The organism is Variovorax sp. efr-133-TYG-130, assembly GCF_030208835.1.
Lineage (GTDB): Bacteria > Pseudomonadota > Gammaproteobacteria > Burkholderiales > Burkholderiaceae_C > Variovorax.
The window spans coordinates 1-112,717 of record NZ_JARVTD010000003.1; the positions used below are offsets into that span (position 1 = coordinate 1).

Annotated in this window: 106 protein-coding genes and 2 tRNA genes (1 of these 108 cut by a window edge); 55 read left to right on the forward strand and 53 right to left on the reverse strand. The window is 67.6% G+C overall.

All coding sequences use genetic code 11. The annotated features are described in order from the left end of the window. On the forward strand, positions 1-242 hold a 242-nt coding region (locus QRN67_RS02090), incomplete at its 5' end, for a Fe-Mn family superoxide dismutase (protein WP_285410161.1). Between the two features lie 70 nt (positions 243-312). Here QRN67_RS02090 and QRN67_RS02095 read toward each other — a convergent pair. The 3 genes from QRN67_RS02095 to QRN67_RS02105 all read right to left on the reverse strand — a co-directional run bounded on the left by QRN67_RS02095 (position 313) and on the right by QRN67_RS02105 (position 1,542). Next, positions 313-771 carry a DUF192 domain-containing protein gene (locus tag QRN67_RS02095; protein ID WP_106934673.1) on the reverse strand — a complete coding sequence of 153 codons (459 nt, stop codon included), beginning with the start codon at positions 769-771 and terminating at the stop codon, positions 313-315. Positions 772-872: 101 nt separating this feature from the next. Then, positions 873-1,064 carry a hypothetical protein gene (locus tag QRN67_RS02100; protein WP_081270368.1) on the reverse strand — a complete coding sequence of 64 codons (192 nt, stop codon included), beginning with the start codon at positions 1,062-1,064 and terminating at the stop codon, positions 873-875. Between the two features lie 154 nt (positions 1,065-1,218). Further along, positions 1,219-1,542, reverse strand: a complete 324-nt coding sequence (locus QRN67_RS02105) for a cell envelope biogenesis protein TolA (RefSeq protein WP_081270367.1) — start codon at positions 1,540-1,542, stop codon at positions 1,219-1,221. 220 nt (positions 1,543-1,762) lie between these two features. Between QRN67_RS02105 and icd the strand changes: the two genes are divergently transcribed. The 7 genes from icd to QRN67_RS02140 all read left to right on the forward strand — a co-directional run bounded on the left by icd (position 1,763) and on the right by QRN67_RS02140 (position 10,454). Then, positions 1,763-3,022: an NADP-dependent isocitrate dehydrogenase gene (icd, locus tag QRN67_RS02110; protein ID WP_081270366.1), complete on the forward strand. Its 1,260-nt coding sequence runs from the start codon at positions 1,763-1,765 to the stop codon at positions 3,020-3,022. A 242-nt stretch (positions 3,023-3,264) separates the two neighbouring features. Then, on the forward strand, positions 3,265-3,624 hold the full coding sequence (gene clpS / locus QRN67_RS02115; RefSeq protein WP_042674481.1) for an ATP-dependent Clp protease adapter ClpS: 360 nt from the start codon (positions 3,265-3,267) through the stop codon (positions 3,622-3,624). Between the two features lie 67 nt (positions 3,625-3,691). Beyond that, entirely contained in the window at positions 3,692-6,013 is a 2,322-nt protein-coding gene (gene clpA / locus QRN67_RS02120) for an ATP-dependent Clp protease ATP-binding subunit ClpA (RefSeq protein WP_106934672.1), read from the forward strand. Between the two features lie 115 nt (positions 6,014-6,128). Next, the gene (cls, locus tag QRN67_RS02125; RefSeq protein ID WP_285410166.1) at positions 6,129-7,574 is read left to right on the forward strand and encodes a cardiolipin synthase; all 1,446 of its coding nucleotides are present in this window, start codon (positions 6,129-6,131) and stop codon (positions 7,572-7,574) included. Further along, positions 7,575-9,014 carry an exodeoxyribonuclease I gene (gene sbcB / locus QRN67_RS02130; protein WP_285410167.1) on the forward strand — a complete coding sequence of 480 codons (1,440 nt, stop codon included), beginning with the start codon at positions 7,575-7,577 and terminating at the stop codon, positions 9,012-9,014. It begins immediately after the preceding gene. A gap of 41 nt (positions 9,015-9,055) precedes the next feature. Continuing rightward, on the forward strand, positions 9,056-9,784 hold the full coding sequence (locus QRN67_RS33290; RefSeq protein ID WP_081270362.1) for a CatB-related O-acetyltransferase: 729 nt from the start codon (positions 9,056-9,058) through the stop codon (positions 9,782-9,784). 73 nt (positions 9,785-9,857) lie between these two features. Further along, positions 9,858-10,454: a GNAT family N-acetyltransferase gene (locus QRN67_RS02140; RefSeq protein ID WP_285410168.1), complete on the forward strand. Its 597-nt coding sequence runs from the start codon at positions 9,858-9,860 to the stop codon at positions 10,452-10,454. On the opposite strand, the gene QRN67_RS02145 is transcribed toward QRN67_RS02140, so the two are convergent. The 14 genes from QRN67_RS02145 to QRN67_RS02210 form a co-directional block, all read right to left on the reverse strand. Further along, entirely contained in the window at positions 10,407-11,252 is an 846-nt protein-coding gene (locus QRN67_RS02145) for an alpha/beta hydrolase (protein ID WP_285410169.1), read from the reverse strand. The two genes, QRN67_RS02140 and QRN67_RS02145, sit on opposite strands and share 48 nt — an antisense overlap. Before the next feature lie 14 nt (positions 11,253-11,266). Beyond that, the gene (locus QRN67_RS02150; RefSeq protein WP_285410171.1) at positions 11,267-12,547 is read right to left on the reverse strand and encodes an amidohydrolase family protein; all 1,281 of its coding nucleotides are present in this window, start codon (positions 12,545-12,547) and stop codon (positions 11,267-11,269) included. 28 nt (positions 12,548-12,575) lie between these two features. Beyond that, positions 12,576-13,049 carry a hypothetical protein gene (locus tag QRN67_RS02155; RefSeq protein WP_285410172.1) on the reverse strand — a complete coding sequence of 158 codons (474 nt, stop codon included), beginning with the start codon at positions 13,047-13,049 and terminating at the stop codon, positions 12,576-12,578. A 9-nt stretch (positions 13,050-13,058) separates the two neighbouring features. After that, complete coding sequence (locus QRN67_RS02160) at positions 13,059-13,517, reverse strand: hypothetical protein (RefSeq protein WP_285410173.1); 459 nt, start codon at positions 13,515-13,517, stop codon at positions 13,059-13,061. A gap of 2 nt (positions 13,518-13,519) precedes the next feature. Continuing rightward, on the reverse strand, positions 13,520-14,443 hold the full coding sequence (locus tag QRN67_RS02165) for an ABC transporter permease (RefSeq protein ID WP_198086576.1): 924 nt from the start codon (positions 14,441-14,443) through the stop codon (positions 13,520-13,522). Positions 14,444-14,576: 133 nt separating this feature from the next. Beyond that, on the reverse strand, positions 14,577-15,641 hold the full coding sequence (locus QRN67_RS02170; RefSeq protein WP_172839934.1) for an ABC transporter permease: 1,065 nt from the start codon (positions 15,639-15,641) through the stop codon (positions 14,577-14,579). Then, on the reverse strand, positions 15,641-17,248 hold the full coding sequence (locus QRN67_RS02175; RefSeq protein ID WP_285410176.1) for an ABC transporter ATP-binding protein: 1,608 nt from the start codon (positions 17,246-17,248) through the stop codon (positions 15,641-15,643). The genes QRN67_RS02170 and QRN67_RS02175 overlap by 1 nt, the downstream gene beginning before the upstream one ends. Continuing rightward, positions 17,245-17,943 carry an alpha/beta fold hydrolase gene (locus QRN67_RS02180; RefSeq protein ID WP_285410177.1) on the reverse strand — a complete coding sequence of 233 codons (699 nt, stop codon included), beginning with the start codon at positions 17,941-17,943 and terminating at the stop codon, positions 17,245-17,247. The genes QRN67_RS02175 and QRN67_RS02180 overlap by 4 nt, the downstream gene beginning before the upstream one ends. Positions 17,944-17,987: 44 nt before the next feature. Then, positions 17,988-18,956, reverse strand: coding sequence for a 5'-methylthioadenosine/S-adenosylhomocysteine nucleosidase (locus QRN67_RS02185; RefSeq protein ID WP_285410178.1), 969 nt, complete (start codon positions 18,954-18,956; stop codon positions 17,988-17,990). After that, positions 18,956-21,784 (reverse strand): polysaccharide deacetylase family protein, encoded by a 2,829-nt coding sequence (locus QRN67_RS02190; protein ID WP_285410179.1) that lies wholly within the window; start codon positions 21,782-21,784, stop codon positions 18,956-18,958. Before QRN67_RS02190 ends, QRN67_RS02185 begins: the two co-directional genes overlap by 1 nt. Positions 21,785-21,800: 16 nt before the next feature. Further along, positions 21,801-22,805 (reverse strand): BMP family protein, encoded by a 1,005-nt coding sequence (locus QRN67_RS02195; protein WP_081265877.1) that lies wholly within the window; start codon positions 22,803-22,805, stop codon positions 21,801-21,803. A 154-nt stretch (positions 22,806-22,959) separates the two neighbouring features. Further along, on the reverse strand, positions 22,960-23,589 hold the full coding sequence (gene upp / locus QRN67_RS02200; protein ID WP_081265876.1) for a uracil phosphoribosyltransferase: 630 nt from the start codon (positions 23,587-23,589) through the stop codon (positions 22,960-22,962). 38 nt (positions 23,590-23,627) lie between these two features. Beyond that, positions 23,628-25,034: a URC4/urg3 family protein gene (locus QRN67_RS02205; protein ID WP_285410183.1), complete on the reverse strand. Its 1,407-nt coding sequence runs from the start codon at positions 25,032-25,034 to the stop codon at positions 23,628-23,630. After that, on the reverse strand, positions 25,031-26,341 hold the full coding sequence (locus QRN67_RS02210) for a GTP cyclohydrolase II (protein WP_285410185.1): 1,311 nt from the start codon (positions 26,339-26,341) through the stop codon (positions 25,031-25,033). Before QRN67_RS02210 ends, QRN67_RS02205 begins: the two co-directional genes overlap by 4 nt. A gap of 111 nt (positions 26,342-26,452) precedes the next feature. Here QRN67_RS02210 and QRN67_RS02215 point away from each other — a divergent pair, with 111 nt between their 5' ends. After that, on the forward strand, positions 26,453-27,043 hold the full coding sequence (locus QRN67_RS02215) for a sigma-70 family RNA polymerase sigma factor (RefSeq protein WP_285410187.1): 591 nt from the start codon (positions 26,453-26,455) through the stop codon (positions 27,041-27,043). Continuing rightward, a complete protein-coding gene (locus tag QRN67_RS02220) occupies positions 27,040-27,681 on the forward strand; it encodes an NrsF family protein (RefSeq protein ID WP_285410189.1) in 642 nt (213 codons plus the stop codon). Before QRN67_RS02215 ends, QRN67_RS02220 begins: the two co-directional genes overlap by 4 nt. 22 nt (positions 27,682-27,703) lie before the next feature. On the opposite strand, the gene QRN67_RS02225 is transcribed toward QRN67_RS02220, so the two are convergent. Beyond that, positions 27,704-29,221 (reverse strand): helicase HerA-like domain-containing protein, encoded by a 1,518-nt coding sequence (locus tag QRN67_RS02225; RefSeq protein ID WP_285410191.1) that lies wholly within the window; start codon positions 29,219-29,221, stop codon positions 27,704-27,706. 92 nt (positions 29,222-29,313) lie between these two features. On the opposite strand from QRN67_RS02225, the gene QRN67_RS02230 reads away from it, so the two are divergent. The 10 genes from QRN67_RS02230 to fabG are packed head-to-tail and all read left to right on the forward strand — an operon-like array spanning position 29,314 to position 38,841. Further along, entirely contained in the window at positions 29,314-29,625 is a 312-nt protein-coding gene (locus tag QRN67_RS02230; RefSeq protein WP_081271696.1) for a phosphopantetheine-binding protein, read from the forward strand. Positions 29,626-29,629: 4 nt separating this feature from the next. Next, entirely contained in the window at positions 29,630-30,274 is a 645-nt protein-coding gene (locus tag QRN67_RS02235) for a COG4648 family protein (protein ID WP_285410193.1), read from the forward strand. A 16-nt stretch (positions 30,275-30,290) separates the two neighbouring features. Further along, positions 30,291-32,003, forward strand: a complete 1,713-nt coding sequence (locus tag QRN67_RS02240) for an ApeI family dehydratase (RefSeq protein ID WP_253820071.1) — start codon at positions 30,291-30,293, stop codon at positions 32,001-32,003. Further along, on the forward strand, positions 32,003-33,034 hold the full coding sequence (locus QRN67_RS02245) for a lysophospholipid acyltransferase family protein (protein WP_285410196.1): 1,032 nt from the start codon (positions 32,003-32,005) through the stop codon (positions 33,032-33,034). Before QRN67_RS02240 ends, QRN67_RS02245 begins: the two co-directional genes overlap by 1 nt. Next, positions 33,006-33,638, forward strand: coding sequence for a LolA-related protein (locus QRN67_RS02250; RefSeq protein ID WP_285410197.1), 633 nt, complete (start codon positions 33,006-33,008; stop codon positions 33,636-33,638). Before QRN67_RS02245 ends, QRN67_RS02250 begins: the two co-directional genes overlap by 29 nt. Next, positions 33,635-36,031, forward strand: coding sequence for an MMPL family transporter (locus QRN67_RS02255; protein WP_285410199.1), 2,397 nt, complete (start codon positions 33,635-33,637; stop codon positions 36,029-36,031). Before QRN67_RS02250 ends, QRN67_RS02255 begins: the two co-directional genes overlap by 4 nt. Before the next feature lie 17 nt (positions 36,032-36,048). Next, complete coding sequence (locus QRN67_RS02260) at positions 36,049-36,870, forward strand: polysaccharide deacetylase family protein (RefSeq protein WP_285410201.1); 822 nt, start codon at positions 36,049-36,051, stop codon at positions 36,868-36,870. Beyond that, positions 36,867-37,643 carry a class I SAM-dependent methyltransferase gene (locus tag QRN67_RS02265; RefSeq protein WP_285410203.1) on the forward strand — a complete coding sequence of 259 codons (777 nt, stop codon included), beginning with the start codon at positions 36,867-36,869 and terminating at the stop codon, positions 37,641-37,643. Before QRN67_RS02260 ends, QRN67_RS02265 begins: the two co-directional genes overlap by 4 nt. After that, on the forward strand, positions 37,640-38,113 hold the full coding sequence (locus QRN67_RS02270) for a hotdog family protein (protein ID WP_285410205.1): 474 nt from the start codon (positions 37,640-37,642) through the stop codon (positions 38,111-38,113). The genes QRN67_RS02265 and QRN67_RS02270 overlap by 4 nt, the downstream gene beginning before the upstream one ends. Beyond that, positions 38,110-38,841 (forward strand): 3-oxoacyl-ACP reductase FabG, encoded by a 732-nt coding sequence (gene fabG, locus QRN67_RS02275; protein WP_081270487.1) that lies wholly within the window; start codon positions 38,110-38,112, stop codon positions 38,839-38,841. Before QRN67_RS02270 ends, fabG begins: the two co-directional genes overlap by 4 nt. Before the next feature lie 366 nt (positions 38,842-39,207). On the opposite strand, the gene QRN67_RS02280 is transcribed toward fabG, so the two are convergent. Genes QRN67_RS02280 through QRN67_RS02295 form a run of 4 tightly spaced genes read right to left on the reverse strand, consistent with a single transcriptional unit; the run spans position 39,208 to position 42,611 of the window. Beyond that, complete coding sequence (locus QRN67_RS02280; RefSeq protein WP_285410208.1) at positions 39,208-39,984, reverse strand: glycosyltransferase family 2 protein; 777 nt, start codon at positions 39,982-39,984, stop codon at positions 39,208-39,210. Next, positions 39,951-40,748: a lysophospholipid acyltransferase family protein gene (locus tag QRN67_RS02285; RefSeq protein WP_081270489.1), complete on the reverse strand. Its 798-nt coding sequence runs from the start codon at positions 40,746-40,748 to the stop codon at positions 39,951-39,953. Before QRN67_RS02285 ends, QRN67_RS02280 begins: the two co-directional genes overlap by 34 nt. 31 nt (positions 40,749-40,779) lie before the next feature. Further along, positions 40,780-41,814: a chorismate transformation FkbO/Hyg5 family protein gene (locus QRN67_RS02290; RefSeq protein ID WP_503010872.1), complete on the reverse strand. Its 1,035-nt coding sequence runs from the start codon at positions 41,812-41,814 to the stop codon at positions 40,780-40,782. Between the two features lie 8 nt (positions 41,815-41,822). After that, positions 41,823-42,611, reverse strand: a complete 789-nt coding sequence (locus QRN67_RS02295; protein WP_285410212.1) for a class I SAM-dependent methyltransferase — start codon at positions 42,609-42,611, stop codon at positions 41,823-41,825. Positions 42,612-42,727: 116 nt separating this feature from the next. Here QRN67_RS02295 and QRN67_RS02300 point away from each other — a divergent pair, with 116 nt between their 5' ends. The 8 genes from QRN67_RS02300 to rng all read left to right on the forward strand — a co-directional run bounded on the left by QRN67_RS02300 (position 42,728) and on the right by rng (position 49,747). Then, a complete protein-coding gene (locus QRN67_RS02300; RefSeq protein ID WP_081270492.1) occupies positions 42,728-43,453 on the forward strand; it encodes a YebC/PmpR family DNA-binding transcriptional regulator in 726 nt (241 codons plus the stop codon). Positions 43,454-43,501: 48 nt separating this feature from the next. Then, entirely contained in the window at positions 43,502-44,800 is a 1,299-nt protein-coding gene (gene purD / locus QRN67_RS02305) for a phosphoribosylamine--glycine ligase (RefSeq protein ID WP_285410215.1), read from the forward strand. Continuing rightward, complete coding sequence (gene hemF / locus QRN67_RS02310; RefSeq protein ID WP_106937454.1) at positions 44,800-45,717, forward strand: oxygen-dependent coproporphyrinogen oxidase; 918 nt, start codon at positions 44,800-44,802, stop codon at positions 45,715-45,717. Before purD ends, hemF begins: the two co-directional genes overlap by 1 nt. Further along, complete coding sequence (gene nadD, locus QRN67_RS02315) at positions 45,717-46,346, forward strand: nicotinate-nucleotide adenylyltransferase (RefSeq protein WP_285411137.1); 630 nt, start codon at positions 45,717-45,719, stop codon at positions 46,344-46,346. Before hemF ends, nadD begins: the two co-directional genes overlap by 1 nt. After that, positions 46,346-47,041, forward strand: a complete 696-nt coding sequence (gene rsfS / locus QRN67_RS02320; protein WP_081270495.1) for a ribosome silencing factor — start codon at positions 46,346-46,348, stop codon at positions 47,039-47,041. The genes nadD and rsfS overlap by 1 nt, the downstream gene beginning before the upstream one ends. Continuing rightward, a complete protein-coding gene (gene rlmH, locus QRN67_RS02325; protein ID WP_285410220.1) occupies positions 47,038-47,505 on the forward strand; it encodes a 23S rRNA (pseudouridine(1915)-N(3))-methyltransferase RlmH in 468 nt (155 codons plus the stop codon). Before rsfS ends, rlmH begins: the two co-directional genes overlap by 4 nt. A 102-nt stretch (positions 47,506-47,607) precedes the next feature. Further along, positions 47,608-48,210 carry a Maf family protein gene (locus QRN67_RS02330; RefSeq protein ID WP_285410222.1) on the forward strand — a complete coding sequence of 201 codons (603 nt, stop codon included), beginning with the start codon at positions 47,608-47,610 and terminating at the stop codon, positions 48,208-48,210. Between the two features lie 10 nt (positions 48,211-48,220). Further along, complete coding sequence (gene rng, locus QRN67_RS02335; protein ID WP_081270498.1) at positions 48,221-49,747, forward strand: ribonuclease G; 1,527 nt, start codon at positions 48,221-48,223, stop codon at positions 49,745-49,747. A gap of 19 nt (positions 49,748-49,766) precedes the next feature. Here rng and msbA read toward each other — a convergent pair whose 3' ends face one another. Further along, positions 49,767-51,551: a lipid A export permease/ATP-binding protein MsbA gene (gene msbA, locus QRN67_RS02340; RefSeq protein WP_106934645.1), complete on the reverse strand. Its 1,785-nt coding sequence runs from the start codon at positions 51,549-51,551 to the stop codon at positions 49,767-49,769. A gap of 162 nt (positions 51,552-51,713) precedes the next feature. On the opposite strand from msbA, the gene tolB reads away from it, so the two are divergent. The 5 genes from tolB to QRN67_RS02365 all read left to right on the forward strand — a co-directional run bounded on the left by tolB (position 51,714) and on the right by QRN67_RS02365 (position 55,312). Continuing rightward, positions 51,714-53,030: a Tol-Pal system beta propeller repeat protein TolB gene (gene tolB, locus QRN67_RS02345; RefSeq protein WP_081270500.1), complete on the forward strand. Its 1,317-nt coding sequence runs from the start codon at positions 51,714-51,716 to the stop codon at positions 53,028-53,030. 24 nt (positions 53,031-53,054) lie between these two features. Then, on the forward strand, positions 53,055-53,573 hold the full coding sequence (gene pal / locus QRN67_RS02350; RefSeq protein WP_106934644.1) for a peptidoglycan-associated lipoprotein Pal: 519 nt from the start codon (positions 53,055-53,057) through the stop codon (positions 53,571-53,573). Beyond that, positions 53,573-54,322, forward strand: coding sequence for a tol-pal system protein YbgF (ybgF, locus tag QRN67_RS02355; RefSeq protein ID WP_081270502.1), 750 nt, complete (start codon positions 53,573-53,575; stop codon positions 54,320-54,322). The genes pal and ybgF overlap by 1 nt, the downstream gene beginning before the upstream one ends. 19 nt (positions 54,323-54,341) lie before the next feature. Continuing rightward, entirely contained in the window at positions 54,342-55,187 is an 846-nt protein-coding gene (locus tag QRN67_RS02360; RefSeq protein WP_503010851.1) for a tRNA threonylcarbamoyladenosine dehydratase, read from the forward strand. Between the two features lie 49 nt (positions 55,188-55,236). Beyond that, positions 55,237-55,312, forward strand: a tRNA-Lys gene (locus tag QRN67_RS02365). 94 nt (positions 55,313-55,406) lie between these two features. Here QRN67_RS02365 and QRN67_RS02370 read toward each other — a convergent pair. Next, positions 55,407-55,907, reverse strand: a complete 501-nt coding sequence (locus QRN67_RS02370) for a pyridoxamine 5'-phosphate oxidase family protein (protein WP_106934642.1) — start codon at positions 55,905-55,907, stop codon at positions 55,407-55,409. 177 nt (positions 55,908-56,084) lie between these two features. Here QRN67_RS02370 and QRN67_RS02375 point away from each other — a divergent pair, with 177 nt between their 5' ends. Then, complete coding sequence (locus QRN67_RS02375) at positions 56,085-57,470, forward strand: MFS transporter (RefSeq protein WP_285410227.1); 1,386 nt, start codon at positions 56,085-56,087, stop codon at positions 57,468-57,470. Here QRN67_RS02375 and QRN67_RS02380 read toward each other — a convergent pair. Continuing rightward, positions 57,467-57,739, reverse strand: a complete 273-nt coding sequence (locus QRN67_RS02380) for a helix-turn-helix domain-containing protein (RefSeq protein ID WP_106934640.1) — start codon at positions 57,737-57,739, stop codon at positions 57,467-57,469. The genes QRN67_RS02375 and QRN67_RS02380 overlap by 4 nt on opposite strands. Before the next feature lie 74 nt (positions 57,740-57,813). On the opposite strand from QRN67_RS02380, the gene QRN67_RS02385 reads away from it, so the two are divergent. Beyond that, positions 57,814-58,869 carry an RNA methyltransferase gene (locus tag QRN67_RS02385; RefSeq protein ID WP_285410229.1) on the forward strand — a complete coding sequence of 352 codons (1,056 nt, stop codon included), beginning with the start codon at positions 57,814-57,816 and terminating at the stop codon, positions 58,867-58,869. A 167-nt stretch (positions 58,870-59,036) separates the two neighbouring features. Here the strand turns inward: QRN67_RS02385 and QRN67_RS02390 are convergent, their stop codons facing one another. Then, a complete protein-coding gene (locus QRN67_RS02390) occupies positions 59,037-60,458 on the reverse strand; it encodes a short-chain fatty acyl-CoA regulator family protein (protein WP_285410231.1) in 1,422 nt (473 codons plus the stop codon). Between the two features lie 138 nt (positions 60,459-60,596). On the opposite strand from QRN67_RS02390, the gene QRN67_RS02395 reads away from it, so the two are divergent. The 6 genes from QRN67_RS02395 to QRN67_RS02420 all read left to right on the forward strand — a co-directional run bounded on the left by QRN67_RS02395 (position 60,597) and on the right by QRN67_RS02420 (position 67,269). Continuing rightward, complete coding sequence (locus tag QRN67_RS02395) at positions 60,597-61,007, forward strand: acyl-CoA thioesterase (protein ID WP_285410233.1); 411 nt, start codon at positions 60,597-60,599, stop codon at positions 61,005-61,007. Further along, complete coding sequence (gene prpC, locus QRN67_RS02400) at positions 61,004-62,167, forward strand: bifunctional 2-methylcitrate synthase/citrate synthase (protein WP_285410235.1); 1,164 nt, start codon at positions 61,004-61,006, stop codon at positions 62,165-62,167. The genes QRN67_RS02395 and prpC overlap by 4 nt, the downstream gene beginning before the upstream one ends. Before the next feature lie 64 nt (positions 62,168-62,231). Beyond that, positions 62,232-64,838, forward strand: coding sequence for a Fe/S-dependent 2-methylisocitrate dehydratase AcnD (gene acnD / locus QRN67_RS02405; protein WP_285410236.1), 2,607 nt, complete (start codon positions 62,232-62,234; stop codon positions 64,836-64,838). A gap of 28 nt (positions 64,839-64,866) precedes the next feature. Continuing rightward, positions 64,867-66,057: a 2-methylaconitate cis-trans isomerase PrpF gene (gene prpF, locus QRN67_RS02410; RefSeq protein WP_285410237.1), complete on the forward strand. Its 1,191-nt coding sequence runs from the start codon at positions 64,867-64,869 to the stop codon at positions 66,055-66,057. Positions 66,058-66,096: 39 nt separating this feature from the next. Beyond that, on the forward strand, positions 66,097-66,960 hold the full coding sequence (locus QRN67_RS02415) for an isocitrate lyase/PEP mutase family protein (protein WP_285410238.1): 864 nt from the start codon (positions 66,097-66,099) through the stop codon (positions 66,958-66,960). A 66-nt stretch (positions 66,961-67,026) separates the two neighbouring features. Beyond that, a complete protein-coding gene (locus tag QRN67_RS02420; protein ID WP_285410240.1) occupies positions 67,027-67,269 on the forward strand; it encodes a hypothetical protein in 243 nt (80 codons plus the stop codon). Positions 67,270-67,339: 70 nt separating this feature from the next. Here QRN67_RS02420 and QRN67_RS02425 read toward each other — a convergent pair whose 3' ends face one another. From QRN67_RS02425 to QRN67_RS02435, 3 genes are all read right to left on the reverse strand, one after another. Beyond that, entirely contained in the window at positions 67,340-70,432 is a 3,093-nt protein-coding gene (locus QRN67_RS02425; RefSeq protein ID WP_285410242.1) for an efflux RND transporter permease subunit, read from the reverse strand. Between the two features lie 10 nt (positions 70,433-70,442). Beyond that, positions 70,443-71,630 (reverse strand): efflux RND transporter periplasmic adaptor subunit, encoded by a 1,188-nt coding sequence (locus QRN67_RS02430; RefSeq protein ID WP_285410244.1) that lies wholly within the window; start codon positions 71,628-71,630, stop codon positions 70,443-70,445. An 81-nt stretch (positions 71,631-71,711) separates the two neighbouring features. Next, complete coding sequence (locus QRN67_RS02435) at positions 71,712-73,316, reverse strand: efflux transporter outer membrane subunit (protein ID WP_285410245.1); 1,605 nt, start codon at positions 73,314-73,316, stop codon at positions 71,712-71,714. A gap of 257 nt (positions 73,317-73,573) precedes the next feature. Here QRN67_RS02435 and QRN67_RS02440 point away from each other — a divergent pair, with 257 nt between their 5' ends. Then, positions 73,574-74,134 carry a fasciclin domain-containing protein gene (locus QRN67_RS02440; RefSeq protein WP_081270516.1) on the forward strand — a complete coding sequence of 187 codons (561 nt, stop codon included), beginning with the start codon at positions 73,574-73,576 and terminating at the stop codon, positions 74,132-74,134. Positions 74,135-74,368: 234 nt separating this feature from the next. On the opposite strand, the gene QRN67_RS02445 is transcribed toward QRN67_RS02440, so the two are convergent. Continuing rightward, complete coding sequence (locus QRN67_RS02445; RefSeq protein WP_285410246.1) at positions 74,369-75,085, reverse strand: helix-turn-helix domain-containing protein; 717 nt, start codon at positions 75,083-75,085, stop codon at positions 74,369-74,371. A 71-nt stretch (positions 75,086-75,156) separates the two neighbouring features. Between QRN67_RS02445 and QRN67_RS02450 the strand changes: the two genes are divergently transcribed. Next, entirely contained in the window at positions 75,157-75,390 is a 234-nt protein-coding gene (locus QRN67_RS02450) for a helix-turn-helix domain-containing protein (RefSeq protein ID WP_285410247.1), read from the forward strand. A 4-nt stretch (positions 75,391-75,394) separates the two neighbouring features. Beyond that, positions 75,395-75,631, forward strand: coding sequence for a hypothetical protein (locus tag QRN67_RS02455; RefSeq protein WP_155742639.1), 237 nt, complete (start codon positions 75,395-75,397; stop codon positions 75,629-75,631). On the opposite strand, the gene QRN67_RS02460 is transcribed toward QRN67_RS02455, so the two are convergent. From QRN67_RS02460 to argA, 10 genes are all read right to left on the reverse strand, one after another. Next, entirely contained in the window at positions 75,582-76,085 is a 504-nt protein-coding gene (locus QRN67_RS02460; protein WP_285410248.1) for a hypothetical protein, read from the reverse strand. The two genes, QRN67_RS02455 and QRN67_RS02460, sit on opposite strands and share 50 nt — an antisense overlap. 29 nt (positions 76,086-76,114) lie before the next feature. After that, positions 76,115-78,106: an ABC-F family ATP-binding cassette domain-containing protein gene (locus QRN67_RS02465; RefSeq protein WP_106934630.1), complete on the reverse strand. Its 1,992-nt coding sequence runs from the start codon at positions 78,104-78,106 to the stop codon at positions 76,115-76,117. 171 nt (positions 78,107-78,277) lie between these two features. Continuing rightward, entirely contained in the window at positions 78,278-79,156 is an 879-nt protein-coding gene (gene prmB / locus QRN67_RS02470) for a 50S ribosomal protein L3 N(5)-glutamine methyltransferase (protein ID WP_285410249.1), read from the reverse strand. Further along, complete coding sequence (gene dapE, locus QRN67_RS02475; protein ID WP_285410250.1) at positions 79,153-80,343, reverse strand: succinyl-diaminopimelate desuccinylase; 1,191 nt, start codon at positions 80,341-80,343, stop codon at positions 79,153-79,155. Before dapE ends, prmB begins: the two co-directional genes overlap by 4 nt. Before the next feature lie 29 nt (positions 80,344-80,372). After that, positions 80,373-81,521 carry a PilT/PilU family type 4a pilus ATPase gene (locus QRN67_RS02480; RefSeq protein WP_285410251.1) on the reverse strand — a complete coding sequence of 383 codons (1,149 nt, stop codon included), beginning with the start codon at positions 81,519-81,521 and terminating at the stop codon, positions 80,373-80,375. A gap of 63 nt (positions 81,522-81,584) precedes the next feature. Then, the gene (gene dapD, locus QRN67_RS02485; protein ID WP_081270524.1) at positions 81,585-82,418 is read right to left on the reverse strand and encodes a 2,3,4,5-tetrahydropyridine-2,6-dicarboxylate N-succinyltransferase; all 834 of its coding nucleotides are present in this window, start codon (positions 82,416-82,418) and stop codon (positions 81,585-81,587) included. Between the two features lie 40 nt (positions 82,419-82,458). Next, entirely contained in the window at positions 82,459-83,679 is a 1,221-nt protein-coding gene (dapC, locus tag QRN67_RS02490; protein WP_285410252.1) for a succinyldiaminopimelate transaminase, read from the reverse strand. 51 nt (positions 83,680-83,730) lie between these two features. Further along, positions 83,731-84,741 carry a DUF3829 domain-containing protein gene (locus tag QRN67_RS02495; RefSeq protein ID WP_285410253.1) on the reverse strand — a complete coding sequence of 337 codons (1,011 nt, stop codon included), beginning with the start codon at positions 84,739-84,741 and terminating at the stop codon, positions 83,731-83,733. A 91-nt stretch (positions 84,742-84,832) separates the two neighbouring features. After that, positions 84,833-85,471 carry a LysE family translocator gene (locus QRN67_RS02500; RefSeq protein ID WP_285410254.1) on the reverse strand — a complete coding sequence of 213 codons (639 nt, stop codon included), beginning with the start codon at positions 85,469-85,471 and terminating at the stop codon, positions 84,833-84,835. 17 nt (positions 85,472-85,488) lie between these two features. Next, on the reverse strand, positions 85,489-86,835 hold the full coding sequence (argA, locus tag QRN67_RS02505; protein WP_081270528.1) for an amino-acid N-acetyltransferase: 1,347 nt from the start codon (positions 86,833-86,835) through the stop codon (positions 85,489-85,491). On the opposite strand from argA, the gene hrpA reads away from it, so the two are divergent. Beyond that, positions 86,834-90,817, forward strand: a complete 3,984-nt coding sequence (hrpA, locus tag QRN67_RS02510; protein ID WP_503010873.1) for an ATP-dependent RNA helicase HrpA — start codon at positions 86,834-86,836, stop codon at positions 90,815-90,817. The genes argA and hrpA overlap by 2 nt on opposite strands. A 72-nt stretch (positions 90,818-90,889) precedes the next feature. On the opposite strand, the gene QRN67_RS02515 is transcribed toward hrpA, so the two are convergent. The 6 genes from QRN67_RS02515 to lptF all read right to left on the reverse strand — a co-directional run bounded on the left by QRN67_RS02515 (position 90,890) and on the right by lptF (position 95,964). Next, the gene (locus QRN67_RS02515) at positions 90,890-91,048 is read right to left on the reverse strand and encodes a DUF3309 family protein (protein ID WP_013541242.1); all 159 of its coding nucleotides are present in this window, start codon (positions 91,046-91,048) and stop codon (positions 90,890-90,892) included. A gap of 126 nt (positions 91,049-91,174) precedes the next feature. Beyond that, positions 91,175-92,347, reverse strand: a complete 1,173-nt coding sequence (locus QRN67_RS02520; protein ID WP_285410258.1) for a pyridoxal phosphate-dependent aminotransferase — start codon at positions 92,345-92,347, stop codon at positions 91,175-91,177. Then, entirely contained in the window at positions 92,344-93,285 is a 942-nt protein-coding gene (locus tag QRN67_RS02525) for a CysB family HTH-type transcriptional regulator (RefSeq protein ID WP_007832298.1), read from the reverse strand. Before QRN67_RS02525 ends, QRN67_RS02520 begins: the two co-directional genes overlap by 4 nt. A 62-nt stretch (positions 93,286-93,347) precedes the next feature. Next, entirely contained in the window at positions 93,348-93,734 is a 387-nt protein-coding gene (locus tag QRN67_RS02530; protein ID WP_285410262.1) for a sirohydrochlorin chelatase, read from the reverse strand. Next, positions 93,731-94,843 carry an LPS export ABC transporter permease LptG gene (lptG, locus tag QRN67_RS02535; protein ID WP_081270532.1) on the reverse strand — a complete coding sequence of 371 codons (1,113 nt, stop codon included), beginning with the start codon at positions 94,841-94,843 and terminating at the stop codon, positions 93,731-93,733. Before lptG ends, QRN67_RS02530 begins: the two co-directional genes overlap by 4 nt. Next, positions 94,840-95,964 (reverse strand): LPS export ABC transporter permease LptF, encoded by a 1,125-nt coding sequence (gene lptF, locus QRN67_RS02540; protein WP_106934620.1) that lies wholly within the window; start codon positions 95,962-95,964, stop codon positions 94,840-94,842. Before lptF ends, lptG begins: the two co-directional genes overlap by 4 nt. Before the next feature lie 21 nt (positions 95,965-95,985). On the opposite strand from lptF, the gene QRN67_RS02545 reads away from it, so the two are divergent. From QRN67_RS02545 to QRN67_RS02560, 4 genes are all read left to right on the forward strand, one after another. Then, positions 95,986-97,473 (forward strand): leucyl aminopeptidase, encoded by a 1,488-nt coding sequence (locus QRN67_RS02545; protein ID WP_285410264.1) that lies wholly within the window; start codon positions 95,986-95,988, stop codon positions 97,471-97,473. Beyond that, complete coding sequence (locus tag QRN67_RS02550; protein WP_081270535.1) at positions 97,470-97,910, forward strand: DNA polymerase III subunit chi; 441 nt, start codon at positions 97,470-97,472, stop codon at positions 97,908-97,910. The genes QRN67_RS02545 and QRN67_RS02550 overlap by 4 nt, the downstream gene beginning before the upstream one ends. A gap of 1 nt (position 97,911) precedes the next feature. After that, positions 97,912-98,310 carry a hypothetical protein gene (locus tag QRN67_RS02555; RefSeq protein WP_285410267.1) on the forward strand — a complete coding sequence of 133 codons (399 nt, stop codon included), beginning with the start codon at positions 97,912-97,914 and terminating at the stop codon, positions 98,308-98,310. Positions 98,311-98,446: 136 nt separating this feature from the next. Continuing rightward, a complete protein-coding gene (locus QRN67_RS02560; protein WP_081270537.1) occupies positions 98,447-99,664 on the forward strand; it encodes a branched-chain amino acid ABC transporter substrate-binding protein in 1,218 nt (405 codons plus the stop codon). Between the two features lie 68 nt (positions 99,665-99,732). Here the strand turns inward: QRN67_RS02560 and QRN67_RS02565 are convergent, their stop codons facing one another. The 5 genes from QRN67_RS02565 to QRN67_RS02585 form a co-directional block, all read right to left on the reverse strand. Further along, positions 99,733-100,122: a response regulator gene (locus tag QRN67_RS02565; RefSeq protein WP_081270538.1), complete on the reverse strand. Its 390-nt coding sequence runs from the start codon at positions 100,120-100,122 to the stop codon at positions 99,733-99,735. A gap of 100 nt (positions 100,123-100,222) precedes the next feature. Beyond that, the gene (locus tag QRN67_RS02570; protein WP_285410270.1) at positions 100,223-100,579 is read right to left on the reverse strand and encodes a hypothetical protein; all 357 of its coding nucleotides are present in this window, start codon (positions 100,577-100,579) and stop codon (positions 100,223-100,225) included. Between the two features lie 198 nt (positions 100,580-100,777). Further along, positions 100,778-100,865: transfer RNA gene (locus tag QRN67_RS02575), tRNA-Ser, on the reverse strand. A gap of 25 nt (positions 100,866-100,890) precedes the next feature. Continuing rightward, positions 100,891-101,820 carry an SPFH domain-containing protein gene (locus tag QRN67_RS02580; RefSeq protein WP_081270540.1) on the reverse strand — a complete coding sequence of 310 codons (930 nt, stop codon included), beginning with the start codon at positions 101,818-101,820 and terminating at the stop codon, positions 100,891-100,893. Positions 101,821-101,857: 37 nt separating this feature from the next. Then, positions 101,858-102,283, reverse strand: coding sequence for an NfeD family protein (locus tag QRN67_RS02585; protein ID WP_081270541.1), 426 nt, complete (start codon positions 102,281-102,283; stop codon positions 101,858-101,860). A gap of 206 nt (positions 102,284-102,489) precedes the next feature. Here QRN67_RS02585 and QRN67_RS02590 point away from each other — a divergent pair, with 206 nt between their 5' ends. Continuing rightward, complete coding sequence (locus QRN67_RS02590) at positions 102,490-104,793, forward strand: arginine/lysine/ornithine decarboxylase (RefSeq protein WP_285410274.1); 2,304 nt, start codon at positions 102,490-102,492, stop codon at positions 104,791-104,793. Positions 104,794-104,806: 13 nt separating this feature from the next. Here QRN67_RS02590 and QRN67_RS02595 read toward each other — a convergent pair whose 3' ends face one another. Then, entirely contained in the window at positions 104,807-105,649 is an 843-nt protein-coding gene (locus tag QRN67_RS02595) for a DNA ligase (RefSeq protein WP_285410275.1), read from the reverse strand. 65 nt (positions 105,650-105,714) lie between these two features. Further along, positions 105,715-106,497 carry an enoyl-ACP reductase FabI gene (fabI, locus tag QRN67_RS02600; RefSeq protein WP_081270544.1) on the reverse strand — a complete coding sequence of 261 codons (783 nt, stop codon included), beginning with the start codon at positions 106,495-106,497 and terminating at the stop codon, positions 105,715-105,717. A 37-nt stretch (positions 106,498-106,534) separates the two neighbouring features. On the opposite strand from fabI, the gene QRN67_RS02605 reads away from it, so the two are divergent. The 5 genes from QRN67_RS02605 to QRN67_RS02625 form a co-directional block, all read left to right on the forward strand. After that, a complete protein-coding gene (locus QRN67_RS02605; protein WP_285410278.1) occupies positions 106,535-108,358 on the forward strand; it encodes an extracellular solute-binding protein in 1,824 nt (607 codons plus the stop codon). 18 nt (positions 108,359-108,376) lie between these two features. After that, complete coding sequence (locus QRN67_RS02610) at positions 108,377-109,417, forward strand: microcin C ABC transporter permease YejB (RefSeq protein ID WP_081270546.1); 1,041 nt, start codon at positions 108,377-108,379, stop codon at positions 109,415-109,417. 105 nt (positions 109,418-109,522) lie between these two features. Continuing rightward, positions 109,523-110,575 carry an ABC transporter permease gene (locus tag QRN67_RS02615; protein WP_081270547.1) on the forward strand — a complete coding sequence of 351 codons (1,053 nt, stop codon included), beginning with the start codon at positions 109,523-109,525 and terminating at the stop codon, positions 110,573-110,575. Next, entirely contained in the window at positions 110,575-112,218 is a 1,644-nt protein-coding gene (locus QRN67_RS02620) for an ABC transporter ATP-binding protein (RefSeq protein WP_285410279.1), read from the forward strand. The genes QRN67_RS02615 and QRN67_RS02620 overlap by 1 nt, the downstream gene beginning before the upstream one ends. Before the next feature lie 16 nt (positions 112,219-112,234). Beyond that, positions 112,235-112,717 carry the 5' portion of a YbfB/YjiJ family MFS transporter gene (locus tag QRN67_RS02625; RefSeq protein WP_285410281.1) on the forward strand. It continues 711 nt past the right edge of the window, so the window shows 483 of its 1,194 coding nt (coding positions 1-483); it begins with the start codon at positions 112,235-112,237; its stop codon lies beyond the right edge, outside the window.

The window sequence follows — 112,717 nt, forward strand, 5'->3', positions numbered from 1 at the left end:
CGGCCGTGGGCAACTTCGGCTCGGGCTGGACCTGGCTGGTGAAGAAGGCCGACGGTTCGGTGGACATCGTGAACACCGGCGCCGCCGGCACGCCGCTGACCACCGCGGACACCGCGCTGCTGACGGTGGACGTCTGGGAACACGCCTACTACATCGACTACCGCAACCTGCGCCCGAAGTTCGTCGAAACCTTCCTGGCCAAGCTGGCCAACTGGGAATTCGCCGAGAAGAACTTCGGCTGAGCCCTGGCCTTGCAATGAAGAAAGCCGACCCGAGGGTCGGCTTTTTTTGTGGGCTCAAGCCAGCAAGAACTCAGCGCTTGTTGGCTGTGAACAGTTCTCCGCCGAGCTTCGCACCCTTCTTGATGTTCTTCTTGGCGAACCAGCCTTGATTCATCTCGAGCACGTAGCGCACCGGCTCCAGAGAGCAGTGCGAGTTCTCGGTCATGGGCTGCATGTCGACCAGGTTCACGATGCGGCCGTCGTCGGCCACGAAGGCGGCGGTCAGCGGCAGGATCGTGTTGCGCATCCAGAAGCACTGCGTGGCAGGCTGCTCGAACACGAAGATCATGCCTTCGGCTTGCGGCATCTCCTTGCGGAACATCAAGCCGATCTCGCGCTGCAGGGGGGTCTGCGCGATCTGCGCATCGATCTTGTACAGGCCGACCGACAACTGGGTGCGCGGCAGATCGGTCTGGGGTTGCTGCTGGGCATGCGCCGTCATCATGAAGGACGCGGATACGAGGAGCAGGGCGGCTAGACGCTGGAACATCGGACGACTCTTTCAGGGCGGGAACCGTGCAGGTCCGGCCTCAACCAGATATGCAAATGAAAATGCCCGCTGATGCGGGCATTGCCGGTGAGCTTGAAAGCTTACACCTTCTTGGAAGCGGCCGTGTGGGCCTTGGCGACGTGGCGGACCTTGTGCTTCTTGGCTGCGTGCTTCTTGGCGGAAGCATGCTTGGCAACCTTGGCTGCCGGAGCAGCCGTGGTGGGTTCGGCTTGTTGAGCGAAAGCGCCGACGGCGAAGAGACCGGCGACCAGGGCTGCGAGCAGCTTGTTCATGAGGATATCCTTTGAAATTCGTTGATCTGGATTGCCCTCCCTGCGGAAGGTAGACATTCAACGAAGGCCGTTCCGCGCGGTTGACAGCAAAGAGACCGATGCGGGCGAAAAAAAAGCGCTCCGAAGAGCGCTCCTTTTTCGTGGGCTTGCCGAATTACTTCGGGGTGCCGCCTTGGGTCGACTTGCGCTTGACGCTGCCGTCCTTGTTGCGACGACGCTGGTCGCGGGTTTCAGCACGCTTCTCGCCGGAAGCTGCAGCCTTGTCGCCACCGATGGCGCCGCCTTCGGGGGTCTTGGCTTCGTCGCCAGCAGCAGCCTTGACTTGGCCGGCGGGCTTTGCAGCCTTCTTGGCTTCGGCACGTTGCTGCGACTTGCTGTTCGTGGCGTTCCCTTGTTCGGGCGTGGTGCCAGCCGGGTTTTGGGCGTAAGCGCCAGCTGCAAACAGGCCGGCGATCATGACTGCGAGAATTTTGCTCATTGAGATTCCTCTATTCGAGAATTGATTGGAAACGCCTCCCGGCGAGCAGAAGGTCAGACACTAACGAGGCCATTGGCCTGATGGTTGACAAACCCTCGCTGATGGGTTGCGTCTAAAATGTACAGCGATTTGTTCACGTCCTGTAAGCGATTCCTCACGGCTGTCTGAATTCGCTGACACTCGTCAAAATTACGCCACTCCCCCGGAGCCCAACCCCCTCATGTCCAGCTATCAGCACATCAAAGTCCCGACCGAAGGCCAGAAGATCTCGGTCAATGCTGACAACTCCCTCAATGTGCCTGACCAACCGATCATCCCCTTCATCGAAGGCGACGGGACCGGACTGGACATCACGCCGGTGATGCTCAAGGTAGTGGATGCCGCGGTGGCCAAGGCCTACGGCGGCAAGAAGAAGATCCACTGGATGGAGGTCTACGCCGGCGAGAAGTCGACCAAGGTCTACGGCCCCGACGTCTGGCTGCCCGAAGAAACGCTGCAGGCCGTGCGCGAGTACGTCATCTCTATCAAGGGCCCGCTCACCACGCCGGTCGGCGGCGGCATCCGCTCGCTGAACGTCGCGCTGCGCCAGGAGCTCGACCTCTACGTCTGCCTGCGCCCCATCCGCTATTTCGAGGGCGTGCCCAGCCCGGTGCGCGAACCGCACAAGACCAACATGGTGATCTTCCGCGAGAACTCGGAAGACATCTATGCGGGCATCGAGTTCGAAGCCGAGAGCGACAAGGCCAGGAAGCTCATCAAGTTCCTGCAGGACGAAATGGGCGTCAAGAAGATCCGTTTCCCGAACACCTCGGGCATCGGCGTCAAGCCCGTGTCGATCGAAGGCACCGAACGCCTGGTGCGCAAGGCGCTGCAGTACGCCATCGACAACGACAAGCCCAGCGTGACCATCGTCCACAAGGGCAACATCATGAAGTTCACCGAGGGTGGCTTCCGTGACTGGGCCTACAACCTCGCCGCCAAGGAGTTCGGCGCTGAACTGATCGACGGCGGTCCGTGGATGAAGTTCAAGAATCCGAAGACGGGCAAGGACATCACCGTCAAGGACAGCATTGCCGACGCGTTCCTGCAGCAGATCCTTCTGCGCCCCGCGGAGTACAGCGTGATTGCCACGCTCAACCTCAACGGCGACTACGTGTCCGACGCCCTGGCTGCGCAGGTCGGCGGCATCGGCATCGCCCCGGGTGCGAACCTGAGCGACACCGTCGCGATGTTCGAGGCCACGCACGGCACTGCGCCCAAGTACGCGGGCAAGGACTACGTGAACCCGGGTTCCGAGATCCTCTCGGCCGAAATGATGCTGCGCCACATGGGCTGGACCGAAGCCGCCGACCTGATCATCAGCTCGATGGAGAAGTCCATCGCCAGCAAGAAGGTCACCTACGACTTCGCGCGCCTGATGGACGGCGCCACGCAGGTGAGCTGCTCCGGTTTTGGCCAGGTCATGATCGACAACATGTAATTGCGCAAGAAGCGCTGGCCGTGGCCTCGCGCACACGGCAGTCGGGCCCTTGGATCTTCGAAAGGAATCCAGGGGCTTTTTCTTTGCGATATACAGGAAACATCAGGAAAGACGAGCAGCGCGCCGTTTTTTTATGCCTGCCGGGCTGTCGCACACGGCGCAAGCCCCTTGATTTGTCGAATATGCGCCACCAAGTCTTCATGCGCCGGCACGGTGCTTGCACGCTCTATAGAATCTTTTTCATGGCAACGAGAATTCCCAAAACTCCCAGCACCCCGCCGGCCCAGAAACCGGCCGGGGATGACGGAGATTCGGTCGTCCTGGAGCGCCGGCCGCAGAAAACAGCGCCGCCCCAGATGTACCAGGTGGTGATGCTGAACGACGACTACACGCCCATGGAGTTCGTGATCGTCGTGCTGCAGGAATACTTCAGCAAGGACCGCGAAACCGCGACCCAGATCATGCTCAAGATCCACCTCGATGGCCGCGGCGTCTGTGGGGTCTATTCCCGCGACATGGCGGCCACCAAGGTCAATCAGGTGATGGAAGCCGCTCAGCAAGCAGGGCATCCGCTGCAATGTGTCAGCGAACCTGTTGCGTGAACCTGTTGAATTGCGCAAGCTCCAACCCATCTGAGAACTTATTTACAGCAAGGCAAAAGGAAATCACATGATTGCCCAGGAACTGGAAGTCAGCTTGCACATGGCCTTCGTCGAGGCCCGGCAGCAGCGCCACGAGTTCATCACCGTGGAGCATTTGCTGCTCGCTTTGCTGGACAACCCGAGCGCCGCGGAAGTTCTGCGCGCCTGCTCGGCCAACGTCGACGACCTTCGGGCGTCGCTCACCAACTTCATCAAGGACAACACGCCACAGGTGGCGGGTACCGACGATGTCGACACCCAGCCGACCCTGGGTTTCCAGCGCGTCATCCAGCGCGCCATCATGCATGTGCAGTCCACCGGCAACGGCAAGAAGGAAGTCACCGGCGCCAACGTGCTGGTCGCGATCTTCGGTGAGAAGGACTCGCACGCCGTCTACTACCTCCACCAGCAGGGCGTGACCCGCCTGGACGTGGTCAACTTCATTGCCCACGGCATCAAGAAGAGCGACCCGCCGGAAGCCGTCAAGGGCGCGGGCGAAGCGCCTTCGAGCGAGGGCGAAGAGGGCGGCGGCGAACGCAACGAGAAGGCATCGCCGCTCGAGCAGTTCACCCAGAACCTCAACCAGCTCGCCAAGGACGGCAAGATCGACCCGCTGATCGGCCGCGAGTACGAGGTCGAGCGCGTCATCCAGATCCTGTGCCGCCGGCGCAAGAACAACCCGCTGCTCGTCGGCGAGGCCGGCGTGGGCAAGACCGCCATCGCCGAGGGGCTTGCATGGCGCATCACGCAGGGCGACGTGCCGGAAATCCTGGCCGAGTCGAACGTGTTCTCGCTCGACATGGGCGCGCTGCTGGCCGGCACCAAGTACCGCGGTGACTTCGAACAGCGCCTGAAGGGCGTGCTCAAGTCGCTCAAGGACAAGCCGAACGCCATCCTGTTCATCGACGAGATCCACACGCTGATCGGTGCGGGCGCGGCTTCGGGCGGCACGCTCGATGCGTCGAACCTGCTCAAGCCGGCGCTCTCCAGCGGACAGCTCAAGTGCATCGGCGCAACCACCTTCACCGAATACCGCGGCATCTTCGAAAAAGACGCGGCGCTGTCGCGTCGCTTCCAGAAGGTCGACGTGGTCGAACCGTCGGTGCAGGAAACCGTCGACATCCTGAAGGGCCTGAAGTCGCGCTTCGAGGAACACCACGGCGTGAAGTACGCGGTGGCGGCCCTGCAGGCCGCGGCCGAGCTCAGCGCCAAGTACATCAATGACCGTCACCTGCCCGACAAGGCGATCGACGTCATCGACGAAGCCGGTGCCGCCCAGCGCATCCTGCCGCCGAGCAAGCGCAAGAAGACCATCAGCAAGACGGAAGTCGAGGAAATCGTGGCGAAGATCGCGCGCATTCCCCCGGCCAACGTCAGCAACGACGACCGCAGCAAGCTGCAGACCATCGAGCGCGACCTCAAGAGCGTGGTGTTCGGCCAGGACAAGGCGCTCGAAGTGCTCGCCTCGGCGGTCAAGATGGCGCGTTCGGGCCTGGGCAAGGGCGACAAGCCGATCGGCTCGTTCCTGTTCTCCGGCCCCACGGGCGTCGGCAAGACCGAAGCCGCGAAGCAGCTCGCCTACATCATGGGCATCGAGCTGATCCGCTTCGACATGTCGGAGTACATGGAGCGCCATGCGGTGAGCCGCCTGATCGGCGCGCCTCCGGGCTACGTCGGTTTCGACCAGGGCGGCCTGCTGACCGAGGCCGTCACGAAGAAGCCGCACGCTGTGCTGCTGCTCGACGAAATCGAGAAGGCGCACCCGGACATCTTCAACGTGCTGCTGCAGGTCATGGACCACGGCACGCTGACGGACAACAACGGACGCAAGGCCGACTTCCGCAACGTCATCATCATCATGACGACGAACGCGGGTGCCGAGACCATGAACAAGGCGACCATCGGCTTCACCAACCCGCGCCAGGCGGGCGACGAAATGGGCGACATCAAGCGCCTGTTCTCGCCCGAGTTCCGCAACCGGCTGGACGCCATCGTCAACTTCAAGGCACTGGACGAGAACATCATCCTGCGCGTGGTCGACAAGTTCCTGCTGCAGCTGGAAACCCAGCTCAGCGAGAAGAAGGTGGAAGTCACGTTCAGCGACAAGCTGCGCAAGCACCTGGCGAAGAAGGGCTTCGATCCGCTGATGGGCGCCCGCCCGATGCAGCGCCTGATCCAGGACACGATCCGTCGTGCGCTGGCAGACGAGCTGCTCTTCGGTCGCCTGACCGACGGTGGCCGCCTCGAAGTCGACCTCGACGACAAGGACGAAGTGCTGCTCGACATCCAGCCGCTCCCCAAGAAGGAAGGCAAGTCGAAGCCCGAGGCCGAGGAAACCGCCGCAGGCTGACACCCCAGCAGGCAATCCGTGGCCGACGAGGCCACGGAACAGCCTCCAAAGGCCGGTAGCATCGCGCTGCCGGCCTTTTTCTTTGGGCGCGTGCATCCATCCACCGTTTGAAGCCTTGATCCTCCCCGTCCTCAGTCCCGAATGGAAAACCGGCCTCTCCCTCGCATGGAGCGGCTACATCGCCGTGCTGTCGGTCTGGATCGTGATGCAGAAGCGCGCGCCGGTGTCCACCATGAGCTGGATCCTGTCGCTGGCGCTGCTGCCGTTCGCGGGCTTCGTCGTCTATTACTTCCTCGGGCCGCAGCGCCTGCGCAAGCAGCGGCTCAAGCGCCTGCGCAGCCGCGCCGGCGCCTCCGCCCAGGCTGATGTGGCCCGGCTGCGCGACGCGGCACACAATGCGCCGCCCGCGCTGCAGCAGATGGCCAGGCTGGGCATGGCCACCTGCGGCCTGCCGGTGTCGAGCGCGGCCGGCGTCGAGCTGCTCTCGGGCGGCGCGCGGACCTTCGACGCGATCTTCGAGGCGGTGCGTGCAGCTCGGAACCACATCCACCTCGAGTACTACATCTTCGAGCCCGACAGGATCGGCACCGCGCTGCGCGACCTGCTGGTCGAGCGCGCAAGGCAGGGCGTGACGGTGCGCCTGCTGATCGATGCGCTCGGCTCCAAGCGCATCGGCCGCAAGTTCATGGCGCCGCTGCACGAGGCCGGCGTGAAGGTGGCGCTGTTCCACGACACCAAGATCGGCCGCCGCCTGCGCCCGGTGACCAACTACCGCACCCACCGCAAGATCGTGGTGTGCGACGGCCGGGTCGGCTTCACGGGCGGCGTGAACATCACCGACGAGGAAGACAAGCGCACCAACCCCGACGCCTACCACGACGTGCACCTGCGCATCGAGGGCAGCGCGGTGCGCTGGCTGCAGACCACCTTCCTCGAGGACTGGACCTACGCCACCGGCGAAGACCCGCGCGGCATGGACGACGCCTTGGACGCGATGCTCCCGCAGCTCGAGGCCGGCAACATTCCCGTCCAGATCGTCACCAGCGGCCCCGACAACGCGCTCGAAGCCATCCACCGCATGCACGTCGAAGCCATCCATTCGGCCACGCACCGGGCCTGGCTGACCACGCCGTATTTCGTTCCCGGCGAGCCCGCGCTCATGGCGCTCACCAGCGCCGCGCTGCGCGGCGTCGACGTGCGCCTGCTGGTGCCGCGCCGCAGCGACTCGGCCATCGTGAGCGCCGCCGCGCGCTCCTATTTCGACGAGCTCATCGCCGCCGGCGTGAAGGTGTGGGAGTACAAGGCCCGCATGCTGCATTCCAAGACCTTGGTGGTCGACGACCATTGCGCGATGATCGGCACCGCGAATTTCGACAACCGCAGCTTCCGGCTCAACTTCGAGGTCTGCGCCGTGGTCTATGGTCCGGAACTGGCCGGCCCGCTGGCGGCGCAATTCGAGACCGACCTGCACAGTTCCGGCGCGGTGCGCGCCAACCGGCGCCTGGGCTTCTGGCGCCGCCTCGGCGATGCGATTGCGCGCCTGTTTTCACCCTTGCTCTGAATGAACCACACCTTTCTCTGGCACGACTACGAAACCTTCGGCGCGGTGCCGCGCCGCGACCGCCCCTCGCAGTTCGCGGCCATCCGCACCGATGCCGAGCTCAACGAAGTCGGCGAGCCGCTGATGCTCTATTGCAAGCCCGCGCCGGACTACCTGCCCAGCCCCGAGGCCTGCCTGATCACCGGCATCACGCCGCAGGTGTGCCTGGAGCGCGGCATTCCCGAGCATGAATTCGCCGGCCACATCGAGCGCGCCTTCTCGCAGCCGGGCACCATCGGCGTCGGCTACAACACCATCCGTTTCGACGACGAGGTCACGCGATTCCTGTTCTGGCGCAACCTGATCGACCCCTATGCGCGCGAATGGCAGAACGATTGCGGCCGCTGGGACCTGCTCGACGTGGTGCGCCTCACCTACGCGCTGCGCCCCGACGGCATCGAATGGCCGAAGAAGGAAGACGGCAAGCCCAGCTTCAAGCTCGAAGACCTGGCGCGCGCCAACGGCCTGCTGCACGAGTCGGCGCACGATGCGCTCTCCGACGTGCGCGCCACCATCGCATTGGCGCGGCTGATCCGCGACAGGCAGCCCAAGCTGTTCGACTTCGCCTTCGGCCTGCACAAGAAAGACCGCGTGGCCGTCGAGTTGGGGCTGCCCGCCATGCGCGAGACCGCCAAGCCCTTCCTGCACGTCTCGGGCATGTTCCCGGTCGAGCGCGGCTGCATGGCCGTGATGTGGCCGCTGGCGAGCCACCCGACCAACAAGAACGAACTGCTGGCCTGGGACCTGGCCCACGACCCGAGCGAGCTGCGCGACATCGACGCCGACACGCTGCGCCTGCGCCTGTTCACCCGCACGGCCGACCTGCCCGAGGGCGTGGTGCGCCTGCCCGTGAAGGGCATCCACCTGAACAAGTCGCCGATGGTGGTCGGCAACCTGCGCACGCTGGCGCCGGCCATGGCCGAGCGCTGGGGAGTCGACCTCGATGCAGCCATGCGCCACGCCGCCATCGCGCGCGACCTGCCCGACATGAGCGCCATCTGGTCGAAGGTCTATGCCCGCCCGAAGGAAGACACGCCCGATGTCGACGAAGACCTCTACGGCGGTTTCGTCGGCAATGCAGACCGCCGCCGCCTGAACCAGCTGCGCAGCCTGTCGCCCGAGGAGCTGGCCAAGGACCGCACCGGCTTCGACGACGGCCGGCTCGACGAGATCCTGTTCCGCTACCGCGCGCGAAACTGGCCCGAGCTGCTGAGCGAAGAAGAGAACGAGCGCTGGGAAGCCCTGCGCGTGGCAAAGCTCTTCAAGGGCGAGGGCGGGGCGCGCACCATCGAGATGCTGTTCAGCGAGGTCGATGCGCTCTCCGAGAACGCAGACGAGCGCGGCGAGGAGATCCTCGGCGCCCTCTACGAATACGCAGAGGCGATCGCGCCGGAAGCCTGACCGAGGCCCGCAGGCCGATCGAACGGAAGAACGAACGAACCATGCTGCAAATCAATCCCGAGCTGTCTACCGCCCTGGAGGAATACGGCCTGTTCCTCGCCACCGGCGCGATGGTGGCGCTGCCGTTTCGCTTCGAGCCGCCGGTGCGGCTGTTCGTGAACGTGCATACCCACGGCGTGTCGATGGGGGCTTACTCCTACGTCGCGCCGCTGGTGCAGCTGCACCAGTTCCGCATGGGGCGCTACTGCTCGGTCGGCGACAACCTGAACGTGCTGACCCAGCACCCGTCGGACTGGCTGACGACGCACCCGGTGTCGCACCAGCCGTTCTTTCCGCCGCCGTTCAGCCACGTGTCCACGCACGAGTACCCGCAGCTCGAACGGACGGTGATCGGCAACGACGTGTGGATCGGCTCGCGCGTGAGCATGAAGAGCGGCCTGACCATCGGCGACGGCGCGATCATCGGAGCGGGCTCGGTCGTGACCAAGGACGTGCCGCCGTTCGCCGTGATGGGCGGTGTGCCCGCGCGCATGATCCGCCGCCGCTTTTCCGACGCGCTCATCGAGCGCATCCAGGCCTGCCCGTGGTGGGACTGGGACCTGCGCCACCTCACGCTCGACTGGCGCAAGCCCGAAGAGGCGCAGACCTTGCTCGAAGCCGCAGTTGCCGAAGGGCGGGTGGTGCGGTGGAGCCCGGGCTGGCGCGTGCTGGAGCACGGCACCCCGGCCGAGGAAGGCCAGGCGCGGCCGCTCGTGGTGCGGGTGGAGTGATGCGCGGCGCAGCGGGCGAAGTGGGAGCGCGAGCCGTCGAAGCGCGTGGTGCTGCATGAAAGGCAATCCGTCTGTGTCCGCTTCCGGCAAAGATAGAAACCTCGTTCGCCGGCTCACGGTCTCCGATGCGGTGGCCTACCGTGCCGTGATGCTGGATGCCTATGCCAGTCACCCCAGCGCCTTCACTTCCACCGTTGAAGAGCGCGAAGGCCTGCCGCTGAGCTGGTGGGAAGAGCGGCTCGGCGCCATTGCTGATGCGACGGAGGCCAGCGTGGTCTACGGTGCATTCGACGACACCGGCATGCTGGCAGGCGCGGCGGGGCTCGCCTTCGGCGTGCGAAACCGGGAGCGCCACAAGGCCACCTTGTTCGGCATGACCGTGGCCGCGTCGGCGCGCCGTTCGGGCTTCGGCCGACGGCTGGTGCTCGCCTTGCTCGACCACGCGCGGGCCCGCGACGGCCTGCGGCTGGTGCAGCTCACCGTCACCGAAGGCAACGACGCGGCGCAGAAACTCTACGAAGACTGCGGCTTCCGCACCTTCGGCGTGGAGCCGCTGGCCATCGACGTCGATGGCGAACTGCTCGGCAAGGTCCACATGTGGTGCGACCTGGCGCCGCCCGCCTCAGCGGGGCCGCCGGTCGACCGAGGCAATGAAGGCGTCCACCGCTGAGGTGTAGGCGCCGGGCAGGCCGAGTTCGGCGTTGATCTGCGCGTGCGACAGGTCTTCAGGTAGCACCTGCGCGCGTCCGCCCGTGGCCGTGACGCGTGCGGCGAACTGAGCGGCTTGCGTGCAGGAGCCGTCGCGGCGTTGCGTCGAGCACACCAGCAGCATCGGCGGCGCGCCGGGCGCCAGCGCATCGGTCGGCGACACGCTGCGCCAGAAGGCCGGGTCGCTGCCGAACACGCGGTCGTAGAAGGGCAGGTGGCGCCGCTGCATCAGGGCCGCGGTGTCGAGCGCGGCGCTGTCGAGCGCGATAGCGCCCAGCCAGGGCTGCGCGCCCTGTTGCCGCGCGATGCCGGGCGATGCGCTCAGCAGTGCGACCAGGTGCGCGCCCGCCGAATGCCCCATGAGCACGAGCCGGCCCGCGTCGCCGCCCCAAGAAGCCGCGCCGGCTTGCACCGCGGCCACCGCACGCGCCACGTCCTGCGCCTGCTGCATCACATCGACCTGCGGCACGAAGCGGTAGGCCACCGACACCAGGATGTAGCCCTGCGCACGCACCCAGTGATCGACCTTGAGATCCACCACCGAGGCGGCGTCTTTCTTGCCGAACATCCAGGCGCCGCCGTGGACCATCACGAGCACCGGCGCACCGTGCGCGTTCGGCGGCAGGTACACGTCCATGCGCTGCGCCGCGTCGGGGCCGTCGGGCAGGTCGGCCAGGCGGCGAACGTCGGGCTGCGCCAATGCGGGGGCAAGCGCCAGTGCCAGCAACCAGGCGATGCAGTACGGCAGAAAGCGCTTCATGGGAAAGCGCCCGATCAGGCTTTCGGGATCATCCAGCCGGTCTCGCCGCCGCGCCCCGGCAGATGCAGCGTGGCGGTGGCGGCCGGCGTCTGCGCCACCAGCCGGCCCTTGCGGAATACCTTGAGCCGCGTGGCGCGCAGGCGGATGGCCTCGACCGGGTCGCGCGCCTGCAGCAGCACGAAGCTCGCGTCGCAGCCGGCCTCGATGCCGTAGCCCTGCAGGTGCATCACGCGCGCCGCATTCGTCGTCACCGCCTCGAAGCACTGGCGGATGCCAGCCTGGCTGGTCATCTGCGCCACGTGCAGGCCCATGTGCGCCACCTCGAGCATGTCGCCCGAACCCATGCCGTACCACGGGTCCATCACGCAGTCGTGGCCGAAGGCGACGTTCACGCCGGCGGCCATCAGCTCGGGCACGCGCGTCATGCCGCGGCGCTTGGGGTAGCTGTCGTGGCGGCCCTGCAGCGTGATGTTGATCAGCGGATTGGAGATGACTGCCACGCCGCTCTGCGCGATCAGCGGCAGCAGCTTGCTCACGTAGTAGTTGTCCATCGAGTGCATCGAGGTGCAGTGCGAGCCCGTCACGCGGCCTTGCATGCCCAAGCGCTGCGCCTCGAAGGCCAGCGTCTCGATGTGGCGCGACAGCGGGTCGTCGGACTCGTCGCAATGCATGTCGACCAGCTTGCCGCGCTCGGCCGCCATTTCGCACAGCAGCTTCACGCTGGCGGCGCCGTCGGCCATGGTGCGCTCGAAATGGGGAATGCCGCCGACCACGTCCACGCCCTTGTCGAGCGCGCGCTCCAGGTTCTCGACGCCGCCGGGCGAGCGCAGCACGCCGTCCTGCGGGAAGGCCACCAGTTGCAGATCGAGGTAGGGCGCCACTTGGCGCTTGACCTCCAGCAATGCATCGACCGCGAGCAGGCTCGGGTCGCTGGTGTCCACATGCGAGCGCACCGCCAGCAGCCCCTTGGCCACGGCCCAGTCGCAGTAGGCCAGCGCGCGCTCGATCAGCGCCTCCGCCGTGAGCAGCGGCTTCAGTTCGCCCCAGAGCGCAATGCCTTCGAGCAGCGTGCCGCTCTGGTTGACGCGCGGCAGGCCGTAGCTCAGCGTGGCGTCCATATGGAAATGCGGATCGACGAAATGCGGCGCGAGCAGCATGCCCTGCGCATCGAGCTTCTCGTGCGCGGGAGCGTCCAGGCCCTCGGTGACTTCGGCGATGCAGCCGTCCAGCACGGCGATCGACATGCCGGTGCGGCCGTCGGGGAGGGTGGCGTTGGTGATGAGGAGGTCGAGCATCGTGGGGGCCTTTTTGAATCGATCGGGGCTATTTTCCGTCGCCGCTTTCTCCAGGCACGCGCCGCGGCGTCCAGTGAAGATAGATGTGCACGTTTTCGCTGCGGTCGCGCGCCACGCCGGTTTCGCCCCAGTAAAACGTGGCCGGCTGGCGCGGTACGCCGGCCGATGCCAGCCAGCGCTCGTGAAAACGGTAGCGCTCGTCGGCGCTGGCATGGAAGGCTTCCGAATCCAGGCTGCGGTGGCGATGCGGCGTGAGCGTGATGAAGGCGCTGGCCAGTTGTTCCTGCTCGAAGCGAAGGGTCAGTTCGATGGCCTTCCGGTCGGTAGTCGTGTCGCCGGCAGTGGCGAACACGCATTCCACCTGCCGGCCTTCCACGGTCACCATCTGCCAGGTCTTCAGGAAAAGGGGTGGAAGATCGTCTGCACGGCTGTCCGCGTCGATGACGGCTCCGAAGGCTTCGATGCGGCCGGTCGCGGCGTCGAGTGCCAGGGGCGGCGTCATGGGCCGGGCCTAGCGGGTGCGCTGCGCCCGGAACAGATACTGCCCCGGCCTGGGCCCGACCTCGATGGTCACGCGGCGCAGCTTGTCGTCGTGCCCCGAACTGGCCTTTGCCGTCACCACGATGCCGCGCGGCGTGGCCCGGCAGGTGAGCTCCGACAGGCCGATCTCCGCATGGTCGTTGTCGAGTTCCGCAATGGACACGGTGTGCGCGGCCTGCAGGCTGCCTTCGGCGTCGCGTTTCATCCATTGCACGTACAGGAACGACTGCGCGAACTGCTCGGCGTGGATCACCCGGTACACGCCCCGGTGGTCGTTGTCCCAGGTGCCGCACAGCTGCACCCAGTTGACCGCGTCGGGCGTCTTGAAATTCTCGTAGGTGATGTCTGCTCCCAGCGCTTGCGCGCCGCCGCCGCACGCGGCCAGCAGGGCGGCGAGCAACCGGGCTCGAATGGCGGAAGGCGCGTTCATCGTCAACGTTCCCCTTTGCGGTAGGGCTTCATCAGTGCCTGCGGATAGCTGGCCTTGCGTGCCACCAGCACCAGCGCCAGGATCGACAGCAGGTACGGCAGCATCAGGTACAGCTGGTAGGGCAGCACGGCATCGCCCGATTGTTGCAGCCGCAACTGCAGCGCGTCGAAGAACGCGAACAGCAGCGCGCCCAGCAGTGCCTTGCCCGGCCGCCACGAGGCGAACACCACCAGTGCCACGCAGATCCAGCCGCGCCCGTTGACCATGTTGAAGAAGAAGGCATTGAAGGCCGACAGCGTAAGGAAGGAGCCCGCCATGCCCATCAGCGCCGAGCCGGCGACGATGGCGCCGGTGCGCGTGGCCGCGACCGACACGCCCTGGCTCTCGGCCGCCTGCGGGTTCTCGCCGGCCATGCGCAGCGCCAGCCCGAGCGGCGTGCGGTAAAGCACCCAGCCCACCACCGGCACCAGCAGCAGCGCGAACAGCGTGAGCGCGGTCTGCGCGTTGAGGATGGGCACCGGCAGCCAGTCCATCGGCGCGAAGGGCGTGATGGTCGGCGGCGTGTTCACCTTGGGAAAGCTCACGCGGTAGCCGAAGTAGCTGAGCGCGGTCGCCAGCAGCGTGATGCCCAGCCCCGACACGTGCTGCGAAAGCGCGAGTCCCACGGTCAGAAAGGCATGCAGCAGGCCGAACACCATGCCGGTGAGCGCGGCCACGCCGACGCCCACCCACAGCGGCGCGCCGGCATACACCGCGAGCCAGCCGGTGAAGGCGCCGGCGACCATGATCCCTTCGATGCCGAGGTTGAGCACGCCCGCGCGCTCGCACAGCAGCACGCCGAGCGTGCCGAGGATCAGCGGGGTGGCGATGCGCAGCACCGCGACCCAGAAGGCGGGGTTGGCGAGGATGTCGAGCAGGTCGGTCATTGCGTGTTTCTCCCTCCCCTTCCGGGGGAGGGCTGGGGTGGGGGCAGGCGGCGCTCGCAGGGGCGGCCGATGCCCCCATCCCGGCCTTCCCCCAGCGGGGGAAGGAGCAAGAAAGAAGAAGCCAGGGCCAAGTTCATTTCTTCATCCTCACCCGGTACTGCGTCAGCAAGGTCGCCACCAGCACCGCGATCAGCGAGGCCGCGACGATCACGTCGGCGATATAGGTCGGCACGCCCACGGCGCGGCTCATGGTGTCGGCCCCCACCAGCACGCCCGCCACGAACACGCCGGCCGCGATCACGCCCAGCGGGTGGAGGCCGGCCAGCATGGCGATCACGATGCCGGTGTAGCCGTAGCCCGGCGACATGTCGAGCGTGACGTAGCTGGTGCGGCCCGCCACCTCGATGGCGCCCGCCAGCCCGGCCAGCGCGCCGGAAAGCAGTGCCACCATGACCACGGTGCGCGTCACCGGCACGCCCGCGAAGGCGGCGGCGCGCGCATTGGCGCCCACCGCGCGGATGTCGAACCCAAGCACCGTGTACTTGAAGACGGCCCACACCATCACCGCGAGCGACACCGCCCACAAGAGCCCGGTGTGCACCCGCGTCTGCGCGACCAGCTTGCCCAGCTCCAGGTCGGACTGCAGCGACACGCTCTGCGGCCAGCCCATGGCGGTCGGGTCTTTCATCGGCCCGTCGAGCAGCGCAGACACGCCCAGCAGCACGATGAAATTGATCAGCAGCGTGGTCACGACCTCGTCCACGCCCAGCTTGTTCTTCATGAGCGCCGGGCCCAGCAGCATCAGCGCGCCGGCCACGGCGGCGGCCAGCATCATCAGCGGGAACAGCAGCCAGGGCGACAGCTCGAAGCCCGTGCCGCCATGCATGCCGCCCACGGCGACGGCGGCCAGCGCACCCGCGTAGAGCTGCCCCTCGGCGCCGATGTTGAAGAGCCGCGCCTTGAAGGCGACCGTGGCCGCCAGCCCGGTGAGGATCAGCGGAATGGCGCGCGTCAGCGTTTCGCTCCATGCGAACACCGAGCCGAAACCGCCCTGCAGCAGCAGCGCATAGGTGCGGCCGACCGGCGCGCCGGCCCACAGCACCAGCAGTGCGCTGACGAGCATGGTGAACACGACCGCGCCCACGGGTGCGAGCACCAGCGCGGCGCGGGAGGCCTGGTGGCGTTTCTCGAGCCGCATCATGAGGACGCTCCGTTGCGCCGCGGCGCCGTGGTTGCGCCGGCCATGGCCAGGCCGATGGCCTCGCGCGTCCATGCGGCGGCGGGGCGCGCTTCGCCCAGATGGCCGCCGTGCATCACGGCCACCCGGTCGCCGAGCGCCAGCACTTCGTCGAGGTCGTCCGAAATCACCAGCACGGCAGCGCCGGCGTCGCGCGCGGCGATGAGCTGCTGCTGCACATAGGCGACCGCGCCGATGTCCAGGCCCCAGGTCGGCTGGTGCGCGACGATGAGGCGCGGCGCGCGGTTCGGATACTTCCTGTTGTCGTCGCCCTTGGCCGTTTCGGGCTGCTCGGGCGAGAGCAGGGCGCGGCCCAGGATCAGCTTCTGCATGTTCCCGCCGGAGAGCGAGCGGGCCGGCGCCATCAGCCCGGCGCCGCGCACGTCGAACGCCTTTTCTATGCGCCGCGCATGCAGCCGCGCGGCGGCGCGCTTCACGATGAAAGACCAGCGCGAGAACACCGGGCTGCGCAGCCGCTCCGACACTGCGTTTTCCCACACCGGCAGGTCGCCGACGACGCCTACCGCGTGCCGGTCCTCGGGAATGCGCGCGACGCCGCGCTGCACCAGCCGGGCAGGCGAGGGCGGCAAGGCGCGGCCCATCAGCTGCGCGGAGCCGGACGAAATCCGGCGCGTGCCGCACAGCAGCTCGGCCAGCGCGACCTGCCCGTTGCCGGACACGCCCGCGATGGCAGTGATTTCGCCGGCGCGCAGCGTCAGCGACACCTCGCGAAGGCCGGCCGAATGGTCCTGCCCGCCGTCCTTGCCGGCGGCGGTGCTCACATGGTCGAGCACGCAGACCGCGTCGCCCACCGACTTGGCAGGCCGGCGCTGCGGCGCTTCGACCGCATGGCCCACCATCCACAGCGCGAGCTGCGCCTGCGTGGTGTCGACCGTGCGCGCCTGCGCCACCAGCTTGCCGCCGCGCAGCACCGCCACGCGGTGCGACACGCGCAGCACCTCGCCGAGCTTGTGGCTGATGAAGATGACCGACAGGCCCTGCGCCACCATCTGCGCCAGCGTGGCGAACAGCGCCTCGCTTTCCTGGGGCGTGAGCACGGCGGTCGGCTCGTCGAGGATCAGGATGCGCGCGCCGCGGTACAGCGCCTTGAGAATCTCCACCCGCTGGCGCTCGCCGACCGACAGGCTGCCGATCTTCGCGTCCGGCTGCACCGGCAGGCCGAAGCGCTGCGCCACCTCGAGCAGCCTGGCGCGCGCGGCCGCCCGGCGCGACACCGGTCGCCACAGCGGCTCGGTGCCCATCATCACGTTGTCGAGCACGCTGAGGTTGTCGGCCAGCGTGAAGTGCTGGTGCACCATGCCCACGCCGGCGGCCAGCGCGGCCTTGGGGTTGCCCGGCGGCAGCGGCGCGCCGAACACTTCGATGCCGCCTTCGTCGGCGACGTAGTGGCCGAACAGGATCGACATCAGCGTCGACTTGCCCGCGCCGTTCTCGCCGAGCAGCGCGAGCACTTCGCCGGCCTGCAGGTCGAGGGAAATGGCGTCGTTGGCCACCAGGGCGCCGAAGCGCTTGGTGATGCCAGTGAGCCGGAGCACAAGAGGGTTCATGGGATGGCGGGCTCGGGGCTGCCGAGCTCGCGGCAAAAGTTTTCGATGGCCTGGGCGGCAGCGACGGGCGCGGCCTGCAGCAGGCCGTGCGGGCCTTCCAGCCGGACGATGCGAAGGCCCGACAGCGCGCGCTGGATGGTACGGGCGGCCTGGCCGGGAACGATGCGGTCCTCGATGGCCTGCAGGTACATCACCGGCACGCGCACCTGCGCGAGCCTGTCGACCACGTTCACGCGCTGCACTTCCCTCATGCGGCGCGTCATGACGGCGGTCGACACCTGCCGCAGCGAACCCTGCAGCAAGGCGCAAAGGCGCGGCGTGGCAAAGCGGCCCAGCAGCATACGGCGCATGGGGCCGCGCATCAGGCCGGAGTGCATGAACATCATCGACAGTTCGAGCAGGCCGCCACGCAGCAGCGCCAGCCCCGGCTTGGGGCTGCGGGCAAAGCTGCAGCAAAGGATCAGCCCGCGCAGTCCCGGCGGCGGCGTCGCCGCAATGGAGATGGCGAGCGGGCCGGAGAAGGATTCGCCCAGCAGCACGAAGGGCTGGCCGGCGGGGAGCCGCGCGCGCACAAGCCGTTCGAGTTCGTCATAGCCCAGCGGCTCGGTGCCGGGGTAGCGCACCACGTCGATGGCGTCTTGTTGCCGTCCCATGGCCTGGGCCAGGGGCTCGAACAGCTCGCCGGTGCCGTCCATGCCCGGAAGCAGAACAAGGCGGATGGAACCAGCGGGCGCCGCCGTCACTTCCACGCGGCCAGGAACGCCAGCATCACCTTGGCGGAGTTGTCCGCCGCGATGCTCATGAAGGTGCCCATTTCGTTCTCGCCGTCGCCGCCGCCCGCGAGGTCGCTGAGCGAGCGGAAGGCGATGAAGGGCACGCCGTTGCTGTAGGCGACCATGCCCACGGCGGCGGTTTCCATGTCGAGCACGTTGGCCTGGAAGGTCCTGTAGGTGTATTCGCGGTAGGCCTTGTTGTCCATGAAGGCCTGGCCCGACACGCCGTTGCCGCCCACCACCAGTTGCGGCTTGCGCGGCAGGCACTTGCCGGCGCCGCAGTTCGCCAGGTCGACGTTGCGGATGCTGCGCGCCACCTCGAGCATCTTCGGGTCGGCCTCGAACCAGAACTTGCGCACGATCTGCGGGTTGGCTGCCGAGCGCACCTCGACCGGGCGCGGGAACATCATCCCGAAGTTGGGCAGCGTGGCGTCGGTGATGAACGGCGGCGCGCTGTACTTGCCCGGCGCGGTCTCGCGCGCCATCAGCACTTCGAGGTACTGGCCCCACTGTGCGGGCACGGTCACGTCGCCCACGTGCAGCTGCGGGTTCACGCCGCCCGCGATGCCGCTGAACACGATGTTGGTGATGCGAAAGCGGTTGAGCACCAGCTGCGTGTTCATGGTCGCGTTCGTCATGCTGATGCCCGACAGGAACAGCACCACGGGCTTGCCTTCGAGCGTGCCGGTGGTGAACTCCACGCCGTTCACGCTGTGCTTCACCGGGCCCTGCAGCCGGGTCAGCAGCAGCTTCAGCTCGGGCTCGAAGGCCGACAGCACCGCGATGCGCGGCGTGTCGTCCAGCCGCGTGCCGCTGTTGATGCTGACCGCGCCGGATTTGTAGACGCCGGCGCAGCCCGCCAGCAGCATCCCGAGCGTGGCGGCCAGCACGGGCGCGCGCAGGCGCCGCAGCAGGGAGGATGTGTGGTTCTTCATCATGAGTTCGTCGGTAGTTGCGGGCGGTGCGCGGCGTCGGGCGTGGCGATCCAGGCTTGCAGCGACGCGACGCGCGCGTGCTTCGGCGCCAGGCCGACGAAGGTGGTGTACGCAGCCAGCGCCTTGGCGTCGTTGCCCGATTGCAGGTAGGCATCGCCCAGGTTCAGGTAGGCGAGGGCGCGGCTGCCGTCCATCTCGATGGCCTGCTCGAACCAGCGCGCGGCCTCCACAGGCTTGCCGCGCTTGAAGTACACGAAGCCCAGGTTGTTGGCCGCCAGCGCAAAGCGCGGCTGCAGCTTCAGCGCCTCGGTGAAGGCGGCTTCGGCTTCGTCGTAGCGGCGCTCGCGGTACAGCTGCAGGCCGCGGTCGTTGGCGCGCTGGGCGGCCACGCGCGGCGACACCGGTGCCGCGGCCGGCATGGTCAGCCTGGCGTCGGCGCCTTCGAGGTTCTTCACCACCACCTCGATGGCAGCGGGGCCGGTCTTGGGTGTGGCCGCCGCGGTGTGCACGGCCTGCTCGTTGGCCTCGTCGATGCGTTTGTTGACCTGGCTGGCGGCCGGGTCGAGCTGCACGATGTCGCCGCTCAGGCCCTCGCGCTCGGTGGGCAGCTCGAACACGAACTCGCCGCCCTCCGAGCCCGGCAGGCTGCCGAACGCCGGCGTCTGCCGCGCGATGGCCGACACCGCCGGCGCCACGTAGGCAGCAAGCTCGGTGCCGGTGATGACGCCGTCGCCGTTCAGGTCGGCCTTGCCCGACAGCGCCTGCAGCACGGTCCACGTGAAGACCGAATGCCCGCCGGGGCCGTCGTCGGCCACCTGCTGGTCGGCGCCGCCGGCGGTGATCATCTGGCGGCCGACGCGGCGCGCGTTGTCGCTCAGGAAGTTCTTGCTGCCGCGCGGCGCACCGCCGCGCGTGAGGCCCAGGCCCGAATAGCAGGCGTCCACCATGAACAGCACGTGCTTGGCCGACAGCGCCTCGGCCACCTCCTGCAGCTGCGGCATCGAGATGGCGTCGGAGGCCAGGTCGTCCAGCGCCGCATCGACCGGGATGATGTAGCCCACGTCGCGCCCGCTCGCGAGCTTGCGGGTGCTGCCGTGGCCGGCGAAGAACACCAGCACGCGGTCGTCGCGCTTCACGCGCTTGGTGTCGGCCAGCTTGTCGTTCAGCACGCGCAGGATGTTGGCGCGCGTGGCCTCGCCGTCGTACAGCGAGGTGACGTTCTCGGGCTTGAAGCCGAAGCGGGTGACGAGCAGTTGCTCCATCGACCTGGCGTCGGGCACGGCGTGGTGCAGGCCGGGCCACTTGGCGTACTTGTCGATGCCGATCACCAGTGCGTGGCTGTCGCGGTAGAGGGTGTCGCCGCTGCCGGCGGCCGCCACGCCGTCGTCCGGCGCGGGCCGCTTGGCCGCGTTGACGACGAACTTGCCGTCGCGCCAGGTGGCGAAGCGGTAGCCGTCGGCCACCAGCTGGTCGAGCACCGTGGGCAGGGCCTGCACGGTGCGGCCCTGGATGTCGTGGAACAGGATCACGCCGCGCTTGGCCTTGTCGACCTCGGCCAGCACGCGGTCGGCGATCGACTTGGGCACCGGGTCGGCCCAGTCCATGGAGTCGACGGTCCAGAGCATCGAGCGCAGCTTGAGCGCCTCGACCGTGCTCAGCTTGTCTTCGTTGCGCGCGCCGTAGGGAAAGCGGAACAGGGTGGACTGCGGGCGGCCGGTGGCGTCGAGCAGGGCCTCGGTCTCGGAGGCCTCGGTGCGCACCGTGTCGTCGCTCATCTTGGCCATCACGCCGTGGCTGAAGCTGTGGTTGGCGAGCACGTGGCCGGCGGCCAGCACGCGCTTGGCCACCGCGCCGTTGGCGCCCAGTTGCGCCTTGCCCTGCGCGTCGAGCTTGCCGAGGTTGCGGCCCAGCTCGAAGAAGATGGCGGGCGCGTCGTAGCGCTTGAGGATCTCCAGGATCTCGTCGGTGTGCCTGGCATGCGGGCCGTCGTCGAAGGTCAGCACCACGGTCCTGGGCGGCAGCGAGGTGCCGAAGATCTCCCGGGTGTCGGCGCCTTCCTTCTCCTTGGCGCCGGTGCCGGCGGGCTGGGTTGCCTGCGTGTAGGGGACGATGGCGCCGAAGTCCTTCAGGATCTTCTCGCGCGAATACAGGCCCTGCAGCTTGGCCACGTAGTCGGACCACTTCTCGCGCCTGGGCTCGATGCCGCGCTGCGCGAAGCGGCCGAACACGTCTTTCAGCTCGCGGTCGTAGGCCTGTTCGATCTCTGCGAGCACGGCCAGGTCTTCGCTGGCGCGGCGGCCGAGCTTGAGGCCGGGCAGCGACTGCGCCTGGGCGTAGCGCGTGCTCAGCTCGGTGAGGAATTCCTTGAACGCGAGGCGGTCGGCGTCGAACCAGCTGGGTTCGCTTTCGATGCGGTCCAGCAGCGCGTTCAGCGCCGGCACGGTGGCCGGGTCGGCCATCTCGCCCGCCTGCGCGATGAGCGCCTGCTGGCGCTCCTGCATGTCGTGGAACAGCAGTTGCCCGACCGCGCCCACCGCGCGCTTCTCGGCCGCGTCGAGCGTGCGCTCGCCGGTCATCAGCACGATCATCTGCCGGTGGGCGGCGAGCAGGGCGTCGGCGCGCTCCTGCAGCGCCGCCGGAATGCCTGCGGGGACGGCGGAGGCCGGCGGGGGCGCCGCGGCGGCAGCGGGAGCGGCGGGTGCGGCCACCGCGGGCGACGCGGGCGCCGCCGTGCCGGCGGATTCAGGCTGGCAGGCGGCCAGTCCGGCGACGGCCAGCGCCGCAACCGCCACGCCCCGGATTGCGGTGCGCCATCGCGCAGGATTCATGAGCACTTGGAGGCGTTTACTTGGCTGTGGACTTGGGTTGGCCGTCGTCCACCTTCACGGTGAACTTGCCCGCGAGGATATCGGCCTGCTTGGCCTTCACCTTGGCGATGATGTCGGCCGGCACTTTCTTCTCGAAGGTGCCGAGCGGCGCGAGCTCGGAGCCCTTGTGCTTCATCTGCGCGTACACGCCGTAGTCCTCGGCCGCGAACTTGCCTTCCTTGACCAGCTTGATCGCGCGATCGGCCGCGGGCTCGAAGTTCCACAGTGCCGAGGCGACCACCGTGTCGGGGTACTGGCTCTGCGTGTCGATCACGTTGCCGATGGCGAGCTTGCCCTTTTCCTTGGCTGCGTCGGAGACACCGAAGCGCTCGGCGTACATCACGTCCGCGCCCTTGTCGATCATGGCGAAGGCGGCTTCCTTGGCCTTCGGCGGGTCGAACCAGCTGTTGATGAAGCTCACGCTGAACTCGACCTTCGGGTTGGTTTCCTTGGCGCCCGCCATGAAAGCGTTCATCAGCCGGTTCACTTCGGGAATCGGGAAGCCGCCGACCATTCCGATGCGGTTGGTCTTGGTCATGCCGCCGGCCACCATGCCGCTCAGGTAGGCGGGCTCCTGGATGTAGTTGTCGAACACGCTGAAATTGGGCGCCTGCGGCTTGAGCGACGAGCCCATCAGGAAGGCGACCTTGGGAAAGTCCTTGGCGACCTTGCGCGCCGCCGCTTCCACGCCGAACACCTCGCCCAGGATCAGCTGGTTGCCGCCGGTGGCGTACTCGCGCATCACGCGCTCGTAGTCGGCGTTGCTGACGTTCTCGGTGGCCTTGTACTCGATCTCGCCGCGCGCCTCGGCCGCCTTCAGCGCCTTGTGGATGCGGCCCACCCATTGCTGCTCGAAAGGCACGGTGTACACCGCGGCCACTTTCAGCTTGGCCTGCTGCGCGAGCGCAAGGCCCGGAGCGCCTGCCGCGAGCGCGGCGGCAATGGCGACGGAACGGATGATCAATTGACGGCGTGCTGCCACGATGCTTCTCCTCGAGTTATGGAAATCTTAGGCTCGCAAAAACCGCGCCTTCCTAGCCAGAACACCGAGGAACCGGCTCCGCCGGACCTCAGGTGTTGCCCCCGGTAGGGGGAAGGCGAAGCGACACGAAGTGCGCGAAGCCTGGGGGCGAGCCCTACTTCGTGCCGAAGATGCGGTCGCCCGCGTCGCCCAGGCCCGGCAGGATGTAGCCGTGGCTGTCGAGTTCGCGGTCGATGGCGGCGGTGTAGATCGGCACGTCGGGGTGCGCGGTCTGCATCGTCTTCACGCCTTCGGGGCAGGTCAGCAGGCAGACGAACTTGATCGACTTCGGGTTCAGCTCCTTCAGCCGCTCGACCGCGGCCACGGCCGAGTTGCCCGTGGCCAGCATCGGGTCGACCACGATCACGTCGCGGTTCTCCATTTCGCCGGGCATCTTGAAGTAGTACTCGACGGCCGTCAGCGTCTTGGGGTCGCGGTACAGGCCGATATGGCCGACGCGGGCGCCGGGCACCACGGTCAGCATGCCGTCCAGGATGCCGGTGCCGGCGCGAAGAATGGACACCAGCACCAGCTTCTTGCCGTCGATGACCTTGGCCTGCATGGTCTCCAGCGGGGTTTCGACCTCGATGTCCTGCATCGGCATGTCGCGCGTGACCTCGTAGGCCATGAGCATGCTGATTTCATTGAGGAGCCGGCGGAAGCTGTTGGTCGAGGCGTCCTTGCGGCGCATCAGCGTCAGCTTGTGCTGGACGAGGGGGTGGTTGACGAGGTGGACGTTGCTCATTGGAATTGTGTTTGACGTTGCTGGGTGAACACCGGAGTCTAAAAGACAGTGCCGTCGCTCTCGATCGACAGCGGCGGCGCACCGTCGCGCAACCGCTGTGCCAGCGCCCGGCCCGCGGCCCAGGTGCCGCCTTCGAGCACGCAGGCCAGCGGCAATTCGTCTTCGGTGCGGTCGAGCACCTTGCGCACCCGGGGGGCAAGCTCGTCGAGCAGCGCCACGGTCAGCGCGCGCCATTCGACGATGAACTCGTCGCCCGCCTTCCATCGGCGGGTGAGGAAGGCCGGGTCCTTCGGCACGATCACGCCGCTGTCGATCAGCAGGCCGCCGTTGCGGTACTCGGGCAGGGCGGTGAGCGCGTCGAGGTGGCGCACCTTCACGCCGGCCCATTCGAAGGGTTCGAGCAGCGAGTAGGTGAGCCACTGCGACAGCTTGTGGAAGGGCATCCAGCCGTTGGTGAGCCCGGGGCCGCTCACGGCGCTGTGGCGCCAGCAGTCGCCCAGCGCCAGCGCGGGGTCGCCGGACCCGATGCCGCCAGGGCTGTCGCTGCCGTCGGCCGCGATGCTGTCCACCGAGTTGGCCGAGGGCCAGATGCGCGACAGCGTATCGAGCAGCAGCGACAGGATCTGGTGCGCGGTGATTTCGGCCGTGGGCGGCGCGGCCGGGCCGTAAGGGCCGACCAGCGCGTCGAACAGCCGGCCCGGGCGGCCTTCGTCGCCGAAGGTCTCGGGCTGTTCGTTCATGGCCTCGCCCAGGCGGCGCAGCAGCGTGGCGCGGCCCGCCAGCCCGACCAGCGGGTTGGCCTCGCTGACCTGGAAGGCGTCGCCCAGGCGGTCGGTCACCAGCCCGCGCAGGCCGGCCGCGTCCACCTGGTAAGGGTGGTCGGGGTCGGACGAGAACAGCCCGGCCATGAAGGCGTGGTAGCTGGCCACGGCCAGCCCTTCGGAGCGGGTGAAGCGTTCGCCGGTGGCAGCTTCGGTGTAGTGCCAGTCGGGGCCGGCGCCGGCGTCCAGCAGCACGCTCACCAGCACCAGGTCGATGTGCGCGCGGGCACGCTGCCGCGCGTCGGCTTCGCCGAGCAGGGTGTCGAGTTCCTCGATGCGCTTGATGCCGCCGGCCTCGAAGTGGCGCCAGCGGCTGTGGTACGGAATGGTGTCCCAGGGGTAGCGCTCGCGCGTGACCTCGGCCACGTTGCGCGCCGCGTCTTCCAGCTTGTCGTCCTCCCCGATGCGGAACCACTGCGATTCGCCGCGCCGCGCGCGCGCCAGCAGGGCGCCGGCGCGCTGGCGGATGGCCGCGGTGGTGCGCAGCAGGCTGGCGGCGCCGGCCGGATGGGCGGTGTCGGCGGTGAATTCGATCGACGGATCGACCTTGCCCGCGCCGCCGGGCGGCAGGCTGCCGGAGCCGTCGACGGGCATGTTGGGATCGCTGTTGCGGCTTGTCGTCATTCGCTGAGTCCTCGGCCCTTGGCCTTTTTCAGTTCTTCGGCGTCCGGCACCGGGCCGGGTGTGAAATAGCCGGCCGCCATCTTGGCGTCCATCTCGACGCGGGCGTCGGCCGGGATCAGCGCATCGGGAATGTTCACGCGCTCGCCGATCTCGATACCCGAGCCGGTGATCGCGTCGAACTTCATGTTGCTCATCGACACCAGCCGGTGGATCTTCCTGATGCCCAGCCAGTGGAAGACGTCGGGCATGAGCTCCTGGAAGCGCATGTCCTGCACGCCGGCCACGCATTCGGTGCGCGCGAAATACTGGTCGGCCGTGTCGCCGCCCACCTGCCGCTTGCGGGCGTTGTAGACCAAAAACTTGGTCACTTCGCCGAGCGCCCGGCCTTCCTTGCGCGAGTAGGCGATCAGGCCCACGCCGCCGCGCTGCGCGCCCATGATGCATTCCTCGATCGCGTGCGTGAGGTAGGGCCGGCAGGTGCAGATGTCGGAGCCGAACACGTCGGAGCCGTTGCACTCGTCGTGGATGCGCGCGGTGAGCTCGACCTCGGGGTTGGCCAGGTCGCGCGGGTTGCCGAAGATGTAGAGCGTCTGCCCGCCGATGGGCGGCAGGAACACCTCGAGGTCGGAGCGCGTGACCAGTTCGGGGTACATGCCGCCGGTTTCCTCGAACAGGGTGCGGCGCAGGTCGGTCTCGGAGCAGCCGAAGCGGCGCGCCACCTCGGGCAGGTACCAGACGGGCTCGATCGCGGCCTTGGTGACCATGGCCGCGCCGCCGGACGTGAGGAAATGCCCGTCGGCCTTGAGCCGGCGGCTCTGCAGCGCCTCGATCACCTCGGGCAGGATCACGTGGGCCTTGGTGATCGCGATGGTCGGGCGGATGTCGTAGCCGGCCGCCAGTTCGGAGGCGAACACGTCGGCCACCTGCGCCCCCCAGGGGTCGAGCGACACGATGCGGCCCGGCTCGCTCCACTGCGGGTAGGGGCCTATCACGTCGGTGGGGGAAGTGTTGGTCAGGTCGGCCTTGTGCTCGCGCTTGAGCGCGCCCGAGGCCACGGCCAGCGCGCGATACACGCTGTAGGAGCCGCTGTGCGTGCCGATGACGTTGCGATGCGCCCGCTTGGTGGTGGTGCCGACCACCGGCCCGCGCTCGGCCGGTGTGGCCGCGCCCCAATGGATGGGCAGCGCGCCGAAGCCGCCGGCATGCGAGGTCAGGCGTATGTGGCCGGTCGACGACGAAGGGTGGAGCGGGGGGATGGGCGTGGTGCTGCCCGGGGAGGAAGGGATCGTTGTGCTGTCTGCAGACATTGGGGGCCCTCAAAAAACACAATGTATCGATGGTGCGTGGTGCTTGCAAGCAGACGGCTTCGGCACAATCTGCCGGAACTTTTTTGGGCGAGGCTGTAACCAGCCGACCGGATGGCACGAAACACAACAGGCAGCAGGACGTACCCGGGCGACGCGGAAGCGGCGCTGCGCAGCCTGTTCCTTCGCGGCCTGGACGGCGACGCGAAGGCCTACCGCGACTTCCTGCAGCGACTCAGCGCGCACTTGCGCGCCTTTCTGGGCAAGCGCCTCTTTGGCTGGCCCGATGAAGTGGAAGACCTTGTTCAGGAATGCCTGCTCGCCATGCACAACCAGCGCCACACCTACCAGAGCGACCAGCCGCTGACGGCCTGGGTGCACGCCATTGCCCGCTACAAGATGATCGACCTGCTGCGTGCCAAGTCGGTGCGCGAAGACCTGCACGACCCGCTGGACGACGACCTCGCCGTGTTCGCCGACTCGGCCGAAGAGGCCAGCGACGCCCGGCGCGACCTGGGCGGGCTGCTGCAGACCCTGCCGGAGCGGCAGCGCCTGCCGATCGTGCACGTGAAGATCGAGGGCCTTTCGGTGGCCGAGACCGCGAGCCTCACGGGCATGTCGGAATCGGCGGTGAAGGTCGGCATCCACCGCGGCCTGAAGGCGCTGGCCGCACGCTTCGGCAACCGCTGGGGAGACGCCGCATGAAGACCGACGACCTCGTGGCGATGCTGTCCGCCGGCGACGTGGCCGTGCCGCGCCGCAGCGCGAGCAGGCGCATCGGCCTTGCGGTGCTGGCCGGGTTGCCGCTGGCGCTCTTCATCCTGTTCGCCGAATACGGCATGCGGCGCGACATCGTGCAGGCCATGTTCTGGCCGATGTTCTGGGTCAAGGTGACGTTCCCGCTGTGCATTGCGGCGGCCGGCTTCGTGGCCGTGCAGCGCCTCTCGCGGCCCGGCGTGCCCGCGCGGCATGCGTGGATGGGCGCCGCACTGCCGGTGGCCGGCATCTGGGTGCTGGCGGCGATCGCCTGGTTCAGCGTGCCGGCGCAGGAGCGCATGCCGTCGCTCATGGGGCAGTCGTGGCGGATCTGCGCGGTCAGCATCGGGCTGATGGCGCTGCCGGTGTTCGCGGCCACGATGGTGGCGCTCAGGGGGCTGGCGCCCACGCGGCCGGCGCTGGCCGGCGCGGCGGCCGGAGCTCTGGCCGGCGGCGTCGGCGCCGCGGTCTATGCGCTGCACTGCATGGAGCTGACCGCGCCGTTCCTTGCCGTCTGGTATGTGAGCGGGATTGCGGTGCCGGTGCTGGTGGGCGCCGTGCTGGGCCCGCGCCTGCTGCGCTGGTAGGCGCGGTGCGCGGGGCGCAGGCTCAGCGCTTCTTGCTGCCGAAGATCCCGCCGAGCACGCCGCGCAGGATCTCCTTGCCCACCGACGTGCCCATGGTGCGCACCGCCGACTTGGCCATGGTCTGCACCAGGCCGTCGTGCTTGGCGCCGCGCGGGCCGGTGGTGCCGAAGAGCATGTCGTTGAGCATGCCGCCCATGCCCGAACCGGAGGCTTCGGCCGCCGGCTTGCCGCCCGCCGGCGTGGCCGGCGGCGCACCGGGCGCGCTCTCGGCCCGGCCCTTGAGCTTTTCGTAGGCCGACTCGCGGTCCACCGCCTTCTCGTAGACGCCGGCCACCAGCGAATTGGCGATCAGCGCCTTGCGCTGGTCGGCGGTGATCGGGCCGAGCTGGCTGCCCGGCGGCAGCACGAACACGCGCTCGGTCACGCTGGGGCGGCCCTTTTCGTCGAGGAAGCTGACCAGCGCCTCGCCCACAGCGAGCTCGGTGATGGCGGTCTCGATGTCCAGCCCCGGCTTCTGCCGCATGGTGCTGGCGGCCGCTTTCACCGCCTTCTGGTCGCGCGGAGTGAAGGCGCGCAGCGCATGCTGCACCCGGTTGCCGAGCTGGGCAAGCACAGTGTCGGGAATGTCCAGCGGGTTCTGGGTGACGAAATACACGCCCACGCCCTTGGAGCGCACCAGCCGCACCACCAGCTCGATGCGCTCGACCAGCGCCTTGGGCGCCTCGTTGAACAGCAGGTGGGCCTCGTCGAAGAAGAAGGCCAGCTTGGGCTGCTCGGGGTCGCCGATTTCGGGCAGTTGCTCGAACAGCTCCGACAGCATCCAGAGCAGGAAGGTGGCGTAGAGCCGCGGCGAATTCATGAGCTTGTCGGCCGCCAGGATGTTGATCACACCCTTGCCGCCCACCGTTTGCATGAAGTCGGCGATGTTGAGCATCGGCTCGCCGAAGAACTTGTCGCCGCCCTGGGTCTCGATCTGCACCAGCCCGCGCTGGATGGCGCCCACGCTGGCGGCGCTGATGTTGCCGTACTGCGTGGTGAACTGGCTCGCGTTCTCGCCCACGTACTGCAGCATGGCGCGCAGGTCCTTCAGGTCGAGCAGCAGCAGGCCGTTGTCGTCTGCTATCTTGAACACCAGGTTCAGCACGCCGGCCTGGGTGTCGTTCAGGTCCAGCATGCGGCTCAGCAGCAGCGGGCCCATGTCGGAGATGGTGGCGCGCACCGGGTGGCCCTGGTCGCCGAACACGTCCCACAGCGTGACGGGGCAGGCGGAGGGTTCCGGCACGTCGATGCCGCGCTCGGCCAGCGTGGCGGCCAGCTTGGCGCCGATGCTGCCTTTCTGGCTGATGCCGGTCAGGTCGCCCTTCACGTCGGCCATGAACACCGGCACGCCGATGCCGGACAGCTTTTCGGCGATGGTCTGCAGCGTGACGGTCTTGCCGGTGCCGGTGGCGCCGGTGATCAGGCCGTGGCGGTTGGCCAGGCCGGGAAGGAGGGCGCACTCGACAGTCTCGTGGCGTGCGACTAACAATGGCTCGGTCATGGGGTCCCCAAATGTTGGCTGGCGGCAGTCTATCCAAGCCCCGCCTTTACAATTGCCGTGAATTTTCATTCAAACGCAAACCGGAGCACGTGTTGTCCTCGACCGTCCAAACCAATTCTTCCGCCGTAGGCGATTCGCCTGAACAGTCGCCCATCGAAAAAGAGCTGGCCGTGTTGCTGGTGAATGCGTTGAACCTCGAGATCGCCCCCGAGGACATCGTGCCCACCGATCCCCTGTACGGCGAAGGCCTGGGGCTCGATTCGATCGACATCCTCGAAGTGGCGCTCGAAGTCTCGCGCCGCTACGGTTTCCAGCTGCGCTCGGACGACGAGCGCAACCAGCAGATCTTCCAGTCGCTGCGCACGCTCGCGACCCACGTCGCCCAGCACCGCGTCGCTACCTGACCCCATGTCTCGATGGCGATTGGCGCTCCTGCTGCTGATGGGAGTCGCTTATGCCGGCCTCTCTCACTGGATGACGCTGTTCCACGCCACCGAGCCGTGGGCGGTGGTGGTGTTGCTGGGGCCGCTGTGGCTTGCCGCCGTGGGCTTTGCCGCCAGCCGCTTCGGCGGCTGGGGCTGCGCCGGCGCGGTTGCGCTGGGCATTGCCGGCTTCGTGCTCGTCTTCCTCGGTGAGGCCGGCGACCCTAACCGCCTCTACGTGCTCCAGCACGTGGGCATCAACGCGCTGCTGTGCGGCTGGTTCGGCTCCACGCTGCGCGGCCGCGGCCTGCCGCTGATCACCCAGTTCGCCCAGCGCGTGCACCCGCTCAAGGGCCACATGCTGGCCTACACCACGCAGCTCACGCGCATCTGGACGGCGTACTTCGCGGTCGTGGTGCTGGCGTCCATCGCCATCTACCTGACGCGGCCTTTCTCCGACTGGTCGCTGTTCGCCAACGTGCTGTCTCCCATCATGGTGGGCGTGCTGTTCGTCGGCGAACACCTGGTGCGCTACCGGCTGCATCCCGAATTCGAACGTACGCGCCTGGTCGATGCGGTGCGTGCGTTCTATGGCACGTCGTCGGTGGATTCCAGCGCCGGCGGCCAATGACACAGGCGCTGCCCGCGTGACGACGACAGACAACTCCCTCCTGCCGCTGCTCGCGGACCGCGACCCCGATGCGCCCCTGGCCTGGCGAGCCGGCGTGCCCGTGAGCGCCCGGCAGTTCCTGGCCGACGTGGCCCGCTTCGCCCCGGAACTGCCGGACGACGGCCCCGCGGTCAACCTGTGCGTCGATCGCTATGCCTTCGCCGTGAGCCTGGGCGCCGCGCTGATGCGCGGCCACGCGAGCCTGCTGCCGCCCGATGCCCGGCCCGATACGCTGGCGCGACTGGCCGAATCCGGCGGGCCGCGGCTGTTCACGCTCGTCGACGACCCGAAGCTCCAGACCCCGGGCATGCGGCGCGTGCTGATCGAAGACCGCTCCAGCCTCGAAGGCAACCCGAACGCTGCAGTGCCCCGGATAGAGGCCGGCCTGCACGCCGTCAGCCTGCTGACCTCGGGCTCGACCGGCGTGCCGCAGCCGCACGCCAAGACCTGGGGCACGCTGGTGGGCGATGTGGCGGTGGCGGTCAAGCGGCTGTGCCGCGTGCTCGGGCGTTCCTCGCTCGAAGGCCTGACGCTGGTCGCTACCGTGCCGGTGCAGCACAGCTACGGCATCGAATCGTCGGCGCTGCTGGCCATGCTGGGCGGCGCGGCCTTCGAAAGCGGGCGGCCGTTCTTTCCCGCCGACGTGGCGCAGACGCTGGCCTCGGTGCCGCGCCCGCGCGCGCTGGTGACCACGCCGTTCCACCTCAAGACGCTGCTGCTGTCGGGCATCGCGCTGCCACCGGTGGACCTGATTCTCTCGGCCACCGCGCCGCTGTCGCCGCAGCTCGCGCTGCAGGCCGAGCAGGCCATGGGCGCCGTGCTGCTCGAGATCTACGGCAGCACCGAATCGGGCCAGGTCGCCACGCGCCGCACCACCGAAAGCGAAGTCTGGGAAACCTTCGGCGACATCCGCGTGCACGCCGAGCCGGGCGAGGAGGGCGGGCCCGAGCGCTTCATCTTCAGCGGCGACTTCATACCCGAGCCCACGCCCATGGCCGACGTGCTCGAACTGCTCGACGAGCGCCGCTTCCGCCTGTTCGGGCGCGCCAACGACCTGATCCACGTGGCGGGCCGGCGCAGCTCGCTGGCGCACCTCAATTACCACCTCAACAGCATTCCCGGCGTGGAAGACGGCGCCTTCTGGCTGCCTGACGAGGTGGCCGACGGCGTGGTGCGGCCGGTGGCCTTCGTGGTGGCGCCGACGCTTTCGGCGGGGGACATCGTCGCCGCGCTGCGGCAGCGGCTCGAAGCCGTGTTCGTGCCGCGCCGCGTGGTGCAGGTCAAGGCCTTCCCGCGCGAGGGCACGGGCAAGCTCACGGTGCGCGCGCTGCGCGAATTCGCGCTGGCGCAACTCGCCGAGGACGACACGCCGGTGCAGCTGGCCCTCACGGTGCCGGCCGATCACCCGGTCTTTGCCGGCCATTTCCCGGGCCAGCCCCTGGTGCCTGGCGCCTTGCTGCTGGCTGAAGTGCTGGAGGCCGTGCGGCGCGTGCCGGCCCTGTCCGCCCGGCTCGGCGCCAACCCGACGCTGGCCGCCGCCAAGTTCCTGGCGCCCGTGCGGCCCGGCAGCACGCTCTCCATAGAGCTGCATCCGGAGGCCGGCGCGGGACGCGGCGTGCGCTTCGACGTGCGTTGCGACGGCGTGGTGGCTGTCACCGGACGATGGACGGCCGTGCAAGAGTCGGCGTGATGAAGCACACCGATGTCGAAGCGCGCGCCGTGAACGAGGCGGCCCAGGCGCCCCGGTCCGCGCCGAAGGGGGAAAAGAGTGAAAAGGGCGAAAAGGGCGATTGGGCCCACGCGCCCGAGCGCAGCAACATGCTCGCGCTGCGCTTCATCTGCTTCATGGCGGTGGTGTGCGGGCGCCATGTCACGCGGCTGCTGCTGCCGCCCATCAGCCTTTACTTCCTGCTGTTCCTGCCTGCGCAGCGGCGGCACATCAAGCGCTACCTGTTCAGGGCCATCGGCCCGCACGCCGGCTGGATCGACGGCTACCGCCTGCTGCACGCCTTTGCCTCGACGGTGCTCGACCGGGTGTACTTCCTGCGCGGGCGCATGGATCTCTTCAAGGTCAGGATCGACGGCACCCCGCCGATCGACAACGAGCTCGCCCAAGGCCGCGGCGCCTTCCTGCTCGGCGCCCACGTCGGCAGCTTCGAGGCGCTGGGCGCCTGCCGCCAGCAGACGCGCCAGCAGGACCTGCGCGTCGCGATGCTGATGTACCCGGACAACGCACGGCGCATCAACGCCACGCTCGACGCCATCGCGGTGCCCGAGCTGCGGCCTCACGTCATCGCGCTGGGCCGGCCGCATTCGATGCTGGCGCTGCGCGACTGGCTCGACGGCGGGGGCCTTGCCGGCATCCTGGCCGACCGCACGCTGCCGGGCAGCGAAGACCAGGCGCAGCACCAGCGCGGCAACAATATCGTGCTGCCGTTCCTGGGGCAGCCGGCGTGCTTCAATGACGGTCCCTTCCGGCTTGCGGCGCTGTTGCGCCGCAAGGTGTTCTTCATGGCGGGCCTCTACGGCGGCGGCGCGCGTTACGACGTGCAGTTCGATGCGCTGGCCGACTTCGGCGAGCCGATGTCGGGCATGGCGGAGCGCGAAGCGCGCATCCGCGCCGCGCTGGAGGCCTATGTCGCGCGGCTCGAGGCGCTGTGCCGCGCCCACCCCTACAACTGGTTCAATTTCCATGATTTCTGGCTCGAAGATGCGGCTTGACCGGCTCTGCAAGGTATTCGTGCTGGCACTGGCCTTCTGCGCCGTGCCGGCCTGGGCGGCGTTCGACCTGCCCGAGCTGATGACCCTGCTGGCCAGGCAGAAGAGCGGCGAAGCCCGCTTCACCGAACAACGCTTCGTGCACGGCCTCGAAGGCCCGCTCGACGCCAGCGGCACGCTGAACTTCGACGCGCCAGACAAGCTGGTGCGCCGAACCCTGTCGCCGCGCGTCGAGACCATGGCGGTCGAAGGCAACACGCTGACCCTTTCGCGCGGCGGACGCACACGCACGCTGGCGCTGGACAGCATGCCCGAGCTGCAAGGCCTGGTCGAAGCCATGCGCGGCACGCTGACCGGCGACGGCGCCACGCTGCAGCGCTACTTTCGCAGCACCGTCACCGGCTCGGCGGGCAAATGGACACTCGACCTCGTGCCGCTCGACAGCCGGCTGGCCGCCCAGGTGCGCAGCATGCGCATCAGCGGCCGCGCAAGCGACGTGCTGGGCCTCGAAATGGAATTCATCGGCGGTGACCGCTCGGTCATGAACATCACGCCGAGCGCGCCCAACGCGGCGCCTGCTGGCGCGGCAGTCCGCGGCGCGCCGTGACCGTCGGGCAGGCGGGCGGGCCGCCCAGCTGGGGGCGCAGGGCGGTCGTGCTGCTGGCATGGCTGCTGGTGCTGGTGTGCGGCGCCGTGGTCATCGCGCGCACGCAGATCGGCGCCGACCTGTCGGCCTTCCTGCCCAAGAGCCCCGACGTGCGCCAGCGCGTGCTGATCGAGCAGCTGCAAAGCGGCGTGGCCTCGCGCACGCTGATGCTCGGCATCGAGGGCGGCAGCGTCGAGCAGCGCGCCACGGTGTCGCGCGCGGTGGCCAAAAGCATGCGCGAGAGCCAGCTGTTCGACCTGGTGCAGAACGGCGACGTCAGCGACTGGAGCGACTCCGGCACCTGGGTCTTCGAGCATCGCTACCAGCTCTCGCCGGGCGTGGTGCCGGGTCAGTTCACCGCCGCGGGCCTGCGCGACGCGATCAACGAAACGCTGTCGATGCTCGGTACGCCCGCCGGCAATGTCATCAAGCCGCTGCTCGACCGCGATCCGACCGGCGAGACGCAGCGCATCGCGATGGAACTGGTGCCTGCCAGCGCGCCGCGCAGCGAGGACGGCGTATGGATGTCGCGCACCGCGCCGCGCGCGCTGATGATCGCCACCACGCGCGCCGCCGGCGGCGACCTCGACGCGCAGGCCGTGGCCATCGCGCGGGTGAACGCGGCCTACGAGGCGGCCTCGCGCGGCATGGGTGCCGACGCGCCCAAGCTGCTGCTGAGCGGCCCGCCGGTGTTCTCGGTGATGAGCCGCGACAAGATCAAGACCGAAGCCATCCATCTCGCGGTGGTGGGCGGCATCGTGATGGGCGGGCTGCTGCTGCTGGCTTTTGCCTCGCCGCGCGCGCTGGTCATCGCCTTCCTGCCGGTGGCCACGGGCGTGGTGGTCGGCACCGCCAGCGTGAGCCTGGTGTTCGGCTCGGTGCACGGCCTGACGCTGGGTTTCGGCAGCACGCTGATCGGCGAGACGGTCGACTACGCCATCTACTACCTCATCCAGGCGCGCGGCGCCGCGGTGGCCGGCACCGGCTGGCAGCGCTGGCGCGACCTCAACTGGCCCACGGTGCGGCTCGGGTTGCTGACTTCGGTGTGCGGCTTCGCGGCACTGGTGTTTTCGGGCTTCCCGGGGCTGGCGCAGCTGGGGGTGTTCTCCATTGCCGGGCTGGTATCGGCCGCGCTGGCCACGCGCTACGTGCTGCCGATGTTGGCGCCCGACGGCGCCACCGGCATGGGCATGCGCCGCTACATGGCGCAGCTCGCGGGCGCGCTGGTGCGCGGCCTGCCGCGCCTGCGCTGGCCGCTGGCCGCGCTCGGCGTGGCCGCGCTCGGGCTGGTGCTGTGGCAGGGCGGCCACCTGTGGCGCGCCGACCTGGGCGCGATGAGCCCGGTGCCCAAGGCAGCCCAGCAGATGGACGAGATGCTGCGCAACGACATCGGCGCCAGCGACGGCGGCGTGCTGGTGGTGGCCTATGGCGACGACGAACAGGCCGCGCTCCGCAACACCGAAGCCGCGGCCGCGCGGCTCGACGCGCTGGTGGACAGCGGCGAGCTCGTGGGCTACGAAACCGTCACGCGCGTGCTGCCGAGCATGCAGACCCAGGCGGCGCGCATCGCCAGCCTGCCGACCAGCGACGTCCTGCGCGCCAATCTCGCCGAAGCGACGAAGGGGATGCCGCTGCCGGCGTCGCGCCTGGAGCCCTTCGTGCAGGAGGTGGAGGTGGCGCGCAAGCTGCAACCCGTGCAGCGCGCCGACCTCGCCGGTGGTCCGCTGGGCTCGGTGCTCAACACGCTGATGTACCAGCGCCCGGGCGGCGGCTGGGGCACGCTGGTGGTGCTGCATCCGGGCACCAAGTTCGACCAGAAGCGGCTCGAAACCGCACTGGCCGGCCTGCCCGACGTGCAGGTGGTCGACGTCGGCCGCGAGCTGGCCGGCCTGTATCAACGCTACCTGCACGAAGCTTTCGTTCAGGTGCTGCTGGGCGCGCTGGCGGTGGTGGTGCTGCTGGGCATCTACCTGCGCTCGTGGCGCCGGCTGCTGGCCGTGTGCCAGCCGCTGCTGTTCGCGGTGGTGCTCACGCTGGGCGGCATGGCGGTGCTGCAGGCTGCGCTGGGCATCCTGCATCTGGTGGGGTTGCTGCTGATCGTGGCGGTGGGATCCAACTACGCGCTGTTCTTCGACCAGTTGCGCACCACGGGCCAGGCTGACGAAGACACGCTCGCATCGCTGATGCTGGCCAACCTGACGACGGTGGTGTCCTTCGGGCTGATCGCGATTTCCGACATTCCCGCGCTGTCTTCGATCGGCCGCGTGGTCGCGCCGGGCGCGCTGCTGGCGCTGCTGCTGTCGGCGGCATTCGCACGCAGCGTGGGGCCTTCGAAGGCCGCGCGCGGTCGATGAGGGGAAAATCCGGGCCCATGTCTTCCGCCTCCGCCCCTCGTGAATCCTGGCCCTGGCCGCCCGCCATCCGCGCCAGTGCGGCATGGCATGTGGCCGCCATCGGCGCGGGCGTGCTGGTGCCGGGCGCGCTGCCGTGGGCCGTGGGCGCCATCGTGCTCAACCATGCGCTCATCACCGGCGCCGGCCTGACGCCGCGCAGCAGCCTGCTGGGCCCCAACATGACGCGCCTGCCCGAAGCGGCGGGCACGCGCCGCGAGGTGGCGATCACCATCGACGACGGACCGGAGCCCGAGGTCACGCCGCGCGTGCTCGACCTGCTCGACGCGCACGGCCAGCGCGCCACCTTCTTCTGCATCGCCGAGCGCGTGCTGGCGCAGCCCGCCCTGGCGCGCGAGATCGTGGCGCGCGGCCACAGCATCCAGAACCACACGGCGCGGCACCGGCACAACTTCTCCTTCCTCGGGCCGCGCGGCTTCGCCGCCGAAATCGCACGCGCGCAGGACATCCTGAGCGACGTGACCGGCCAGCGTCCGACCTGCTTCCGCGCGCCGGCCGGCCTGCGCAACCCCTTCCTGGAACCCGTGCTGCACCGCCTCGGCCTTTCGCTGGTGAGCTGGACGCGGCGCGGCTTCGACACGCGCGAAGGCGACGCCGCCAAGGTGATGGCGCGCCTGGACCGCAACCTGCAGGCGCGCGACATCCTGTTGCTGCACGACGGCAACGCCGCGCGCACCGCTGCGGGACAACCCGTTTTGCTGGAGGTATTGCCCTTGTTGCTCGAACGCCTGCGCGCCGATGGACTGCGCGCTGTCACCTTGCCCGAGGGCATGAAATCATGAGCGCGGTGCTGCCTTCGCGGGGCGCTACCGACAACGCATGGCGCGAGCTGCACGAAGCCGCGACCATTCCCTACAAGAAGGGCGGCAGCTTCGCCTGGCATTTCGCGCGCGGCAAGCTGGGTCGCGACCCGGTGTTCCGCGGCCTGCTCGAGCGCGGGCTGATCGATGCGCAGCACCGTCGCGTGGTCGACATCGGCTGCGGGCAGGGCCTGTTCGCCAGCCTGCTCGCATCGATGAGCGCAATGCAGAAAAACGGCCGCTGGCCCGCGTCGTGGTCCGCCACGCCGGAAAGCGCCGACTACACCGGCATCGAGCTGATGCCCAAGGACGTGGCGCGCGCCGAGGCGTCCATCGGCCATCTGCAGCCGGCGCCCAAGCTGGTCTGCGCCGACATGTGCTCGGCCGAGCTGCCGGACTGCGACCTCGTCGTGATCCTCGACGTGCTGCACTACGTGGACCTCGAAGCGCAACAAGGCGTGCTGACGCGCGTGCGCGACGCGCTGCGCCGCGGCGGCAACCCGCAGGCGCGCCTGCTGCTGCGCGTGGGCGATGCGTCGAGCCGCCGCGGCTTCGCGATCAGCCAATGGGTCGACCGCACCGTGACGCGCATCCGCGGCCACAAGGTATCGCCGACCTGGGGCCGGCCGCTGGCCGAATGGACCGCATTGCTCGACCGCCTGGGCTTTCGCGTGCACAGCATTCCGATGAGCGAGGGCACGCCCTTTGCCAACGTGCTGCTGGTGGCAGACCTCGAACAGAGACAGGCCGCATGACCGCACCACAGACGCTCGACCGCGCCGGCATCGCGCAGCGCATTCCGCACAGCGGCAGCATGTGCCTGCTGGAGCGCCTCGAAAGCTGGGACGCCGACGCGATCCATTGCAGCACCACCACGCACGCGCAAGCCGGCAACCCGCTGCGCACCGAGAGTGGCCTGCTCGCGCCGAACGCCATCGAATTCGCCGCGCAGGCGATGGCACTGCACGGCGGCCTGCTGGCTGCCGAGGGCAGCACGCCGTCGGCCGGCTTCCTGGCGAGTGCGCGCAACGTCAAGCTGGCGGTGGCGCGGCTTGACGACATCGACGGCGCGTTGCAGGTACGGGCGAAGCGCCTGTCGGGCGACGACCGCCAGGTTCTCTATGAATTCACGGTGAAGGCCGACGACGGCCGATCGCTGGCCGAGGGGCGAGCCGTGGTGGTCCTGAACACGCCGCTGGCTGCGGAAGAAAGCACATCGTCATGAGTCTCGAAGGAAAACGCGCCCTGATCACCGGCGCCAGCGGCGCGCTCGGCGCGGCCATGGCCCGCCGCTTCGCGCGCGAGGGCGCCACGGTGCTGCTGCACGCCAACTCGCGGCCGGAAGCGGTCGAGCAACTGGCCGCGGCCATCTCGGCCGAAGGCGGCAAGGCCGAATGCCATGTGTTCGACCTGCGCAGCGACGAGGCGTGCGCGGCGGCATGCGCGCGCATCCTGGAAGGCGGCCCGGTCCAGATCCTCGTCAACAACGCGGGCGTGCACGACGACGCGGTGCTGCCGGGCATGCGCGCCGAGCAGTGGCACAAGGTGATCGACGTGTCGCTCAACGGCTTCTTCCGTGTCACGCAGCCCTTGCTGCTGCCGATGATGCGCACGCGCTGGGGGCGCATCCTGAACATCTCGTCGGTCGCCGCCATCGCGGGCAACCGGGGGCAGGTCAACTACGCGGCCGCCAAGGGCGCGCTCAACAGCGCGACCAAGGCGCTGTCGCTCGAAGTGGCGTCGCGCGGCGTGACGGTGAATGCGATCGCGCCGGGGATCATTGCCTCGCCCATGGCTGACGCGGTGTTCGATCCGGCGGTCATCAACCAGATGGTGCCGGTGAAGCGGGCCGGGACGCCGGAAGAGGTGGCTGCGTTGGCTGCTTTCCTGGCTGGTGACGAGGCTGGGTACATCACTGGGCAGGTGATTTCGGTCAATGGCGGGATGATCTGAGGTCTTGAACTTCTGGGGTGCGGCGGTGGGTGCTGTGCCCTTGGGCAGCCGACGTCACCGGCCCTTCGGGCTTCCCTGCGCTGCTCGCGACGGGCGGGGTCTCGCAGAACTCGCTTCGCTCAAACAGCTGCGATCCCTGATCCGCCCGCCGCTGCGCTGCTCGGCGGTGCCTCAACGGCCACCCAAGGGCACAGCACCCACCGCCGTGGACAAGCTGTGGCGCACCCTCCCGCTCAAAGACCAGTCTTTTGTCTTGCTCCCTCTCCCTCTAGGAGAGGGCTGGGGTGAGGGCATCGGCCTCAACCACCCGACAAGCCCGCTGTGCGCCGTACTGCGTACCGGGCGCTACTCAACAAGAACGAAGATTCAGTCCTGAAACGGCGGCTTCCCAGCCAGCTTCCGAAACACCAACCCCGGCAGCCGCAGCACGAACTCCACCATCAGCCGCGTGTGCATCCACGTCAGCAGCACGTTGTCGCGTCCATAGCGGAAGTGCGAAACCCCGCCTTCCTCGGCGCTCAGGTATTTCACCGGCGCATCGATGTTCACCGGCTTGACCCCGCGCCACGCGAGCCGAACGACGGCTTCGGTGTCGAAGTCGAAGCGCCGCATCCACGGCTGCTTCGCCATCACCGCGATCAGGTCGGTCACGGGATACACCCGAAAGCCGTAGAGCGAATCGCCCACGCCGGCAAACAGGGTTTCCAGCTGCGTCCACCCGTTCGACACACGCCGCCCGCGCACGCGCAACAGCGGCGCGCTCGCATCGAACACCGGACGCCCCAGCACCATCGTCTCGGGCCGCTCCAGCGAGGCTTTCATGAAGGCGGGGATCAGGTCCGCCGGATGCTGCCCGTCGGAGTCCATGGTCAGCGCATGCGTGAAACCCGCTTCCTGCGCGGCGCGCAGCCCGTGCAGTACCGCCGAGCCCTTGCCCTGGTTCTGCGGCAGCACCCACACGCGCAGGCCGGGGTCGTTGGCCGCCATCTGCTGCAGCCGCTCGCCCGTGCCGTCGTCGCTGCCGTCGACCACCACCCACACCGGGTTCCACTGCGCGCGCGCGGCCTCGACCGTGGAGAACACGCGTTCTCCCGTGTTGTAGCTAGGAATCAGGACAAGGTGGGTGCGCGAGGCGTCTGGCATTCGGGGGACGCGTCGGTGGCGCGCTGTTCCATGTTTTGGCGAAAGTAGTGTTCCAGCTCGGCCTGCAGCACGTCGCTGTCCTGCGTGGCCGCAAAGCGCTTGCCCAGCCGCAGCGTGAAGACGATGGGCAGCGGCGGCACGCGCCACAGCGGCCAGCCCTTGCTGAGGTAGGGCGAGTCAGTGTCAATGAACACCGTCTGGATCGGCGCCTGCGCCAGCTTGGCGATCAGCGTCACGCCGGGGCGAAATGGGTTGAGCGGTGGCGTCACCGTGCGCGTGCCTTCGGGGAAGATCACCAGCTGCCCGCCGTTGCGCAGGTCGTTCACCGCCAGCCGCACCATCATGCGCGCCGACTTGTTGCTGATGTAGCGCGCCAGCCGCGCACCCGCGCCGAGGAAGATGTTGCCCATCAGGTCGGCCTTCATGATGCAGGCGCTGCGCGGCAGCCGCGCCACCAGCAGGAGGGCGTCGAGCATGGTCGGATGGTTGGCCACGAAGATCACGCCGGGCTCGTTGCGCATCGGGTCCAGGCAGGTGGAGTCGATGCGCATCATGCCCGTCACCGACGCGAGCCACCAGAACATGCGGTAGGCGAACGCGATGGTCATGCGGCCCAGCGCGCGGGCCGGCCGCGTGGGCATCACGGGGTAGATCAGCATGGCCACGAAATTCCAGACCAGCGAGATCAGGCCCAGGAAAAGCAGCAGTGCGTAAAGCATCAACGCAAGCGGGATCGACGTGAGAATACGCAGCACTCGGGTCATTGAGTCAGTCGGGCGATCGGGCACCGGCAATTCAGGCCCGCAATCGACCGGCGGCGACCGTGTGCGCCTCGATCTCGACCAGCAGGTCGCTGCGGCAGATGTCGGCTTCCAGGTACACGGCGTGGCGCGCCATCGGCGCGTCGGCGCCGAGCGTGCTCTCGATGATGCCGCGCACCGCCTCGGTGTCCGATGGGTGCCGCACGTACACCACGCAGTCGAGCTCGGCCAGCGCGAACTTCGCACTGCCGCGCTCATTGGCGGCGGTGATCACGGCCTGCAGGTTGCGCAGCGTTTCGCGGGTCTGCTCGCGCACGTCGCCGTGGTGGACGGTTTCGTGCCCGACGATGCTCGCGGTGCCGGAGATGAACAGCGCGATGTTGCCGTCGCCGATGTCCGACAGCGCCGCGCGCGAAAAGGTCGGCGAGCGCGGGCCGTAGGTTTCGGGGTAGCGGTAGGCGGAGACCTGCCGCGGGTTTTCCACCGGCAGCGGCGCCTGCTTGCCCGCCAGGAAGCGGATCGACAGCGCGCCCTGGTGGATGCCCAGCGCGCAGGCCGCCGGCGCGCCCTCGAAGGCGGCGCGCCCGGCTTCGAGGAAGGCTTCCTGGCGGCCGGCATTGAACTGGCGGTAGCGTTCGAGCCCGCCACCGTCGGCGTTGATCTGCGGCAGGTAGTTCCAGATGCGCTGCAGGTGCGGCGTGCCGGCCTGGTCGAGCGTCTTGAACAGGTCGCTGTAGGCGCGGCGCGCGAGTTCGGTCAGGCCTTGTTTCTCGGCCGCCTCGTCGAGGTCGATGGCGCCCAGCAGCCAGTGGCCGTCGGTGCGCCAGCGCGCGATGCCGGTGGTGCCCGACTCGATGTGCGGGGCCGTCAGGTGCCACACGTCGGCCATTGCGCCGTTGGGCGAGAGCACGCGGGCATTGACCGTCGGCATCCACGCCACGCCGTGCGGCGTGCCGTAGCCCAGCGCCGCGAAGGGCGCCTTGCCGCCGGCGGCCAGCGCCAGGCTGTCGGGCAACGAAAGGCGCTCCACGCGCAGATGGGAAGAAGAGCTTGCGTCCTGGAGTTGCACTGTCACTGTCACCTTGCCTCGACGATGTGGTCTGGTTTGATGGCGGTATAGGCAGAGAACACGCCGAGGCTGGCATTCCGGCGCACGTCGCGGAAACCCGCGTCGGCCAGCGCCTGCACCACCTGCTCGGGCGGAATGCAGGCCTCGATCGTGTCCCAGTAGTAGCGCCACAGTTCCGAGGTGTCCCGCCGGCGACCGACCACGCGGGCGATCAGCGGCACCACGGCGCGCATGTAGCCCTTGAGCAGCGCCGTCGCGACGCGGCCCTCGGGCTTGGTAATTTCAAGCACCACCACGCGCCCGCCGGGGCGCAGCACGCGATGGAATTCGCCGAAGGCGGCGGCCACGTCGCTGATGTGGCGCATGGCGTAGCCCATGCTCACGAAGTCGCAGCTGGCGTCGGGACGGGGCAGGGCCTCGGCCACGCCTTGCACCAGCTCCACGCCGGGCAGCTTCACCTGGTCCATCATGCCGGCGCTGGGGTCCACGCCCACGAGCTTGCCGGCCGGGCCGATGAGCTTCAGCGCCTCGCGCGCCACCAGCCCGGTGCCGATGCCCACGTCGAGCACCTCGGCGCCGGTCGCGAGGCCCGCCTGCTGCAGTGCCGCACGGCGGTAGGCGGGGCCGGTGCCGAAGGCAAGCACGCTCTCGATGCGGTCGTAGTCGGCCGCCGTGTTGTCGAAGATTCGACGCAGGAACGCCTGGTGCTCTGCCTCGTTGCTGTAGTACAGCGGCAGGGGAGCGTGTGGCGGCAGGACGACGGGTGTCGCGGGGCCGCCTGTAGGCGATGGTGTCATCGAACGATTATCACCAAAAGCCCGGGCGCGAAATCCGGGGGGCGCCGGGCGTTGCGTGCGCCGGACAGTAAACTCGGAGCTTGCTTTGAAAACACAAGACAGCGAGATAGAAAGCCATGGCCGGACATAGCAAATGGGCAAACATTCAGCACCGCAAGGGCCGCCAGGACGAAAAACGCGGCAAGCTCTGGACCCGTGCCATTCGCGAAATCACGGTGGCGGCACGCGCAGGCGGCGCTGACCTCGGCTCCAACCCCCGGCTGCGGCTGGCGGTGGAAAAGGCCAAGGCCGTGAACCTGCCCATCGACACCATCAAGCGCAACATCGACAAGGCCACCGGCAACCTCGAAGGCGTCAACTACGAAGAAATTCGTTACGAAGGGTACGGCATCGGCGGCGCGGCCATCATCGTCGACACCATGACCGACAACCGCGTGCGCACCGTGGCCGAAGTGCGCCACGCCTTCTCCAAGCACGGCGGCAACATGGGCACCGAAGGCTCGGTGGCCTTCCAGTTCAAGCATTGCGGCCAGATCGTCTTTGCGCCCGGCACCGACGAAGACAAGGTGATGGAAGTGGCGCTCGAAGCCGGCGCCGAAGACGTCGTCACCGACGACGACGGCGCCATCGAGGTGCTCACCGCGGTCGCGGATTTCGAAGCCGTCAAGAACGCGCTCGAGGCCGCCGGCCTGAAACCCGAGGTGGCCGAAGTCACCATGCGCGCGGAGAACCCGGTCGAAGTCACCGGCGAAGACGCCGCGAAAATGCAGAAATTGCTCGACGTGCTCGAGGACCTGGACGACGTGCAGGACGTTTATCACAACGCCTCGTTGTCCGAGTAGGCACGAATGAATGTTTGTTGAATCACAGCGAGAAATGAAGGCCCGCGAATGAAGGTACTGGTAATTGGGGGAGGGGGCCGTGAACACGCTCTGGCGTGGCGCCTGGCGCAGGCCACCAGGGTGAGCCGCGTGTACGTGGCGCCGGGCAACGGCGGCACCGCGAGCGACGAGCGTTACGACTGCATCGACATCACCGAGCCCGCCGCGCTGCGCGAATGGGCCATCAAGGAAAAGATCGCGCTGACCGTGGTCGGCCCCGAGGCGCCGCTGGCCGCGGGCGTGGTCGACGAGTTCCGCGCGCACGGCCTGCGCATCTTCGGGCCGACGCAGGCCGCCGCGCAGCTCGAGAGCTCCAAGGCGTTCTCCAAGGCGTTCATGAAGCGCCACAAGATCCCCACGGCCGAATACGAGGCCTTCACCGACGCCGCCGCGGCGCATGCCTACATCGACGCCAAGGGCGCGCCCATCGTCGTCAAGGCCGACGGCCTGGCGGCAGGCAAGGGCGTGGTGGTGGCCATGACCGCGCAGGAAGCGCACGAGGCGGTCGACTTCATGCTGGTCGACAACAAGTTCGGCGTGTCGCACAACGAGGGCGGCGCGCGCGTCGTCATCGAAGAATTCCTGCAGGGCGAGGAAGCCAGCTTCATCGTGCTGTGCGACGGCAAAAACGTCACCGCGCTGGCCACCAGCCAGGACCACAAGCGCCTGCTCGACAACGACGAAGGCCCCAACACCGGCGGCATGGGCGCGTATTCGCCCGCGCCGGTGGTCACGGCCGAGGTGCATGCGCGCGCCATGCGCGAAATCATCCTGCCGACCATCCGCGGCATGGAAAAAGACGGCATTCCCTACACCGGCTTCTTGTACGCCGGCCTGATGATCGACGCGGCCGGCCATCCGAAGACGCTCGAATTCAACTGCCGCATGGGCGACCCCGAGACGCAGCCCATCATGATGCGGCTGAAGTCCGACCTGTTCGAGGTGTTCTGGCACGCCACCGACGGCACGCTCGACCAGGTCGAGCTGCAGTGGGACCGCCGCGTCGCGCTGGGCGTGGTGATGGCCGCGCACGGCTACCCGCTGTCGCCGCGCAAGGGCGACCGCATCACCGGCATCCCGGCCGAGGCGCCCGATGCCGTGGTGTTCCACGCCGGCACCACGCTGGAGAACGGCGAGCTCAGGACCAGCGGCGGCCGCGTGCTCTGCGTCACCGTGCTGGCCGACAGCGTCAAGCTTGCGCAGCAGCGAGCCTACGAGGTGGCGGCGCGCGTCAATTTCGACGGCGCCCAATACCGCAAGGACATCGGATTCCGCGCCGTGCACGCGCGCAACACACCCAACGCTTGATGCAGCAAACCAACCCGGCGGCGGTCGGCGACTACCTGCGCGGTCTGCAGCAGTCGATCATTTCAGCGGTGGAAAAGGCCGACGGTGGCGCCTGCGTGCGCGACGCCTGGCAAAAAGAGCCCGGTGAGCCGCTGCAGGGCCAGGGCCTGACCTGCATCCTCGAAGGCGGGGAACTGTTCGAGCGCGCCGGCTGCGGCTTCTCGCAGGTGCGCGGCCCCAGGCTGCCGCCATCGGCCACGCAGAACCGGCCCGAGCTGTCGGGCGCGCCTTTCGAGGCGATGGGCGTGTCGCTGGTGTTCCATCCGCGCAACCCCTATGTGCCGATCGTCCACATGAACGTGCGCATGCTCGCGGCACTTCCTGAAGGCGGCGAACCGGTCTGCTGGTTCGGCGGCGGCATGGACCTCACGCCGTGCTACGGCTTCGAGGAAGACGCGGTGCACTTCCACACCGTGTGCCGCGATGCTCTCGCGCCCTTCGGCGAAGACAAATACCCGCGCTTCAAGACGTGGTGCGACGAATATTTCTTCCTGAAGCACCGCAACGAGCAGCGCGGCATCGGCGGCATCTTCTTCGACGACTTTTCGGAAGGCGGCTTCGAGAACGGCTTTGCCTTGATGCGCTCGGTGGGCGACGGCTTCCTGCCTGCCTACCTGCCCGTGGTCGAGCGCCGCCGCGCCATGCCTTACACCGAGCGCGAGCGCAACTTCCAGCTCTACCGTCGCGGACGCTATGTCGAGTTCAACCTCGTGTGGGACCGCGGCACGCACTTCGGCCTGCAGTCCGGTGGGCGCACGGAATCGATCCTGCTGTCGATGCCGCCGCTGGCGAGCTGGGCCTACCAGCAACGGCCCGAGCCGGGCAGCCCGGAAGCCGCGCTGTACAGCGACTTCATCGTGCGGCGCGACTGGCTGTGATTTCTTCTTCCGGCAAGGTGTCGCGCATCGGTGTCTTCGGCGGCGCGTTCGATCCGCCGCATAACGCCCATGTGGCGCTGGCCGATGCCGCGCTTGCGCAGCTCGATCTGTCCGAGCTGCATGTCATTCCCACCGGGCAGGCCTGGCACAAGAGCAGGGCGCTCACGCCGAAGGAAGACCGCCTCGCGATGACGCGGCTCGCCTTCGCGGGACTGAAAGGCACCGTCGTCGTCGACAGCCGCGAAGTGCTGCGCGACGGGCCCACCTACACGCTCGACACCCTGCACGAACTGCAGAAAGAGCAGCCCGGCGCGCAGCTCGTGCTGATCATGGGAGCCGACCAGGCAAGCGCGCTGCCGACCTGGCATGGCTGGCAGGATATACTCGGCATTGCTATCGTTTCTGTAGCGTATCGCGCATTATCGACGGGCGACACTGCTCGTTTTGATCCGAAGTTGCTGCCCGGCCTCCCGGCCGGTGCGCGTTTCGAGGCGCTCGAATTGCCACCTATGGACATCAGCGCCACCGAGATTCGGCGGCGCGCGGCGCTTGGCGTGGACATTTCCTCGCTGGTTCCGGCCACGGTTGCACGCTATATTGACCAACACCACCTCTACCGCTCTGCCTGATGACCACTGAAGCCGCCGCCAAAAAAGACACCCAGAAACTCCAGCGAGCCATCATCGATGGTCTCGAAGACGTCAAGGCGCAGGACATCCAGGTATTCGACACGGAGCATCTGTCACCGCTGTTCGAGCGCGTGATCGTCGCGTCGGGCACCTCGAACCGCCAGACCAAGGCGCTTGCAGCCAGCGTGCGCGACGCCGTGCGCGAAGCCGGTTTCGGCAAGCCGCGCATCGAGGGCGAGGAAAACGGCGAGTGGATCATCGTGGACTGCGGCGCCGCGGTCGCGCACATCATGCAGCCGGCCATCCGCCAGTACTACCACCTCGAAGAGATCTGGGGCGACAAGCCGGTGCGCGCCAAGCTCGGCGGTGCCAAGCCCGCAGCGTCCACGAGTTCGTCCACCAAGGACGAGCCGGAAACCAAGAAGAAGGGCGCCGCCAAGGAGCCCACGCTGCGCCGCTCGAGCGCCGCCAAGACCGCGATCCGCGCAGCCGAGCAGGAAGCCAAGGCAGCGAAGGCACCGGCGAAGAAGGCTGCCTCCAAGACCACGGCCAAGACTGCAGCGAAGAAGGCGCCCGCCAAGAAGGCCGGCTCCACCACGGCGCGCGTGCCGGTCAAGGTCGTCGGCAAGCCGGCGGCCAAGAAGCCCGCTGCCAAGAAGGCGGCAGCCAAGAAGGCGCCAGCCCGCCGCGCATGAAGCTGCTGGTGGTTGCCGTCGGGCAGCGCATGCCCGATTGGGCACAGACTGCCTGGGACGACTACGCCAAGCGCTTTCCGCCCGAACTCAAGCTCGAGCTGCGCGCGGTCAAGACGGAGCCGCGCGGCTCCAAATCACTCGAAACCCTGTACGCCGCCGAGCGCGAGCGCATCGAAGGCGCCATTGCGCGCGGCATGCGCATCGTCGTGCTCGACGAGCGCGGCACCGCGCTGACCACCAAGGCGCTGGCGGCCCGGCTGCAGTCCTGGCAAGGCGACGGCGACGATGTCGCGCTTGTCATCGGCGGTCCCGACGGACTCGATCCGGCCTTCAAGGCCGCGGCCCACGAGCGCATCCGGCTGTCCGACCTGACCCTGCCGCACGCGATGGCGCGGGTACTGCTGGTCGAGCAACTGTACCGGGCCTGGTCGGTGAACGCAGGCCATCCCTACCACCGCGAATGAAGCGCCCCGGCGGGCGGGATACGGCTGCTGCGCGGCTTCATCCATCAGGCCGGCCGGCCGGCTGCGGCGCGGCGGGCAGCAGCTTCGCAGGAGAACTGAACCTTGTCCGACTTCATCTACCTCGCCTCGCAAAGCCCGCGCCGTGCGCAGCTGCTCGGCCAGCTCGGTATTCGCCATGCATTGCTGCTCGCCGACGCGGACGAAGACGCCGAGTCGCTCGAAGCGGTGCTGCCGAACGAGGCGCCGGCCTCCTACGTGCAGCGCGTGACCGCCCTCAAGCTCGATGCGGCCGTGGCGCGGCTGCGGCGGCGCGGGCTGGCCAGCGCGCCGGTGCTCTGCGCCGACACCACCGTCGCGCTGGGCCGCACCATCCTCGGCAAGCCCGACGACGCCGCGGATGCCGCGCGCATGCTCGCCATGCTCTCCGGCACCACGCACCGCGTTCTGACGGCCGTGGCCCTGCAGGACGGCGACCGGCGCCATGCCGCGCTCAGCGTCTCGCGCGTGCGCTTCGCGAAGATCACCGAGGCGCAGGTTGCCCGCTACGCCGAAAGCGGCGAGCCGCTCGGCAAGGCCGGGGCCTATGCTATCCAGGGCGCGGCGGCGGCGTTCATCGAGCACATCAGCGGGTCCTATTCGGGCATCATGGGACTTCCCATGTTCGAGACCGCCGAGCTGCTCCGTGGAGCCGGTTTCAATACCTGACAAGAATTCCATGCAAGACATCCTGATCAACTGGTCCCCGCAGGAGACCCGTGTGGCGCTGGTCGAGCACGGCGCGGTGCAAGAGCTGCACGTCGAGCGCACGCTGGAGCGCGGGCTGGTCGGCAACATCTATCTCGGCAAGGTGTCGCGTGTGCTGCCGGGCATGCAGTCGGCCTTCATCGACATCGGCCTGGAGCGCACCGCCTTCCTGCACGTGGCCGACATCGTGGCGCCGTTCACGCCGGGCTCGCGGCCCAGCGCGCCGGCGCCGGAACGGGACCACCGCAACGGCGGGCCGATGGTGCCCATCGAGAAGCAGGTGTTCGAAGGCCAGTCGCTGCTGGTGCAGGTCATCAAGGACCCGATCGGCACCAAGGGCGCGCGGCTGTCGACGCAGATCAGCATCGCCGGGCGGCTGCTGGTGTTCCTGCCGCAGGACAACCATATCGGCGTGTCGCAGAAGATTCCTTCGGACCAGCGCGAGTCGCTGCGCAACCGCATGCTGGCGCTGATCGAGGCGGCCGCGGCGGCCGACAGCGGCGGCGTGGTGCCGGCCAACACCGGCGGCTTCATCCTGCGCACCAACGGCGAGGATTCGTCCGACCCCGAGCTGGCCGAAGACATCGCCTACCTGCGCAAGACATGGTCGCGCATCCGCGACGCCTCGATGCGCATGCCGGCGATGTCGCTGCTGCACCAGGACCTGAGCCTGCTGCAGCGGGTGCTGCGAGACATGACGGGCGAAGACACGCAGACCATCCGCATCGACTCGCGCGAGCAGTTCGAGGTGCTGCTGAAGTTCGGCCTCGAATTCATGCCCAAGGCGGCCGGCAAGCTGCAGCACTACAAGGGCGAGCGGCCGATCTTCGATTTGTATTCGGTCGACGAGGAAATCGCCAAGGCGCTGGGGCGGCGCGTCGAGCTCAAGTCGGGCGGCTACCTCGTGGTCGACCAGACCGAGGCACTGACCACGGTGGACGTGAACACCGGCGGCTTCGTCGGCGCACGCAACTTCGACGACACCATCTTCAAGACCAACCTGGAGGCGGCGCAGGCCATTGCGCGGCAGCTGCGGCTGCGCAACCTGGGCGGGATCATCATCGTCGACTTCATCGACATGGGGCGCGACGACCACCGCGAGCAGGTGCTGGCCGAATTCCGCAAGCAACTGGCGCGCGACCGGGTGAAGACGACGGCTGGCGGCTTCTCGCAGCTTGGCCTGGTCGAGATGACGCGCAAGCGCACGCGCGAATCGCTGGCGCACATGCTGTGCGAACCCTGCGCGGCCTGCGGCGGACAGGGCATCGTGAAGACCGCGCGCAGCGTGGCCTACGACGTGATGCGGGAGATATTGCGCGAGGCGCGCCAGTTCACGCCGCGCGAGTTCCGCATCGTGTCGTCGCCGCAGGTCATCGAACTGTTCCTCGACGAGGAAAGCCAGCACCTGGCGGGCCTGAGCGACTTCATCGGCAAGCCGATTTCGCTGCAGTCCGAGCCGGCGATCGGGCAGGGGCAGTACGACATCGTGCTGCTCTGACCTGACCGCTTTGCGCTGATCAGAGCGTCGGGTCTTGCCCCGGCGGCGCGCTGCGTACCGCCAGCGTCTGCAGCCGCGCATACAGGCCGTCGAGCTGCATCAGCTGCTCGTGGCTGCCTTGCTCGGCAATGCGGCCTTGCTCCATCACGATGATGCGGTCCGCGTGCTGGATGGTCGACAGGCGGTGGGCCACGATCAGCGTGGTGCGGTTCTGCATCAGGCGCTGCAGGGCGTCCTGCACGAGGCGCTCCGATTCGGTGTCGAGCGCGGAGGTGGCCTCGTCGAGCAGCAGCACCGGCGCATTCTTGTAGAGCGCACGGGCGATGGCCAAGCGCTGGCGTTGGCCGCCCGAGAGCTGCGTGGCGTTGTGGCCCAGCACGGTGTCGATACCCTGGGGCAGGTTCTCCACGTGCGAGCTCAGGTTGGCCGCCTCTATGCACTGCAGCACGCGTTCGCGATCGATTTCCGCGCCCAGCGCCACGTTGGCCGCGAGGGTCTCGTTGAGCATCACCACGTCCTGGCTGACCATCGCGAACTGCGCACGCAGGCTCTTCAGCTGCCATTCGCTGGTGTCGTGTCCGTCGAGCAGCACCTGGCCGCTGCTGGGTTGGACGAAGCGCGGCAGCAGGTTCACCAGCGTGGTCTTGCCCGAACCCGAAGGCCCGACGAAGGCCACCACCTGGCCGGGTTGGATGGTCAGGCTCACGCCGTCGAGGGCGCGCTGCTCGTCGTCGCCGCGGTAGCTGACCTGCACGTTGCGCAGTTCGATGTGGCCATCGGCGTGGTCGAGATGGAACGTGCCCTGTGACTCCGGGGCGACCTCGTCGATCAGCACCAGTCCGCGCTCCAGCGCGGCCAGTCCGCGCGTGATCGGCCCGGCCACCTCGGCCAGCCGGCGGATGGGCGCGATCAGCATCAGCATGGCCGTGATGTAGGCCACGAAGCCGCCCACCGTGAAGCCCTGCTTGCCGCTTTGCCACAGCGCGATCATCACCACCACCGACAGCGCCAGCGATGCCATCATCTGCGTGAGCGGCGTGGTCGCGGCCTGGGCGATGGTCGACTTCACGGCCAGGCGGTTCAGGCGCTGGCTCAGCTGTTCGAAGCGATGGCCCTGCGCGCCTTCGGCCCCGTGCAGGCGCACCACGCGGTGGGCGAGCACGTTTTCCTCGACCACGTAGGCCAGCTCGTCGGTGGCCTGCTGGCCCTGCTGCGTGAGCCGGTACAGCCGCTTGGAGAACACCTTCATGATCCACGAGATGCTGGGCACCAGGAAGGCCACGATGAGAGTGAGCTTCCAGTTCAGGTAGACCAGATAGCCCAGCAGCGCGATCAGCGTGAAACCGTCGCGCGAGAGGCCGAGCAGCGCCTGCACCAGCAGCATCGCGCCGGTCTGTACTTCGTAGACCACGGTGTTCGAAAGCGCGCTGGCCGACTGCCGCGCGAACAGCGCGAGCTCGGCGCCGAGCAGGCGCTCGAACATCACCCGCCGCAGCTTCTGCATGCCCTCGTTGGCGATGCGCGAGAGGGCGTACTGGGAAATGAACTGGGCGATGCCGCGCACCGCGAACAGCAGCAGCACGGCGGCGGGCACGAACCAGAGCGGCATCTCGCCGCGTGTGAAGCCGCGGTCGAGCAGCGGCTTGAGCAGGGCGGCCATGAGCGGCTCGGTGATTGCCGCCAGCATCGCCCCGCTCAATCCAAGGGCCCACCATTGGCGCGAGCCGCCGAACCAGGTCATGAGTCGCGCCAGGCGGCGCATCAGGGGAGGGCGAGGAGTCTCGCCGCCGGGGGAAGCTTGCATGGCGGCGGATTCTACGGGTGGGCCCGTTTCGGGCTTCCTGAAGTGATTCTGTAGGACCGCACCGCTGGATAAACGTTTTGTGACGGCGTCTCCAAACCAGTGTGTAACATGTGGCCCGTCAAGCCGGGGAGAACTTTTTACCCGGAAACCTCTCCGAACCGCATGAACAAGCCGTTGCCAACTCCAATTCCAACTCCTTCTTCATCGCTATTTGCACGCCGCACTCTCATTGCGGCACTTGCCGCCACTCCCATGCTTCCTGCACTGGCCCAGTTCCGGGTCGAAGTGTCGGGCGTCGGGCTGACGCAGCTGCCAATCGCGCTTGTTCCCTTCAAGGGCCAGGAATCCTCCCCGCAGAAAATCTCCGACATCGTCCAGGCCGACCTGGAGCGAAGCGGCCAGTTCCGTGGCGTCGATGCTTCCGGCCAGGCGCTGGACGAAGCATCGCGCCCCGACCTGTCGCTGTGGCGGCAGCGCACCGCCGACTCGCTCGTGGTGGGCAGCGTCAGCCGCCTGGCCGACGGCCGTTTCGACGTGCGTTTCCGCCTGTGGGACGTGGTCAAGGGCCAGGATCTCGGCGGCCAGAGCTACACGGTGCCGCAAGGCGACCTGCGCCTGGCTTCGCACCGCATCGCTGACTACGTCTATGAAAAGCTGACCGGCGAAAAAGGCATCTTCTCGACGCGCATCGCCTACGTCACCAAGGCCGGCAGCCGCTATTCGCTGTGGGTGGCCGACGCCGACGGCGAGAATGCGCAAGCCGCGCTGGCCAGCCCCGAGCCGATCATCTCGCCCTGCTGGTCGTCCAACGGCCAGCAACTGGCGTATGTGTCCTTCGAGTCGCGCAAGCCGGTCGTCTACGTGCACAACGTGGCCAGCGGCCAGCGCCGCCTGCTCGCGAACTTCAAGGGATCGAACAGCGCACCTGCATGGGCACCCGACGGCAATTCGCTCGCGGTCACCCTCAGCCGTGACGGCGGCTCGCAGCTCTTCACCATTCCGGCCGGCGGCGGGGAACCGCGCCGCCTCACGCAAAGCTCGAGCATCGACACCGAGCCGGCGTTCTCGGCCGACGGCAGCACCATCTACTTCGTCAGCGACCGCGGCGGTGCGCCGCAGATCTACAAGATGGGCGCTGGTGGCGGCAACCCGACGCGCGTGACCTTCAGCGGCACCTACAACATTTCTCCGGCTGTCAGCGGCGATGGCCGGTGGTTGGCCTACATCTCCCGTGTGGGAGGTGCATTCAAACTCCATGTGATGGAGTTGGCCACCGGCAATGTCAGCGCCATCACGGACACCACCGCCGACGAGAGCCCGAGTTTTGCCCCGAACAGCAAATTGATCGTCTACGCCACGCAGCTGCAAGGCCGCGAAGCCCTGATGACGACCACTTTGGATGGAAAAATAAAGGCACGACTGGCTGGGCAGGCGGGAGACATAAGAGAACCGGACTGGGGTCCGTTTCAAAAGCAATGATTAGGTTTACTTGAGGAGTTCCAAATGTTGAAACGTACGATCTATTCGCTGGCCATCGTGGCTCTTATTGCCGGTTGCTCGTCGGGCACGAAGCTCAACGAAACGCCGGTGACCGACCGCTCCGGCACCGCCGGCGGCCAGCAGGGTGGCGCTAGCGCCGTGGCTCCCGTGACCATCGATCCGAACGCGGGCACCGCGCAAGGTCCGGTGGGCGTGGCGCGCATCATCTACTTCGATTACGACAGCTACACGGTCAAGCCCGAGTTCCAGTCGGCCATCGACGGTCATGCACGTTTCCTCAAGGCCAACCCGCAGCGCCGCGTGTCGATCGAAGGTCACACCGACGAACGCGGTGGCCGCGAATACAACCTGGCGCTGGGCCAGAAGCGCTCCGAAGCCGTGCGTCGTGCACTGACCCTGCTGGGCGTGAACGACAACCAGATCGAAGCAGTGAGCTTCGGCAAGGAAAAGCCGGCCGTCCAGGGTTCGGGTGAAGAAGTCTGGGCGCAGAACCGTCGCGCCGAAATCACGTACCGCCAGTGATGCACCGCGCTGTGTTGCGAGGCGCGGCGCTGGCTGCCGCCTTGCTTTGTGTCTCGGTGGGGTCGCAGGCCGCGCTGTTCGAGGATGACGAGGCTCGCCGCGCCATCCTCGACTTGCGCCAGCGCGTCGAGGCCATGCGCCAGCAAACCGACCAGCGACTGACCGACGAGAACGGCCAACTGCGTCGCAGCCTGCTCGATCTGCAGAACCAGATCGAGCAGATGCGAGGCGACCTGGCGCGCATGACCGGCCAGAACGAGCAGCTCACGCGCACCGTGAGCGAAATGCAGTCGCGCCAGACCACCCTCGACGACAAGCTCAAGCAGAGCGAGCCTTCGAAGGTGTCGGTGGACGGCCGCGAGTTCAACGCCGATCCGAAGGAAAAGGCCGACTTCGACGCCGCCCTCGGTGTGTTCCGCTCGGGCCAGTTCGCGCAGGCGCAGACCGCGTTCGCCGAATTCGTCAAGCGCTACCCGCAGAGCGGCTACAACGCTTCGGCGCTGTTCTGGCTGGGCAACGCCCAGTACGCCACGCGCAACTACAACGAAGCGATCGCGAATTTCCGCTCGATGCTGTCGCTCGCGCCCGACCATGCCAAGGCCCCCGAGGCCGTGCTGTCGATCGCGAACTGCCAGATCGAACTGAAAGACACGCGCGCCGCTCGCCGCACGCTGGAAGACCTGACCAAGGCCTACCCGCAGTCGGAAGCCGCGCAAGCCGGCCGCGAACGCCTTTCGCGCTTGCGCTGATGCAGGCGGAGCTTTCCGCTTGAGCGCGATCATCACTGCTGCTATCACCACTCCTCCTGCCGCCGCGGATGTCGTCATCGACACCGCGGCGCCTGACCATGCGCGCCGCTTCGGCGGATTGGAGCGCCTGTACGGCGTGGCCGGTGCGGCACGCATCCGCCATGCGCACGTGCTGGTCGTCGGCATCGGCGGGGTGGGGTCGTGGGCGGTCGAGGCGCTGGCACGCAGCGGGGTCGGGCGGCTGACGCTGGTCGACCTGGACCACGTGTCCGAATCGAACATCAATCGCCAGATCCACGCGCTCGATGCGACCGTGGGCCAGGCGAAGGTCGAAGCCATGCGCGACCGCATTGCGCAGATCAACCCGGACTGCAGAGTGCTCGCGGTGGACGAGTTCGTTGAGCCGGGCAACTGGACGAGCGTGCTCGAGGCCGCGCAGGCAGCAAATGGGCCGGTGACAGCCGTCGTCGACGCATGCGACCAGGTGAAGGCCAAGCTGACGATGGCCGCATGGGCACGCGCATCGCGCGCCGCCTTCATCACCGTGGGCGCGGCGGGCGGCAAGCGGCAGGCACACAATGTCGACATCGACGACCTGTCGCTCGTCACGCACGACCCGCTGCTGGCGCAACTGCGCCAGCGCCTGCGCAAAGAGCACGGCGCTCCACGCGAAGGCCGCAAGATCGGTGTGACCTGCGTCTTCAGCCGCGAGAGCGTGGCGCCGCCCGATGCTTCGTGCGCGATCGAAGGCGACGGCTCGCTCAACTGCCACGGTTATGGTTCGGTCGTCAGCGTGACCGCGACTTTCGGCCAATGTGCGGCAGGTTGGGTTCTCGACAAAATCGCCTCAAACCTCACGCTATAATCTTAGGCTTTGCTGGATTCAACGCCGGCAAGAAGCAAAGAATGGTTCCGGGACGTTAGCTCAGTTGGTAGAGCAGCGGACTTTTAATCCGTTGGTCACTGGTTCGAATCCAGTACGTCCTACCAGAACTCCAGAGCGCTCGCCATACAGGCCGAGCGCTCTTTTTTTTGCGGCGGGCCAGCTCGCAATATCAACAGCGCGCGGCCCTCTACGCTCCGCTCAGAGCGCGACCTTCTTGTGTTCGCCGAGATCCTTCGGCGGCTCGCCCGTGATGGCGGCCTTCGCCATCTTGTACAGCTGCACCATCTTGCTGTCGTCCACGTCCCAGTATTCCGCGCCGACCACGGTCACGGCGAGCAGGCCGAGGTTAGGGTCGGTCGGGCCGTTGGGGAACCAGGCCTGCGCCATCTTGTTGAAGAGCGCCTCTTTCTTCGCCTGGTCTTCGAGCAACGCGGCATTGCCCGACACCGACACGTAGCTGTCGTCGTCGGTGTTCGCATACGCGATGTTCACCACCGGGTCGCTGGCGACGTGGCGCGCGATGTCGCCGTTCTTGGGCACGAAGAAGTAGAGCGTGCGCACGTCGTCGCCGTCCTTGTTCTGCGTGGTCAGGGGATGGCTGTGCAGCTGGCCGTCGCCGTGGCGGTGGGTCAGCATGCCGAAGCGGGTGTCCTTGATGAGGTCCCAGAGCTTGCTTTGGTCGTTGGTTGTCGTCGTCATGTCGAAACTCCAGAAAAGTGAAGCTAAAGAAGGGATCGCGATGGATGTGTGCGATCAGGAAGAGATCTCACCGTAAGCGCGCCGCACGCCGCGCCGTGAGGACACACGGCGCACAGCCGTGTGGTCCCACGCCGACAAGACCTGCCAGGGGCAACGCTCGCCGTTGACAATGTCCTCATGCCGCCGCGCCACCGCATCGTTCCCCTCATCGTCGCCTCGCCTCTGTTCCTGCAGAACCTCGACACCTCGGTCATGGCAACGGCGCTGCCGACCATCGCGAGTGCGCTCGATGTGAGCGTGCTGCACCTGAACCTCGCGATCACTTCCTACCTGCTGAGCCTGGCGGTTTTTCTTCCCGTGAGCGGCTGGCTGGCCGAGGGCTTCGGGCCCCGGCGGGTGTTCTGCGTGGCGGTGGCTTTCTTCTCGCTGGGATCGACCCTGTGCGGCGCCGCGCAGACGCTGCCGCAGCTGGTGGCGTTCCGGGTGCTGCAGGGGCTGGGCGGCGCGATGATGCTGCCGGTGGGGCGGCTGATTCTTCTGCGCAGAGTGCCGCCGGCGCAGATGGTGTCGGCCATGGTGTGGTTCACCGTGCCGCCCGCGTTCGGCCGGCTGGCCGGGCCGCTGTTCGGCGGCGCCATCGTCACGCTGGCTTCGTGGCGGTGGATCTTCCTCGTCAACATCCCGTTCGGCCTGCTGGCGATTGCCGGTGCGCTGCGCTTCATCAACGACCTGCCCGAGGACAGCTCGCCGGCGCCCTTCGACATCGAGGGCTTCGTGCTGCTGGCCGTGGGCCTGACGTCGCTGCTCGGCAGCCTGGAGATGGTCGGCAAGTCGCTGCTGCCGGTGCAGGCGATCTGGGCGATGGCGGGCTTCGGCTTGCTGGTGTCGCTGGTGTATCACCTGCGAAGCCGCAACAAGGCAGCGCCGCTGATCGACCTGGGCATCTTGCGGTTCAGTACCTACCGTGCATCGATCATCGGCGGCACGCCACTGCGCATCGCCATCGGTGCCTCGCCGTTCCTGCTGCCGCTGATGTTGCAGCTGGGCTTCGGGCTATCGCCGCTGGCCTCGGGCAGCCTGACGATGGCCACCGCGCTGGGCTCGCTGGCCACGCGCACCCTGATGGCCAAGGCGATCCGCACGATCGGTTTTCGCTCGCTGCTCATCGGCGCGACCTGCCTGACCAGCCTTTGCTACCTGAGCTACGGCCACTTCCGCCCGAGCACCCCGCATGTGCAGATATTCGTCACGCTGATGTTCGGCGGGCTGGTGAACTCGATGGCGATGGTGTCGCTGCAGACCCTCGGCTTTTCGCAGATTCCCAAGCCACGCATGAGCCACGCGGCCACGCTCAACAGCATGGCGCAGCAGCTGTCGCTGAGCCTGGGCGTGACGCTCGGCGCCACGCTGGTGACGCTGGCCGCGTGGTGGAACGGCAGCGGCGCGGATCGGCTCACGGCGGAAGATTTTTCTCCGGCATTTGGCGTAGTGGGGGCGATGACGTTGCTGTCGCTGCTGTCGTTCACCAAGCTGTCGAAGGAGGAGGGGGCGGGCTTGCGCTAGGGCTTTTGCGATTCATTCGCCCCGGGCTGCTCCAGCTTCACCGAAATGCCATAGAGCGCCAGCATCCCCACCATGTGCCCGACCGAAACCCCGGGCTCGCCCGATTCGATGCGCGCGATCGTCTGCACATGAACCCCCAGCCGCGCACCCGCGGCGGCCTGGCCTTCGCCGGCGCTCGTGCGCGCCAGCTTGGCCGCGGCGCCCAGCGCCTTGATGGTCTGGAGGGCGTCTTCCCCGATATCGACTGAAATTCGTTTGCCTTGGGCCATTTGCGCATTGTCTGCCACCGGATGGGCGCGCGGCGCCCGGCGGGCACAATCCAGGGCTACAGCCCCCACATTGCATGCGAATCCACGAACTGAAACGGCGACTCCGGGAAGCCGGCGCGGGCCCCAGCCACGAGCAGCGGATCCTGCGGCTGTGGTCCCATGCGCTGCCGCGCAACAGCGGCAGGCGCCTGCCGGCGAGCTTCTTCCCGTCGTCGCTGATGGAAGCGCTGCCGTCCATCGAAGCCGAGCTCGCCGGGCTGGCGCGCATCCATGCGGTCCACCCGGGCGCCGACGGTTCCGAGCGGCTGCTGGTCGCGCTCGCGGACGGCCAGACCGTCGAAAGCGTGCTGCTGCCGCGCGACGGCCTCTGCGTGTCCTCGCAGGTCGGTTGTGCCGTGGGGTGCCAGTTCTGCATGACGGGCCGCGACGGCCTGCTGCGCCAGGTGGGCAGCGCCGAGATCATTGCCCAGGTGGCGCTCGCGCGCATGCGCCGGCCGGTGCGCAAGGTGGTGTTCATGGGCATGGGCGAGCCGGCCCACAACCTGGACAACGTGCTGGAAGCCATCGAGCTGCTCGGCACCGTGGGCAACGTCGGCCACAAGAACCTGGTGTTCTCCACCGCGGGCGATCCGCGCGTGTTCGAGCGGCTGCTGCAGGAGCGCGTGAGGCCCGCGCTGGCGCTTTCGCTGCACACCACCAAGGCCGAGCTGCGCCGGAAGCTGCTTCCGCGCGCGCCAAACATGACGCCGGAAGAACTGGTCGCCGAAGGCGAACGCTATGCGCGGGCCACGGGCTACCCGATCCAGTACCAGTGGACGCTGCTCGAAGGCGTGAACGACGGGCAGGACGAGATCGACGGCATCGTGCGGCTGCTTTCCGGCAAGTACTGCGTGCTGAACATGATTCCGTTCAACGCGGTCGACGGCGTGGCGTTCAGCCGGCCTTCCTGGGAACGCTGCGAGCAGATGGCTCGCACGCTGCACGAGCGCGGCATCCTGACCAAGCTGCGCAATTCGGCGGGGCAGGATGTCGACGGCGGCTGCGGCCAGCTGAGGGCGCGCGCCGCCGAAGTGGCCGCAGTGGCTGAAGTGCGGGTCGCGATGCCGACAAGAGGCGCGAACCGCAAATAGCCGCCGAAGAGCCCGCCGACGCTGGCGCCCTCCACGAAGTCTCCCAGATTGGCCGCGATCATCGCGTTGCCCGTTCGATTCCTCCGGCGGGCACCTCCCTCCACAGGCCCTTTGCGAGATGGGGGCCATTCAGCCCGCCTTCGTGCGGGCTGCTTTTTTTTGGGGGTTCAGGCATCCGCCACTGCGTAGGGCGTGAACCGGCTTTCGTTCTCGTTCACGTCCAGCGGCCGCCCGATGAACGGAAACGCCCGCTGCGGGCAGGCCACGCGCTCGCACACCTTGCAGCCCATGCCGATGGGGGTGGGCACGTCCTGGTCGGTCAGGTCCAGGCCCTTGGAATAGATCAAGCGCGGCGCATGGCGAATGTCGCATCCCAGGCCGATGGCGAAGGTCTTGCTGGGCGAGGCGAAGCCGCGCTGCCCGTGCGACACCGTTCGCGCCACCCACAGGTAGGTGCGCCCGTCGGGCATGCGCGCGAGCTGCCGCAGCACGCGCCCGGGCTGCGCGAAGGCTTCGTACACGTTCCACAGCGGGCAGGTGCCGCCGGTCTTCGAGAAGTGGAAGTGCGTGGCCGACTGCCGCTTGGAGATGTTGCCGGCGCGGTCCACGCGAATGAAGAAGAAGGGCACGCCGGGTGCCCCGGGCCGCTGCATGGCGCTCAGGCGATGGCAGATGGTCTCGAAGCCGACGCCGAAGCGGCGCGCCAGCAGGTCGATGTCGTAGCGCAGGGTTTCCGCGGCCTTCAGGAAAAGGCCGTAGGGCAGCAGCACGGCGCTGGCGAAGTAGTTCGCGAGGCCGATGCGGGCCAGCGCGTGCGTGGGGGCGTCGTTGAAGCTGGCGCTCTGCAGCAGTGATTCGATCAGCGTCGTCTGCTCCAGCAGAGCCAGTTGGGTTGCCAGCTGGAACGACTGCTGGCCGGGCTCCAGGCTGCCCGACAGGCGAAGCACGCGGCTGGCGGGGTCGTAGCGGCGCTGGCTGTCGATGGCGTCGTCGTCCGTGGGCACCACGCGCACGCCGTGCTGGTTCATGAGCCGCGACTGCAGCCATTCGGACAGCGAGCCGCCGTGGCCGCGCGCCTCGTCCGCGAGCTTTTCCGCGAGCAGGTCCAGTTCCTCGAAATGGTTCTGGTGGGCGAAGAAGAAGTCGCGCACCGCCTCGAAGGGCATGGGACGCGCATTCGTCAGTTCGCCCCGGCCGTCGCCGAGTTCGCCGGCCATGATCTCCAGGCGCTCCATCGCTTCCTGGTGGCGGCGGTGCAGCGCGAGCAGCGCGCGCGCCACCGCGGGCATCTGCGAGGCCACTTCGCGCAGCTCGGGCAGGGCGACGGCTTCTCCGCCGGGGTTGTCGGCCAGCGCGTCGCGCATGCTCGAGACGAGCCGGGCTTCCTCGTCTTCCGAGAACTGCTGCACGTCGACGCCGAGCGTGCGGCTGATCTTCAGTAGCACGGCCACGGTCAGCGGCCGCTGGTTCTGCTCCAGCTGGTTGAGGTAGCTGGGCGACAGGCCCAGCGCCTGGGCAAGCGCCACCTGCGTCATGCCGCGTTCGGCGCGCAGCTTGCGCAGTCGCACGCCCATGAATGTCTTGCTCATCGTGAAGCTCCTTCGGAATGCGCGCCGTTTTGCGAAACCTGTGCATTCGCAAGATTTGCAAAACAGGGCTTTCTCATTCGCAATGATTGGCTAATTCAGTCCTTCATTATGGCCACGCATTTGCGTAAATTGCGAACCATGACAAACCAGGACGCGGCGCTCGAACTCATGGAAATCGTGTTCCCGGAGCACGCCAACCACTACGGCACGCTGTTCGGCGGCAACGCGCTGATGCTGATGTCCAAGGCGGCCTTCCTGGCGGCGCGCGCCTTCGCGCAGGCCGACGTGGTCATGGCCGGCTGCGGCGACGCGCAGTTCCTCGCACCCGTGCCGGTCGGCAGCGTGCTGCGGCTGCGCGCGTGGGTCAGCCGGCAGGGCCGCAGCTCGCTCACGGTCAGCGTCACCGGCACCTTCGAGCGACCGGGGCAGCCGGCGCGCGAGGCGCTGCGCTCCTTCTTCGAGATGGTCGTCGTCGACAAGAGCGGACGGCCCACGCGCATACCCAAGGCATATCCAGCACACCCGAATCCGGAAAAGGAAGAAGCATGAACGACACCGCAACCCTCGCCGCCCCCGGCTTCAAGCCCAAGAAATCCGTAGCGCTGTCCGGCGTGGCCGCCGGCAACACCGCGCTGTGCACGGTCGGGCGAACCGGCAACGACTTGCACTACCGCGGCTACGACATCCTCGACATCGCGCAGGTCTGCGAGTTCGAGGAAATCGCGCACCTGCTGGTGCACGGCAAGCTGCCCACGGCGGCGGAACTGCGCGCCTACAAGGCCAGGCTCAAGTCGATGCGCGGCCTGCCCGCGAGCCTGAAGGAAGCGCTGGAGCAACTGCCCGCCGGCGCCCACCCGATGGACGTGATGCGCACCGGCGTCTCGTCGCTGGGATGCATGCTCCCCGAGAAGGAAGACCACAACCTGCCCGGCGCCCGCGACATCGCCGACCGGCTGATGGCGTCGCTGGGCTCGATGCTGCTGTACTGGTACCACTGGTCGACGCAGGGCAGGCGCATCGACGTGGAGACCGACGACGACTCGATCGGCGCGCACTTCCTGCACCTGCTGCACGGGCGCAAGCCCTCGGCGAGCTGGGAGCGGGCGATGCACACGTCGCTCAACCTCTACGCCGAGCACGAGTTCAACGCCTCCACCTTCACCGCGCGCGTGGTGGCCGGCACCGGCTCCGACATGTACTCGGCCATCACCGGCGCCATCGGTGCGCTGCGCGGCCCCAAGCATGGCGGCGCCAACGAGGTGGCCTTCGAGATCCAGAAGCGCTACGACTCGCCCGACGAAGCCGAGGCCGACATCCGCCGCCGCGTGGAGGCGAAGGAAGTGGTGATCGGCTTCGGCCACCCGGTCTACACCGTGAGCGATCCGCGCAACGTGGTCATCAAGGGCGTGGCGAAGTCGCTGTCCGAAGAGGCCGGCTCGACCAAGATGTTCGACATTGCCGAGCGGCTGGAGGGCGTGATGTGGGAGGTCAAGAAGATGTTCCCCAACCTCGACTGGTTCAGCGCCGTGAGCTACCACATGATGGGCGTGCCCACGGCCATGTTCACGCCGCTGTTCGTCATCGCGCGCACCTCGGGATGGGCCGCGCACATCATCGAGCAGCGCATCGACAACAAGATCATCCGGCCCAGCGCCAACTACACCGGGCCGGAAGACCTGAAGTTCGCGCCGATCCAGGATCGGAAGTAAAACTCGAGAAGAGACAAGAGAGAAAGCAGGTCCGCACGCGATGTGCGGGCCCGAGCGCCGCCCCATGAACAAGCAATACCGCAAGCAGCTTCCCGGCACCTCGCTGGACTATTTCGACGCGCGCGAAGCCGTCGAGGCCATCCGCCCGGGCGCCTGGGCCACGCTGCCCTACACCTCGCGCGTGCATGCCGAGAACCTCGTGCGCCGCTGCGATCCGGCCATCCTCCGGCAGAGCCTGACGCAGATCGTCGAGGGCAAGAGGGAACACGATTTCCCGTGGTTCCCTGCACGCGTGGTGTGCCACGACATCCTCGGCCAGACTGCGCTGGTCGACCTGGCCGGCCTGCGCGACGCCATTGCCCGGCAGGGCGGGGACCCGGCCCAGGTGAACCCGGTGGTGCCGGTGCAGCTCATCGTCGACCATTCGCTGGCGGTGGAGTGCGGCGGCTTCGACCCCGATGCCTTCGAGAAGAACCGCGCCATCGAAGACCGGCGCAACGAAGACCGCTTCCACTTCATCGAGTGGACGAAGCTGGCCTTCAAGAACATGGAGGTGATACCGCCGGGGAACGGGATCATGCATCAGATCAACCTGGAGCGGATGTCGCCCGTGGTGCATGCGCAGGACGGCGTGGCCTTCCCCGACACGCTGGTCGGCACCGACAGCCACACGCCGCACGTGGATGCGCTGGGCGTTGTCGCCATCGGCGTGGGCGGGCTGGAGGCCGAGAACGTGATGCTGGGCCGCGCCTCTTGGATGCGCCTGCCCGTCATCGTCGGCGTGAAGCTCTCTGGTCGGCCGCAGCCTGGCATCACCGCCACCGACGTGGTGCTGGCGCTGACCGAGTTCCTGCGCAAGTCGAAGGTGGTGGGGGCGTACCTGGAGTTTCATGGGGAGGGCGCCTCGAGCCTCACGCTCGGCGACCGCGCGACCATCTCGAACATGGCGCCCGAATACGGCGCCACCGCGGCCATGTTCGCCATCGACCCGCAGACCATCGACTATCTGCGCCTCACAGGCCGTGCCGACGAGCAGGTGCGGCTGGTCGAGACCTACGCCAGGCACACCGGCCTGTGGGCCGACGCGCTGAAAGACGCGCAGTACGAACGCGTGCTGCAGTTCGACCTTTCCACGGTCGTGCGCAACATGGCCGGCCCTTCGAACCCGCATGCGCGCGTGGCCACCGCCGACCTCGCGGCCCGTGGCATTGCCGCGCCGTGGAAGGACGAGCCGGGCCGCATGCCCGACGGCGCGGTGATCATCGCGGCCATCACCAGCTGCACCAACACCAGCAACCCGCGCAACGTGATCACCGCCGGCCTGCTGGCGCGCAACGCCAACCGCGTCGGCCTTGCCCGCAAGCCCTGGGTCAAGTCGTCGCTGGCGCCCGGCTCCAAGGCCGTGACGCTGTACCTGCAGGAAGCCGGCCTCATGGGCGAGCTGGAAAAACTCGGTTTCGGCGTGGTGGCCTATGCCTGCACCTCGTGCAACGGTATGTCGGGCGCGCTCGACCCCGTCATCCAGCAGGAGATCGTCGAGCGCGACCTTTACGCGACGGCCGTGCTCTCGGGCAACCGCAACTTCGACGGGCGCATCCACCCGTATGCGAAGCAGGCGTTTCTTGCCTCGCCGCCGCTGGTGGTGGCGTATGCCATTGCCGGCACGGTGCGCTTCGACATCGAGAAAGATGTGCTGACCGTGATCGACGGCAGGGAGATTCGCCTGAAGGACATCTGGCCGGCCGACGAAGAGATCGACGCCATCGTGAAGTCGAGCGTCAGGCCCGAGCACTTCCGCCAGGTGTATGAACCGATGTTCGCCATCCAGCCTGACACCGGCGAGAAGGTGACGCCGCTGTACGACTGGCGCGCCGCGTCCACCTACATCCGCCGCCCGCCGTACTGGGAAGGCGCGCTGGCCGGCCAACGCACGCTCAGCGGCATGCGTCCGCTGGCGGTGCTGCCGGACAACATCACCACCGACCACCTGTCGCCGTCCAACGCGATCATGATGGACAGCGCGGCCGGCGAGTACCTGCACAGGATGGGCCTGCCCGAGGAAGACTTCAATTCCTACGCCACCCACCGCGGCGACCACCTCACCGCGCAGCGCGCCACCTTCGCCAACCCCACGCTCAGGAACGAGATGGTGCGCAACGCCGACGGCACGGTGCGGGACGGCTCGCTGGCGCGCGTGGAGCCGGAAGGGCAGGTCATGCGCATGTGGGAGGCCATCGAGACCTACATGCAGCGCAAGCAGCCGCTCATCATCGTGGCCGGGGCCGACTACGGCCAGGGCTCGTCGCGCGACTGGGCCGCCAAGGGCGTGCGGCTGGCGGGGGTGGAAGCCATTGCGGCGGAGGGCTTCGAGCGCATCCACCGCACCAACCTGATCGGCATGGGCGTGCTGCCGCTGGAGTTCAAGCCCGGCACCAACCGCCTGACGCTGGGCCTGGACGGCACAGAGACCTACGACGTGACCGGCGACCGCAAGCCGCGCGCCGAGCTCATCCTCGTCATCCACCGCCGCAACGGCCAACGGCTCGACGTGCCCATGACCTGCCGACTCGACACTGCCGAGGAAGTGTCGATCTACGAAGCCGGCGGCGTCCTGCAGCGCTTCGCGCAGGACTTCCTGGCTTCTACCAAGGCTGCCTCCGCGGCCTCCTGAACCGACAGAACCGACAATCACACGCATCATGGCTTCCGCACCACAGATCAGGATTCCCGCCACCTACATGCGCGGCGGCACCAGCAAGGGCGTGTTCTTCCGCCTGCAGGACCTGCCCGAGGCGGCCCGGGTGCCCGGCAAGGCGCGCGACGCACTGCTGCTGCGCGTCATCGGCAGCCCCGACCCCTACGGCAAGCAGATCGACGGCATGGGCGCCGCCACCTCGAGCACGAGCAAGACGGTCATCCTCTCGAAGAGCGAGCGGCCGGGCCACGACGTGGACTACCTGTTCGGCCAGGTGTCGATCGACCAGCCCTTCGTCGACTGGAGCGGCAACTGCGGCAACCTCTCGGCCGCCGTCGGGCCCTTCGCCATCAGCAACAGCCTGATCGACGCAGAGCGGGTTCCGCGCAACGGCGTGGCGGTGGTGCGCATCTGGCAGGCCAACATCGGCAAGACCATCGTGGCGCACGTGCCCATGACCGACGGCGAGGTTCAGGAAACCGGCGGCTTCGAACTCGACGGCGTGACCTTCCCGGCGGCCGAAGTGCAGCTCGAATTCATGGACCCCGCGGCGGAAGAAGAGGGCGCTGGCGGTGCGATGTTCCCCACCGGCCAGCTTGTCGACGAACTGGAGGTTCCGGGCGTCGGCACGCTGCGGGCAACGATGATCAACGCCGGCATCCCGACCATCTTCGTCAATGCGGAAGCCATCGGCTACACCGGCACCGAACTGCAGGACGCGATCAACGGCGACCCCGCCGCGCTGGCCAGGTTCGAGGCCATACGCGCCCACGGCGCGGTGCGCATGGGCCTCATCAGGCACATCGGCGAAGCGGCCGGCCGGCAGCACACGCCCAAGGTCGCGTTCGTGGCAAAGCCCGCGTGCTACACCGCCTCCAGCGGCAAGCAGGTGGGCGCGGGCGATGTCGACCTGCTGGTGCGCGCGCTGTCCATGGGCAAGCTGCACCACGCCATGATGGGCACGGCGGCCGTGGCCATCGGCACGGCCGCCGCCATTCCGGGCACGCTGGTGAACCTTGCGGCCGGCGGCGGCGAGCGCGAGGCCGTGCGCTTCGGTCATCCTTCGGGCACCTTGCGCGTGGGTGCGCAGGCGAGCAAGGTGGACGGCGAATGGCAAGTGACCAAGGCGGTCATGAGCCGCAGCGCCCGCGTGCTGATGGAAGGCTGGGTACGCGTGCCCGGCGACGCCATCTGACCTCTCCTTTTTTCATCGACTCATACACAGGAAAAACCGATGTCGACTCGCAAGACCCTCCGATCCCTGGCCGAGGCGCGCCGCGGCGTGCTGGTGCCGGGGGCCTTCAACGCACTGTCGGCGCGCGTGATCGAAGACCTGGGCTTCGAAGCCATCTACGTCACCGGCGCGGGCGTCACCAACATGTGGTTCGGCCTGCCCGACCAGGGCTTCATGGGCCTGCACGAAATCGCCGACCACACCGCGCGCATCCGCGACGCGGTCGGCCTGCCGCTGATCGTCGATGCCGACACCGGCTTCGGCAATGCGCTCAACGTGCGCCACACGGTGCGCGTGCTCGAGCGAGCGGGCGCCGACTGCATCCAGCTCGAGGACCAGGTCGCGCCCAAGCGCTGCGGTCATTTTTCGGGCAAGGACGTGATCTCCACCGAGGAAGCGGTGAACAAGATCAAGGCCGCCGTCGATGCGCGCACCGACGCCGACCTGCTCATCATGGCCCGCACCGACGCAGCCGCCACCCTGGGCTTCGAGGCCGCCATCGAGCGTGCGCAGAAGTTCAGCGAGGCCGGCGCCGACATCCTGTTCGTGGAGGCCGTGACCACGGCCGACGAAATCCGCTCGCTGCCGAAGCGGCTGAACAAGCCGCAGCTCATGAACATGGTGATCGGCGGCAAGACGCCGATCTTCGGCGCCGAGGAACTGGCCGGCCTGGGCTACGGCATCGTGCTGTACGCCAATGCGGCGCTGCAGGGCGCGGTCGCAGGCATGCAGAAGGCGCTGACGGTGCTGCGCGAGACCAGGCGCGTGGACGAAGACCCGGCGCTGGTCGTGCCCTTCGCCGAGCGCCAGCGGCTGGTGGGCAAGCCCGAGCTGGACGCGCTCGAAAAGCGCTACGCGAGCTGAGGAAGCGGCTACAGTCGCCCGTTCCTCATCTCCGGCCGGCTCGTCGTGCGGCCTCCGACCTTTCCGATGCGCACCTCCATTTCTCTTCCCGTCCTCGTCCTGGCCGCGGCATTGGCCACAGGTTGCGTCACTCGCGCGGCGCCTCGCTACACACCGCTCGGCAACGGCGTCTTCAAGTCGCCGACCGCGCAGGATGCCGAGAACTACTGCCGCAACTTCGGCGCGCCGATGCGCTTCCTGGCCAACCAGGGGGCGGAAGACCCGGCCAGGCGCGTTTCCGAGGGCGAGGTGTTCTACCGCTGCGACTGAAGCAAAAAAAAGCCCGCGGCCTTCTCGACTGCGGGCTTCTTCATGCCGGATGAATGGATGAGCCCGGCGCTCAGGCCTCCGGCGCCACGCTGCCCGGCAGTGCGGGCGCGCCGTTGGCGTTGCGTTTCTCTTCGTCTTCCTTGTCTTCCTTCTGGTGCCGCGCCGCGATGGCCAAGTACATCGCGGGCACCACGAACAGCGTGAACAGCGTGCCGATCGACAGCCCGCTGAAGATCACGATGCCCATCGCCTTGCGGCCGGCGGCGCCCGCGCCCGAGGCAATCACCAGCGGCAGCACGCCGAACACCATCGCGGCCGTGGTCATCAGGATCGGGCGCAGCCGGGTGCCGGCCGCCTCGACGATGGCGTCGAGCTTGCTCAGGCCCTGCTTCTGCAGCCGGTTGGCCACTTCGACGATCAGGATGCCGTGCTTGCTGATGAGGCCCATCAGCGTCACCAGGCCCACCTGCGTGTAGATGTTCATCGAGGCGAAGCCCCAGAAGATGAAGATCATGGCGCCGAAGAGCGCGAGCGGCACCGACACCAGGATCACCACCGGGTCGCGGAAGCTCTCGAACTGCGCCGACAGCGCCAGGAACACGATGATCAGCGCGAACACGAAGGTGACGGCGAAGTTGCCCGACTCCTGCACGAATTGGCGCGACTGGCCCGAGTAGTCCACCGAATAGCCGCTCGGCGCCAGCTGCTGCACCACGCCGCGCAGGTACTCCAGCGTCTCGCCCTGGGTGCCGCTGGGCACGCCCTGGATGGTCACCGAGTTGAGCTGCTGGAAGTGGTTGACCGTTTCCGGCTGCACCGAGTACTTCAGGCTCGCCACGGTGCTCGCGGGCACCACGCCGTTGGGCGTCTTGATGTAGAAGTTGAGCACATCCGACGGATTGAGCCGGTCGACCTGCTGCACCTGCGGAATCACCTTGTAGGAGCGCCCCGAGATCGAGAAGTAGTTGACGTAGCCGCCGCCCAGCGCCGCGCCCATCGCGTTGCCCACGTCCTGCTGGGTGATGCCCAGCGTGGCGATCTTGTCGCGGTCGACCACCACGGTGGCCTGCGGCAGGTCGATCTTCAGGTCGGCGTCGATGTAGTAGAACTTGCCGTCGGCGCGCGCCTTGTCCATGACCTGCTGCGCGAGCGTGTTGAGGTTCTCGAACGGCTCGGTCGTCTTGATGACGAACTGCACCGGCAGGCCCGAGGCGCCCGGCAGCGCCGGGAACTGGAAGGCCACCACCTTGGCGCCGGCAATGCCGTTCCAGCGCTTCTGCAGGTCGGTCTGGATGTCGTGCGCGCTGCGGGTGCGCTCGTCCCAGGGCTTGAGCAGCACGCCGGCAATGCCCGCGTTGGTGCTGGGCACGCCGGTGAGCTGGAACAGCTGCGCGTATTCGGGCGTGTCGTGCGCGACCTTGAAGATCTGGTCGGCGTACGTCTGCATCTGGTTGATGGTGGCCGTGGGCGCGCCCACCACCTGCGACAGCACGATGCCCTGGTCTTCCTCGGGCGCGAGCTCCGACTTCGACATCTTGAACATCACGAACAGCAGCGCCACCAGGATCACGCCCATGACGATCATCACCGGCCAGGTCTTGAGCACGCTGCGCAGGATGAGCTGGTAGCGGTGGTGCACCCGCTCGAAGATGTGCTCGATCTTCATCGCGAACTTGCCGCTGTCCTGCTCGGGCTTGAAGAAGCGCGAGCACATCATCGGCGACAGCGTGAGCGCCACGATGCCCGACACCACCACCGAGCCGGCGAGCGTGAACGCGAACTCGGTGAAGAGCGATCCGGTCAGCCCGCCCTGGAAGCCGATGGGCACGTACACCGCCACCAGCACCACCGTCATGGCAAGAATGGGCCCGCCCAGCTCCCGCGCCGCGAGCAGCGAGGCCTGCATGGGCGACTTGCCCTCCCGCATGTGCCGGTCGACGTTCTCCACCACGATGATCGCGTCGTCCACCACCAGCCCGATCGCCAGCACCAGCGCCAGCAGCGTGAGCAGGTTGATGGAGTAGCCCAGCACCAGCATGATGAAGAAGGTGCCGATGAGCGACAGCGGCATCGCAATCACGGGCACCACCACCGCGCGGAAGCTGCCCAGGAACAGGTAGATCACCACCGTCACGATGACCAGCGCCTCGACCAGCGTCTTGATCACTTCGCTGATGGAGGTGTTGATGAAGTCGGTCGAGTCATAGACGATCTTGCCCGTCAGCCCCGAGGGCAGCTGCGACTGCAGGTCGGGGAACACGGTGCGCACCTGCTTGGCCACGTCCAGGATGTTGGCCTCCGGCGCTACCTTGATGCCGATGAACACCGAGCGCACGCCGTTGAAGGCCACGTTGAAGTCGTAGTTCTCCGAGCCCAGCGTCACGTTGGCCACGTCCTGCAGCCGCACGATGGCGCCGTTGCTGCTCTTGATGGACAGCTGCTTGAACTCGTCCACGCTGTGCAGCGAGGTGCCGGCCGTGAGCGGCACGCTCACCATCTGGCCCTTGCTCTGGCCGACGGCGGCCAGATAGTTGTTGGCCGAGAGCGCCGCGCTCACGTCGGTGGCGGTCACGCCGAAGGCGGCCATCTTCTGCGCGTCCAGCCAGGCGCGCAGCGCGAAGGTGCGCGCACCCAGGATTTCCGCGGTCTGCACGCCCGCAATGGCGTTCAGCTTGGGCTGCACCACGCGCACCAGGAAGTCGGTCACGTTGTTGTTGGGCAGCGTGTCGCTGTAGAAGCCGATGTACATCGCGTCGGTCGTCTGGCCCGTGGCCACGGTGAGCACCGGCTGCTGCGCCTGCGGCGGCAGCTGGTTGCGCACGGAATTGACCTGCGTGTTGATCTCGGTCAGCGCGCGGTTGGAGTCGTAGTTCAGCCGCAGCGTGGCGGTGATGGTCGACACGCCCAGGCTGCTCGATGACGACAGGTAGTCGATGCCCTGCGCCTGAGACACGGCGGCTTCGAGCGGCTGCGTGATGAAGCCCGCGACCGTGGCCGCGTCCGCGCCGTAGTAGGCGGTGCTGATGGTGACCACGCCGTTCTCGGTCTTGGGGTACTGGTTGACGGGCAGGCCCGCCAGCGCGCGCAGCCCCAGCACCACGATCAGCAGGCTCACCACCATCGCCAGCACCGGCCGGCGGATGAAGATGTCGGTGAAGTTCATGCGCGGGGCCTCACTTTTCCTGCGGCGTCGGCGCCGGGTCGTTCGATGGCTTGACGCTGTTGTCCACCGTGACCGGCGTGCCGTTCTTCAGCTTGTTCTGCCCGCTGCTCACCACCACCTGGCCGGCTTGCAGGCCCTTGACGATGGCGATCTGGTCGCCGCGCGTCGGGCCGGTCTCGATGAAGATCTGCTGCGCCACGAGCTGGGGCTTGCCGGAGGCGTCGGTGGCGCTCGCCGGTGCCGGCGTGCCTGGCGTGCCGGGCGTGCCGGGCGTGCCGGCCTTGGGCGGATCGGCCGGCTTCACCACGTACACGGTCGAGCCGTAGGGGTTGTAGGTCACGGCGGTGGAGGGCAGCGTCAGGTATTCCTGCATGCCGCCGATGTCGATCTTCACGTTCGCGAACATGCCCGGCAGCAGCACCTGCCTGGGGTTGGCGATGGTGGCCTCCACCTGCACGTTGCGCGTGGCGGCGTCCACCTTGGGGCTGATCGCGTTGATCTTGCCGCTGAAGCTCTGGCCCGGGAAGGTGTCGACCCTGAGGTTCACCACCTGGCCGACCGCGAGCCCTGCGAGCTGCTGCTGCGGCAGCGTGAAGTCGACGTAGATCGGGTCCAGCGTCTGCAGCGTGACCAGCTTGTCGCCCGCGTTCACGTACTGTCCGGGGTTGAGCCCGCTGATGCCCAGGCGGCCCGCGAAGGGCGCGCGGATCGACTTCTTGGCCACGACGGCGGCCTGCTGCTCCACCTGCGCGCGCTTGGCCTTCAGGTCGTTGGTGTCGGCGTCGATCTGCGCCTGGCTCACGGCCTGCACCGCCAGCTGCGCCTGGTCGCGCTTGAGCACGGTGGCGGCCTGCGCGGCGGCGGCTTCGGCGGAGTGCAGCAGGGCGATGTCGGAGTCGGCATTGAGCTCGACCAGCAGCGCGCCGGCCTTCACGTCCTGGCCCGACTTGAAGTGCACGGTGCGCACCAGGCCCGCGACTTCGGTGCTCAGGTCGGCGCCGCGCACCGGGTTGAGCGTGCCGACGGCGGTGAACTGCGACTGCCACTGCAGCTTCTGCACTTCGGCGGTCGACACGGTCTGCGGACCCGGCTTGGGCACGGCCGCAATCAGCGCGCGGATCTGCAGGAACTTGCCGAGCGCCAGCGCGGCGACCAGCAGCAGCACGCAGCCGATCATGATGATCATTCTCCGGGTCATGGGTAGGCTTCTCTTCGAGTTATGGATGAGGGGTTGGGCGCGGCGGCAGGGGAGTGGGGTGCCGCCGCGGGGTCGATGGGGTCAGTTGCGGACCGGGGCCGCGGTTGCCGCAGCGGGCGTGGCGGGCACGGTCGGCGCCAGGGTCGCGTTGGCCAGCTCGGCGCGGTTCCACCAGCCGCCCCCCAGCGCCTGGAAGAGCGCGGCGGTGTCGGCATAGCGCGCGGCCTGCGCCTGCACCAGCGCGGTGTGCGTCTGCAGCCAGGCCTGCTGCGCGGTGAGCAGCGTGACGTAGCTCACCGCGCCGGCGCGGAACTGCGCGGTCGACAGGTCGAGCGACTGCCTGGCGAGCGATTCGGCCGCGGCCTGGTTCTGCAGCGCGATGGCGTCGAGCTCCAGCGCGCGCAGCGCGTCGGCCACGTTCTGGAAGGCGCCGAGCACGGTGTTGCGGTACTGCGCCGCCGCCGAGTCGTAGGCCGCCACCGCGGCGCGTTGCTGCGCCCGCAATGCGCCGCCGTTGAAGATCGGCTGCGTGAGCCCTGCGCCGATGCTCCACAGCGTGGTCGGGCCGGTGAACAGGTCGCGCGCGCGCAGCGCGTTGTTGCCGTAGCTCGCGCTCAGCTGGATCTGCGGATAGAGGTTGGCGGTGGCCACGCCGACGGCCGCGCTGGCCTGGTGCAGCTGCGCTTCGCTGGCGCGCACGTCGGGCCGCTGGCGCGCGAGTTCGGAGGGCAGCGAGAGCGGCAGCACCTGCGGCAGCGTGAGGCTGGCGAGGTCGAATTCGGGCAGGCCCGCCTCGGACGGCAGCCGGCCGGCGAACACCGCGAGCTGGTGGCGGGTTTGCGCCAGCGCCTTCTCGATGGGCGGCAGGGTGGCCTGGGTCTGCGCCACCTGCGTGCGCTGCTGCAGCACGATGGACTTGGGGATCGCGCCGGTGTCGAACTGCTTTTCGATCACGTTGAGCTGCTCGGTCTGCGCCTGCAGCACTTCGCGCGCGGCCTGCAGCTGCGCGCGCAGCGAGGCTTCGCGGATGGCGGTGGTCACCAGGTTGGAGGTGAGCGTGAGGTACACCGCCTCCACCTGGTAGCGCTGCGTGTCGACGGCGGCCTGCGCGCCTTCTATCTGGCGGCGCGTGCCGCCGAACACGTCGAGGTTGTAGGAGACGTTGACGCTGGCGTTGTACAGCGTGAGCAACTGGCCGCCGGGCACCTGGCTGGTGATTTCGGAAGCGCGCTCGCGCTGCGCGCCGAGCTGGGCCGAGACCTGCGGCCACAGGCTGCCGGTCCTGGCCTCGTAGGTGGCCTCGGCCTGGCGCAGCGCAGCCTGGGCCGACGCGAGCGTGGGACTCTGGGCCAGCGATGCGCGGATCAGCCGGTCGAGCGGCTCGGAGCGGAACACGTCCCACCACTGGGCCGGAATGTCGCGGCCGGCCACCAGCTCCTGTGCCTCGCCGGCCGGGCCTTCGGCCTGCGCCGTGCGCGCGGGCACCGGCGCGGGCGTGTAGTCAGGCCCCTGGGCGGCGGCGGGCAGCTCCGGGGTCTTGAAGTCCGGGCCGACCGCGCAGGCGCCCAGCAGCAGGGCGGTGCCGAGCAGGGCACCTTGAACGGGCCACCTGGCGAGCCGGCGCGCGGCAACCGCGCGCGGCTCGACGGGGTGATCCTCCGACGCTTTGTTTTCTTGGATATGCATGGGGCAGCGGTTGTACACCCGGAAACGCCGGGAGACCTGACTCTTTCGTGAATCTCGCAGCAATCGCTTCGTGCCGCGAGGCCGGCGCGACGAAATTGGTGTTACCCGGCGCGAAATGCATCGGCGCGGCGTCAAGTGCGGGCGGACGCAGCCGGCTTTTTTATCGCCGGGGCCGAATCTGTTGTGCACATGGCGCCGTACTGATCGCAGCCGCCGCGATTTTCACGGGGGTCCATTCAACAACCTGGAGCATTTCCATGCAACGCAAACTTCATCGTCTCGCAGCCGTCACTCTCGCATTCGCCATGTCCGCCGGTGCCGTTTCGGCCATCGCGGCATCGGTCATGGTGGGCGGTGCACCGATGCTGCCGACCAAGGACATCATCGACAACGCCGTCAATTCGAAGGACCACACCACGCTGGTGGCCGCCGTCAAGGCCGCGGGCCTGGTCGACACCCTCAAGGGCCCGGGCCCGTTCACCGTGTTCGCTCCCACCAACGCGGCCTTCGCCGCCTTGCCGGCCGGCACCGTCGACACCCTGCTCAAGCCCGAGAACAAGGACGCGCTGACCGGCGTGCTGACCTACCACGTGGTGTCGGGCAAGCTCGACGCGGCCGAGCTCAAGAAGGAAATCAAGGCCGGCAAGGGCTCCGCCGAGTTGAAGACCGTGGCCGGCGGCGTGCTCGTGGCCAAGGAAAAGGGCGGCAAGATCATGATCACCGACGAAAAGGGCGGTACCGCCACGGTGACGATCCCCAACGTCTACCAGTCGAACGGCGTGATCCACGTCGTGAACAAGGTGCTGCTGCCCAAGTAAGGCAGCGCGGGAGAAGAATTAGCCGGAAATTAGATTCCGGCGAGGTCAGGTTGCAAGCAGGTTCGCAAGCGATATTCAAGTTTCTCCCTGTGGCCTGCAATCCTCTGATCCTCCCTCCTCCAGCAGGTCACCTTGAAGCCCGCCTTCGTGCGGGCTTTTTTTTGCCCGCCGTTCGTGCGGTCAGCGCGGCCAGGGCGGCCAGGGCGGCCAGGGCGGCCAGGGCGGCCAGCGCGGTCAGTCCTCGTCTTCCCACTTGCCGATGACCGTGCCCAGCACGGTGAAGGCGGTGCGTATGGGCTCGTGCCTCGGGTTCAGCGGCAGCAGCCAGCGGCGCCCGTCTTCTTCCTTGTAGACCTTGCAGGTGACTTCGCCGGTGTCCTCCAGCCTGGCGACGATGCGCTCGCCGTCGGCCGGCGTCCTGAGCTGGGTGTCGACGAAGATGATCGACTCGGCGGGGTAGCTCTTGAGGTGGCCGCTGGGCGCGGTCATGCTGTCGCCGCGCATGCGCAGCGCGTAGGTCTGCAGGCTATGGTGGGCAATGCACGGAATCCAGCGCTCGGCCCGGGGCTGGTCCGAAACTTCGCGGCTGTCCCAGCGTGCGGCATCCGTCCACTCGATGAGCGGCACGGTCTGCGGGGTGCGCGGGTTGTACGAAGGGCCCGCGGGCGGCGTGCGGGTCACGCGGTAAGGGCCGGGCGGCTCGTTGGCGCGGTCGCGTGCGGGGCGGACCTGGTCTTCGTCCCAGGGCGCGGGGCCGTCGCCGGTGTCGAGCCAGTTCGGGTCGGCACGGTAGGCGCGCGCCAGTGCGAGCACGCTCATCGAACGGCTGGTGTCGCCGCGCTCGATCTTCGAAATGCTCGACTGCTTGACGCCCGACACGGCTTCCGCCTGCTTCTGCGTCATCTTCGCGAATTTGCGCGCTGCAAGGGCGCGGCTGGCAATGCTGTCCATGCGCCGGGATTTAAGCTCAAATGAATATTCTGCGTGGACTCTAGAATATGAAAAACAGGGAGGAAATTGCCGTGAAACCACGCGAGTTGGTACAGGCGCTGAGAGCCATGGGGCTCACGCAGAAGCAGATCGAGGCGAGAACAGGTATTCCGCAGCCGACGATCAGCAAGATCGGCCTCGGGCGGGTGCGCGACGTGATGTCGCGCCACTACCTGGCGCTGTTGAAGGTCTATGAGCAGGAGGTGACGGGCCAGCTCGTGCAGCCGGCCCGGGTCTACACGCCGCGCAAGCGGGCCGGCGAGTGAAGCGGTGCGCCGCCTTCCATTGCCGTCGGGGCCGCGCCTCGACCGCGTGTTGTGCGTGCTGCTGGCGCTGCTGTCGGCCTTGTCCTTGATCTACGGGCTGTGCGCCGCGAGGCCGGCCTTTTCGGGCGCGGGCGTGTTCGGCCTGGCCGGTGCGCTGCAGGCCGCGATGGTGCTGCTGGACGGCGATGCGCTCAGGCGCTCGCGTGCGGTTCGGGCGGCGTTAAGGCGAGAGTGGCGCTGACGCGCACGCAGTCCTTGATGTGCTGCTCGCCCAGCGCGCGCAGCGCGGCATAGCCGAGCGCCGCCGAAACGATCTGCCCGGCGATGGGAACGTATTTGGTCGCCTGCTTGGCCGTCAGGCGCACGCCCGCATGCTTGGCCAGCCGGATCAGCAGGTCGCGCGTGACCAGCCGCCCCACCAGCAGGGCGCCCACCGTGGTGGCTGCTTTCTGGATGCGCTCGCGCTGGCGCGGCGCGAGCCGTTCGACCTGGGTGACCGACAGGCCGAACTCGGCGCTGATCTGCGGCACCAGCCGCGAGAGCAGCGCCGCGTCGGCCATCCAGTCGACGCCGGGCAGGGGCACGGCGCTGGCCGCGGCCGCCATGAGGGCCTTGCGGCCGATCAGCCGGCGCGCGCGGTACACGGCGGCGACGAGCTTCTCGTCACCCCGGGCCAGTTCGATGGCAGACGGCATCCAGTGCCCCTTTCAGGTTCCAGGTTGGGTCAGGCCGCGAGCGCTTCGAGCTGGTCCGACAGGGCCAGCCAGCGCTCCTCGAGGCGGCCGATTTCGTCGTTCAGTGCCTTCAGCCGCTTGCCGGCTTCGGCAATCTCGGCGGAAGGCAGCGGCTGGCTCATGCGAGCCTCGAGCGCGGCGCGCTCGGTGCCGGCGGCGGCCAGGCGTTCGTCGATCTGGGCGATCTCGCGCTTGATCGGCTTGGCCTGGTCGCTGCGCTGCTGGCGCTCCTGGGCGTCCTGCTTGCGCTGCTGCGGCGCGGCGGGCGCGGCCACCGGTGCGGCGGCTGCGGCGGCCGCCGCCGAGACGGCCTCGCGCGTGGCGACCTTGGCTTCTTCGCGCAGGCGCTTGGCTTCGTCGAGCAGGTAGCGCTGGTAGTCGTCCAGGTCGCCGTCGAAGTCGCCGACCACGCCGCGGCCGACCAGCCAGAACTCGTCGCACACCGAGCGCAGCAGCGCGCGGTCATGGCTCACCAGCATCAGCGTGCCCTCGAACTCGTTCAGCGCCACGGCCAGGGCCTCGCGGGTGGCCAGGTCCAGGTGGTTGGTGGGTTCGTCCAGCAGCAGCAGGTTGGGGCGCTGCCACACCATCATCGCGAGTACGAGGCGGGCTTTTTCGCCGCCGCTCATGGTGCCCACGGGCTGCTTGACCATGTCGCCGCTGAAGTTGAAGCTGCCCAGGAAGCCGCGCAGGGCCTGCTCGCCGGTGGCTTCCTTGGCATTGCTGCCGAGCTCGCGCGCCATGCGCACCATGTGCTCGAGCGGGGTGTCCTGCGGGCGCAGCACGTCGAGTTCCTGCTGCGCGAAGTAGCCGATGTTCAGGCCCTTGCCCTCGGTCACCTGGCCGGCCAGCGCGCCCATTTCGCGCGCGATGGTCTTCACCAGCGTCGACTTGCCCTGGCCGTTGGCGCCCAGGATGCCGATGCGCTGCCCGGCCAGCACCGAGCGGCTCACGCCGCGCAGGATGGTCTTGGGCTCTTCGTTCTCGATCTCATAGCCGAAGCTCGCGTTGGTGATCGACAGCATCGGGTTGGGAATGTTGCCGGGCTCCTTGAACTCGAAGGTGAAGTCGGCTTCGGCCAGCAGCGGCGCCACGCGCTCCATGCGCTCCAGCGCCTTGACCCGGCTCTGCGCCTGCTTGGCCTTGCTGGCCTTGGCCTTGAAGCGGTCGATGAACTTCTGCAGGTGGGCGATCTTGTCCTGCTGCTTCACGAAGGCCTGCTGCTGCTGCTCCATCTGCAGCGCGCGCATGTCCTCGAACTTGCTGTAGTTGCCGCCGTAGCGCGTGAGCTGGGCGTTGGCGATGTGCAGGGTGACGTCGGTCACGGCGTCGAGGAACTCGCGGTCGTGGCTGATGACGATCATGGTGCCGGGGTACTTCTGCAGCCAGGCTTCGAGCCACACGAGGGCGTCCAGGTCCAGGTGATTGGTGGGTTCGTCGAGCAGCAGCAGGTCGCTCGGGCACATCAGCGCGCGGGCCAGCTGCAGGCGCATGCGCCAGCCGCCCGAGAAGCTGTTGACCGGCTCGTCGACCTCGTGCGCCTTGAAGCCCAGGCCCAGGATCAGCGCCTGCGCGCGCGGCACGGCGTCGTGCTCGCCGGCGTCGGCCAGGTCGGTGTAGGCGTGGGCCAGCTGCATGCCGATGTCGGCGTCGTCGGGGTTCTCGGCGTAGGCGGCCTCGATGGTGGCGAGCGCCTCGCGCAGCTCGGTGAGGCGGGTGTCGCCGCCGACCACGAAGTCGGTGGCCGACTCGTCCGTCTCGGGCATGTTCTGCGCCACCTGGGCCATGCGCCATTGCTTGGGCACGTAAAAGTCGCCGCCGTCTTCGTGCAGCGTGCCGTTGAGCAGGGCGAACAGGGTCGACTTGCCGGCGCCGTTGCGACCCACCAGGCCGACCTTTTCACCGGGGTTGAGGGTGACGGTGGCGCCGTCGAGCAGGACCTTGGCGCTGCGGCGAAGAATGACGTTTTTGAGAGTGATCATGAAAAAGGAACCGTAGGGGCGATTATCCCGCCCGGCCCCTCCGGCTCGGCGAAAAGGGGCTTGGGCGCGGGGGAATCGCCCGGTAAAGGGGGATTCGCAGCCAGTTGCTGCGAGAAAGCGGCTGAAAGGGGGGCGTGGACTGGCGCAGCTAACGCACGCCGGCACCGGCCCTCATGGCGCGGTGAGCGACGCCAGGGCCGCGCGGGTCACGAGCAGCACCTGGTCTTCGCCCGCGGAGGTTTCGAGCCACACCACCTCGAGCTGCGGAAACGCCGCCTCGAAGTAGTCGCGCTCGTTGCCGATTTCCAGCACCAGCACCGCCTGCTCGCTCATGCGCGAAGGCGCGTCGGCGAACAGCTGGCGTACGAAATCCATGCCGTCGGCGCCGCCGGCCAGGGCCAGTTCGGGCTCGGCGCGGTATTCGGCGGGCAGCGCGGCCATGCTCGCGCTGTTGACGTAGGGCGGGTTGCAGAGCACCAGGTCGTAGGGTCCGGGCAGGTTCTTCAAGCCGTCCGACTCGATCAGCGTGATGCGCGCATCCAGCTGGTGGCGGGTGACGTTGATGGCCGCCACCTCCAGCGCCGGGGTCGACAGGTCGGCCGCGTCCACGCTCACGTCCGGATAGGTGAGGGCGGCCAGCACCGCCAGGCTGCCGTTGCCGGTGCACAGGTCGAGCACGCGCCGGGTGTGTTCGCCCAGCCAGTAGTCGATGCTGCCGTCGGCAATCAGCTCGGCGATGAAGCTGCGCGGCACGATGGCGCGCTCGTCCACGTAGAAGGGCACGCCCTGCAGCCACGCTTCTTTCGTGAGGTAGGCGGCGGGCTTGCGGCTGGCGATGCGCTCGTCGATCAGCGCGGCCACCTTGGCGGCGTCGGCGGGCGACACGGGTTTGTCGGCCACGGCGTCGATGTCGTCCAGCGGCAGCTTCAGCCGCCACAGCACCAGCCAGGCGGCTTCGTCGAAGGCGTTGGCGGTGCCGTGGCCGAAAGCCACGCCGGCGGCTTCGAGCTGTCCGGCGGCCGATTCGATGAGCTCGATGACGGTGCTCATGCGGCAAGGGCGGCAAGCGCAGCATCGAGCTGCTTCAGCGTGCGCACGTAGATGTTCTTCAGCGTTTCGATCTCGGCCAAGTCGATGTGCTCGTCGATCTTGTGGATGCTGGCGTTCACCGGGCCGAGTTCGACCACCTGCCTGCAGATCTTGGCGATGAAGCGCGCGTCGCTGGTGCCGCCGCTGGTCGACAGCTCGGTCTCGATGCCGGTCTCGTCGCGGATGGCGCCCTGCACGGCCGTGACGAGTTCGCCCGGCGTGGTCAGGAAGGGCAGGCCGCCGATGGTCCAGGCCAGCGTGCAGTCGACCTGGTGCGCGTCGAGCACGGCTTGCACGCGCTGCTGCAGCGACTCGGGCGTGGATTCGGTCGAGAAGCGGAAGTTGAAGTCGATCACCGCGCTGCCCGGGATCACGTTGCTCGCGCCGGTGCCTGCGTGGAAATTGCTGATCTGCCAGCTGGTCGGCTGGAAGTAGGGATTGCTCGCGGCGTCCCAGCCGCCGGCGGCGTTGATGGCCACCAGCTCGGCCAGCGCGGGCGCCACGGCGTGCACCGGGTTCTTCGCCAGGTGCGGGTAGGCGATGTGGCCCTGCACGCCCTTGACCGTGAGCTTGCCGCTCATGGTGCCGCGGCGGCCGTTCTTGATCATGTCGCCGCAGCGCTCCACGGCCGTGGGCTCGCCGACGATGCAGTAGTCGATGACCTCGCCGCGCGCGGCCAGCGCATTGCAGACGACGACCGTGCCGTCGACGCCGGGGCCTTCCTCATCGCTGGTGAGCAGCAGGGCCAGGGTGAGCCGGGGCTGCGGCACGGCCTGCAGGAATTCTTCGATCGAGGTGACGAATGCGGCCACCGAGGTCTTCATGTCGCAGGCGCCGCGGCCGTAGAGCTTGCCGTCGCGGTGCGTGGGCGTGAACGGGTGGCTGGTCCATTGCTCGACGGGGCCGGTGGGCACCACGTCGGTGTGGCCGGCGAACACCAGCGTCTTTGTAGCGGCGGCAGCGTTGGCCGGGCGGCGCACGGCCCAGAGGTTGGTCACGCGGAAGTCCGCCGGGCCGCTCTCGATGGTCTCCAGCGTGAAGCCCAGTTGCGCCAGCCGTTCGCCGAGGATCTGCTGGCAGCCCGCGTCGTCGGGAGTGACCGAGGGACGCGAGATGAGTTGTTCGGCGAGCTGGAGGGTGCGGGACATGTCGGAGGGCGGAGGGAGGGGCGCTGAAACTAGAAGCGGACGTCGAGCGTGATGTCCGTGAAGGTGGGTTCGTCGACCTGGTCGGTCAGGCTGCGGTCGTCGGCCGCCGCCTTGGGCGCGGCGCGGTTCTGCAGGCGCCACAGCAGGTTGGTGGGCGAGTCGGCCTGGGCCAGGCCTTCTTCGCGGGTCACGCGCTCTTCGGTGATGAGGCGGGCGATGTCTTCCTCGAAGGTCTGCGACCCCTCGGCCATCGACTTCTCCATGGCTTCCTTGACGCCGGAGAAGTCGCCTTTTTCGATGAGTTCGGCCACCAGCGCGGTGTTGAGCATGACCTCGACCGCGGGCACCCGGCTGCCGGCCTGGGTGCGCAGCAGGCGCTGCGAGATCACGGCGCGCAGCGCGCCGCCCAGGTCGCCCAGCAGCGTGGCGCGCACCTCGACGGGGTAGAAGCCCAGGATGCGGTTGAGCGCGCGGTAGCTGTTGCTGGCGTGCAGCGTGGCCACGCACAGGTGGCCCGACTGCGCGTAGGCGATGGCGGCCGTCATGGTCTCGCGGTCGCGGATTTCACCGATCTGGATCACGTCGGGCGCCTGGCGCAGCGCGTTCTTCAGCGCGACATGCAGCGAGGCGGTGTCGCTGCCCACGTCGCGCTGGTTCACCACCGACTTCTTGTTGGTGAAGGTGAACTCGATCGGCTCTTCGACCGTGATGATGTGGCCGCTGGCGTTCTCGTTGCGGTAGTCCAGCATCGAGGCCAGCGTGGTGGTCTTGCCCGCGCCCGTGGCGCCCACCATCAGGATCAGCCCGCGGCGTTCCATGATGAGCGTCTTCAGGATGTCGGGCAGGTTCAGGTCGGCAAAGCGCGGAATGGTGTGGCTGATGTAGCGCACCACCACCGCATAGGAGCCGCGCTGGCGCATGGCGCTGATGCGGTAGTTGCCGGTGCCCTCGAGGGCCAGCGCCATGTTGAGCTCGCCGGTGCTCTCCAGTTCCTGGATGCGCTCGGGGGGCGCCACCTCGGACAGCAGCGCCAGCGGCGCCGTGGGCGGCAGCACCTGCGCGTTGATGGGCACGCAGTTGCCGTTGATGCGGATCAGCACCGGGGAGTGGGCCGACAGATAGATGTCGGAGGCCCTGCGCTCGGCCATCAGGCGAAGGATTCGCTCCATCATGTTCATCGGTCTCTCTCCTCGGGTGCTGTTGTTCTCTCAGGCGGAAAGGCGCTCGCTCCGGGGGAGCGGTCAGTCTCGCAGCAGGTCGTTCAGGCTGGTCTTGGAGCGCGTCTGCGCGTCGACCGTCTTGACGATGATCGCGGCGTAGGTGCTGTAGTCCTGGCCCGACTTGGTCTTCTTGGGCAGGTTGCCGCTGATGACCACGCTGCCGCTCGGCACGCGGCCGTAGGAGATTTCGCCGGTGTCGCGGTTGAAGATGGGGGTGCTCTGGCCGATGTACACGCCCATGCCGAGCACCGAGTTCTCTTCGACGATCACGCCTTCGACCACTTCGGAGCGCGCGCCGATGAAGCAGTTGTCCTCGATGATGGTCGGGTTGGCCTGCAGAGGCTCGAGCACGCCGCCCAGGCCCACGCCGCCCGACAGGTGCACGTTGGCACCGACCTGCGCGCAGGAACCCACGGTGGCCCAGGTGTCGACCATGGAGCCCTCGCCCACGTAGGCGCCGATGTTCACGTACGAGGGCATCAGGATCGCGCCCTTGGCGATGTAGCTGCCGCGGCGGGCCACGGCCGGCGGCACGATGCGCACGCCCGATTCCTTCAGCTCGCTGGCCGACAGGTGCGAGAACTTGGTCGGCACCTTGTCGTAGAAGCCGAGCGAGCCGGCCTGGATCTGCTCGTTGTCCTTCAGGCGGAACGACAGCAGCACGGCCTTCTTGATCCACTGGTGCACGGTCCACTGGCCCACGCCTTCGCGGGTGGCCACGCGCAGCTTGCCGTTGTTGAGTTCGGTGATGACGTGATCGACGGCGTCGCGCACTTCGGCCGACGACGCGGAGGGCGAGATGTTGGCGCGGTCTTCCCACGCGGCGTCGATGATTTGTTGCAGTTGCTGGGTCATGGAGAAGGTCTCGTGTGAAAAATGGGAGCCGGGGCGCGGTTCAGCGGGGGCCGGCCGTGTTGTCGTTGCAGAAGCGGACGATGCGCTCGGCGGCCTCGACGCACTCGGCCGTCTCGGCCACCAGCGCCATGCGGATGCGGCCCCGGCCGGGGTTGGCGCTGTGGCTGGTGTCGCGCGCCAGATAGCTGCCCGGCAGAACCGTGACATTGTATTGAGCGTAGAGCGCACGGGCGAAGGCTTCGTCGTCGCCAGCCCACACCTGGGGCACGCCGGCCCAGAGGTAGAAACTGGCGTCGGGCAGCCGCACGTCGAGCACCGGTTCGAGCAGCGGCGTGACGGCCGCGAACTTGGCGCGGTACATGGCGCGGTTCTCGACCACGTGGGCCTCGTCGCCCCACGCGGCGATGCTGGCCGCCGCCACGGTGCCGCTCATGGCGCTGCCATGGTAGGTGCGGTAGAGCAGGAACTTCTTGATGATGGCCGCGTCGCCGGCCACGAAGCCGCTGCGCAGGCCGGGCACGTTGCTGCGCTTGGAAAGCGAGGTCAGCGCGATCAGGTTCCTGAAGTCGGGCCGGCCCAGCTTCACCGAGGCCTCCAGGCCGCTGAGCGGCGGCTCGTCGCGGAAGTAGATCTCGCTGTAGCACTCGTCGGCCGCGATCACGAAGCCGTGGCGGTCCGACAGGGCGAAGAGCTTCTTCCATTCGTCGAGCGACATCACCGCGCCGGTCGGGTTGCCCGGCGAGCACACGAACACCAACTGCGTGCGTGCCCAGACGGCTTCGGGCACGCTGTCCCAGTCGACCGCGAAATTGCGCGCGGGAATGCTCGGCGCGTAGTACGGCTCGGCGCCCGAGAGCAGGGCCGCGCCCTCGTAGATCTGATAGAACGGATTGGGCGAGATCACCACCGGCTGCGGCGACACGGTGGCGTCGATCACGGTCTGGGCCAGCGAGAACAGCGCCTCGCGCGAGCCGTTGACCGGCAGCACCTGGGTGGCCGGGTCGAGCGCCAGGCTGTAGCGGGTCTGGAGCCAGTCGGTGAAGGCGGTGCGCAGCTTCAGGTCGCCGGCGGTGGCCGGGTAGGCGGCCAGCGCGCCCAGGCTGTTGCTCAGCGCCTCCTTGATGAACGCCGGCGTGGCGTGCTTGGGTTCGCCGATTCCCAGGCTGATGGCGGGGAATTCGGGGTTGGGCGTGACGCCCGCGAACAGTTGCTTCAGCCGCTCGAAGGGATAGGGCTGCAACCTGGAGAGCAAGGGATTCATGGCCCGGATTATCGGCGACAGCCCGGGCCGCCGATGGCGGCCGGCAGGGCTTCAGCAGAGCGGGTGGTTGAACTGGCCGATCATGTTGGCGAAGTTCTGGTTGTAGCGGTTGGCCGAGTTGACGATGCTGGAGCTGCGCATGTGCGCCGGCAGCCGGGCCATCGCACCGCTTTCCTTGCGCTTGAACACGCCGTCCTTGATGTCCTTGGCCATCGAGCGCGACTGGCCGATGAACTCGTTGATCTTCAGCATGCCGCCGTCGCAGACCTTGCCGCTCTTGGCCGACTGCTCGCCCATCTTACGGCTCCAGCCCTCGGCCGACTGGGCCACCAGCGCCAGCGAGGCCTCGAAGGCAGCCAGCGCCTTGGGGTCGTTGGGCGATTCGAACAACGCGTTGGCGTCGGCGTGGTTGAGCTTGCCGTGGTAGATGAGCCCGGCGCGGTAGTAGGCGGCGGTGTCTTTCGGAGCCTTCTCGAAGGCCTCCTTGGTCAGCGCCCGGTCTCGGGCGCTCAGGCCGTCGTCGAACGCGGCCTCGGCCTTCGCGACGGTGGTGAGCGCGGCCAGGTAGTCGGTGTTCATCTGGCGGGCCTTGTCGCCGTTGTCGGCAAGGTAGCCCTTGGAGTTGGCATAGTTGTTGAGCTCGCGGCTCAGCGGCGAAAGCACCTTGAGCGCGGCGGAAAACGCCTTGGCCGATTCATCGATCTCGGGCATCGGGGCGCCGATGGCCGCGGCGGTGTCGAGCTTTTTCGCCGAGCGGTCGATCAGGATGTCGTTCTGGATGCGCAGGCTGGTCAGCGGCGCCTTGGCCTGCAGCAGCGGCACCTGTTGCGCGATGTATTCCTCGCGCGCCTGCTGGAAGGAGGTGCGCAGGTTGTTCGATACGTCGACGTAGATGTTGTATTTCTCGATCTGCTGCTGCTCGGTGTCGGCGGGCGCGGCTTTGGCCTGCGGGGCCGCGCCTGTCTTGTCGGCCGGTGCCGTCTTGTCGCCGCAGCCGGCCAGCAGTGCCGATGCCGCGAGGAGCGGGGCGCCCAGGGCAGTTTTCCAGTTCCAGTGATTCATTCTTTCTTCTCCTCCGTTAAAAAGAAACGCGCAGACATGCCTGGCCGGCAGGGCCGGCCAGGCGGGAACATTGGGGGGGCGGCAGGGGCGCTCAGGCCGCGCTGCGCCGGTAGAAGGCCAGCGAGCCGGCCAGCGCCAGCAGCATGCCGCCGCAGGCGCGGTCGATCCAGCGGGTGGCCGACACGGTCAGAAGCCGGATCGCGCGGGCGCCGACGAAGGCATAGGCCAGCATCACGGCCATGTCCAGGCCCGCGAATATCAGCGCAATGATCAAGTACTGCGGTGCCTGCGCAGCCGAAGGATCGATGAACTGCGGCAACAGCGCCGAGCAGAAGATGTAGCCCTTCGGGTTGGTCACCGCCACCAGGAAGGACTTGAAGAAGATCCGGCGGCTTTCGCCCGCCGTCACCGACGCGGCGGCATCGGCCGCCGGCAGCTGCAAGCCGCCCTTGGAGCGCAGCATGCGCAGGCCCAGCCATGCCAGGTACACCGCGCCGACCCACTTCAGCATCGAGAACCAGAACTCCGACGCTGCCAGCAGCGCACCCAGCCCGAGCGCCACGGCGCCCACCAGCACGAAGTCGGAAAGCACCGCGCCGAGCATGCCCGGCAGCGCGCGCCGCACGCCGTGCCGCGATCCGTTGCTCAGCGCCAGCAGCACCGTGGGGCCGGGCGTGGCGATGGCGGCGAAGGCCACGATGGCGAACAGCAGGGCGGTGGCGAGCGTCATCGTGGGTCTCCTTCGTGTCAGATCTTCTTGACCAGAACCTGGCTCTTGCGGTCCCAGTTGTACTTGCGCTTGCGGGCCTCGGGCAGCCAGTCGGGGTTGACCTGCTGGAAGCCGCGCTTGAGGAACCAGTGCATGGTGCGCGTGGTGAGCACGAAGATGCTGTCCAGGCCCATGGCCTTGGCGCGGTGCTCGATGCGCTTGAGGATGCGTTCGCCGTCGCCCTGCGACTGCGTATGCGGCGACACCGTGAGCGCGGCCATCTCGGCGGTGCGCTCCTCGGGGTAGGGGTAGAGCGCCGCGCAGCCGAAGATCACGCCGTCGTGCTCGATCACCGTGTAGTGGCCCACGTCGCGCTCGATCTCGTTGCGGTCGCGCTTGACCAGCGTGCCGTCGCGCTCGAAGGGCTCGATAAGCTGCAGGATGCCGCCGATGTCGTCCACCGTGGCCTCGCGCAGGCTTTCGAGCTTCTCGTCGATCACCATGGTGCCGACGCCGTCGTGCACGTAGACCTCGAGCAGCAGCGAGCCGTCGAGCGCGAACGGCAGGATGTGGTTGCGCTCCACGCCGGCCTTGCAGGCCTTCACGCAGTGCTGCAGGTAGAAGGCCGTGTCCGTCGGCTTCTGCGGCGGCGGCAGCGAGGCGAGCAGCTTTTCGGCGGCGTCCAGCGGCAGTTCGGTGTCGATGGGGTTGTCTTCGCTTTCGGGCAGCTCGCTGTCCATGCGGATGCCCGGGATCTCCGTCAGGAAGATCAGCTTGTCGGCCTGCAGCGAGATGGCCACGCTGGTGGCGACTTCTTCCATCGTCAGGTTGAAGGCCTCGCCGGTCGGCGAGAAGCCGAAGGGCGACATGAGCACCATCGCGCCGAAATCGAGCGTGCGGCGGATGCCCGCCGCGTCCACCTTGCGCACCAGGCCCGAATGCTTGAAGTCGACGCCGTCGACCACGCCCACGGGGCGCGCGGTGATGAAGTTGCCGGAGATCACGCGCACCGTCGAGCCGGCCATCGGCGTGTTCGGCAGGCCCTGGCTGAAGGCGGCCTCGATCTCGTAGCGCAACTGGCCGGCGGCTTCCTGGGCGGAGTCGAGCGCCACCTCGTCGGTGATGCGGATGCCGTGCGAGTACTTTGCCTCGTGGCCCTTGGCCGCGAGCTGCTCGTTGACCTGCGGGCGGAAGCCGTGCACCAGCACGATCTTGACGCCCATGCTCTGGATCAGCGCGAGGTCTTGCGCGATGTTCTGCAGCTTGCCCGCCGCGATCGCCTCACCCGCCAGCCCGACCACGAAAGTCTTACCGCGATGCGTGTGGATGTAGGGCGCGACCGAGCGGAACCAGGGCACGAAGGTGAAATTGAAGACGGTGGACATGGGGCGTGATTGTGCATTCATGAAAAGGCGTTTGCCTGACCTGGCCGAAGTCGGGCGGCCACGCCCCGCTCGCACCGATAATCGACGGTTTGCCCGCCGCGCCGGTTCCGACGACTGTTTCCCCTTGACGACCTCGACACCCCTTCGCATCGAATTCCCCGAATCGCTTCCTGTCTCGGGCAGGCGCGACGAGATCATGGCCGCCATCTCGGCGCACCAGGTCGTGATCGTGTGCGGTGAAACCGGCTCGGGCAAGACCACGCAGCTGCCCAAGATCGCGCTCGTCCTGGGGCGCGGCAAGCTCAACGCCGAGCCCGGCAAGGGCCGGCTGATCGGCCACACGCAGCCGCGGCGCATTGCCGCCAGCTCGGTGGCCAAGCGCATCGCGGAAGAACTGAAGACGCCGCTGGGCGACGTGGTTGGCTTCAAGGTGCGCTTCCAGGACCGCCTGTCGCGCGATGCCTCGGTCAAGCTCATGACCGACGGCATCTTGCTGGCCGAGACGCAGACCGATCCGCTGCTGAAGGCCTACGACACGCTCATCATCGACGAGGCGCACGAGCGCTCGCTGAACATCGACTTCCTGCTGGGCTATCTGCGCGAGATTCTTCCGCGCCGGCCCGATCTGAAGGTGATCGTCACCTCGGCCACCATCGACGCCGACCGCTTCGCGCAGCATTTCGCCTCGGCCAAGGGGCCGGCGCCGACCATCATGGTGTCGGGCCGCACCTTCCCGGTGGAGCAGCGCTACCGCCCGTTCGAGGAGTCGCGCGAGCACGACCTGAACGACGCCATCGCCGATGCGGTCGACGAGCTCTGGCGCGACCCGCACAACGCGGGCGACATCCTGGTGTTCCTGCCCGGCGAGCGTGAAATCCGCGAGGCCACCGACCACCTGCGCCGCCACGTCAGCCACCAGCCGCTGTTCCGCAGCGCCGAGGTTCTGCCGCTGTTCGCGCGGCTGTCGGGCCCCGAGCAGGACCGCATCTTCGAAAGCCACAACGGGCGGCGCATCGTGCTGGCCACCAACGTGGCCGAGACCTCGCTCACGGTGCCGGGCATCCGCTACGTGATCGACACCGGCACCGCGCGCGTCAAGCGCTACAGCTTCCGCAGCAAGGTCGAGCAGCTGCTGGTCGAGCCGATCAGCCAGGCCGCGGCCAACCAGCGCGCGGGGCGCTGCGGGCGGGTGGCGAACGGCATCTGCATCCGCCTGTACGACGAGAAAGACTTCGAAGGCCGCCCGCGCTTCACCGATCCGGAAATCCTGCGTTCGTCGCTGGCTGGCGTCATCCTGCGGATGAAGTCGCTGCGGCTGGGCGACGTGGCGCGTTTTCCGTTCCTCGAGGCGCCGTCGCCGCGCGCGATTGCCGACGGCTACCAGCTGCTGAACGAGCTTGGCGCGGTCGACGACGCCAACGAACTCACGCACACCGGCGCCGAGCTGTCGCGGCTGCCGCTCGACCCGCGCGTGGGCCGCATGATCCTGGAAGCCCGCGCGCGGGGTGCGCTTGAAGAAGTGCTGATCATCGCCTCGGCCCTCAGCGTGCAGGACGTGCGCGACCGCCCGATGGACGCGCAGCAGCAGGCCGATCAGGCGCACTCGAAATTCGACGACGAGAAAAGCGAATTCAGCGGCTACCTGCGGCTGTGGAAGTGGATCGCCGACGCGCGCGGCGGCCACGGCGACACCCACAAGCTCAGCAACCGCCAATACGAGCAGCTGTTGCGCCAGAACTTCATCAACATCCGCCGTGTGCGCGAGTGGCGCGACATCCACTCGCAGCTGCTCACGGTGGTCACCGAGCACAAGTGGCGCCTCAACGCCGAGCCCGCGGGCTACGAGCCGCTGCATCTGTCGATGCTCGCCGGCCTGCTGGGCAACGTGGGCTGGAAGCTCGAGGACGATGAGGCGTACCTGGGCGCGCGCGGCATCAAGTTCTACAAGCACCCTGGCGCGCACCTGAAGAAGAAGCCGGGCCGCTGGATCGTGGCGGCCGAACTGGTCGAGACCACGCGGCTCTTCGGGCGCGGCATCGCCAACATCGAACCGCAGTGGCTTGAACAGGTGGCGGGCCACCTGCTGAAGAAGCAGCTGCTCGACCCGCACTGGGAGAAGAAGGGCGCGCAGGTCTCGGCGCTGGAGCGCGCCACGCTGTACGGCCTGGTGGTCTACAGCGGGCGGCGCGTCGACTTCACCAAGGTCGATCCGGTCGCGGCGCGCGAAATATTCATCCGCGAGGCGCTGGTGGGCGGGCAGTGGGAAAGCAAGTTCCCTTTCCTCACGGCCAACCGCAAGCTGGTGCGCGAGGTCGAGGGACTGGAGCACAAGTCGCGCCGGCAGGACGTGCTGGTCGACGACGAGCTGATCTTCGCCTTCTACGACGCGCAGCTGCCCGCCGACGTGGCAAGCGGCATCACCTTCGAGAACTGGTATCGCCACGCCTCCAGGGAGCAGCCGCGCCTGCTTTACCTGACGCGCGACGAGCTGATGCGCCACCAGGCCGCCGGCATCACGACCCAGTCGTTCCCGCCGACGCTGCGCCTGGGCGGCGTGGATTGCGCCGCGAGCTACCTGCACGAGCCGGGCGACGCGAAGGACGGCCTCACGGTCAGCGTGCCGCTGTTCGTGCTCAACCAGGTGAGCGAAGAGCGCTGCGAGTGGCTGGTGACGGGCATGCTCAAGGACAAGATCCAGGCGCTGCTCAAGAGCCTGCCGCAGCGCCCGCGTTCGAGGCTGGTGCCTTTGCCCGAGTCGGCCGGCAAGCTGGCGGAAGAGTTGTCGACGCCGGAGCTGTTCGGCACCGGCTCGCTGACCGACGTGCTGCTCAAGCGCGTGCGGGACATGACCAGCATCGACGTCAAGCGCGCCGACTTCAAGCTCGACATGCTGCCGCCGCATCTGTTCATGAACCTGCGCGTGATCGACGAGCACGGGCGGCAGTTGGGCATGGGGCGCAATCTTGGTGCGCTGAAGGCCGAACTCGGTGCGCAGGCGCGCGGCGCGTTCCAGGCGCTGGCGGGGCTGAACGTGAAGGCGTCGCCGGACAGGAAGGAAGCAACCTCGCCGGAACAGGGCTCCAGGGCCCCAGCCAAGGCTGCCAGCGCACCCGCCGCCGCCGCGTTGCCGGCCGGCCAGCGCTACACGGGCTGGACCTTCGGCGAACTGCCCGAACTGATGGAAGTGCGGCGCGGCTCGCAGTCGCTGATCGGCTTCCCGGCGCTGCGCGACGAAGGGGACGCCGTGACCATCGAGGTGTTCGACGAGCCGGCCGTGGCCGCCGCCAAGCACCGCGCCGGCCTGCGCCGCCTGTTCGCTCTGCAGCTGAAAGACGCGCTCAAGTACCTCGAGAAGAACATCCCCGATCTTCAGAAGATGTCGGTGGCGTACATGCCGCTGGGCACGTCGGAGGAGCTGCGCACCCAGATCATCGACGTGGCGATCGACCGTGCCTTCCTGCAGGAACCGCTGCCGACCGACGAATTCGCGTTCAGGAAGCGGCTCGACGAGGGCCGTGGCCGGCTCACGCTGATCGCGAACGAAGTGGCGCGGCTGGCCTCGGCCATCCTCGTCGAATACGCCGCCGCGGCGCGCAAGATCAAAGACACGAAGATCCAGCCCGACGCGGTGCAGGACGCCGCGCAGCAGCTGCAGCGGCTGGTCGGCAAGCGCTTCATCGCCGATGCGCCGTGGACGCAGTTGCAGCACTTCGCGCGCTACCTCAAGGCCATCGTGCTGCGGCTCGACAAGCTGCGCGCCGACCCCGCGCGGGACGCCGCGAAGCTCGCCGAACTCAAGCCGCAAGACCAGCGCTACTGGCGTCTGGTGGCCGAGCGCAAGGGCGTGGTGGACGATCGCATGCTCGAATTCCGCTGGCTGCTGGAGGAACTGCGCGTGAGCTTCTTCGCCCAGGAACTGCGCACGCCGCAGCCGGTGAGCGTGAAGCGGCTGGACAAGGCCTGGGCGCAGCTGCAGGCCTGAGCGCCGAGGGGCGCCGCGGCGGACGAAAAAAAGCCCGCGGATGCGGGCTTTTTCTTCTTGGGCCGGCCGTGCCTATATGCGTCCCATGAGCACGAGGATGACGACGATCAGCACGATCAGGCCTACGCCGCCGCTGGGACCGTAGCCCCAGGACCGGCTGTAGCCCCAGCTCGGCAGCGCGCCAATCAGTATCAGGATCAGGACGATCAGCAGAATGAACGAGAGCGACATGTTTTCTCCAGGGCGTTGTTGTGATGAGCCTTCATGCTCACCCCGCCATGTCGCGCGGGGCGCCGGATAGCCGCCCCTTCGGTGGTCAGCCAACGTCCTACCGCTGGCGTCGGCGCTCTGCAGGCGTCAGAGTCGCGCGAGCCGCTCCAGTGCCGAGAGCAGCGTCTCGTCCTTCTTGGCGAAGCAGAAGCGCACCACGCGCTGGTCGAAGCCGTTGCCGTAGAACGCCGACAGCGGGATCGCCGCCACGCCGATCTCGCTCGTGAGCCAGAGGCAGAAGTCGGCCTCCGAAAGCTCGCTCACCGCCGAGATGTCGACGCACTGGAAGTAGCTGCCCTCGCTGCGCAGCAGCCTGAAGCGGGTTTTCTCGGCCAGGCCGGCGGCGAACAGGTCGCGCTTGCGCTGGTAGAAGGCGGGCAGCTCGAGGTAGGGCGCGGGCTCGGCCATGTAGCGCGCGAGCGCATGCTGCATCGGCGTGTTCACGGTGAACACGTTGAACTGGTGCACCTTGCGGAACTCGGCCATCAGCGGCGCGGGCGCCGCCACGAAGCCGACCTTCCAGCCGGTGACGTGGTAGGTCTTGCCGAAGCTGCTGACGATGAAGCTGCGCGCCGCCAGGCCCGGGAAGCGCGCCACGCTCTCGTGGCGCGCGCCGTCGAACACCATGTGCTCGTAGACCTCGTCGCTGATCACGAACACGTCGGTGGGCGCGAGCAGTTCCTCGAGCTTGCGCATCTCGGCCTCGGTCCAGACCGTGGCGCTCGGGTTGTGCGGCGTGTTGATGATGATGGCGCGCGTGCGCGGCGTGAGCGCGGCGGCGATCTTGTCGAAGTCCGGGCGGAAGGTGCCGGGGATGAGCGGCACGCGCACCACGCTGCCGCCGGCCAGCTCGATGTTGGGTACGTAGCTGTCGTAGCAGGGCTCCAGCACGATCACCTCGTCGCCCGGGCGCACCACGGCCAGGATGGCCGTGATGATGGCCTGCGTGGCACCGGCGGTGACGGTGATCTCCGTGGCCGCGCTGTAGCCGTGGCCGTAGAGGGCAGAGATCTTGGCGGCGATGGCCTCGCGCAGCGCCGGAATGCCCGGCATCGGCGGGTACTGGTTGTGGCCGGCGGCCATGGCCGCCGTCACGTCCTCGAGCAGCTTCGGGTCGCAGTTGAAATCCGGAAAGCCCTGGCCGAGGTTGACCGCGTTCTTCTCGGCCGCCAGCGTCGACATGACCGTGAAGATGGTGGTGCCGACGGAGGGCAGCTTGGTGCCCACTTCGGGCGTGCGCGGGGCGTGAACTGTGCTCATAGCTCGTAATCTTGTTGGTGGCCGCTTAGGGCTTTGGCTATCAGGTTGCGGTCGAGGCGGTCGGAGAGCAGCTCGGCGAACTTGAAGACGAAGTTGCGCAGGTAGGCGCTGCGCTTGAAGGCGACGCGGGCAATATTCTGGCCGAACACATGGCCCATGGGGCGCACCACGAGGTCGGCGTTCGACTCGTCCCGCACCGCCATCTCGGCCACGATGCCCACGCCCAGGCCGAGGCGCACGTAGGTCTTGATCACGTCGGAGTCGATGGCTTCGAGCGCGATGCGCGGCGTGAGCTTCTTCTGCGCGAAGGCGTGGTCGATGCGCGTGCGGCCGGTGAACGACGGGTGGTAGGTGATGATCGGCTCGCTGGCCAGGTCTTCGAGCGAGATGCGCTCCTTGGCCGCGAGCGGATGGTCCTTGGGCAGCACCAGCACGTGCTGCCATTCGTAGCAGGGCAGCGTCACCAGTTCGGCGTAGCCGTCGAGCGATTCGGTGGCGATGCCGATTTCCGCGATCTCGTCGATCACCATGCGCGCCACCTGGTCGGGCGAGCCCTGGTGCAGGCTCACGTTGACCTTCGGGTAGGCCTCGCGCAGGTTGGCCACGGGCACCGGCAGCACGTAGCGCGCCTGAGTGTGGGTGGTGGCGATGGAAAGGGTGCCGCTGTCCTGCGCGCTGAACTGCTCGCCGATGCGCTTGAGGTTGCCCACCTCGCGCATGATGAGCTCGATGCTGGCAATGACATGCTGGCCCGGCTCGGTCACGCGCTTGAGCCGCTTGCCGTGGCGCGCGAAGATTTCAACGCCCAGTTCTTCCTCGAGCTCGATGATGGCCTTGGAGACACCGGGCTGCGAGGTGTGGAGCGCCTTGGCCGCTTCGGTGAGGTTCAGGTTGCGCCGCACGGCTTCCTGAACAAACTTGAACTGATGCAGATTCATATCAAATTCCGTCTTATTGCGGAATTCATTATGCCTTCGGAATCTATCGAAATTGCCGGAATTCAGCTTTTGATAGCAATTTTGGCCAGCAGGTCGACCAGTTCAGGCTCTTCGCCCACGATCCGGGCCAACGAGATGTCGATGGCGGGCCAGCGCTGGCGCAGCGCTTCGACCTGCAGCGGCAGGTCTTCGCGGGCATGCTTGCCCATGCCCAGGAACAGCGGAACGAGCCGGATGGCCGTGGCGCCGGCAGTCACCAGGGCTGCCACCGCGGTGGGGAGATCGGGCGCGGCCAGCTCCATGTAGGCGCAGGCCACCAGCGCGTCCGGCGTGCGGCTGGTCACGCGCGCGGCCACGGCCTCGATGGGTTCGCGCCAGCGCTCGTCACGTGAGCCGTGCGCCAGCAGCACGATGCCCTGGACCTGCCTTCCTCGTGCCTGCGCCGTCATCGCCGAAGCACCAGCCAGCTGAATGCCGTCAACGACATCACGGAATAGATCAGCCCCGGCGCCGCCGCCGTGAGCCACGGAGACCAGTTGCCAAGGTTGCCCAGGTAGCCGAACACGTTGTTCAGCAGGAAGAAGCTGATGCCGATCATCACGCCGCCGAACACGTAGGTCGTGATGCCGGCCTGGCGGAAGTGCAGGTAGGCGAAGGGCAGGGCGAGCACCACCATCACCAGGCACGACAGCGGATAGAACACCTTGCGCCAGAACTCGATCTCGTAGCGCTGGGCGGTCTGGCCGTTGGCGTCGAGGTGGCGGATGTAGTCGAACAGGTCGATCGTGCTCATGCGGTCGGGGCGCAGGAGGGCGACCGACACCATTTCGGCGGTCAGCGAGGTCGGCCAGTTCAGCTCGGGGAGCTTGGTGCTGACGATGTGGGCCTGGTCGGCCGAGCCCTGCGTGTCGTACTTCTGCTGGTCGACGTCGGAGAGGATCCAGTGGCCGTCGTCGCTGATGCGGGCGGAGGCCGCGAGCGTCTGCGTCTTGATGTAGCCCTTGTCGTCGAACTCGAAGATGCGCGGGCTCTTGAGCGCGCCGCCGCGGTCGATGGCCAGCACGTTCACCGCGTACGAGACATCGCCGCGCTTTTCCTTGAGCCACGCGCCGGTGTTGCCCGCCAGCGAATAGGTGCCCTGGTAGCGCGCCTTGAGCAGTTGCCCGGTGCGCTCCGAGTTCGGCGCCACGTAGTCGCCGACCGCGAAGGTCAGCACCACGAAGCTCAGGCCCAGCAGCAGCAGGGTGCGCAGCGCGCGCCAGGGGCCCAGGCCGCTGGTGCGCAGGATGGTGTATTCCGAGCTCTGCGCGAGCCGCGCCATCACGAAGATGGAGCCGATCAGCACGGTGATGGGCAGCAGCTCGTACAGGTGGCTCGGGATCAGCAGGGCGACGTAGATCAGCGCCTGCAAGGGCCCGTAGTTCAGGCTGTCCGGCTTGCCGATGGACTGAAGTTCATCGACGAAGTCGAAGAAGAAAAAGAGGCTCAGGAAGCCGAGCGTCACGAACGCGACGGACTTCAGTACCTCCACATAGATCAGGCGTCTTATCGTTTTCACGCGGTGGGTTCGATCTTGGGTGTGGTCGCGGGCGCGGCGGCGCCGGCCTTCCTGGCGCGGCGGCCCCAGTTGTTCTGGCGCGCGCTCAACCACGCGAGGTTGATGAGGAGCACGCCGCCGTGCAGCACGAGCATGAAGCCGCCCATGCTGAAGCGGCCCGAGCTGATCCAGCTCTGGCCCAGGTTGAGCATGTTGTAGTAGATGACGAAGGCGAACAGCGCGAGCAGCAGGTTGCCGCTGCGCCCGACACGCGGATTGGCGCTCGAGACGTTCAGCGCCAGCAGCACGAAGTTGATGGCGGTCAGCAGCATGCCGATGCGCCAGGCGAGTTCGCCCCGGCTCATGTCGCTCGGGTCGGTCAGCAGCGACAGCGTGGTGCGGGCGCGCGAGGGCGTGGCGTCGTTCGTGAGCCCGTCGCTGCCGCCGGCGCGGGTGCCGTACGTCTTGAATTCGCTGATCTTCAGGCCGGTGTTGGCCATCGGCTGTTCCAGGCGCTGCCCGTTGTTGAGCAGCAGGTAGCGGGAATCGCCGATGTTCTCGATGCTGCCGCTGCGCGCCGAGGTGGTGATCTGCATGTTGCGCTCGACCGACCAGATGAAGACGTTGGTGGCCTTGGAGTTGTCCGGCGTTTCCTTGTCGATGAAGAACACCCGCACCCGGCCCGCGGATTCGCGGAATTCACCGGGCGCCACGCGCTCGATGTCGCTGCGCTGCTCGTACTGCTTGCGCATGCCGATGGTCTGCGAGTTGGCCCACGGCCAGCCGACCAGCGCCATCACCGCGATCAGGATCAGCACCGGCCAGGCGAAGCGGAACAGCGGCTGCACGAAGTCCATGAGGCCGCGGCCGCTGGAGAACCAGATCACCATTTCGCTGTCGCGGTACATGCGCGAGAGCGTGCCGACGATGGCGATGAACAGGCTCAGGCTCAGGATGGTCGGCATGTAGCCGAGCACCGTGTAGGCCATGACCAGGAACACCTCCTGCGGGTTCACACTGCCCTTGGACGCGAGCCCGAGGGTACGGATGAGCATCATGGTCATCACGATGGTGACCAGAACCACGAGGGTCGCTCCGAAGCTGCGGGACAGCTCCTTGCGTAGGGAAGAATGGAATAACATCGTTCGAGGAAAAAAAGGATTATGGACTTTCAACTCAAGACCCTCACCGTCGCCCAGGCTGCAGCCGAGAAATCCGATGTCCTGATCGTGCTCGTCGGCAGCGCTCCCCTCGCCACCAAAGACCCGCTTTCCGTGCTGGCAGCCAGTGCCCGCAAGGCCGGAGACCTGCCCGACAAGGCGGGAAAACTGCTCACGCTTTACCGTCCGGACGACGTCGTGGCGGCCCGCGTGGTGCTCGCGGCCATCGGCGACGGCAAGCCCGGCTCGGTGCGCAGCGGCGTCGCTGCGGCGGTGAATGCGGCCAAGGCCCATGCGCCCAAGCGGGTGGTCCTGGTGTTCGCGCAGCCCGCGGACGGTGCGGCGGTGGCTTGCGCCGTCACGGCGGCGGCCGACGCCAGCTATGTCTACACCACCACCAAGTCGAAGGCCGAGCCGCGCAGCATCCGGCAACTGACGGTCGGCGTGAATGACGCAACGGCTGTTACCGGCGCTTTCAACGATGCCCGTGCCACCGTGCTGGGCATCGAGCTGGCCAAGGAGTGGGGCAACCGCCCCGCCAACCACGCCACGCCCACGCTGCTGGGCGAGGCCGCCAAGGACCTGGCCAAGCTGCCGAAGATCAAGTGCGAGGTGCTGGGCCCGAAGGAAGTCGAGAAGCTCGGAATGGGCTCGTTCATGGCCGTGGCGCAGGGCTCGGCCGAGCCGCTGCGCTTCATCGTGCTGCGCTACCAGGGCGGCCCCAAGGACCAGGCCCCCGTGGTGCTGGTGGGCAAGGGCATCACCTTCGACACCGGCGGCGTCTCGCTCAAGCCGGCGGCCGAAATGGACGAGATGAAGTTCGACATGTGCGGTGCCGCGAGCGTGCTGGGCACCTTCCGCGCGCTCGGCGACATCCAGCCCGCGATCAACGTCGTCGGCCTGATCCCGTCTTGCGAGAACATGAACGACGGCCGCTCGGTCAAGCCGGGCGACGTGGTCACCAGCATGAGCGGCCAGACCATCGAGGTGCTCAACACCGACGCCGAGGGCCGCCTGATCCTGTGCGACGCGCTCACCTATGCCAAGCGCTTCGATCCCGCCGCGGTGATCGACATCGCCACGCTGACAGGCGCCTGCGTGGTGGCGCTGGGCGGCGTGCGCAGCGGCCTGTTCTCCAGCGACGAAGCGCTGGCCGCCGCGCTCGAAACCGCCGGCGAAGCTTCGCAGGACCGCTGCTGGCGCCTGCCGCTCGACGACGACTACGCCGAGGGCCTCAAGAGCAACTTCGCCGACGTGGCCAACATCGCGGGGCGTGCCGGCGGTGCCATCACCGCGGCCAAGTTCCTGCAGCGCTTTGCCGGCGACTTCGCCTGGGCCCACCTCGACATCGCGGGCACGGCCTGGAAGAGCGGGGCGGCCAAGGGTTCGACCGGACGGCCGGTGGGGCTGCTGGTGTCGTACCTCACGAGCCGTGCCGCCGCTAACGCGCAGGCCAAGGCGCCGGCCAGGAAGGCCCGGTCCGCCAAGTGACGGAAATCGGCTTCCACTACAACGCGCCCGACAAGCTGAACTACGCCTGCCGGCTGGTTCGCAAGGCCGTCAATGCGCGCGGCCTGCGCGTCGTGGTGGTGGGTGACGCGCGCGCGCTCGACGTGGTGGATGCCGCGCTCTGGCAGCTCTCGCCGGTCGACTTCGTCGCGCATTGCCGCGGTGACGCGCCGGCCCACGTGCTGGCGCGCACGCCCGTCGTTCTTTCTTCCGACGGCGCCGACGTGGCGACGTTGCCGCACCGCGAGATGCTGGTGAACCTCGGGCTCGAGGTGCCGGCCGGCTTCGAGCGCTATGAGCGCCTCATCGACATCGTGAGCGACGAAGGCAACGACCGCCAGGTCGGCCGCTCGCGCTGGCGCCACTACGCCGACCGCGGCTACGCCATCCAGCCGCACGACTTCGCAAAGAGTTCCTGACATGGCCAGCACGCTGCGCACCCCGCCCCGTTTCGTTCCCACCCTCACCACGGTGCTCGAGATCCCGGCGGAGCCCGCGAGGCCAGAGCCGCCGGAGGCCGCGCCGGCAACGCAGCCCGACCCGGAAAGCACCATGGCGTTGCCGCCGGCCGCGCAGTTCTCGCAGGCCGAAATCGTCAGCCTCGAAGAGCAACTTCTGCATCGTGTGCTGCAGCGTGTCGACCTCTCTTTGGAAGAGCGTTTGAGCGACACCGTGTCAGCTGCCGTTCAGCATCAACTCGACGCAATGGTGCCGCGTTTGCGCAATGAAATCGAAGCCGTTCTGCGTGCGCTGGTGATCGAGGCAATGGCCGCCGAACTCAGCGAAAACACAGGGTCTACGCCAGCTTCCGGCGCATAAATCCTCGGCTAAACTGCGCCGCAGGTCGGAAGGGCGTGAGGGTGCCGCTGGTCCGCGGCGCGAAACTTGCGAGGTCTAGCCGCCCGGATCACACGACCGGTTTTTTATTCTTTTCATCCAAGTTCTGGAGGTTCTCATGCAATTGAAATGGACTGCGGTCGCACTGGCTGCAATCACGCTTGTGGCTTGCGGCAAGAAAGAAGAAGCCGCTGCTCCCGCTGCAGCGCCCGCGCCAACGGCCGCTGCTCCGGCCGCCGCGCCTGCACCAGCACCTGCCGGGGACACGCTGGTCGTCAAGATCGGCCACGTTGCACCTACCAGCGGTCCCATCGCCCACCTGGGCAAGGACAACGAAATGGGCGCCAAGATGGCCATCGAAGACCTGAACGCCAAGGGCGTGAAGATCGGCGACAAGACCGCCAAGTTCGAACTGGTCGCCGAAGACGATGCTGGCGATCCGAAGCAGGGCACCGCAGTGGCCCAGAAGCTCGTCGACGAAAAGGTCAACGGTGTGGTCGGCCACCTGAACTCGGGCACCACCATCCCCGCCTCCAAGCTGTACAGCGACGCCGGCATTCCGCAGATCTCGCCTTCGGCCACGAACCCCAAGTACACGCGTCAAGGCTTCAAGACCACGTTCCGCGTGGTGGCTGACGACACGCAACTCGGCGGCACGCTGGGCAAGTACGCGGTCGACACGCTCAAGGGCAAGAACATCGCCGTGATCGACGACCGCACCGCCTACGGCCAGGGCGTCGCAGAAGAGTTCGAGAAGTCGGCCAAGGCTGCCGGCGCCACCATCGTGGGCCACGAATTCACCACCGACAAGTCGACCGACTTCAACGCCATCCTGACCAAGCTGAAGTCCGCCAAGCCCGACGTTCTGTTCTTCGGCGGCATGGACGCCGTCGGCGGCCCGATGCTCAAGCAGGTCAAGCAGCTCGGCCTGAACGTCAAGTTCATGGGCGGCGACGGCCTGTGCACCGGCGAACTGCCGAAGCTGGCTGGCGATGCCATCGGCGAAGACATGGTGGTGTGCGCTGAAGCAGGCGGCGTGGACGGCGACTTCAAGCAACCGCTGGAAGACTTCAAGGCCAAGTTCAAGACCAAGAACGGCGTGGAAGTGCAGATCTATGCACCGTACGTGTACGACGCGGTCAACGTGCTGGCCGAAGCCATGGTCAAGGCCGGTTCGTCCGACCCCGAAAAGTACCTGCCGGAAGTCGGCAAGGTGCAATACAAGGGCGTGACCGGCCCGATCGCCTTCGACGAAAAGGGCGACATCAAGAACGGCGCGCTGACGCTGTACACCTACAAGGGTGGTGTGCGCACGCAGATCGCCGTGGTGCGCTGAGTCGCGCGGCTGCCGCAAAAGAAAAAGGGCCTTCGGGCCCTTTTTTCATGTCCGCGTGAAGGCGGGGGTCAGAGCGGCGCGAGACCCGACGGCCGGTCGGCGTTGCAGTACTCGATGAAGGCATCGAGGTCGCGCGACTTGTCGAACACGGCATCGGCGCCCAGCGCGCCGCAACGCGCCCGGATGTCAGCGGTGACGTAGTTGCTCAGCACCACGACCCGCTGGCCTGGCTTGCGCGTCTTGCAGCCCGCCAGCACGCCCAGGCCGGAGCCTTCCTTGAGGAACAGGTCAACGATGAGCAGTTGCCAGTCGTCAGGATGCGCCGCGATCCATGCCAGTGCGTCCGACTCGGTTTCGGCGAAGCCGACCACGCGGCCATTGACCAGGTCCTCCAGTGCCGGGACCAGGTTGTCCCTGATGGTCTTGTTGTCCTCGACGAGGAACGTGATGAGGGCCATGCCGTGGTTTCGCTTTGAGAACCAATAGCGTAGCGTGCCTGATGCCGGCGCAGCGTAGGAGAAGGGAGACGGACGGAGAGAGCGGCGCGCGATGCGACGTTCAGTCCGCCTGTCCCGAACGGAGCTTGGCCTTGAGCTTTTCGGCCAGCGCCTGGCTCTCGTCGCGCTCGGCAGTCGCTTCGAGGCGCTTCTCGATTTCTTCGCTCAGGGCTGCGTTGACCTCGGCCAGTTTCTCGGCGGACCTGGCCAGTTTCTCCTCGAGCTGGTTCGTGTGTTCGATGGCCTGTGCCACTTCGCCGACCTGAACTTCTTCAGGCAGTTCCTGTTCGAGCACCGTGTTCACCACGGCGAGGTTGTCCGATGCCCGCTGCACGTCTGCGGCCACCTGTTCGCTCTTTTTCAGGGTGCTGTCCAGCGATGTCGTGCCACGCGGCAAGGGTTGCGGTTGTCCAGCCATCGAGGCTCCTTTGCGGGCTTGAAAGTAAAACCTTTGGATCGTACGCCAGACGAAAGTGCCTGGGGTGCCGAAGCCAGTTGTTGTAAAGCAACGCTCTTGGCGGTCATGCGGACGACAAAAAAGCCCGAGTGCTTGTGGCGACTCGGGCTTTTCCTGATCAGCAATGTTCGCGAACGGTTACGAACAATCAATCTCTAGCGGAGCAGGCGGGATTCGAACCCGCGGAGGGCTATTAACCCTCACACGCTTTCCAGGCGTGCGACTTAAACCGCTCATCCACCGCTCCTGAGCCCACGATTGTAGCAGTGTGTTCAGGCCGGATTCGAAGGTTTGCCTGCCTGGACCATGCGCATTGCCGAAGCGATGAGCGCGGCGGTCTCCGACATGTTGCTCGGCACGATCAGCGTGGTCTTGGAATCGGCCGCCACCTTGCCGTAGGCATCGACCGCGCGCTCGGCCACCTTGAGCTGGACCGCCTGTTCGCCGCCCGGCTGGCGGATGGCCGCCGCCACGCGCTCGATGGCGTCCGCCGTGGCCGTGGCCACCGCCGTGATGGCGGCCGCCTCGCCCTGGGCGTTGTTGATCTGCGCCTGCTTTTCGCCTTCCGAGCGGGCGATGAAGGCCTCGCGCTCGCCAGTGGCGATGTTGATCTGCTCCTGGCGGCGGCCTTCTGAAGCCGCGATCAGCGCACGCTTGCCGCGCTCGGCGGTGATCTGCGCCTGCATGGCCAGCAAGATTTCCTTCGGCGGCGTCAGGTCCTTGATTTCGTAGCGCAGCACCTTCACGCCCCAGTTGAGTGCGGCTTCGTCGATGGCGGCCACGACCTGGGCGTTGATGACGTCGCGTTCCTCGAAGGTCTTGTCGAGCTCGAGCTTGCCGATCACGCTGCGCAGCGACGTTTGCGCGAGTTGCGTCACCGCCACGATGTAGTTCGACGAACCGTAGCTCGCGCGCATCGGGTCGGTCACCTGGAAGTACAGGATGCCGTCGACCTGCAGCTGCGTGTTGTCGCGCGTGATGCAGATCTGGCTCGGCACGTCGAGCGGGATTTCCTTCAGGCTGTGCTTGTAGGCCACGCGGTCGATGAAGGGAATCAGGAAGTTGGGGCCGGGCGTCATGGTGCCGTGGTACTTGCCCAGGCGCTCGCGCACCCAGGCGTTCTGCTGCGGCACGAACTTGACAGACTGGCTGATGAAGATGATCGCGATGACCAGGATGATGAGAGGGACCGAAAATTCCATGGTGCGCTTCCTTTTCTGAGTTCTACGGACGTACTGACTAAACCTTGTCGACAACCAGCCGGCTGCCGATCACCTCGACAACCCGGTGCTCGCCGGTCGAAGGCGCGCGGCCCGCGCGGGGCACCACCGTCCACTGCGCGCCCCTGTAGCGCACGGTGGCTGTGCCGTCGGCGTTCCACGCCTCCACGTGCACGATCTCGCCGATGTCGAGGTTCAGGTCCGGGTTGGCGCCGCTGGGCGGGGCGGGCGGTCGCTTGCGTTGAATGGAATACCAGGCCAGCACGGCCCCCACGCCGATCACCGAGGCCACGATCAATTGCGTGACGATGTCGAAGCCCAGGTGTGCCGAGATTGCCGCGCCGGCGAAGCCAGCGGCCAGCAACAGCAGGTAGACCGTGCCCGAAAGCAGCTCGGCCACGATGGCTGCCCCCGCGATCAGCCACCAGACGGTGGAATTCGCCATGTTGTCGACTCCTCTTCTTGCTTGTTCGATGCGCGCCATTCTGCGGCATTGCCCCCAAGCGCTTGTCCCGCGTAGGGGTACTGGCGCCGGGCCGGCGCGGCACATGCCTGCCTCCGGCGAATGGCTTGCGGCAAGCTGACCGGATTCTTCATCTGAATTCCGTACACTTCGCGCCTCGTCTCATTGCCTGACCCGGAGCCCCGCTCATGAAATTCCGCTTTCCCATCGTCATCATCGACGAGGACTTCCGCTCCGAAAACACTTCGGGCCTCGGCATCCGCGCGCTTGCGCAAGCCATCGAGACGGAGGGCTTCGAGGTGCTGGGCGTCACGAGCTACGGCGACCTGAGCCAGTTCGCCCAGCAGCAAAGCCGCGCCAGCGCCTTCATCCTGTCGATCGACGACGAGGAGTTCACCGTCGGCCCCGACCTCGATCCGGCCGTGCTGAGCCTGCGCAACTTCATCGGCGAAGTGCGCCGCAAGAACGCGGATGTGCCGATCTACATCTACGGCGAGACCAAGACCTCGCGCCACATCCCGAACGACATCCTGCGCGAGTTGCACGGCTTCATCCACATGTTCGAGGACACCCCCGAATTCGTGGCGCGCCACATCATCCGCGAGGCCAAGAGCTACCTCGAAGGCGTGCAGCCGCCGTTCTTCAAGGCGCTGATCGACTACGCGGAAGACGGCTCCTACTCGTGGCACTGCCCGGGCCATTCGGGCGGCGTGGCATTCCTGAAGAGCCCGGTGGGCCAGATGTTCCACCAGTTCTTTGGCGAGAACATGCTGCGCGCCGACGTCTGCAACGCCGTGGAAGAACTGGGCCAGCTGCTCGACCACACTGGCCCGGTGGCGGCCAGCGAGCGCAATGCGGCGCGCATCTTCAACGCCGACCACTGCTTCTTCGTCACCAACGGCACCAGCACCAGCAACAAGATGGTGTGGCACCACACGGTGGCGCCGGACGACGTGGTGGTGGTCGACCGCAACTGCCACAAGTCGATCCTGCACGCGATCATCATGACCGGCGCGATTCCGGTGTTCATGAAGCCCACGCGCAACCACTTCGGCATCATCGGCCCCATTCCCAAGAGCGAGTTCGAGCAGAGCGCCATCAAGGCCAAGATCAAGGCCAACCCGCTGCTGGCCGACGTGGACCCCGACAAGGTCAAGCCGCGCGTGATGACGCTCACGCAGTCGACCTACGACGGCGTGATCTACAACACCGAGACCATCAAGAACATGCTCGACGGCTACGTCGACACGCTGCACTTCGACGAAGCCTGGCTGCCGCATGCCGCCTTCCACCCGTTCTACGGCGCCTACCACGCGATGGGCAAGCGCCGCGTGCGGCCGAAGGAATCGCTGGTGTTCGCCACCCAGTCCACCCACAAGCTGCTCGCCGGCATCAGCCAGGCCAGCCACGTGCTGGTGCAGGACTCGCAGAACCGCCAGCTCGACCGCGACCTCTTCAACGAGGCCTACCTGATGCACTCGTCGACCAGCCCGCAGTACGCGATCATCGCGAGCTGCGACGTGGCCGCCGCCATGATGGAGCCGCCCGGCGGCACCGCGCTGGTGGAAGAGAGCATCCTGGAGGCGCTGGACTTCCGCCGCGCCATGCGCAAGGTCGAGGAAGAATTCGGCAAGGACGAGTGGTGGTTCAAGGTCTGGGGCCCCGAGAAGCTCGTCGACGAGGGCATCGGCCGCGCCGAAGACTGGATCATGCACGGCGAGAAGAACGGCCCGTCCAAGGCCAAGAGCAAGAAGTCGCCGCGCAACTGGCACGGCTTCGGCGAGCTGGCCGACGGCTTCAACATGCTCGACCCGATCAAGTCGACCATCGTGACTCCCGGCCTCGACCTGGAAGGCAACTTCGCAGAGACCGGCATTCCCGCCAGCGTGGTCACCAAGTTCCTGGCGGAGCACGGCGTGATCGTGGAGAAGACCGGGCTGTACAGCTTCTTCATCATGTTCACCATCGGCATCACCAAGGGCCGCTGGAACACGCTGCTCACGGCGCTGCAGCAGTTCAAGGACGACTACGCGCGCAACCAGCCGATGTGGCGCATCCTGCCGGAGTTCTGCCAGCAGCATCCCGGCTACGAGCGCCTCGGCCTGCGCGACCTGTGCCAGCACATCCACCAGCTGTACGCGCGCTACGACGTGGCACGCCTCACGACCGAGATGTACCTGAGCGACCTGACGCCGGCCATGAAGCCCAGCGACGCCTTCGCCCACATTGCCCACCGCAAGACCGAGCGCGTGGAGATCGACGAGCTTGAAGGGCGCATTACCACCAGCCTGATCACGCCGTACCCGCCGGGCATTCCGCTGCTGATCCCGGGCGAAGTGTTCAACAAGAAGATCGTCGACTACCTGAAGTTCTCGCGCGAGTTCAACCTGCAGTGCCCGGGCTTCGAGACCGACATCCACGGCCTGGTGGCGCGCGTCGACGAGACGGGCAAGAAGCGCTATTACGCCGACTGCGTCAAGCAGGTGAAATAAGGCCAGGGCCGGCCTAGCCTTCGCGCACCCGCATGAAGCGGGCGAAGCGGGGCAGGCCCGTCGTGGTGGTGCCGTTGTAGCGGTACGTCACCCAGCTGCCGATGGCGGGCGGATTCTCACGCTCGGCGTCGGTCAACCCGGTGCCGAGCTTGAAGCGCTTGCCGTCGGCCGTCTCGACCAGCAGCGCGCCCAGCCTCCCGGCGTGCCTGCCTTTGCCGGGCACGTGCTCGACCACGCGGGCTTCGGCGTCTTCGTAGGGCTTGACCTTCAGCAGATCGTTGTTGCGCTCGCCACGGTACTGCGAACTGCCGCGGTGGAGCATTAGCCCCTCGCCACCCATCTTCACCGTCTTGTCGAGCAGCGACTGCAGCTCTGCGTGCGTGGTCGCGCGCTCCTGCGGAACGGCCACGACCCACGGTGCGTCGGTGATGGGCAGCAGCTTGCGCAGTGCGCCCAGCCTCGCCGTGAAGTCGCCGGGCTGGTTGGGCAGGTCGAACACCATGAAGCGCATCTCGTGCCATGCGACGTCGTTGGGCGTCTGGCTGCGCACCGTTGCCACGGCGTGCGCGAACCGGCCTCGTCCTGCCCACAGTTCGCCGTCGAGCGGCTGCGCGGGCAGTGCGGCGGTGAACCACGCGGGCGCCGCGATCCGCTCGCCGCCGCGAGTCCAGAGTTGCTTGCCGTCCCAGTAGCCGCGCACGCCGTCGTACTTCTCGCTCACCCAGTAGTCATTCAGCGACATGCCGAGGCGGTAGACGTCGGCCAGCATCAGCGAAGGCGCCGCCGCGCGCGCGAACGCGGCGGGCGCGGCAACCAGGCCGAAAGCGGCAAGCAGGAGGGAGCGTCGATTCAGCACGATGCTATGAAATGAATAGCTAAGCACGGCCAGCTGGCGGCCGTGCCGGGTCTTGATGGTCGGATTTACTCAGCCATCCCGCCGACCACGTTGCTGAAGCCGCCGTCCACATAGGTGATCTCGGCGGTCACGCCGCTGGCCAGGTCGCTCAGCAGGAAGGCGGCCACGTTGCCGACTTCCTCGATCGTCACGTTGCGGCGGATCGGGGAGGCGTCGGCCACGGCCGCGAGCATCTTGCCGAAGCCCTTGATGCCGCTGGCGGCCAGCGTCTTGATCGGGCCGGCGCTGATGCCGTTGACCCGCATGCCCTTCGGGCCGAGCGAGGCGGCCGTGTAGCGCACCGACGCTTCGAGCGAGGCCTTGGCCAGGCCCATGGTGTTGTAGTTGGGCAGCGCGCGTTCGGCGCCGAGGTAGGTCAGCGTGAGCAGGGCCGACTTGTCGTTGAGGTAGGGCAGGGCCGACTTGGCCATGGCCGGGAAGCTGTAGGCACTGATGTCGTGCGCGATCTTGAAGCCTTCGCGCGAGAGCCCGTCGAGGAAGTCGCCGGCGATGGACTCGCGCGGCGCGAAGCCGATGCTGTGCACGAAGCCGTCGAACCTGGGCCAGGTCTGCGCCAGATCGGCGAAGAGCTTGTCGATTTGCGCGTCGTCGCCCACATCGCAGTCGAAAATGAGTTTCGAGCCGAAGTCTGCGGCATATTCGGTGATACGGTCCTTGAATCGCTCGCCGACGTAGCTGAAGGCGAGCTCCGCGCCCTGTTCATGACAGGCCTTGGCAATGCCATAAGCAATGGAGCGATTGCTCAATACACCAGTGATCAGCAGTTTCTTGCCGGAAAGAAAGCCCATGAAGTTGCCTCGTGAAAATCTTGGGCAGAATTCTCGCATGCGGTTTCTCTGGGCCTGGTCGTTGATGGTGTGTGCGGTTCCCGCGTGGGCTGCGCATGGATATGCACTCTGGGACGACCTGAAGTACGCGCCCGATTTCAAGGCCTTCGACTACGTCGATCCGGCGGCGCCCAAGGGCGGCGAACTGCGGCTGGTGAGCAACCTGCGCGTTTCCACCTTCGACAAGTACAACCCGTTCACCATCAAGGGCTCGGCGCCTGCCTACCTCGACAGCCTGCTGTTCGACACGCTGCTGGCCGGCTCGATGGACGAAACCGCGTCCGGCTACGGCCTGCTGGCCGAAGACGTCACCGTGGCGCCCGACCGCCGCAGCGTGACCTTCCGCCTGCGGCCCGAGGCCCGGTTCCACAACGGCATGCCGGTCGAGGCGGCCGATGTGAAGCACAGCTACGACACGCTGATCGGCCCCTACACCTCGCCCGGCTACAAGACCCTGCTGCAGGAAGTCGATGGCGCCGACGTGATCGACGCGCGCACCATCCGTTACCGCTTCAAGACGCCGAACCGCGAGCTGCCGCTGATCGTCGGCAGCCTGCCGGTGTTCAGCCGAGCGTGGGGCGTGGAGAACGGCAAGGCCAAGCCCTTCGACAAGGTGGTGATGGACATTCCCATCGGCAGCGGCGCCTACAAGATAGGTCCGGTGCGCTTCGGCAAGGACATCACCTACGTGCGCGACCCCGGCTACTGGGGGCGCGACCTGCCCGTGAATCGCGGTTCGCACAATTTCGACCGCATCACCGTGAAGATCTACAAGGACAACACGGCCCGGCTCGAGGCGCTGAAGGCGGGCGAGTTCGACATGATGAGCTTCTACTCGGCCGGCGACTGGGCGCGGCGGGTCAATGGCAAGCGCTTCAACACCGGGGAACTGGTCAAGCGCGAGTTCCAGCACAGGAAGCCCGCGGGCTTCCAGAGCTTCGTGCTCAACAGCCGCCGCGAGAAGCTCAAGGATCCGCGCGTGCGCGAGGCGCTGGGCCTGGCGCTCGACTACGAATGGATGAACCGGCAGATGTTCTACGGCGGCTATCCGCGCGTGAAAGACCTGTTCGGCAACACCGACTGCGAGGCCCAGGGCCTGCCGTCCCCGGAAGAAAAAGCGCTGCTCGAACCCTGGCGCGGCAAGATCCCGGACGCGAGCTTTGGGCCGATGTACACGCCGCCCACAACGGAGGGCGAGGGCCATTCGCTGCGCAACAACCTGCGCCGCGCACGGGATCTGCTGAAGGAAGCCGGCTGGGAATACCGCGACGGCGCGCTGCGCAACGCCAAGGGCGACGCCATGACGCTCGAGTACCTCGACAGCAAGGAAGGCGGCGTGCGCACGGTGTCGCCGTGGGTCCGCAACCTCGAGAAGCTCGGCATCACGCTGAGCTTCGCGACGGTCGATTTCGCGCTCTACCAGGAGCGGCTCGACCGCTTCGAGTTCGACATCACCACCATCAACTTCCCTGGCACCAACAACCCGGGCCAGTCATTGCTCGAAATCTTCGGCAGCAAGGCAGCCAGGACGGAAAGCTCGGGCAACTACATGGGCGTTTCGACCCCGGCGGTCGATGCCCTGCTCAAGGACATCGTCGATGCCGACACCAAGGCCGAGCTGATGCCTGCCTGCCGCGCGCTGGACCGCGTCATCATGCACAGCCACTACCTGATCCCCCAGTGGACGCTGACCTCGCACCGCATCGTCTACGACGACTGGCGCTTGGCGTTCAAGTCTCCGATGCCGCCCTATGCCGGCGGTGAAGACTGGGTCATGGGCACCTGGTGGGCCAGGCAGCCGCAGAAGCAATCGAACAAGTAGAAGAGAAGGAAACAGCCAGTGCTCTCCTATGTCCTCAAGCGATTGCTGTTGTTCATTCCGACCCTGCTCGGTGTCCTGCTCGTCACTTTCCTGGTCATCCAGTTCGTGCCCGGCGGGCCGGTCGAGCAGTACCTGGCCGAAGCCAAGACGGCAGGGCGCGGCGGCGGAGGCGGCGGTTTCGAGTCGGGTGGCGGCAGCTACCGGGGCAACCAGGGGGTGGACCCCAAGCGCCTGGAGCAGATCAAGGCGCTCTATGGCTTCGACAAGCCGCCGCACGAGCGCCTGTGGCAGATGCTCGGGCAGTTCGCGCGCTTCGACCTTGGCAAGAGCTTCTTCCAGAACAAGGATGTCTGGACGCTGATCCTCGAGAAGCTGCCGGTGTCGATCAGCCTGGGCCTGTGGACCTTCTTCATCAGCTATGGCGTGGCGGTGCCGCTGGGCGTAGCCAAGGCGGTGAGGGCGGGCACGCGCTTCGACCTGATCAGCACGCTGATCGTGCTGATCGGCTATGCCATTCCGGGTTTCGTGCTCGGGGTGGCGCTGCTGGTGATCTTCGGCGGGCAGTTGCAGTGGTTCCCGCTGCGCGGGCTGACCTCGGCCAACTGGGACGAGCTCGGCTGGGGAGCGCGCATCGTCGACTACCTGTGGCACATCACCCTTCCGGTGACGGCCATGGTGCTCGGCAGTTTCGCGGTAACCGCGATGCTCACCAAGAACGCGTTTCTCGAGGAAATCCGCAAGCAATATGTGCTGACCGCGCGGGCCAAGGGCCTGGGTGAGCGGCAGGTGCTCTGGAAGCACGTGTTCCGCAATGCGCTGATCCCGATCATCACGGGCCTGCCGTCGGCTTTCATCGGCGCCTTCTTCGCGGGCTCGCTGCTCATCGAGACCCTGTTCTCGCTCGACGGACTGGGCCTGCTGGGCTACGAGAGCGTGATCCGGCGCGACTATCCGGTGGTGCTGGGCACGCTGTACCTCTTCACGCTGATCGGCTTGGTGACGAAGCTGATTTCCGATCTCTGCTACGTATGGGTGGACCCGCGTGTCAAATTCGAATGAGCACTGGCTCGCCCCCAGGCTGCGCGCACTTCGTGTCGCTTCGCCTTCCCCCTGCCGGGGTCAACACCTGAGGCCCGGCGGAGCCGGTTCCTCGGTGCTTCTGGAATGGGCTCTGCAGTGAGTAGTTCTTCAACCCATATCTCGCCCGGCCGCCGCGCCTGGCTTCGCTTCAAGCGCAACCGGCTCGGTTTCTGGAGTCTGGTGCTCTTCACCATCATGGTGGTGCTCAGCCTGTTCGCCGAGGTGCTGTCGACCGACAAGCCGCTGGTGCTGCGGTACGAAGGCCGCACTTATTTCCCGGTGCTGCGCGACTACTCCGAGAAGACTTTCGGCGGCGACTTCGAGACGCCCGCCGACTACCTCGACCCCTACATCCGCGACCGGATCACCAAGGGCGACAACTGGGCGATCTACGCGCCCAACCCGTATGGCCCGAAGACGCTCAACTACTTTGCCAAGGCGCCCAGTCCGGCAGCCCCGACGGCCGACAACATCTTCGGCACCGACGACCGCGGCCGCGACCTGCTCGCGCAGCTGATCTACGGTTTTCGCGTGAGCGTGCTGTTCGGCCTGGCGCTCACGGCCATCGGCACGGTGCTGGGGGTGGCGGCGGGGGCTGTGCAGGGCTATTTCGCGGGCAAGACCGACCTCGCGTTCCAGCGCTTCATCGAAATCTGGAGCTCGATGCCGGAGCTCTACCTGCTGATCATCTTCAGCGCGATCTTTGCGCCCAGCGTGGCGCTGCTGCTCATCCTGCTGAGCCTGTTCGGCTGGATGGGCCTGGCCGACTATGTACGCGCCGAGTTCCTGCGCAACCGCCAGATGGACTACGTGCGTGCCGCGCGCGCCCTGGGCGTGAGCAACCTGCAGATCATGTGGCGCCACATTCTGCCCAACAGCATGGTGCCGGTCGTCACCTTCCTGCCGTTCCGCATGAGCGCGGCCATCCTGGCGCTGACATCGCTCGATTTCCTCGGCCTCGGGGTGCCGCCGGGCACGCCGTCGCTCGGCGAGTTGCTGAGCCAGGGCAAGGCCAACATCGACGCCTGGTGGATTTCCATTTCCACCTTCGGCGTGCTGGTCGTCACGCTGATGCTGCTGACTTTCATGGGCGACGCGCTGCGCGACGCGCTGGACCCGCGCAAGGCTGACAAGTGATGAGCGAGAACAACAACACCAAAACCGGCCAGCCCCTGATCGACGTGAAGGGCTTGCGCGTCGGGTTCGGCGGCAAGGAAGTGGTGCACGGCATCGACTTCCAGATCGCCACGGGTGAAAAGCTGGCGCTCGTCGGCGAGTCGGGGTCGGGCAAGACCGTCACCGCGCTGTCGCTGCTGCGGCTGGTGCAGAACGCCGACGTGGCCGGCGAGGCGCGGCTCTTCGGCCCGCAGCGCGAGCAAGCGCCGCGCGACCTGCTGTCGATTCCGGAGCGCGAGCTGCGCGGCATCCGCGGCAAGGAGATCGCGATGATCTTCCAGGAGCCGATGACCGCGCTCAACGCGCTCTACAGCGTGGGCGACCAGATTGCCGAGGTGCTCGAGCTGCACGAAGCGTTGTCGGCCCGCGCCGCGCAGGCGGCGGCAGTGCAACTGCTGGCCGACACCGGCATTCCTGAGCCGGCGCGGCGGGCGAGGGCGTTTCCGCACCAGCTGTCGGGCGGCCAGCGTCAGCGCGCGATGATCGCGATGGCGCTCGCCTGCAAGCCGCGCCTGCTGCTGGCCGACGAACCGACCACGGCACTCGACGTGACGGTGCGCGCGCAGATCCTGGAACTGCTCGCCGATCTGCAGCGCAAATACGGCATGGCCGTGCTGCTGATCACGCACGACCTGAACCTGGTGCGCCGCTTCGCCGACCGCGTGGTCGTGATGGAGAACGGGCACATCGTCGAGCACGGCGCCGTGGCCCCGGTGTTCGACGCGCCGCAGCACCCCTATACCCGCAAGCTGATCGACAGCCATCCGACGCGCGACGTCGCCGCAGTGGCGGCCAGCCCTGGCGCCGTGCCGGTGCTTGAGGCCAAGGCGCTGCGCGTGATCTATCCGGTGCCCAAGCCCGGCATCGGCGGCTGGTTCAGCAAGGGCGAGTTCGTGGCGGTGCAGGGTGCGGATTTCCGCATCGTGCCGGGCGAGACGCTCGGAGTGGTCGGCGAGTCGGGCTCGGGCAAGTCGACGCTTGCGCTGGCGGCGCTGGGCCTGCTGAAGCACCAGGGAGCGCTGAAGATTGCCGGCAAGGACTGGGCGGTCGACCGCGCGTCCGACCTGCGCTTGCGCCGGGTGATGCAGGTCGTGTTCCAGGACCCGTTCTCGTCGCTGTCGCCCCGCATGACGGTGGAGCAGATCGTGGGCGAGGGGCTGCGCGTGCATGCGCCCGAACTCGGCGCCGAGGCGCGCCGGACCCGTGCGCTCGCCGCGCTGGCCGACGTGGGGCTGACCGAATCGCAGTTTCCGTCGCTGCTCGACCGCTATCCGCATGAGTTCTCGGGCGGGCAGCGGCAGCGGCTGGCCATTGCGCGGGCGCTGATCGTCGATCCGCAGCTGCTGGTGCTCGACGAGCCGACCAGCGCGCTCGACGTGACGATCCAGAAGCAGGTGCTGGGCCTGCTGCAGCGGCTGCAGCGCGAGCGCGGGCTGAGCTACCTGCTGATCACGCACGACGTGGAGGTGATCCGGGCCATGGCCCATCAGGTCATCGTGATGAAGGACGGGGCCATTCTGGAAAACGGGCCGGTCGAGCGCGTGCTCGACGAGCCCGAGCATCCCTATACAAAAAAACTGGTGGCCGCCGCGCTGCTGGAATAAACGGAGCAAGCAAGAAATGTCGGAAACCGGACGCGACCGGCGCGAGGCCTGGCGCGCGGCGCTGGCCTGCATGGTCACCCTCGCGGTGGCAATGGGCCTGGGGCGCTTTGCCTTCACGCCCATGCTGCCCATCATGCTTCACGAGGGAAAGCTGGAGCTGGCGGCCGGCGGGGTGTTGGCGTCGCTCAATTACCTGGGCTATTTCCTGGGCGCGGTCACTTGCGCGGCCATCGGCGTCAAGGCGTCGACCATGGTGCGCGGCGGGCTGGTCGCCACGGCGCTGCTGCTGATCGGCATGGGCCTGTTGCACAGTTTCACCAGTTGGGGCGTGCTGCGCTGGACCGCGGGGGTGATGAGCGCGTGGGTTTTCGTCTTCGCGTCGGGCTGGGGGTTGCGAAGGCTGGCCGAGACCAATGCACCCACGTTGGGCGGCGTGATCTACACCGGTCCCGGCATCGGGATCGCGATGACCGGCTTGCTGGGCGGCGCGCTCGGACGG

Excerpts from the sequence above, each read along its gene's own strand:
- QRN67_RS02095 (WP_106934673.1), bottom strand. The coding sequence starts at position 771 with ATGTTCCAGCGTCTAGCCGCCCTGCTCCTCGTATCCGCGTCCTTCATG.
- QRN67_RS02100 (WP_081270368.1), bottom strand. The coding sequence starts at position 1,064 with ATGAACAAGCTGCTCGCAGCCCTGGTCGCCGGTCTCTTCGCCGTCGGC.
- QRN67_RS02105 (WP_081270367.1), bottom strand. The coding sequence starts at position 1,542 with ATGAGCAAAATTCTCGCAGTCATGATCGCCGGCCTGTTTGCAGCTGGC.
- icd (WP_081270366.1), top strand. The coding sequence starts at position 1,763 with ATGTCCAGCTATCAGCACATCAAAGTCCCGACCGAAGGCCAGAAGATC.
- clpS (WP_042674481.1), top strand. The coding sequence starts at position 3,265 with ATGGCAACGAGAATTCCCAAAACTCCCAGCACCCCGCCGGCCCAGAAA.
- clpA (WP_106934672.1), top strand. The coding sequence starts at position 3,692 with ATGATTGCCCAGGAACTGGAAGTCAGCTTGCACATGGCCTTCGTCGAG.
- sbcB (WP_285410167.1), top strand. The coding sequence starts at position 7,575 with ATGAACCACACCTTTCTCTGGCACGACTACGAAACCTTCGGCGCGGTG.
- QRN67_RS33290 (WP_081270362.1), top strand. The coding sequence starts at position 9,056 with ATGCTGCAAATCAATCCCGAGCTGTCTACCGCCCTGGAGGAATACGGC.
- QRN67_RS02145 (WP_285410169.1), bottom strand. The coding sequence starts at position 11,252 with ATGAAGCGCTTTCTGCCGTACTGCATCGCCTGGTTGCTGGCACTGGCG.
- QRN67_RS02150 (WP_285410171.1), bottom strand. The coding sequence starts at position 12,547 with ATGCTCGACCTCCTCATCACCAACGCCACCCTCCCCGACGGCCGCACC.
- QRN67_RS02155 (WP_285410172.1), bottom strand. The coding sequence starts at position 13,049 with ATGACGCCGCCCCTGGCACTCGACGCCGCGACCGGCCGCATCGAAGCC.
- QRN67_RS02160 (WP_285410173.1), bottom strand. The coding sequence starts at position 13,517 with ATGAACGCGCCTTCCGCCATTCGAGCCCGGTTGCTCGCCGCCCTGCTG.
- QRN67_RS02165 (WP_198086576.1), bottom strand. The coding sequence starts at position 14,443 with ATGACCGACCTGCTCGACATCCTCGCCAACCCCGCCTTCTGGGTCGCG.
- QRN67_RS02170 (WP_172839934.1), bottom strand. The coding sequence starts at position 15,641 with ATGCGGCTCGAGAAACGCCACCAGGCCTCCCGCGCCGCGCTGGTGCTC.
- QRN67_RS02175 (WP_285410176.1), bottom strand. The coding sequence starts at position 17,248 with ATGAACCCTCTTGTGCTCCGGCTCACTGGCATCACCAAGCGCTTCGGC.
- QRN67_RS02180 (WP_285410177.1), bottom strand. The coding sequence starts at position 17,943 with ATGGACGGCACCGGCGAGCTGTTCGAGCCCCTGGCCCAGGCCATGGGA.
- QRN67_RS02185 (WP_285410178.1), bottom strand. The coding sequence starts at position 18,956 with ATGAAGAACCACACATCCTCCCTGCTGCGGCGCCTGCGCGCGCCCGTG.
- QRN67_RS02190 (WP_285410179.1), bottom strand. The coding sequence starts at position 21,784 with ATGAATCCTGCGCGATGGCGCACCGCAATCCGGGGCGTGGCGGTTGCG.
- upp (WP_081265876.1), bottom strand. The coding sequence starts at position 23,589 with ATGAGCAACGTCCACCTCGTCAACCACCCCCTCGTCCAGCACAAGCTG.
- QRN67_RS02205 (WP_285410183.1), bottom strand. The coding sequence starts at position 25,034 with ATGACGACAAGCCGCAACAGCGATCCCAACATGCCCGTCGACGGCTCC.
- QRN67_RS02210 (WP_285410185.1), bottom strand. The coding sequence starts at position 26,341 with ATGTCTGCAGACAGCACAACGATCCCTTCCTCCCCGGGCAGCACCACG.
- QRN67_RS02215 (WP_285410187.1), top strand. The coding sequence starts at position 26,453 with ATGGCACGAAACACAACAGGCAGCAGGACGTACCCGGGCGACGCGGAA.
- QRN67_RS02220 (WP_285410189.1), top strand. The coding sequence starts at position 27,040 with ATGAAGACCGACGACCTCGTGGCGATGCTGTCCGCCGGCGACGTGGCC.
- QRN67_RS02225 (WP_285410191.1), bottom strand. The coding sequence starts at position 29,221 with ATGACCGAGCCATTGTTAGTCGCACGCCACGAGACTGTCGAGTGCGCC.
- QRN67_RS02235 (WP_285410193.1), top strand. The coding sequence starts at position 29,630 with ATGTCTCGATGGCGATTGGCGCTCCTGCTGCTGATGGGAGTCGCTTAT.
- QRN67_RS02245 (WP_285410196.1), top strand. The coding sequence starts at position 32,003 with ATGAAGCACACCGATGTCGAAGCGCGCGCCGTGAACGAGGCGGCCCAG.
- QRN67_RS02250 (WP_285410197.1), top strand. The coding sequence starts at position 33,006 with ATGATTTCTGGCTCGAAGATGCGGCTTGACCGGCTCTGCAAGGTATTC.
- QRN67_RS02260 (WP_285410201.1), top strand. The coding sequence starts at position 36,049 with ATGTCTTCCGCCTCCGCCCCTCGTGAATCCTGGCCCTGGCCGCCCGCC.
- QRN67_RS02265 (WP_285410203.1), top strand. The coding sequence starts at position 36,867 with ATGAGCGCGGTGCTGCCTTCGCGGGGCGCTACCGACAACGCATGGCGC.
- QRN67_RS02270 (WP_285410205.1), top strand. The coding sequence starts at position 37,640 with ATGACCGCACCACAGACGCTCGACCGCGCCGGCATCGCGCAGCGCATT.
- fabG (WP_081270487.1), top strand. The coding sequence starts at position 38,110 with ATGAGTCTCGAAGGAAAACGCGCCCTGATCACCGGCGCCAGCGGCGCG.
- QRN67_RS02280 (WP_285410208.1), bottom strand. The coding sequence starts at position 39,984 with ATGCCAGACGCCTCGCGCACCCACCTTGTCCTGATTCCTAGCTACAAC.
- QRN67_RS02285 (WP_081270489.1), bottom strand. The coding sequence starts at position 40,748 with ATGACCCGAGTGCTGCGTATTCTCACGTCGATCCCGCTTGCGTTGATG.
- QRN67_RS02295 (WP_285410212.1), bottom strand. The coding sequence starts at position 42,611 with ATGACACCATCGCCTACAGGCGGCCCCGCGACACCCGTCGTCCTGCCG.
- QRN67_RS02300 (WP_081270492.1), top strand. The coding sequence starts at position 42,728 with ATGGCCGGACATAGCAAATGGGCAAACATTCAGCACCGCAAGGGCCGC.
- purD (WP_285410215.1), top strand. The coding sequence starts at position 43,502 with ATGAAGGTACTGGTAATTGGGGGAGGGGGCCGTGAACACGCTCTGGCG.
- hemF (WP_106937454.1), top strand. The coding sequence starts at position 44,800 with ATGCAGCAAACCAACCCGGCGGCGGTCGGCGACTACCTGCGCGGTCTG.
- rsfS (WP_081270495.1), top strand. The coding sequence starts at position 46,346 with ATGACCACTGAAGCCGCCGCCAAAAAAGACACCCAGAAACTCCAGCGA.
- rlmH (WP_285410220.1), top strand. The coding sequence starts at position 47,038 with ATGAAGCTGCTGGTGGTTGCCGTCGGGCAGCGCATGCCCGATTGGGCA.
- rng (WP_081270498.1), top strand. The coding sequence starts at position 48,221 with ATGCAAGACATCCTGATCAACTGGTCCCCGCAGGAGACCCGTGTGGCG.
- msbA (WP_106934645.1), bottom strand. The coding sequence starts at position 51,551 with ATGCAAGCTTCCCCCGGCGGCGAGACTCCTCGCCCTCCCCTGATGCGC.
- tolB (WP_081270500.1), top strand. The coding sequence starts at position 51,714 with ATGAACAAGCCGTTGCCAACTCCAATTCCAACTCCTTCTTCATCGCTA.
- pal (WP_106934644.1), top strand. The coding sequence starts at position 53,055 with ATGTTGAAACGTACGATCTATTCGCTGGCCATCGTGGCTCTTATTGCC.
- ybgF (WP_081270502.1), top strand. The coding sequence starts at position 53,573 with ATGCACCGCGCTGTGTTGCGAGGCGCGGCGCTGGCTGCCGCCTTGCTT.
- QRN67_RS02370 (WP_106934642.1), bottom strand. The coding sequence starts at position 55,907 with ATGACGACGACAACCAACGACCAAAGCAAGCTCTGGGACCTCATCAAG.
- QRN67_RS02375 (WP_285410227.1), top strand. The coding sequence starts at position 56,085 with ATGCCGCCGCGCCACCGCATCGTTCCCCTCATCGTCGCCTCGCCTCTG.
- QRN67_RS02380 (WP_106934640.1), bottom strand. The coding sequence starts at position 57,739 with ATGGCCCAAGGCAAACGAATTTCAGTCGATATCGGGGAAGACGCCCTC.
- QRN67_RS02385 (WP_285410229.1), top strand. The coding sequence starts at position 57,814 with ATGCGAATCCACGAACTGAAACGGCGACTCCGGGAAGCCGGCGCGGGC.
- QRN67_RS02390 (WP_285410231.1), bottom strand. The coding sequence starts at position 60,458 with ATGAGCAAGACATTCATGGGCGTGCGACTGCGCAAGCTGCGCGCCGAA.
- QRN67_RS02395 (WP_285410233.1), top strand. The coding sequence starts at position 60,597 with ATGACAAACCAGGACGCGGCGCTCGAACTCATGGAAATCGTGTTCCCG.
- prpC (WP_285410235.1), top strand. The coding sequence starts at position 61,004 with ATGAACGACACCGCAACCCTCGCCGCCCCCGGCTTCAAGCCCAAGAAA.
- acnD (WP_285410236.1), top strand. The coding sequence starts at position 62,232 with ATGAACAAGCAATACCGCAAGCAGCTTCCCGGCACCTCGCTGGACTAT.
- prpF (WP_285410237.1), top strand. The coding sequence starts at position 64,867 with ATGGCTTCCGCACCACAGATCAGGATTCCCGCCACCTACATGCGCGGC.
- QRN67_RS02415 (WP_285410238.1), top strand. The coding sequence starts at position 66,097 with ATGTCGACTCGCAAGACCCTCCGATCCCTGGCCGAGGCGCGCCGCGGC.
- QRN67_RS02420 (WP_285410240.1), top strand. The coding sequence starts at position 67,027 with ATGCGCACCTCCATTTCTCTTCCCGTCCTCGTCCTGGCCGCGGCATTG.
- QRN67_RS02425 (WP_285410242.1), bottom strand. The coding sequence starts at position 70,432 with ATGAACTTCACCGACATCTTCATCCGCCGGCCGGTGCTGGCGATGGTG.
- QRN67_RS02430 (WP_285410244.1), bottom strand. The coding sequence starts at position 71,630 with ATGACCCGGAGAATGATCATCATGATCGGCTGCGTGCTGCTGCTGGTC.
- QRN67_RS02435 (WP_285410245.1), bottom strand. The coding sequence starts at position 73,316 with ATGCATATCCAAGAAAACAAAGCGTCGGAGGATCACCCCGTCGAGCCG.
- QRN67_RS02440 (WP_081270516.1), top strand. The coding sequence starts at position 73,574 with ATGCAACGCAAACTTCATCGTCTCGCAGCCGTCACTCTCGCATTCGCC.
- QRN67_RS02445 (WP_285410246.1), bottom strand. The coding sequence starts at position 75,085 with ATGGACAGCATTGCCAGCCGCGCCCTTGCAGCGCGCAAATTCGCGAAG.
- QRN67_RS02460 (WP_285410248.1), bottom strand. The coding sequence starts at position 76,085 with ATGCCGTCTGCCATCGAACTGGCCCGGGGTGACGAGAAGCTCGTCGCC.
- QRN67_RS02465 (WP_106934630.1), bottom strand. The coding sequence starts at position 78,106 with ATGATCACTCTCAAAAACGTCATTCTTCGCCGCAGCGCCAAGGTCCTG.
- prmB (WP_285410249.1), bottom strand. The coding sequence starts at position 79,156 with ATGAGCACCGTCATCGAGCTCATCGAATCGGCCGCCGGACAGCTCGAA.
- dapE (WP_285410250.1), bottom strand. The coding sequence starts at position 80,343 with ATGTCCCGCACCCTCCAGCTCGCCGAACAACTCATCTCGCGTCCCTCG.
- QRN67_RS02480 (WP_285410251.1), bottom strand. The coding sequence starts at position 81,521 with ATGAACATGATGGAGCGAATCCTTCGCCTGATGGCCGAGCGCAGGGCC.
- dapD (WP_081270524.1), bottom strand. The coding sequence starts at position 82,418 with ATGACCCAGCAACTGCAACAAATCATCGACGCCGCGTGGGAAGACCGC.
- dapC (WP_285410252.1), bottom strand. The coding sequence starts at position 83,679 with ATGAATCCCTTGCTCTCCAGGTTGCAGCCCTATCCCTTCGAGCGGCTG.
- QRN67_RS02495 (WP_285410253.1), bottom strand. The coding sequence starts at position 84,741 with ATGAATCACTGGAACTGGAAAACTGCCCTGGGCGCCCCGCTCCTCGCG.
- QRN67_RS02500 (WP_285410254.1), bottom strand. The coding sequence starts at position 85,471 with ATGACGCTCGCCACCGCCCTGCTGTTCGCCATCGTGGCCTTCGCCGCC.
- hrpA (WP_503010873.1), top strand. The coding sequence starts at position 86,834 with ATGGGGCGTGATTGTGCATTCATGAAAAGGCGTTTGCCTGACCTGGCC.
- argA (WP_081270528.1), bottom strand. The coding sequence starts at position 86,835 with ATGTCCACCGTCTTCAATTTCACCTTCGTGCCCTGGTTCCGCTCGGTC.
- QRN67_RS02515 (WP_013541242.1), bottom strand. The coding sequence starts at position 91,048 with ATGTCGCTCTCGTTCATTCTGCTGATCGTCCTGATCCTGATACTGATT.
- QRN67_RS02520 (WP_285410258.1), bottom strand. The coding sequence starts at position 92,347 with ATGAGCACAGTTCACGCCCCGCGCACGCCCGAAGTGGGCACCAAGCTG.
- QRN67_RS02525 (WP_007832298.1), bottom strand. The coding sequence starts at position 93,285 with ATGAATCTGCATCAGTTCAAGTTTGTTCAGGAAGCCGTGCGGCGCAAC.
- QRN67_RS02530 (WP_285410262.1), bottom strand. The coding sequence starts at position 93,734 with ATGACGGCGCAGGCACGAGGAAGGCAGGTCCAGGGCATCGTGCTGCTG.
- lptF (WP_106934620.1), bottom strand. The coding sequence starts at position 95,964 with ATGTTATTCCATTCTTCCCTACGCAAGGAGCTGTCCCGCAGCTTCGGA.
- QRN67_RS02545 (WP_285410264.1), top strand. The coding sequence starts at position 95,986 with ATGGACTTTCAACTCAAGACCCTCACCGTCGCCCAGGCTGCAGCCGAG.
- QRN67_RS02555 (WP_285410267.1), top strand. The coding sequence starts at position 97,912 with ATGGCCAGCACGCTGCGCACCCCGCCCCGTTTCGTTCCCACCCTCACC.
- QRN67_RS02560 (WP_081270537.1), top strand. The coding sequence starts at position 98,447 with ATGCAATTGAAATGGACTGCGGTCGCACTGGCTGCAATCACGCTTGTG.
- QRN67_RS02565 (WP_081270538.1), bottom strand. The coding sequence starts at position 100,122 with ATGGCCCTCATCACGTTCCTCGTCGAGGACAACAAGACCATCAGGGAC.
- QRN67_RS02570 (WP_285410270.1), bottom strand. The coding sequence starts at position 100,579 with ATGGCTGGACAACCGCAACCCTTGCCGCGTGGCACGACATCGCTGGAC.
- QRN67_RS02580 (WP_081270540.1), bottom strand. The coding sequence starts at position 101,820 with ATGGAATTTTCGGTCCCTCTCATCATCCTGGTCATCGCGATCATCTTC.
- QRN67_RS02585 (WP_081270541.1), bottom strand. The coding sequence starts at position 102,283 with ATGGCGAATTCCACCGTCTGGTGGCTGATCGCGGGGGCAGCCATCGTG.
- QRN67_RS02590 (WP_285410274.1), top strand. The coding sequence starts at position 102,490 with ATGAAATTCCGCTTTCCCATCGTCATCATCGACGAGGACTTCCGCTCC.
- fabI (WP_081270544.1), bottom strand. The coding sequence starts at position 106,497 with ATGGGCTTTCTTTCCGGCAAGAAACTGCTGATCACTGGTGTATTGAGC.
- QRN67_RS02605 (WP_285410278.1), top strand. The coding sequence starts at position 106,535 with ATGCGGTTTCTCTGGGCCTGGTCGTTGATGGTGTGTGCGGTTCCCGCG.
- QRN67_RS02615 (WP_081270547.1), top strand. The coding sequence starts at position 109,523 with ATGGGCTCTGCAGTGAGTAGTTCTTCAACCCATATCTCGCCCGGCCGC.
- QRN67_RS02620 (WP_285410279.1), top strand. The coding sequence starts at position 110,575 with ATGAGCGAGAACAACAACACCAAAACCGGCCAGCCCCTGATCGACGTG.